At 38.9% G+C, this 106,911-nt stretch carries 83 protein-coding genes, 1 tRNA gene, 3 pseudogenes and 2 riboswitches; of the genes and pseudogenes, 27 read left to right on the top strand and 60 right to left on the bottom strand.

What is annotated here, in order from left to right; genetic code table 11:
• The coding region (locus ACYP5M_RS24515) for a hypothetical protein (RefSeq protein WP_459735633.1) at positions 1-214 on the top strand (214 nt) is incomplete at its 5' end.
• 152 nt (positions 215-366) lie between these two features.
• Here the strand turns inward: ACYP5M_RS24515 and ptsG are convergent.
• The 14 genes from ptsG to ACYP5M_RS24445 all read right to left on the bottom strand — a co-directional run bounded on the left by ptsG (position 367) and on the right by ACYP5M_RS24445 (position 23,491).
• Positions 367-2,436 carry a glucose-specific PTS transporter subunit IIBC gene (gene ptsG, locus ACYP5M_RS24510; RefSeq protein ID WP_434168350.1) on the bottom strand — a complete coding sequence of 690 codons (2,070 nt, stop codon included), beginning with the start codon at positions 2,434-2,436 and terminating at the stop codon, positions 367-369.
• A gap of 213 nt (positions 2,437-2,649) precedes the next feature.
• A complete protein-coding gene (gene glcT / locus ACYP5M_RS24505) occupies positions 2,650-3,492 on the bottom strand; it encodes a glucose PTS transporter transcription antiterminator GlcT (RefSeq protein WP_101225652.1) in 843 nt (280 codons plus the stop codon).
• 152 nt (positions 3,493-3,644) lie between these two features.
• The gene (locus ACYP5M_RS24500) at positions 3,645-4,976 is read right to left on the bottom strand and encodes an NCS2 family permease (protein ID WP_063235528.1); all 1,332 of its coding nucleotides are present in this window, start codon (positions 4,974-4,976) and stop codon (positions 3,645-3,647) included.
• Between the two features lie 100 nt (positions 4,977-5,076).
• Positions 5,077-5,178: riboswitch (purine riboswitch) on the bottom strand.
• 226 nt (positions 5,179-5,404) lie between these two features.
• Positions 5,405-6,961, bottom strand: coding sequence for a glutamine-hydrolyzing GMP synthase (guaA, locus tag ACYP5M_RS24495; RefSeq protein ID WP_452445352.1), 1,557 nt, complete (start codon positions 6,959-6,961; stop codon positions 5,405-5,407).
• A 142-nt stretch (positions 6,962-7,103) separates the two neighbouring features.
• Positions 7,104-7,205, bottom strand: a riboswitch (purine riboswitch).
• 36 nt (positions 7,206-7,241) lie between these two features.
• Positions 7,242-9,440, bottom strand: a complete 2,199-nt coding sequence (locus tag ACYP5M_RS24490) for a DUF4129 domain-containing transglutaminase family protein (protein ID WP_452445354.1) — start codon at positions 9,438-9,440, stop codon at positions 7,242-7,244.
• Positions 9,437-10,597: a DUF58 domain-containing protein gene (locus ACYP5M_RS24485; protein ID WP_459735632.1), complete on the bottom strand. Its 1,161-nt coding sequence runs from the start codon at positions 10,595-10,597 to the stop codon at positions 9,437-9,439. Before ACYP5M_RS24485 ends, ACYP5M_RS24490 begins: the two co-directional genes overlap by 4 nt.
• A 32-nt stretch (positions 10,598-10,629) precedes the next feature.
• On the bottom strand, positions 10,630-11,586 hold the full coding sequence (locus ACYP5M_RS24480; RefSeq protein ID WP_452445356.1) for an AAA family ATPase: 957 nt from the start codon (positions 11,584-11,586) through the stop codon (positions 10,630-10,632).
• Positions 11,587-12,189: 603 nt separating this feature from the next.
• A complete protein-coding gene (gene essA, locus ACYP5M_RS24475) occupies positions 12,190-12,672 on the bottom strand; it encodes a type VII secretion protein EssA (protein WP_101225648.1) in 483 nt (160 codons plus the stop codon).
• The gene (gene esaA / locus ACYP5M_RS24470) at positions 12,659-15,586 is read right to left on the bottom strand and encodes a type VII secretion protein EsaA (protein ID WP_459735631.1); all 2,928 of its coding nucleotides are present in this window, start codon (positions 15,584-15,586) and stop codon (positions 12,659-12,661) included. The genes essA and esaA overlap by 14 nt, the downstream gene beginning before the upstream one ends.
• The gene (gene essC, locus ACYP5M_RS24465) at positions 15,579-20,060 is read right to left on the bottom strand and encodes a type VII secretion protein EssC (RefSeq protein WP_459735630.1); all 4,482 of its coding nucleotides are present in this window, start codon (positions 20,058-20,060) and stop codon (positions 15,579-15,581) included. The genes esaA and essC overlap by 8 nt, the downstream gene beginning before the upstream one ends.
• A gap of 30 nt (positions 20,061-20,090) precedes the next feature.
• Positions 20,091-21,440, bottom strand: a complete 1,350-nt coding sequence (gene essB, locus ACYP5M_RS24460; protein WP_434168344.1) for a type VII secretion protein EssB — start codon at positions 21,438-21,440, stop codon at positions 20,091-20,093.
• Positions 21,441-21,510: 70 nt separating this feature from the next.
• On the bottom strand, positions 21,511-21,750 hold the full coding sequence (gene yukD, locus ACYP5M_RS24455; protein ID WP_053537134.1) for an ESX secretion system protein YukD: 240 nt from the start codon (positions 21,748-21,750) through the stop codon (positions 21,511-21,513).
• A gap of 95 nt (positions 21,751-21,845) precedes the next feature.
• A complete protein-coding gene (locus tag ACYP5M_RS24450; protein ID WP_034306171.1) occupies positions 21,846-22,136 on the bottom strand; it encodes a WXG100 family type VII secretion target in 291 nt (96 codons plus the stop codon).
• Between the two features lie 440 nt (positions 22,137-22,576).
• A complete protein-coding gene (locus tag ACYP5M_RS24445) occupies positions 22,577-23,491 on the bottom strand; it encodes a nucleoside hydrolase (RefSeq protein WP_434168343.1) in 915 nt (304 codons plus the stop codon).
• Between the two features lie 334 nt (positions 23,492-23,825).
• Between ACYP5M_RS24445 and ACYP5M_RS24440 the strand changes: the two genes are divergently transcribed.
• On the top strand, positions 23,826-24,008 hold the full coding sequence (locus ACYP5M_RS24440) for a hypothetical protein (protein WP_260359254.1): 183 nt from the start codon (positions 23,826-23,828) through the stop codon (positions 24,006-24,008).
• A 59-nt stretch (positions 24,009-24,067) separates the two neighbouring features.
• On the opposite strand, the gene ACYP5M_RS24435 is transcribed toward ACYP5M_RS24440, so the two are convergent.
• Together ACYP5M_RS24435 and ACYP5M_RS24430 are read right to left on the bottom strand one after the other, a co-directional pair.
• Entirely contained in the window at positions 24,068-25,795 is a 1,728-nt protein-coding gene (locus ACYP5M_RS24435) for a glycine betaine ABC transporter substrate-binding protein (RefSeq protein ID WP_459735629.1), read from the bottom strand.
• Between the two features lie 4 nt (positions 25,796-25,799).
• On the bottom strand, positions 25,800-27,005 hold the full coding sequence (locus ACYP5M_RS24430) for a quaternary amine ABC transporter ATP-binding protein (protein WP_101225643.1): 1,206 nt from the start codon (positions 27,003-27,005) through the stop codon (positions 25,800-25,802).
• A gap of 1,739 nt (positions 27,006-28,744) precedes the next feature.
• On the opposite strand from ACYP5M_RS24430, the gene accD reads away from it, so the two are divergent.
• Together accD and ACYP5M_RS24420 are read left to right on the top strand one after the other, a co-directional pair.
• Positions 28,745-29,602, top strand: coding sequence for an acetyl-CoA carboxylase, carboxyltransferase subunit beta (accD, locus tag ACYP5M_RS24425; protein WP_459735628.1), 858 nt, complete (start codon positions 28,745-28,747; stop codon positions 29,600-29,602).
• Positions 29,599-30,552 (top strand): acetyl-CoA carboxylase carboxyltransferase subunit alpha, encoded by a 954-nt coding sequence (locus ACYP5M_RS24420; protein ID WP_434168341.1) that lies wholly within the window; start codon positions 29,599-29,601, stop codon positions 30,550-30,552. Before accD ends, ACYP5M_RS24420 begins: the two co-directional genes overlap by 4 nt.
• A 672-nt stretch (positions 30,553-31,224) precedes the next feature.
• On the opposite strand, the gene ACYP5M_RS24415 is transcribed toward ACYP5M_RS24420, so the two are convergent.
• From ACYP5M_RS24415 to ACYP5M_RS24395, 5 genes are all read right to left on the bottom strand, one after another.
• Complete coding sequence (locus ACYP5M_RS24415) at positions 31,225-32,622, bottom strand: amino acid permease (RefSeq protein WP_434169593.1); 1,398 nt, start codon at positions 32,620-32,622, stop codon at positions 31,225-31,227.
• A gap of 319 nt (positions 32,623-32,941) precedes the next feature.
• A complete protein-coding gene (gene hutH, locus ACYP5M_RS24410; RefSeq protein WP_101225639.1) occupies positions 32,942-34,459 on the bottom strand; it encodes a histidine ammonia-lyase in 1,518 nt (505 codons plus the stop codon).
• Positions 34,460-34,573: 114 nt separating this feature from the next.
• Entirely contained in the window at positions 34,574-35,023 is a 450-nt protein-coding gene (hutP, locus tag ACYP5M_RS24405; RefSeq protein ID WP_095392619.1) for a hut operon transcriptional regulator HutP, read from the bottom strand.
• A 239-nt stretch (positions 35,024-35,262) separates the two neighbouring features.
• Positions 35,263-36,291, bottom strand: coding sequence for a FecCD family ABC transporter permease (locus ACYP5M_RS24400; RefSeq protein ID WP_434168340.1), 1,029 nt, complete (start codon positions 36,289-36,291; stop codon positions 35,263-35,265).
• Complete coding sequence (locus ACYP5M_RS24395; RefSeq protein WP_434168339.1) at positions 36,288-37,328, bottom strand: FecCD family ABC transporter permease; 1,041 nt, start codon at positions 37,326-37,328, stop codon at positions 36,288-36,290. Before ACYP5M_RS24395 ends, ACYP5M_RS24400 begins: the two co-directional genes overlap by 4 nt.
• Positions 37,329-37,463: 135 nt before the next feature.
• Between ACYP5M_RS24395 and ACYP5M_RS24390 the strand changes: the two genes are divergently transcribed.
• Both ACYP5M_RS24390 and ACYP5M_RS24385 read left to right on the top strand, forming a co-directional pair.
• Positions 37,464-38,465 (top strand): ABC transporter substrate-binding protein, encoded by a 1,002-nt coding sequence (locus tag ACYP5M_RS24390; protein WP_459735627.1) that lies wholly within the window; start codon positions 37,464-37,466, stop codon positions 38,463-38,465.
• 103 nt (positions 38,466-38,568) lie between these two features.
• Positions 38,569-40,290 (top strand): ABC transporter ATP-binding protein, encoded by a 1,722-nt coding sequence (locus tag ACYP5M_RS24385; RefSeq protein WP_452445360.1) that lies wholly within the window; start codon positions 38,569-38,571, stop codon positions 40,288-40,290.
• Positions 40,291-40,379: 89 nt separating this feature from the next.
• Here ACYP5M_RS24385 and pbp4b read toward each other — a convergent pair whose 3' ends face one another.
• Positions 40,380-41,753 (bottom strand): penicillin binding protein PBP4B, encoded by a 1,374-nt coding sequence (pbp4b, locus tag ACYP5M_RS24380; protein WP_452445367.1) that lies wholly within the window; start codon positions 41,751-41,753, stop codon positions 40,380-40,382.
• 659 nt (positions 41,754-42,412) lie between these two features.
• Here pbp4b and ACYP5M_RS24375 point away from each other — a divergent pair.
• Genes ACYP5M_RS24375 through ACYP5M_RS24365 form a run of 3 tightly spaced genes read left to right on the top strand, consistent with a single transcriptional unit; the run spans position 42,413 to position 46,312 of the window.
• The gene (locus ACYP5M_RS24375; RefSeq protein ID WP_459735635.1) at positions 42,413-43,981 is read left to right on the top strand and encodes a spore germination protein; all 1,569 of its coding nucleotides are present in this window, start codon (positions 42,413-42,415) and stop codon (positions 43,979-43,981) included.
• A gap of 26 nt (positions 43,982-44,007) precedes the next feature.
• Positions 44,008-45,114 (top strand): spore germination protein, encoded by a 1,107-nt coding sequence (locus tag ACYP5M_RS24370; RefSeq protein WP_434168335.1) that lies wholly within the window; start codon positions 44,008-44,010, stop codon positions 45,112-45,114.
• Complete coding sequence (locus tag ACYP5M_RS24365; protein ID WP_434168334.1) at positions 45,098-46,312, top strand: Ger(x)C family spore germination protein; 1,215 nt, start codon at positions 45,098-45,100, stop codon at positions 46,310-46,312. The genes ACYP5M_RS24370 and ACYP5M_RS24365 overlap by 17 nt, the downstream gene beginning before the upstream one ends.
• A gap of 309 nt (positions 46,313-46,621) precedes the next feature.
• Here ACYP5M_RS24365 and ACYP5M_RS24360 read toward each other — a convergent pair whose 3' ends face one another.
• Entirely contained in the window at positions 46,622-49,807 is a 3,186-nt protein-coding gene (locus ACYP5M_RS24360; RefSeq protein ID WP_434168333.1) for a biotin/lipoyl-containing protein, read from the bottom strand.
• A 37-nt stretch (positions 49,808-49,844) separates the two neighbouring features.
• Positions 49,845-50,537 carry a coiled-coil domain-containing protein gene (locus tag ACYP5M_RS24355; RefSeq protein ID WP_434168331.1) on the bottom strand — a complete coding sequence of 231 codons (693 nt, stop codon included), beginning with the start codon at positions 50,535-50,537 and terminating at the stop codon, positions 49,845-49,847.
• 1,277 nt (positions 50,538-51,814) lie between these two features.
• Between ACYP5M_RS24355 and ACYP5M_RS24350 the strand changes: the two genes are divergently transcribed.
• Positions 51,815-52,165 carry a hypothetical protein gene (locus ACYP5M_RS24350; protein ID WP_101225631.1) on the top strand — a complete coding sequence of 117 codons (351 nt, stop codon included), beginning with the start codon at positions 51,815-51,817 and terminating at the stop codon, positions 52,163-52,165.
• Positions 52,166-52,406: 241 nt separating this feature from the next.
• Here ACYP5M_RS24350 and gnd read toward each other — a convergent pair whose 3' ends face one another.
• The 11 genes from gnd to ACYP5M_RS24295 all read right to left on the bottom strand — a co-directional run bounded on the left by gnd (position 52,407) and on the right by ACYP5M_RS24295 (position 69,985).
• A complete protein-coding gene (gene gnd / locus ACYP5M_RS24345; protein WP_427575342.1) occupies positions 52,407-53,810 on the bottom strand; it encodes a decarboxylating NADP(+)-dependent phosphogluconate dehydrogenase in 1,404 nt (467 codons plus the stop codon).
• Positions 53,811-53,889: 79 nt separating this feature from the next.
• Positions 53,890-55,236, bottom strand: coding sequence for a GntP family permease (locus tag ACYP5M_RS24340; protein WP_101225629.1), 1,347 nt, complete (start codon positions 55,234-55,236; stop codon positions 53,890-53,892).
• An 18-nt stretch (positions 55,237-55,254) separates the two neighbouring features.
• Entirely contained in the window at positions 55,255-56,799 is a 1,545-nt protein-coding gene (gntK, locus tag ACYP5M_RS24335) for a gluconokinase (protein ID WP_459735626.1), read from the bottom strand.
• Complete coding sequence (locus ACYP5M_RS24330; protein WP_459735625.1) at positions 56,792-57,523, bottom strand: GntR family transcriptional regulator; 732 nt, start codon at positions 57,521-57,523, stop codon at positions 56,792-56,794. The genes gntK and ACYP5M_RS24330 overlap by 8 nt, the downstream gene beginning before the upstream one ends.
• 2,551 nt (positions 57,524-60,074) lie before the next feature.
• The gene (locus ACYP5M_RS24325) at positions 60,075-60,782 is read right to left on the bottom strand and encodes a hypothetical protein (RefSeq protein ID WP_101225625.1); all 708 of its coding nucleotides are present in this window, start codon (positions 60,780-60,782) and stop codon (positions 60,075-60,077) included.
• Positions 60,783-61,112: 330 nt separating this feature from the next.
• Positions 61,113-62,444 carry a peptide MFS transporter gene (locus ACYP5M_RS24320; protein WP_101225624.1) on the bottom strand — a complete coding sequence of 444 codons (1,332 nt, stop codon included), beginning with the start codon at positions 62,442-62,444 and terminating at the stop codon, positions 61,113-61,115.
• Between the two features lie 686 nt (positions 62,445-63,130).
• Positions 63,131-63,766, bottom strand: a complete 636-nt coding sequence (locus ACYP5M_RS24315) for a response regulator (RefSeq protein ID WP_434168328.1) — start codon at positions 63,764-63,766, stop codon at positions 63,131-63,133.
• A complete protein-coding gene (locus tag ACYP5M_RS24310) occupies positions 63,763-65,103 on the bottom strand; it encodes a sensor histidine kinase (protein ID WP_101225622.1) in 1,341 nt (446 codons plus the stop codon). The genes ACYP5M_RS24315 and ACYP5M_RS24310 overlap by 4 nt, the downstream gene beginning before the upstream one ends.
• Before the next feature lie 533 nt (positions 65,104-65,636).
• A complete protein-coding gene (locus tag ACYP5M_RS24305; protein WP_452445363.1) occupies positions 65,637-66,320 on the bottom strand; it encodes a TetR/AcrR family transcriptional regulator in 684 nt (227 codons plus the stop codon).
• A 300-nt stretch (positions 66,321-66,620) separates the two neighbouring features.
• Positions 66,621-67,913, bottom strand: a complete 1,293-nt coding sequence (locus tag ACYP5M_RS24300) for an MFS transporter (RefSeq protein ID WP_434168325.1) — start codon at positions 67,911-67,913, stop codon at positions 66,621-66,623.
• Between the two features lie 26 nt (positions 67,914-67,939).
• Positions 67,940-69,985 (bottom strand): CocE/NonD family hydrolase, encoded by a 2,046-nt coding sequence (locus ACYP5M_RS24295; RefSeq protein WP_459735624.1) that lies wholly within the window; start codon positions 69,983-69,985, stop codon positions 67,940-67,942.
• 423 nt (positions 69,986-70,408) lie between these two features.
• On the opposite strand from ACYP5M_RS24295, the gene ACYP5M_RS24290 reads away from it, so the two are divergent.
• The 9 genes from ACYP5M_RS24290 to ACYP5M_RS24250 all read left to right on the top strand — a co-directional run bounded on the left by ACYP5M_RS24290 (position 70,409) and on the right by ACYP5M_RS24250 (position 76,773).
• Positions 70,409-70,615 carry an EAL domain-containing protein gene (locus ACYP5M_RS24290; protein ID WP_434168322.1) on the top strand — a complete coding sequence of 69 codons (207 nt, stop codon included), beginning with the start codon at positions 70,409-70,411 and terminating at the stop codon, positions 70,613-70,615.
• Positions 70,581-70,898: an EAL domain-containing protein gene (locus ACYP5M_RS24285; protein WP_459735623.1), complete on the top strand. Its 318-nt coding sequence runs from the start codon at positions 70,581-70,583 to the stop codon at positions 70,896-70,898. The genes ACYP5M_RS24290 and ACYP5M_RS24285 overlap by 35 nt, the downstream gene beginning before the upstream one ends.
• Positions 70,895-71,551 carry a PIG-L deacetylase family protein gene (locus ACYP5M_RS24280; RefSeq protein WP_101225611.1) on the top strand — a complete coding sequence of 219 codons (657 nt, stop codon included), beginning with the start codon at positions 70,895-70,897 and terminating at the stop codon, positions 71,549-71,551. Before ACYP5M_RS24285 ends, ACYP5M_RS24280 begins: the two co-directional genes overlap by 4 nt.
• Positions 71,548-72,858: a glycosyltransferase family 4 protein gene (locus ACYP5M_RS24275; protein ID WP_459735622.1), complete on the top strand. Its 1,311-nt coding sequence runs from the start codon at positions 71,548-71,550 to the stop codon at positions 72,856-72,858. Before ACYP5M_RS24280 ends, ACYP5M_RS24275 begins: the two co-directional genes overlap by 4 nt.
• Positions 72,859-72,871: 13 nt before the next feature.
• On the top strand, positions 72,872-74,050 hold the full coding sequence (locus ACYP5M_RS24270; protein ID WP_101225610.1) for a carboxylate--amine ligase: 1,179 nt from the start codon (positions 72,872-72,874) through the stop codon (positions 74,048-74,050).
• A 30-nt stretch (positions 74,051-74,080) separates the two neighbouring features.
• Positions 74,081-75,154: a phosphotransferase gene (locus ACYP5M_RS24265; protein WP_459735621.1), complete on the top strand. Its 1,074-nt coding sequence runs from the start codon at positions 74,081-74,083 to the stop codon at positions 75,152-75,154.
• A 131-nt stretch (positions 75,155-75,285) separates the two neighbouring features.
• The gene (locus tag ACYP5M_RS24260) at positions 75,286-75,642 is read left to right on the top strand and encodes an NAD-dependent epimerase/dehydratase family protein (RefSeq protein ID WP_459735634.1); all 357 of its coding nucleotides are present in this window, start codon (positions 75,286-75,288) and stop codon (positions 75,640-75,642) included.
• A gap of 164 nt (positions 75,643-75,806) precedes the next feature.
• Positions 75,807-76,151 (top strand): GDP-mannose 4,6-dehydratase, encoded by a 345-nt coding sequence (locus ACYP5M_RS24255; protein WP_434169591.1) that lies wholly within the window; start codon positions 75,807-75,809, stop codon positions 76,149-76,151.
• A 46-nt stretch (positions 76,152-76,197) separates the two neighbouring features.
• A complete protein-coding gene (locus ACYP5M_RS24250) occupies positions 76,198-76,773 on the top strand; it encodes an RIO1 family regulatory kinase/ATPase domain-containing protein (protein WP_434168314.1) in 576 nt (191 codons plus the stop codon).
• A 23-nt stretch (positions 76,774-76,796) separates the two neighbouring features.
• Here ACYP5M_RS24250 and ACYP5M_RS24245 read toward each other — a convergent pair.
• Positions 76,797-77,102, bottom strand: a pseudogene (locus ACYP5M_RS24245) (chemotaxis protein CheA); the annotation flags it as partial.
• A 148-nt stretch (positions 77,103-77,250) separates the two neighbouring features.
• Between ACYP5M_RS24245 and ACYP5M_RS24240 the strand changes: the two are divergent.
• Positions 77,251-78,267 (top strand): annotated as a pseudogene (locus ACYP5M_RS24240) (tyrosine-type recombinase/integrase).
• Between the two features lie 447 nt (positions 78,268-78,714).
• Here the strand turns inward: ACYP5M_RS24240 and ACYP5M_RS24235 are convergent.
• The 4 genes from ACYP5M_RS24235 to ACYP5M_RS24220 form a co-directional block, all read right to left on the bottom strand.
• Positions 78,715-79,818: a hypothetical protein gene (locus ACYP5M_RS24235; RefSeq protein WP_459735620.1), complete on the bottom strand. Its 1,104-nt coding sequence runs from the start codon at positions 79,816-79,818 to the stop codon at positions 78,715-78,717.
• On the bottom strand, positions 79,808-81,448 hold the full coding sequence (locus ACYP5M_RS24230; protein WP_459735619.1) for a helicase-associated domain-containing protein: 1,641 nt from the start codon (positions 81,446-81,448) through the stop codon (positions 79,808-79,810). Before ACYP5M_RS24230 ends, ACYP5M_RS24235 begins: the two co-directional genes overlap by 11 nt.
• A gap of 12 nt (positions 81,449-81,460) precedes the next feature.
• Complete coding sequence (locus tag ACYP5M_RS24225) at positions 81,461-82,021, bottom strand: metal-dependent hydrolase (protein ID WP_459735618.1); 561 nt, start codon at positions 82,019-82,021, stop codon at positions 81,461-81,463.
• 505 nt (positions 82,022-82,526) lie between these two features.
• A complete protein-coding gene (locus ACYP5M_RS24220) occupies positions 82,527-83,702 on the bottom strand; it encodes a hypothetical protein (RefSeq protein WP_459735617.1) in 1,176 nt (391 codons plus the stop codon).
• Positions 83,703-83,938: 236 nt separating this feature from the next.
• On the opposite strand from ACYP5M_RS24220, the gene ACYP5M_RS24215 reads away from it, so the two are divergent.
• Both ACYP5M_RS24215 and ACYP5M_RS24210 read left to right on the top strand, forming a co-directional pair.
• A complete protein-coding gene (locus ACYP5M_RS24215) occupies positions 83,939-84,691 on the top strand; it encodes a hypothetical protein (RefSeq protein WP_459735616.1) in 753 nt (250 codons plus the stop codon).
• An 81-nt stretch (positions 84,692-84,772) separates the two neighbouring features.
• Positions 84,773-84,968, top strand: a pseudogene (locus ACYP5M_RS24210) (site-specific integrase); the annotation flags it as partial.
• A 517-nt stretch (positions 84,969-85,485) separates the two neighbouring features.
• Here the strand turns inward: ACYP5M_RS24210 and ACYP5M_RS24205 are convergent.
• From ACYP5M_RS24205 to ACYP5M_RS24155, 11 genes are all read right to left on the bottom strand, one after another.
• The gene (locus tag ACYP5M_RS24205; RefSeq protein WP_459735615.1) at positions 85,486-85,635 is read right to left on the bottom strand and encodes a hypothetical protein; all 150 of its coding nucleotides are present in this window, start codon (positions 85,633-85,635) and stop codon (positions 85,486-85,488) included.
• Between the two features lie 69 nt (positions 85,636-85,704).
• Complete coding sequence (locus ACYP5M_RS24200) at positions 85,705-86,451, bottom strand: zeta toxin family protein (protein ID WP_459735614.1); 747 nt, start codon at positions 86,449-86,451, stop codon at positions 85,705-85,707.
• Between the two features lie 125 nt (positions 86,452-86,576).
• Positions 86,577-88,835, bottom strand: a complete 2,259-nt coding sequence (locus ACYP5M_RS24195; RefSeq protein WP_459735613.1) for a S8 family peptidase — start codon at positions 88,833-88,835, stop codon at positions 86,577-86,579.
• A 3-nt stretch (positions 88,836-88,838) separates the two neighbouring features.
• Positions 88,839-89,969, bottom strand: a complete 1,131-nt coding sequence (locus ACYP5M_RS24190) for an AAA family ATPase (RefSeq protein WP_459735612.1) — start codon at positions 89,967-89,969, stop codon at positions 88,839-88,841.
• 437 nt (positions 89,970-90,406) lie between these two features.
• Positions 90,407-90,964: a hypothetical protein gene (locus ACYP5M_RS24185; protein WP_459735611.1), complete on the bottom strand. Its 558-nt coding sequence runs from the start codon at positions 90,962-90,964 to the stop codon at positions 90,407-90,409.
• A complete protein-coding gene (locus tag ACYP5M_RS24180) occupies positions 90,964-91,257 on the bottom strand; it encodes a hypothetical protein (RefSeq protein WP_459735610.1) in 294 nt (97 codons plus the stop codon). Before ACYP5M_RS24180 ends, ACYP5M_RS24185 begins: the two co-directional genes overlap by 1 nt.
• An 89-nt stretch (positions 91,258-91,346) precedes the next feature.
• Positions 91,347-91,712 (bottom strand): hypothetical protein, encoded by a 366-nt coding sequence (locus ACYP5M_RS24175; protein ID WP_459735609.1) that lies wholly within the window; start codon positions 91,710-91,712, stop codon positions 91,347-91,349.
• A 77-nt stretch (positions 91,713-91,789) separates the two neighbouring features.
• Entirely contained in the window at positions 91,790-93,502 is a 1,713-nt protein-coding gene (locus tag ACYP5M_RS24170) for a YfjI family protein (protein ID WP_459735608.1), read from the bottom strand.
• Entirely contained in the window at positions 93,499-94,344 is an 846-nt protein-coding gene (locus tag ACYP5M_RS24165) for a bifunctional DNA primase/polymerase (RefSeq protein WP_459735607.1), read from the bottom strand. The genes ACYP5M_RS24170 and ACYP5M_RS24165 overlap by 4 nt, the downstream gene beginning before the upstream one ends.
• Before the next feature lie 35 nt (positions 94,345-94,379).
• A complete protein-coding gene (locus ACYP5M_RS24160; protein WP_459735606.1) occupies positions 94,380-94,577 on the bottom strand; it encodes a helix-turn-helix domain-containing protein in 198 nt (65 codons plus the stop codon).
• A gap of 23 nt (positions 94,578-94,600) precedes the next feature.
• Positions 94,601-94,780: a hypothetical protein gene (locus ACYP5M_RS24155; protein WP_459735605.1), complete on the bottom strand. Its 180-nt coding sequence runs from the start codon at positions 94,778-94,780 to the stop codon at positions 94,601-94,603.
• A gap of 133 nt (positions 94,781-94,913) precedes the next feature.
• On the opposite strand from ACYP5M_RS24155, the gene ACYP5M_RS24150 reads away from it, so the two are divergent.
• Both ACYP5M_RS24150 and ACYP5M_RS24145 read left to right on the top strand, forming a co-directional pair.
• Positions 94,914-95,891, top strand: coding sequence for a hypothetical protein (locus tag ACYP5M_RS24150; protein ID WP_459735604.1), 978 nt, complete (start codon positions 94,914-94,916; stop codon positions 95,889-95,891).
• Positions 95,888-97,099, top strand: a complete 1,212-nt coding sequence (locus tag ACYP5M_RS24145; protein ID WP_459735603.1) for a site-specific integrase — start codon at positions 95,888-95,890, stop codon at positions 97,097-97,099. The genes ACYP5M_RS24150 and ACYP5M_RS24145 overlap by 4 nt, the downstream gene beginning before the upstream one ends.
• A gap of 108 nt (positions 97,100-97,207) precedes the next feature.
• On the opposite strand, the gene groL is transcribed toward ACYP5M_RS24145, so the two are convergent.
• Complete coding sequence (groL, locus tag ACYP5M_RS24140) at positions 97,208-98,845, bottom strand: chaperonin GroEL (RefSeq protein ID WP_101225605.1); 1,638 nt, start codon at positions 98,843-98,845, stop codon at positions 97,208-97,210.
• Positions 98,846-98,904: 59 nt separating this feature from the next.
• The gene (gene groES / locus ACYP5M_RS24135; protein WP_101225604.1) at positions 98,905-99,189 is read right to left on the bottom strand and encodes a co-chaperone GroES; all 285 of its coding nucleotides are present in this window, start codon (positions 99,187-99,189) and stop codon (positions 98,905-98,907) included.
• 334 nt (positions 99,190-99,523) lie between these two features.
• On the opposite strand from groES, the gene ACYP5M_RS24130 reads away from it, so the two are divergent.
• The gene (locus ACYP5M_RS24130; protein WP_427575323.1) at positions 99,524-100,249 is read left to right on the top strand and encodes a CPBP family intramembrane glutamic endopeptidase; all 726 of its coding nucleotides are present in this window, start codon (positions 99,524-99,526) and stop codon (positions 100,247-100,249) included.
• Positions 100,246-100,458, top strand: a complete 213-nt coding sequence (locus ACYP5M_RS24125; RefSeq protein WP_034306342.1) for a YdiK family protein — start codon at positions 100,246-100,248, stop codon at positions 100,456-100,458. The genes ACYP5M_RS24130 and ACYP5M_RS24125 overlap by 4 nt, the downstream gene beginning before the upstream one ends.
• A 29-nt stretch (positions 100,459-100,487) precedes the next feature.
• Here ACYP5M_RS24125 and ACYP5M_RS24120 read toward each other — a convergent pair whose 3' ends face one another.
• Together ACYP5M_RS24120 and moaC are read right to left on the bottom strand one after the other, a co-directional pair.
• Complete coding sequence (locus tag ACYP5M_RS24120; protein ID WP_034306345.1) at positions 100,488-101,147, bottom strand: redox-sensing transcriptional repressor Rex; 660 nt, start codon at positions 101,145-101,147, stop codon at positions 100,488-100,490.
• A 28-nt stretch (positions 101,148-101,175) separates the two neighbouring features.
• Entirely contained in the window at positions 101,176-101,688 is a 513-nt protein-coding gene (gene moaC, locus ACYP5M_RS24115) for a cyclic pyranopterin monophosphate synthase MoaC (RefSeq protein ID WP_101225602.1), read from the bottom strand.
• 133 nt (positions 101,689-101,821) lie between these two features.
• On the opposite strand from moaC, the gene abc-f reads away from it, so the two are divergent.
• Positions 101,822-103,741 carry a ribosomal protection-like ABC-F family protein gene (gene abc-f / locus ACYP5M_RS24110; RefSeq protein ID WP_459735602.1) on the top strand — a complete coding sequence of 640 codons (1,920 nt, stop codon included), beginning with the start codon at positions 101,822-101,824 and terminating at the stop codon, positions 103,739-103,741.
• Between the two features lie 268 nt (positions 103,742-104,009).
• On the opposite strand, the gene tsaD is transcribed toward abc-f, so the two are convergent.
• The 5 genes from tsaD to ACYP5M_RS24085 all read right to left on the bottom strand — a co-directional run bounded on the left by tsaD (position 104,010) and on the right by ACYP5M_RS24085 (position 106,910).
• Complete coding sequence (gene tsaD, locus ACYP5M_RS24105; protein WP_260359228.1) at positions 104,010-105,023, bottom strand: tRNA (adenosine(37)-N6)-threonylcarbamoyltransferase complex transferase subunit TsaD; 1,014 nt, start codon at positions 105,021-105,023, stop codon at positions 104,010-104,012.
• Positions 105,020-105,472: a ribosomal protein S18-alanine N-acetyltransferase gene (rimI, locus tag ACYP5M_RS24100; RefSeq protein WP_459735601.1), complete on the bottom strand. Its 453-nt coding sequence runs from the start codon at positions 105,470-105,472 to the stop codon at positions 105,020-105,022. The genes tsaD and rimI overlap by 4 nt, the downstream gene beginning before the upstream one ends.
• A gap of 22 nt (positions 105,473-105,494) precedes the next feature.
• Positions 105,495-106,187, bottom strand: coding sequence for a tRNA (adenosine(37)-N6)-threonylcarbamoyltransferase complex dimerization subunit type 1 TsaB (gene tsaB / locus ACYP5M_RS24095; RefSeq protein ID WP_230178626.1), 693 nt, complete (start codon positions 106,185-106,187; stop codon positions 105,495-105,497).
• Complete coding sequence (gene tsaE / locus ACYP5M_RS24090) at positions 106,187-106,639, bottom strand: tRNA (adenosine(37)-N6)-threonylcarbamoyltransferase complex ATPase subunit type 1 TsaE (RefSeq protein WP_434168310.1); 453 nt, start codon at positions 106,637-106,639, stop codon at positions 106,187-106,189. Before tsaE ends, tsaB begins: the two co-directional genes overlap by 1 nt.
• 197 nt (positions 106,640-106,836) lie before the next feature.
• Positions 106,837-106,910 (bottom strand) — tRNA-Met (locus ACYP5M_RS24085).
• Position 106,911 lies beyond the last annotated feature (1 nt).

Below are 106,911 nucleotides of genomic sequence, written 5' to 3'. Positions count from 1 at the left end.
ATTTGCTTTTTTGATAGTGTGTGCTCACTTAAAATTTAACGTTGGCGCTTTGTTTTGTTCAGTTTTCAAAGAGCAATATTTTCCATCGCTTTTTAGCGACTTTATTAGTTTAACACCTTTCAAACACAAAGTCAACAACAAGTTATTATTTACTTGTTTATCTTTTTTTGTCTCAAGCGGTGTATTTAATATATTAGCACTTGCATTTAGATAAGTCAATGCAATCTTTTAAAAAGTTACTTCACTTTTTTATGAGCCAACTTCTTCTATATATACACCACTTGCATTCTATAGAAGCCGGACCCTGTCATTGATCATCAAAAAAAAGAGGGCAGCTGATTATAGCCACCCTCCTGTTATTAATGATTATTTATTAATGGTAATTACGTCCGCTTCTTCTCTATCTACATTTCCGGCCTTTTCAATCTTCACACTTTCACCTTCAGAAAGGTTAGTGAAGACGATTGGCGTAATGATAGAGCTGGCATTGTTTTTAACATACTCTATATCAACTTTGAGCAACGGCTGTCCGCTTGTCACTTTATCTCCTTGAGAGACTAGCGCTTCGAATCCTTTGCCTTCTAACTTAACTGTATCGATCCCGACATGAATCAAGATTTCACGACCAGCTTCGGAAACGATACCGATTGCATGTTTAGTCGGGAATAGGTTAACGATTGTACCGTCTACAGGAGAAACAACCAACCCTTCCTCAGGTACGATGGCAAACCCATCACCCATCATTTTTTCAGCAAAAACAGCATCAGGCACTTCCGTGATCGGTTTTAATTCCCCTTTAATAGGAGAAACAAAGCGCTCGGAAACTTCATCAGTCCGTAAAGGTTTCGGGATGACATCCTCGATTTGCTTTTCCACACCCACTTCAGGAGATGCTTCTACTTTACGAGGCCTTTTTCCATCGATGATATCTTTCATTTGCCCCTTGATCGTTTCTGAACGAGGTCCGAAGATTGCCTGGATATTATTGCCCACTTCCAGAACTCCAGCGGCTCCAAGTTTCTTCAGCCTATTTTTATCAACGTTACCGATGTCATTGACCGATACACGAAGACGGGTAATGCAAGCATCCAAGTGAGAAATATTTTCTTTTCCGCCCATAGCATCCAAGATATCCCCAGGAAGACTTCCAGCTGTACTTGCAGATCCTTCCGCTTCCTCATCCTCTTCCACTTCACGGCCAGGAGTTTTAAGGTTAAACGTCCTTATCGCAAATCGGAATCCGAAGTAATAGATAAGCGCAAAGACCAAGCCAACCGGAATAACGATCCATGCATTGGTTTGCGGATTAATTAAACCAAACAGTACGTAATCGATCAAACCGCCCGAGAACGTCATCCCGATTTTCACATCCAGTAAATGCATGGTCATGAATGATAGACCTGCAAACAGACAGTGAATCCCGAAAAGTACCGGTGCAACAAATAAGAAGGCAAATTCAAGTGGCTCAGTAATCCCAGTAAGGAAAGATGTAAGTGCCGCAGAAGCCATCAAGCCCCCTACAATTTTCTTTCTTTCCGGTCTTGCTTCATGATAAATGGCCAAAGCTGCAGCTGGTAACCCGAACATCATGAATGGATATTTACCAGTCATGAAGGTACCTGCCGTTAAATTCTGTACGCCATCTTTAATTTGAGCCATGAAGATAGCTTGGTCTCCTCTGACTGGCGTTCCCCCGCCTTGAGGGATATAGCTGCCAAATTCGAACCAGAATGGGGAGTAGAAGATATGATGCAATCCAAAAGGAATCAGCGCACGTTCTACAACCCCAAACACGAAAGCTCCCAGAGTCAGGTTAGCACCCAACATATTTTCGGAAAATGAATTTAACCCCGATTGAATCGTCGGCCAAACCAAGATCATCAGCAATCCAAGAATAACTGCGCTTGCGGCTGTTACAATTGGTACAAAACGTTTACCTGCAAAGAATCCTAAATAAGAAGGCAGTTCAATTTCATAAAACTTATTATACATAACAGCAGCCATGACACCGACAATTATACCGCCGAACACACCAGTTCCCAACGTCGGGATTCCCAGAACATTGCTATACACCGCACCATTGTTCGCAATGTCGGCAGCGTCAATGCCAAGAACGGTTCCCATCGTTACATTCATAATCAAGAACCCGATAATCGCAGCCAGTCCGGCAACACCATCTCCGCCAGCTAACCCAATTGCGACCCCCACAGCAAACAACAAGGGAAGATTCCCAAAAATAATATTCCCGGCATTCTCCATTACCGATGCGACCATTTCCACTCCGCCACTCGCAAGAAACGGGGCGATATCCAACAAAGTTTCGTTTTGCAATGCATTACCAAACGCAAGCAAAATTCCGGCAGCTGGTAAAATGGCTACAGGAAGCATCAAAGCTTTTCCGATTTTTTGCAAAACACCAAACAACTTCTTAAACATAGGTTTTCCTCCTCTTTACTGTTATTCCATGCTAATAAAACGGTTACATTTACGATGGTATTCATCTTCCCACGCATCAGAATTCAAATACAAAAAAGGCATAAGCAAAGATAGGATTGAAATGAAAATTCAGGTATATAATACCCTCTTTCATAACAATCATTCTCCTCACTTATGCCTGATCGAATCAGTAACACGTAAGTTAATGTATGTTTATTTAATTTTCTTTTGTAATCGTTGGATATGCATCGTTAGATAGACAGCTTCCGCATCACAAACCGGTCTGCCTAATTTCTGCTGCATAATCTTTATTAGCTTCCAAGAGATATTGTAACACAAAGGATATTCTTCTTTCAATAGCATTGCTATTTTTTCGGGTTCCTCTACTTTTTCGCCAGCCAACACCCTGTCTATCATGAATCTTAAATGACGGACCAAACGTGAATAATCAATGCTATCCTTATTAATTTGTACGTTGAGCTGTTCTTCAACAACTTGGATAAGTTGATAGATTAACTGCGAATGCTGATTGACTTCCGATAAGTCTTTATTTGATATTGCGCTATGAATATGAAGCGTAATAAAACCGATTTCCCCTTGGGGCAGGCCTATGCCTGTCTTATCTTGAATTAATTCTACTACATCAACAGCAATATCATGTTCAAAAGGATAAAGGGTTATCGTTTCTTTCAAGAATGGGTTTTTGATAGTCATTCCTTGTGAAACACGCTGAAGGGCGAACAATAAATGATCAGTTAAACCGACATGTATATGTTCATTGAGTTTTCCAGTTACTCGGTCGTTAATGAGATGAATGGATTCTATAATGGCAGCTTGAAGATTTTGATCGATCTGCGGCAAAAGTTTTTTGTAACTTTCCTGTTCCTTGACATTTTTCAGGACAAACGTCTTCTCCGCAAGTTCCGGACTTAACTCTTCGCCTTTCTTTCGGTTGAAGCCTAAGCCCTTTCCAATAGAAACGACTTCTCCATACGACGGATGCGTGGCAATCACCACATTATTGTTCAAAACCTTTTCAACGATAAAACCATTCATTTTTCTCCCTCTTTTTTTCTCAAAGTCATCCCTATGCCCCATACAGGATAAAGTACTTAGTACTTAGTCCTTTTACTATACACGATATGAGCTTTCTCTTACAACATGAAAGAAGAGCCCTGAAATCAGGACTCTCCTTACTTATTGCCTTATTACTTCAAGAAAATGAAATATAGTAGGAAAACGACTCCAAGCCCCCACATGATTGGGTGAACCTCTTTAGCTCTCCCTTTCATCGACATGGTGATCGGATAGAAGATGAATCCGCAAGCTATACCTGTCGCAATCGAATATGTCATAGGCATCATGATAACCGTAAAGAAGGCCGGAACCGCAATTTCAAACTTCTGCCAGTCAATATTTTTAAGTGATGATGCCATTAACACTCCGACTATAACCAATGCCGGCGCAGTCACCGCAGATGTAACCACTGATAGAAGCGGGAAGAAGAATAGGGATAGGACAAACAGCAATCCTGTCACTACAGCCGCAAAACCGCTTCGAGCACCAGCGGCAACACCCGATGTAGACTCTACATAAGATGTCGTGGTGGATGTACCAAGAATTGCACCTGAAACGATGGATAATGAATCAGCAAGTAATCCTTTTCCCACTCTAGGAAGAACATTATCCTTCATTAAACCAGCTTGTTGCGCTACAGCCACCAACGTACCTGCTGTATCAAAGAACGCTACAAACAAGAAGGTCAGTATCACGATTAACATTTGACCAGTGAAGAGATCACCGGGATTTCCGAAGGCATCGAACGCAACCCCGAATGTAGGCGCTATGCTAGGAACGGCACCGATTATTTTCTCCGGCACCGGAACTTGTCCAAAAATCATTCCTGCTATGGCTGTAATGACCATCCCTATGAACACGCCGCTTTTGACGCCTCTCGTCATCAAAATGACGGTTACGACAATTCCAAACACAGCCAATAAAGTATTTCCTGATGTCAAGTCGCCCAGTCCTACAAGAACGCTGTCATCATTCGTGATGATTCCAGCATTCTGAAACCCTACAAACGTAATGAATAAACCGATACCGGCACCAACTGCGTATTTCAACTCGACTGGAATTGCATTAATGATTTTCTCACGTATTCCCGATAGGGAAAGCAAAACGAAGATAATACCTGAAATCAATACTCCCGACAAGGCCGTCTGCCAAGGAATTCCAAAACCAAGCACAACGGTAAAAGCAAAGAAAGCATTCAATCCCATCCCTGGTGCAAGCGAGATTGGATACCTGGCTATGAGTCCCATCAATATCGAACCGATTGCGGCTGCCAAGGCGGTCGCTGCAAAAACCGCTCCGTAGTCCATTCTCAATTCATCCGGATAGTCCTCGATGCTTTGTAAAGTCAGCATCACAGGGTTAACAACCAGGATATATGCCATTGAAAGGAACGTAGTCAGTCCACCAAGTATTTCACGGCGATAATTAGTTCCCAGCTCATTAAACCGAAAATAATTTTTCATTATGAGTCTCCCCTATCATAAAATCGTGCCAACAGAAAATGCCCCATTCGCTTACGAACGGGGCTTGACTGCGGTCATGTAAAGAAGTGGCGGTTTATCCGCGCCAATCCTTCCACATCGTAGTCAAGCCGTTCACGGCAGCTTGGTAGAAACTTTTGGGCCATATCCCCAATATTATACGACAATTATGTTTTTTTATTATTATAGGTATAGTGTATCAGTCACTAAAATAATCGTCAATATATCTAACGAATATTTTTTATGTAATTTTAGGCAATGTTCGCTTTTCGCTATATATTCCTTACTTATTATGGCTATATCTTCGCCAACATACGTAAAATGTAAGTAATCTACATATTCAAATACTATTTTAACCAAAAAAAATCAGTGAAGGATATTTCCTTCACTGATTGGATGATTTTAATCTTCTATTCCCACTCAATCGTTGCAGGTGGCTTAGACGTAATGTCATAAACTACGCGGTTTACATGGTTTACTTCATTAACGATTCTCGTTGAGATGATTTCAAGTACATCCCAAGGGATTCTTGCCCAATCGGAAGTCATTCCGTCAATGGATGTAACCGCACGGATCCCGATTGTATAATCATACGTACGCGCGTCGCCCATTACCCCTACGCTTCGAATGTTAGGAAGGACCGTAAAGTACTGCCAAATTTCGCGTTCCAAACCATTCTTTCTAATTTCTTCACGTAAGATATGGTCAGATTCACGAACGATTTCAAGTTTTTCATCTGAAATTTCACCTAATACACGAATACCTAAACCTGGACCCGGGAAAGGTTGACGCCAAACGATTTCATCCGGAATGCCCATTTCACTACCAAGTGCACGCACTTCATCCTTGAATAGAGTGTTCAAAGGCTCAATCAATTTAAATTGCATATCTTCCGGCAGACCGCCAACGTTGTGATGCGATTTAATTGTTTGTGCAGTGGCCGTACCACTTTCAATAATGTCTGTGTAAAGTGTACCCTGTGCAAGGAAATCAATTCCTTCAAGCTTCGTTGCTTCGTCATCGAATACGTAGATAAACTCGTTACCGATGATTTTCCGTTTTTGTTCCGGATCTGAAACGCCAGCAAGTTTCGATAGGAAACGTTCTTTTGCATCGACCTTGATTACATTCATATTGAAACCTTCCCTGAATGTTTCCATTACACCTTCGGCTTCCCCTTTACGAAGTAATCCATGATCAACGAAAATACATGTCAGCTGATCGCCAATCGCTTTATGGATCAATACAGCAACAACGGATGAATCCACACCGCCGCTCAATGCGCATAACACTTTTTTATCTCCGACCGTTTGGCGGATTTTCTCCATTTCTATTTCAATGAAGTTCTCCATTGACCAGTCACCTTTACAGCCACAAACGCCGAATACGAAATTTTTCAAAATGTCATTACCGTATACGGAATGACGGACTTCAGGATGGAATTGCACGGCATATAATTTACGTGATTCGTCACTCATAGCCGAAATTGGGCAAGACGGGTTCGTCCCATCAATTTGGAAACCTTCAGGCGTTTCCACCACTAGATCACCATGGCTCATCCAGACGATCTGTTCTTCCGGCAGGTCACTGAATAACTTAGATTCATTTTGGATGGCAAGTGTCGCTTTACCGTATTCACGGTTTTTCGCTGGTTCCACCTTACCGCCAAAATGTTTAGTCATAAGCTGCATGCCATAACAAATACCGAAAATCGGAAGGCCCATTTCGAATATGCGTTCATCACAACCAAATGCATTTGCATCATAAACACTATTCGGACCCCCTGAGAAAATGATTCCCGTTGGATTCATTTTCTCGATTTCTTCTACAGTAATTGTATGAGGATGAAGCTCACTGTACACACCAAATTCGCGGATACGACGAGTGATCAATTGATTATATTGGCTTCCGAAATCAAGTACTACGATCATTTCCTGGTTTTTTTGCAATTCTGTTTTCCCCGGCACAAACGTCACCTCTATCAATGTAATTCACTCATGAAATCGAGTGATAATTTCTTATAAAAAATATTATCATAAAAAAAGAAAAACTAAAAATCCACCCTCAAAAATACAGAAAAAGTATAGACGAAGGCAGATTTTCAGCTTTCCTGTTAAAATCCGCCTTCATAGTCAAATCATTTACGGTGATTCGGTAGAAACTTTCGATCCATATTATCGAGGATATATGAAGGATATATTAGTTTAAGTTAGTTTTTGTTATTGTATCAATATAATAAAAACCTGGTCAAGAGCTAGTTTTTCTCATCAAGCTTTCCCAACCCTTTTGAAAGTGCTTCCATTCGCCATCTTCCACGTCTCCACGATATATCATTAACTCGTATCCAGCCGTCAATTCGCCCATCTTATCCGTATCATACACTGCATCCACATAGGCGGCGTACTCCCTTAATGTTTGCCCCTCCGGACGAACTAAACCAGCTCGTTTTAATTGTTTCAATAAAATTAAATAGGCTGTCGAGAAATGAGCACCGGTTTTCTTTCTATAACGAAGAATCTGCAGATGAGGAATCCACTTCCTTCTAAAGAAATAACCAATAGAAGCGAAAATCAATGCACCTGATAGTGAGATGGCAGTCCATTTTAAGAACCCACCCATGTTCCCGATACCCGTTTTCACGGATGATTGAGTTTCCCTATCGGGTGTATCCTGGCGTTCCCTGGTCTCTATTTGCTCTGAATTATTTGGAGTTTCTTCAGGCTTCTTGACCGCTTCCTGTTTCAATTCCGAATCGTAAAATTCAACTTCCCCATTGAAACCCTTTGTCGGCTCGAAGGGAACCCAGCCTATCCCTGAAAAATAAACCTCGACCCAGGAATGTGCATTATTATTGGTCACCTTATAAACGGATTCGCCATCAAGGATTGATTTTTCCCCTTCCGTATAGCCCTTTACCCACCTTGCAGGTATATTGGCGGCTCTTAGCAAAACAACCATTGCACTTGAAAAATTATCGCAATACCCTATCTGTGTCTCGAATAAAAATTGATCGACATAATCTTGATTGCTCTCCGGATACGGAATATCATCCTTAGAATAAATGAATTCAGGTCCGTCAAAATAATCCTCAATGGCTTTTGCTTTATCGTACCAATTCGCTTCATTCCTTGTAAGCCCGGATGCCAATTCATATATCCGGTTTGGCATTCCCTCTGGAAGCTGCGTGTTCTTTTCTATTAATAAATCCATTGATTCGTCAGGTTCCGTCACTTTCCTTAACTCAGCTATATCAAAACTCGGCATATCATAGACCAGCTCATACTCTTTCATGGACAGTCGCTCGCCATTATCCTTTTCAGAAATAACTTTGTCCATACCCTCATAATATTTGAAATCCGTTCCGTTTTTGCCCTCAATCTTTTTTAAATACCCGGACTGCGGATGAAGGATATGGGAATATGATTCCGTCATGGACACTTTTGCCGTCATTTCTTCTGTCTTCACCACTTCAGGAACGTCGTAAATATCTAAAGATGCCATATCCTGCCCGTTGGAAAAAGTGTGAAAGTCCGTTTCCAGGATGGAAACCCACCCTTTACCGGTATAAATATCCTTGTTCTCGACTTTCCAGTAATGTCCTTCAGGAGCATTATTATAAAAAACGATGGAACCATCCGGCTCTATCGAACCGCCAAGATCCGAATCATCTTCATCATATCCGACACTTTTACGCTTCGAACCACCTTCTTCTTTCCCTGCTTTATCAGAATAAGAGGTAATATAAGGCACCGGGTCCGGCCACTGCGGAGAGAGCTTTGGGGCAGCGAAACCTACAAGGACACTCACCAATATCATGCCGGTCAGCATTAAGATCCACTTATTGATGAAAGCCATCGAAAACTTGATCCGCTCCTGTATCGTAAGTCGCAGCAGGGACAGCAGGCCTAGCATCAAGAACCCGATGATGATGATTCTGATCATTGCCTTATCGCCCACATAGGGAGTGAATGTATCAAGTACAGATATAAAAATCACCGTTAACATAAAAAAGAAAAAAATGCTTTGCCTTACCATCACCCAGTAATGGATCAAATACGTTACAAGCCACAGAAGGACAAAAAATAGAAACGTTCGAAATGGATTTGTGATCAGCTCCCAATTACCATCATGTATAAATCCAAGATTGGCCGTAAAATCCGCTAGGAATCCATCCTTCAGCCATGATAATTGCAATAAAGCGCCTTTTGAATGGAGGAACTGCAATGAAATGATTATATAAGCACTAATGAGAATAAACCGGATTGACCAATGTATGCGGAAATAATGCAGTAGCAGGGAATAGAGCAAAAATACGATAAAAATGATGATATTACCTGTATCTGTGAGTTTATCGACAGGCCTCAACCATTCAGTAATCAACAACAGACCAAATACATACATGAGGACGTGCATGAAGCTTTCCAACTTTGCGGTGGTGACATTCATTTCGCCATCACCTCTGATCTGCCAGACTTTAGTTGGCCATGTTCAAAAAAGCTAACCTTTATCCCCCTCGAAACAGCTGCAGAGCTTGACAGCCTTTCCTCATCAGTAAGATCCGCTTGTTTCTTCATGCATAACATTAATCCCTGATTAGGCCGTAAAGCACTCAATAGGTCCACCTTTTCTAAGGTTAAGTCTGATACGATGAATATCACAACAGCATTTGCCGGAAGAATTCCCTTCCTGATTTTTTCGTTCAAATCGTTTTCCACTCTCGGCTCTTCTTTAACAAGTCGGTGAAAAATCTTTCGTTTCTGGCTATTGCCCGCTGCTGCCGGTATGATTAACCTCGATCTCCTGCTCACATACCCAATTTCCATGCCTCTCTTTAACAGGGCGTGTGCAATGGAAGCAGCCATTTCAATGGATTCTTCGAATAAATCCGACGGCTTTTCATCAAGCATGATGAATACATCCCGGTTTTTCTGCACTTCGAATTCCTTCGTCATGATTTCACTCGTTCTAGCCGTCGCCTTCCAGTTAATCCATGACAACTGATCGCCTGGCTGATATTCCCTTACCCCGGAGACAACTGAATGTTCCCGTTGTGTCTTCTTTGCTGAAACCACTGCCCCCTGATTGAACACTCGATCAAGATCACTGTAAGCAAGCTCATGATAACGAGGAAAAACAGTTATTTTCATAGGTGAACTATATATCGCTTCCTTTTCGACTAGCCCGAAAAAATCCCCAATCCAAAAGCGGATCGATTGAAACGAATGCTCTCCGCGCTGCAAGTTTTCCAAGGTATATGACATGCTGAAGGTACGCTTGAATCCCGGAAAGATAATTATTTTCCTTTGGAATCCCCTATCTTCCATCTTCTGAGGCAATTCCTCCTCTACCACCATGAATAATAGGGGCAGCCGATTTTTACGGGTAAAAGTCAATGCTATTTCAACAGATTCGCCGGCCTGGCATTCCCTTTTATTGACCTTTCTCTCAACGGTAAGATCATGCAGCGGATAAAACAGCAGAATTAAAGCGTACACAGAAAACGGCAAAAATGAATAAAAAATGAACCAACTGACAAAACCGCCTTGAAACATGGCATAGCAAAAGGAAACGCTCATGAGTAATACAAGTCCTATAACACTCATATTTCCTCTTAAAATGTTGATGAATTTGCGCATTAGGTCACAGCCCGCTTCACTGGCACTTGTGTTGTCACGACAATTTCATGTATCACCATTCCAGCATCGTAGCCATCATAATTCGCTTCAGGTTTCAAAATAAGCCGGTGGGAAAATACGAATGGAACTAAATATTGAACATCGTCCGGCAGGACATAGTCCCTTCCCTGGATCAGCGCGTAGGCCTGTGCTGCCTTCATCAACGCTATCGATCCACGCGGGCTCACCCCTAAATAGACCCCTCCATGCGAACGTGTTTGATTCGCCAATTCAACAATGTATCGTTTTATTGTGTCATCCACTATCACCGCTTTTACCTCATCCTGTAATTCTATCAATTCATCCAAGGTGATGACGGATTTCAGCTCCTCAAGCGGTGCCGTGTATTGAGCTCTATGAAGAACCTCTATCTCTTCTTCCACACCGGGATAGCCCATTTTCATTTTTAATAGGAATCTATCCAATTGAGCCTCCGGAAGCGGATATGTTCCCTCATAATCGATTGGATTTTGTGTCGCCATTACGAAGAACGGCTTCTCCAATCCTCTTGTGACACCATCAATCGTCACACTTGCCTCTTCCATGGCTTCAAGCAATGCAGACTGAGTTTTCGGCGAGGTCCGGTTAATTTCATCGGCTAAAATAATATGTCCCATTATCGGACCTGGCCTAAAAATGAATTCTTGTTCCTTAGGATTGAAGATAGAAACACCAGTAACATCAGAAGGAAGTAAATCAGGCGTGAATTGAATTCGTTTAAAGCTTGCACCTATTGATTTTGCCAGTGCCCTTACCATGACTGTCTTTCCGACGCCCGGAACATCCTCCAATAAGACATGTCCGCCGGAAAGGAGTGCCACGATGCTTAGTTCGGCTATATCCCGTTTTCCGATAATCACCTTTTCAATATTACCCATAACCATTTCCAGTTTTTGATTGACCTGCTTATAAATCATTCTCTACCTCCCGGGATTCACAATATCACTATTGCATCATACCTTCTCTATATCACGAATTTTACATTAAGCTCCAATTAAACCTTACATTGTAAGTTTACTAGATAATCGGTAAACCATAAACGAATTTGTACTAAAAACATTAATGCTGCTTAATGAAAAAGGAATGTTAAACTGTTGATAAGTGAATATGAACCAACGATGACGTCCATTCGTTTAATGAAAATTTCACGTCACGAACTGGACCAAGGATCGGGGAAGCTTTTGAACTTGCATCAAAGACTGTTTATCCTGACTTGGTCAAATACCGATAGGATGCGCCAATAAATCGGCGCATCGCAGTTTGTAGACAAAAGGGAACCGGAATTAAAAAATTTCGAACCCCTAGGGCAATGAAGCCACGCCTCTCTGATTTGTATATTCTTTTTCTGTTTATGCTAAAATGAATGCAATCCACTCATAAGATATAAGAGGTACTGATCATGTATAAAAAATTCTTCATTTTGATCTTCGCAGCCGCCCTTCTTTTAGGGCTTATTAAGACCGTTATGGATATGTAGCAAAAAAGCCCGATTCCTGACTTATCCAGGAATCGGGCTTTTTTCATTTTCGTTTAACCTCTCCATTCAGTTTCCCCATTTTCGGGATAAGGACAAAAAACAAACAAACGACCAAAAGTGCCAAAACGATGCCAAGCAATACCGTCAGGTCAAAATTAAGGGAAGGCTCTGTTTTTTCTTCGCTTCTCGTTCGAACGCCGACCTCCGAGAATAATCCAAGCTGATCTGCTTTTGAAGCGATGGTATTATTTTGATTCCCCGTTACCGGAGACAGAAACAATGAGTCCTCCACCGAGTCAATGACATCATATTTCCCTCTTTCAAAAGTGAGGTCCTTTTGTTCTTCAGGCAGTTTCCGCTTCTGCTCCAACAATCCTTCTTCATGGAAATACTCCGTTTGAATATCAATATCGTTTTCTTGATATTCATTGGGCTCCACCATGGGTTCATCTTCCGCCCCGCCATGAGGTGCATGGCTAAAAAACAGGATGAGCAAGACAGGCATTACGTATTTATTCCACTTCATGGGCCATTGCTCTTCTTTCTGTAAGACGCTTCACTATATATGGAATGATCGTTGCAATAAGCGTCAGCACAATCAAGATGATACTAGCCGGAATGAATGCCGACTGATTTCCGAATTGTATGGACATATATACATCTGCAACCGGATGGTCTACATTGAAATTAGGCATGATTAAATCCAATAATGGAATGGTAAAGAAACTGATCAAGCCAATCACCAGGATAGCACCTACGAACGGCCCAATCGAGAAGGCAAGCCGGGTAAACGCTGAACAGAAGAATAAAAGCAGGACGGTGAAAACGGTCCATTTAATCTCCTGCATATCTCCCAGTGGATAGATCTTCAAACCATACATGCTGATGATTAAACCTACGATCAGATTCAATAAGGCAAACAAGGCTGCATGCACCATCATTGGAATGGTTTCATAGTGATGCAGGAAGAAACCGATCAATAACCCAGAAATAAGTATGATCACCAACATGACGATCGGTGGGATATTAACCTTTTCCTGATGCAGGACTTCCCCGCTGATTTGTACAGGATTTGCTAAATATTCGTACACATACCCGTTCTCCTGATCATCGACTAGAGTGTTATTCAAGACACTATAGACGTCCGTCTTTATTTTTACGGTCGAGTCTACATTTTGGGACCAATTATCATTAAGCTGATCGGCCCTTTCCTGTACGGATCCAACTTTCGCTTGCAGGTCTGCTGTATTCTTCGTGACCGTGTCCTGCCGTTCCGCTACAGAATTGACAAGCTCGGAAATGAAGCCGACAGTTGTTGCCGTATTGTCTTGAAGTGATACAAACATTTCTCCATCAAGGTTAACTGGCGGTTCGGCCTCCATTTCAGGAACTTCCATTTGATCTGACAAATTGGCAGACACTTCTTGAGCCTTGCCGGTAATTGCCGCTAATTCAGCTAAAGTAGCTTTCTGCCCCGTTTCAACGTTAGCATCATATTCTTTCATATAACCCATAATGGAATCTGAGAACATCCCGAAGTTCTCATTGACTCCTGCTAAACTGGCTTTAACGAGCTTCGCTTCTTCATCTACGTTTCCGGAAACCCCATTTTTCAAGTTTTCCAATTCTTTTATATTGGCTGCAAATACCTTTTCTACATTTGCTTCCGTGACTCTTTCAGCCAATTCACCGTAAGATGAGAGTGAACCGTAATAGGCAAGAAGGGTAGTTGAATCCCGATTCGTGATAGGGTTTTCAAAGGCCTTCACCAGCACCGCTCGCCTTTCTCCCCCCACCTTTTCAAGAAGTGACTGTTCGAGAGCCTTGATTTCTGCGATGGCCTCGTCGATTGTCATGCTTTGGATGTCCTGTAATTTTTGAATATCTTCCTGTGACTTTTTCCATTGGTCACCTAAATCCTTGTAATTCGTGCCGAGTTCATTATAATCAGCTTGTAATTGCGTAAACTGCGCCAGCAGTTCATTATATGAATCTACCAGTGTATTAAACTCCGTGATCACTTGATTATAATTTCCCGTTCTGCCGTTTACCGTTCCGCTGAGATTATTGATTTCAGCTTGGAGTTCCGCTGCAAGGATGTTGATTTGTTCAGCAGTTCCTTCACTTCCTTCTGCCGGCACCAAACTTTCAAGTGCCGTGTTAATCCCAGTGATTTGATCCAGCAGTACCTGCAGTGACAGTTCATCAATCGGATCCTTCTTTTCAGGTGCGGCAACCGATTCACCATTTTCCGTTTCCGTTTCAATATCTTCTATAGGCTTCGTACCTTCACCAATAACCTCCCCATCACCAGAGCTGCTTGCAAGATTCCCTCTTTGCGCAAGCAACGTAGACTGAAGGTTATCAAGACCCGCCTCTTCCGATTGTTTCAATTGTTCAATCGAGCTTTGTTGATCTTGAGTGATTTTCGTAATCTGTTCTACTTGTTTATCCTTCATGCTTGTTGAAAATTGTTCCAATTCATTACTGCTGGAATCGAGTTTCTGCTGCATGATCCCAACATTCTCACTAATGCCTTGATCATTAAGACTGTATTTCGTATTCATCCCTTGCTGAATCTCAGGTATTGTTTGGTCACCCTCATTCAGCACCTTGTCATATGATTGTACACTCTCCTTGACAAGCTGCTGATTTTGGGCAGAGGTTTTCTCAAAAAGGATACTTTGAGCTTTTTGATATTCCTCAAAAGAAACAACATCTTTCACAAAGGAAGCCATTTGAGTCTTCGTGCTCCCTATTTCATCCATTGTTTCATTACTTGTTTTGCCAGCATCCTTCGTCTCGGCAAAGACTCCTTCAAGCATGTCCTTATGCTGCTTGATTTCCCCGGCAAGGCTTTCCGAGCTTGGAGTATAAAACTCATACATCGTGTTTTGAAAAGCGATTTCTTTAGCAAGGACATTATCGAACTTCTTACGGATGTCCTCGACTGATTGGGAAACATAACTCCAATACTGTGTTGAAATATGCTTATTCATTTTGCTCTTTGTCTTCTCTAATTCCTTTTGTACCTTTTCCATGTTCTCTGCATTCAAACTAGGTTGTACCTTGTACTTTATCCCTGCCTTGATAGGCTGTTCATCATCGAATGTATAAATATTCTCTGAAAAATCGGATGGAAAATATATGACTGCATCATACTTTTCATTTGCAAGTCCACTTTCCGCCGTACTCCTATTTACCACAAACCACTCATATTCAGAATCCTTGTCCAGTGTAGTAACAAGCTCTGAGCCCATATAAATGGGATTATTGTTAAATTCAGTGCCATTATCTTCGTTTACAATGGCGATTTCACGAGAAGCCGTTTCTGTCTTTTTCATTGGATTTTGGCCAATATAAGAAAAAAACAAGATTGGCAGCGCTAAGATCACCAGTATTTTACCGATTAACAGCATCGGTTTTATTTTTTCAGACACTCTCTTGCACTCTCCTTCTTTCTTCACTTAGTGGAATTTGGATTTTACTCTCCTGGCCATTGAGCACAAAGTATCCGTAACCCGGCTGTATTTCTTCTTCTTTTCTTGAATAAGAGAGGGTATACAAGCTTTGGTCCGATTTTTTAAGAAGCAAAACAGCCTGTCTGACTTGTTTCAGTTCGGTTGTTAACGAATCATATCCCTTGGTGAAGTCGTTGGCATTTCCAGCGACAATCATACTAAACCCAAGATGGCTGTATTGTTTCATCAAACCGCTGATCCTATCCTGAATCCTGCCGTCGATCGTTTGTTGGATCCTTGAAATGCTATCTATGATAAACATGATCCTTGGGAATTCCAGTTGCTTCATCGGTTTCATTTCCAATGCCGCTAGATAACTTCGTTCACGTTCTTCAAATATTCCAGTGATATGATCGAGCCATTCGGTTATCTGATCTTTTGTTTCTACATAGCGCACCTTCTCCTCTATGGCATAAGAAGATAGGCCACGATCAACTCCGTCAAACAAACCAATTTCCCCAATTGTCTCTGAAAGCAATGATTCCAAGAGCACTTTAAGAACATTCGTTTTCCCTTTACGTGACTGCCCTACAACAAGCAGGAATGGATTGGAATTCAACTCCAAGAAAACAGGTGTAACGCTTTCCTCTGAAAGTCCGATTGGAATGGAATCCTTCTTAATGGCTTGTGAGCAGTAACTCTTGAAGCTGCTGGAATCAAGACGTGCCGGTAACATCCGAATCGCCGGCGGCTTGGCCATTTCCCTATATTTAACCTTATGCTCTGCCACGGCCTGTTTCATTTCTTCCAAAACGGCTATATCATCCGCTCCATCGGCTGGAAGATAAACCTGCATGAGATAGGTTTGGTCTTTCTTCACTAACGCCCTTCCCGGTACAGGTTCATTTTCATAAGGGGTTCTTCCCAAAACCGAATATTGTTCCGAACTGTCCATTAAGTAATGGACGACCTTCGTCTTAAGACTATTCATTAACGGCTGGCGAATCGCATTGATTCTCGTTGCCGTTAAAATCATGAATATTCCAAGTGATTGTCCATCACGTGCAAACTGAACGAATTGCGCTTCCTGGTCCTGCATCTCATCCTTCACTAAGTCAAAATTGTCGACCACAATATAAATAATCGGCAATTTATCTTCCACTAATGCATTATAAAGCTTTATGTTACTAAGCTCCTTTTCTGAAAAAAGCTGCTTACGCCTTTCCATCTCCGCCTTCATGAATAACATGAATTTTTCGATTTTCCTTAGTTCATCGAACCTAAAGTATTCCCCAGTATGAGGCAGCTGGCGCATTGGCAGTAAAGCGCTATTCCCGAAATCGAAAATATAATAATGCAATTCCTCAGGACTGAATTGATCTGCAAAACTAAAGAGAAGTGTCAATACGGTGGTTGACTTGCCGTACCCGGAAGAACCAAAAACCCCAACATTCCCATCTTCAATCCAGTTATAGACATAATTTGTCTGGCTCTGCAATTCGGGCTCATCCTTCATTCCCAGGTGGATTTGATTCCTCGTCAGGCTTCTTTCAGCATTTCTCGATAACCGATCTGAAAGAGGAGGCAGCCATGGGCTTGCCAACTTCTTAATCTCCATTTCTTCCTGTGTCGCCAAAATTTGATCCGCCACGGCTTCAATTTCACTAATCTTTTCTTTCCTCTTATTAGTTGTTTGTTCCGTTACGTTTGAGATTTGAACAAGACCAAGGTCTGTGACAAGTGCCACTTCATCCTCAGATCCAACCGTATCCTCTAAGTATGGTGCACCGCTCCACGCAGACTGGAACAATTCATAAACCTCGTTATTACCTACCTGCAAATATCCCCGTCCGGTGACAGTAATATTTGCCGCATCGCTATTTTTAAGAATTTCCTTACTATCATTGGCATCTTGCACTTTTAAGGAAATTTTAAAGCGGGCATTGCTCCAAATCTGGTTATCAATAACACCGCCCGGCTTTTGTGTAGCAAGAATTAAATGAACTCCCAAGCTCCGTCCAATTCGCGCCGTACTCACTAATTCGCGGATGAAATCGGGTTCTTCGTTTTTAAGTTCCGCAAACTCATCGGATATCAAAAATAAATGCGGTAACGGTTCATCCGCTTTGCCTTCTTTGTATAAATCCGTGTAATCGTTGATATGATTGACTTCGTATCGATCAAACATGCGCTGGCGTTTCTTCAATTCGCTATTGATGGAGGCTAGTGCCCTGGCACTGAAGTTCTTGCTCCCCTCAATATTCGTAATGACTCCCAGCAGATGCGGAATCTGCCTGAATGGCTGTGCCATTCCCCCGCCTTTATAATCAATGAGCAAAAAGGCAACTTCATGCGGATGATAATGAACGGCTAATGAAAGGATGTAGGTTTGCAGTAATTCACTTTTCCCCGATCCTGTCGTTCCAGCAACCAAACCATGGGGGCCATGCGCCTTTTCATGTAAATTCAATTCAACCCTATCCGTTTTCCCTTTCAATCCAATCGGAACAGCCAAGGATTTAGAAGACTGATTGGTCCGCCAGTTTTGGCTGATAGGCAGATCTTCCACTTCTCGAGCTTTCAATAATTCCAAAAATGATACCGTTTCTGGTATGGAATTATTCATGCCTTTTTGATGATCAAGTGAACGCAGCGTACGTGCAAAACGCTCATTCCCTTCTTTTGAATGTGCATCAAGTGTAAATGGAGTATGAACGGCCTTCGTTTGCTGGATGAGAATCTCACCCTCAAAATCATTGATATACTTCACTAGCGTATGGACATTTTCCGTCAAACTCTCTTTTGCATCCGCTGCAAAAATCGTCGAGATACCTAAATCGTCTGTTTTACCTTCTAAATATTCCAATATGACATGCTCCGCAATTAAATTACGATCCGTGACAATAAAGACAAAGTGGGGAGTGAATCTCACTTTCCCTTTATTTTCATCCAAATCTCTTTCCCTCAAAAGCTGATAAATCGAGGTCAGAAGCTGGTCACGTGACTGCTCATTATATATAAAGCCTTTTGCATAGGCATGCGGCAATTGAAAATGAGGCAGCCATTTCATCCATTCCCATTCCTGGTAATCCTTCTCCGGAAAAATGGCCACAAAACGAACATCATGATAACTATGAAAAAAGGCCAGTTGCCCAATCAGTTGCTGCAGCTCCCGTTTAACAATCGATTCCTTTCCGACCAGGCCCATCGATCCGCTTGATAAATCGATCGATAACGGAAGATCATCCAGGTTTTTGTATACATCCACAAGTTCCTGCGACTGCTCAAGTAAATCATCTATATCCCGATTGGACATATCACTGCTATTTACCGACACCTGATAACTTGATGGTATGGTCGCCGTTCCAATCTTAAAGTGCAGAGCATCTTCACTTTCCAAAGTTCGCTCCCATATACGGTCGCTAATACTGTCAGTCAGCAGCTTCATCCTTTCAAATGAAGGGTAATGATAGAACAGCACATTCTTTTGTTTTTCAGACAGCTCTTGCAGTTCTTCCCTCTTCTGCTCTAAATACCTTGTATATACACGTTGACGTTTTTCTTCTCTGAGTTTTTGCTTCTTTTTGTCTTTAAAGTATTGTACCGTCGAGGTAACTAAAGTCGTTGTGAACATAACAATCGATATGATGATGAAAATGCCCCGAGGCTGAATGACCGTGATGACCCCCATGACGATTAGCATCATTAAAGGCGGCATAAGGATCAGCCATAACCCTCTATTATTATCTTCCGATTCTTGGCTCGGAAAAGATATCGTCACTTTCTCGTCCGGCAATTCGTAGATCATCCTTGGTGTCCGGCGATATTGTGGATAGTTTTTTTTCATTTCAGAGATTGGCTTCTTCATTTTAGCTAAAGATGTTTCATAGCTCTCGGCACTATGAATCATCAATAAGTCGCCTTCAATCAACCTTAGCACCATATTCGGCCAGCAAATGAGATCACCATTTTGAATGGGAACAGCTTTCGTTACTCTTTCACCATTCAGGAATATCCCGCTATTTTCCTTTGGCATGAGTAGCCACTGCCCTTTATGAAGCACAAAGGAAGCCCCATTGCCGGAAACAGATCCTTCTTTACGGATAGTCGCTCCTGCCTGGGCCGATAAAGTGATTTCTTTCAAGTTGCCTATATAATAGAGGCTCTCTTCCAATTCTCCAGCCGTATAAAAAATCTCGACCTTTTCTTCTCCTTCGTGAAAGGTGAAGCTCTGGAATGGCTTTACATCACCAAGCTTCATGTCCTCTCTAAACACCTCATATCCATCAAGTCCTTCAGATTTATTCAGCTTGATAGGACCATGTTCAAAGGGAATGGAATATATGGTGATCGTATCCTGCTTTGATGGCCCAATCGTAATTGGACCGTTATGATTTACCTTGATCGTATAGGATTGGTAGTTTCCCTTAGAATAAATCCATAATAAACTCATTAAATCTCACCTCCGCAAAAGGCCCATTGCTCACTCTTTGCTTTTCTCTTTTTCTTCAGATGATTTATTGGAGGAATCCTTACTTCCCTCTTTCTCACCAGAAGCAGGTTCTTTTTCCGCTTCTTCTTTTACAGCAGGCTTTGCTTCCGTTTCGCCTTTGTCCTCTAAATTCGACTCTGTTGAAGGCTGGTTCTCATCTTGCTGTTCCTCCAATTGCTCTTTCAATTCCTTTAGTTCCTTTTCATATTGGGATAACTCCGTATCGACTTCTTTAATTTGCGTTTCCTTTTCTTCCCCGGAAAGGTTATCATCCAACTTAATCTGTTCTTTCAGATTTACGAGTCCATACATAATCAATTCACGATCCTCCATGATCCTCGCCAAATCGATCGCGTCCTCACTCATGCCCCTGCCTATATAAATCCAATATAAAAGATACTGACTATCAGTCTGCAAAGTGATTGCATTTTCTACATTCTTCTTTCTGACATCATCCAACGGTTCATAAGCGACGTAAGACTTCGCCAGTTCATATTGAACGACATAAGGCATTTTTTTCGGATCGTAGTTCTCCAACCGGTCAATGACTTCACTGTATTTTTGTTTTAAAAAGCTTTCACCGCTTTCCACATATGCCTCCTGCTTAGGTTGGGAGAAGAATAATGTGTAAATCGTAAACAACAGCAGCGGCACTAGAACTATCACCGTACCCCAAAGTGTATAACGGCCCGTTTTCCATTTCTTTTCGGGGATATGCACAAATGCTTTTTCTTCCTTCTCTAAATCTTCTATCCGATTTTGAATGACCGTGGAAAGTTCATCCCAAGTCCCCGTCGCCAATATGCTTTGTGATTCGCTCGATAGTTTCAGGGTTTTATGGTAAAGCAGATACTCTTCGAATGTATACTGCCCATCCACAAGCGCTGAAATCGTTGCCTTCGTTTCTTTAAATAGCTCATCCTGTTTATGCTCATAAGGAGGCAAACTGTCTTTTACGCCATAATGCAGGAAATATGGGGCCAAGCTTGAATCAAAAACGATATTTTCCGGACAAACGACAAGTTGCAGGCGACTCAATTCATGATTCCTGATTTTCTTCAAGATTTGATAAGACGATAACCATCTACTCAATGGATTTTTATCTTTAGCTTTTGAAAAAACAAAAAAAGAGGCTGGTGGATTTACTCTGATCTGCACCTCGTCCTCTGTCACTTCTATATGTTTCTGGAGAGCATCATCCGCTTCATGAATAAGCTGTAATTCCAGTGGGTCTTGCATCGATAATTTTGCCCGTTGGAAAACGAACAAATGCCCATTATCACCCTTCATCATTGCAGCTTCTGTTTTTTTCTCCAGATATGAGGATTTTTTCTCATCCATTTTATGTAACTCCTTTACCCCTGCTAAAGGGCTTTAGACTTTTTTCCTATAAAGAGTCCACACTGATCCATTAGAGGATCTCTAGGCGGTCCCCCGTCGTAATTCCGCTATCAAGCAGGGTTTCATAACCTGAACATACGAACTCCTTATTCTGGACCCGCACCCAATAGCCTTCTTTAGGTGCACTGGCAATATCCTTTACCTGCCATATGATTTCCACAACCTTTTTGATGGAGCGGTAATTCGACACTTGCAAATCAAATACTTCCCCTGTATACCTGTTTAAATCGATCGTTAGTTGAATATATATGTAAACCACCTCTTTAATGCAAAAAAGCACCACGATCTTCATAAAGAGTCGCGGCGCTTTTTCCTAGAAATTTCTTTATTTCATTGACCTAATGATTATCCGCGAATTTGACTAGCAATCTGATTATCTGTGTCTTCAAGGATTTGAGCTGATTTATTCAATTGTTGAGAAACTTCATTCAACAAGCGAGCCATATCCATGAATGAAGGCTTTAATTCTTCGTACTGGCCTACGAAAGCCTCACTGGAAGAACCTTCCCAAATACCAGTTAAATGATCTCTCATTCTATCTAAACGACCAATCATATCCGTTACTTGTTGGCTCTCATTATCATATTGTCTGGCTACATCTTTCAGTTCTGAAGGTGTTACGCGAATTTGTGACATAGAAAAAAACTCCTCCTTTTATCTTATATAGTACATTTTAATAGAACCATACATTTTCTGCCATATAAATAACCACAAAGTCGAAAAATGGTAAATTATGATTATGCAAAAAAACCTAAATATGGCATTACGAAAGTCTATGTACCTGTTTTTCCATATTTCCAAACCCATTTTTTAAATAATTTTAAACATTTTACTTTTTTATGGTAAAAAAAGTTCCTTATACCCAATATTTCCGAGCCATAACCCAATAATATGGTTTTCATCATAATAATAGTAACTTTAGACTTTCTTTTTAATCAAACGTTTGATTAAAGTTTGAAGGCCACTATAATAATTCGGCCTGACTCCGATCTATTTATTCAACAGAAACAGGGCATATCTATTCCCAATGGTTCTGGGAAAAGAAACAGCCTTTATAATTAATACATGATTCAATGTCATATAACCCGTTCCAAGAAATGTTTCACAAACCGAGCACTTTCCACATTCGTACAGACGCGGATTCTTGATTCGCCATCCTTTTGACCGATTGTCCTGCCTGTTTCTTCACCCTCGGTCACCACCTTGACGTTCATCCATTCTGCACTCACAAAACTTGAATCAATCGCAACCCCGACTGCAAGCGGATCATGAAGGGCGCAACCGCCCAAACCTGGATGGGAGTTTTCATATGCTTTCATATAATAATCGGTCATTTCCGCTAAAAATTCGGCGCTTTCCTTACCAGTAGCACGCCAATCATCAAGCTTCGATTTCAAAAGATATGTTTGCAGCGTCACATCAAGCCCCACGAGGGTGATTGGCAGTCCTGAAGCAAATACCTGATGTGCTGCTTCAGGATCTGATATTATGTTCGCTTCAGCATATGGGGTTACATTTCCTGGTACGTTTACGGCACCGCCCATAATAACGACCTCTTTTACTAAGGACATGGTCATTGGGGCCTTTTTAATCGCCAATGCGATGTTAGTCAGTGGTCCAACTGCAATAATCGTGATTTCATGCGGTCGGCTTTGCACCTGATCGATAATGAAATCCACTGCATTTCCTTGTGATGCTTTGATGGTTGGTTCAAACCGAAGGGTATTTCCTAACCCGTCTTCCCCATGTACATGCTTGGGATACCTCTTCTTCCTTCCGCGTACCAAAGTTTGGTCAGCACCTTCAAAAACCGGAATGCGCCTATTTAATTTCTCCAAAACGGCAAGCGTATTGCGGGTCGATTCAACAACGGGCACGTTACCAAAGCAAGTGGTAAATCCGAGCACTTCCAATTCAGGGGAATTTAAAGCATATGCCATCGCCAGGGCATCATCAATCCCAGTATCTACATCAAATATGATTGGTTTCAATATTTCCACACCTTCCAAAACACTTTTTAATCTCTTTCATATGTATAAAGAATCACTGTTTTCCAACTGAATTTTAACATTCAACGATAGACACTTCCACAGAAAGTTAGGAATAATCATAATTTGCAAACAAATGACAATGCCAGCTGGTTCTTGTATCTACCAGTAAAAATAGTTGACCACCCATAAATATCAATGATATAAAAAGTGAAAAGAGAAGTTGTACATTAGTAGTGACCTAACTCCTTTTCAACTTGTTCGATGCAATTACTTCTACTCCAAAGGTAGTTATGAATACATGCGTTACGAATATGATATCCAAGGTGGAAAAAGGATGAAAATGTTTAAATTGATTGAAGATGATCCTTCTGCGTATAAAAAAGGAACAAAATTCTTTTTAATATCACATTCAGAATTCATTGGCGTGAAAAGTTATGTATTATTGGCTGAAGATATGAAAGGAAAGATTGAAGTAACTGAAGAGGAATTGATGAATAAATTCGTTTCCATCCATTGATCCCAAGCGGCTAAACTTAAAAAAGAGGGAATTCCATTTCTGAAATTCCCTCTTCTTTCTTATTTTAAGTCTTCAATCGAATCAATATCGACGTAATCAGGTACGACCAGACCAAGCTTTGTTCCTTTTAAGTTTGGTCCAAGGTCAACAATTTCATCTTTGTACTTATTATAGTATTCAAGATGTGTTCCCGGGAGCCATGCAGCCACCATGGCGTCCGCACTTCCGTTTGCTACGCCGGCAAACATCGGCCCCACTTCAACCTGACTTAATGTTACATCATAGCCATTCTGCTCCAGCACTTTGCTAATCACATTGGTACTGGCAATTTCAGTGTCCCAGGCAACATAAACCAGTTTGATTTTTTCACCATTTCCTGATTGTGCTCCTTGGGTCCATTTGGACACTTTGTCCTGATTTTTCTTTATCCAATCTTCTGCTGCTTCTGAAGGAGACATCCCATCAGCAACCTTGACCATTACATCTTCCATATCTTTTGTTTCCCAGTAGAATTGATCAAGAATTTTATAGGCACCTGGTGCATCCTGTTCAAGTCCTTTTCTGGCAATGGAATTGATGTTTTCAGCCTTGCCGAAGGATCCATTCGGATCTTCGAGATATTTCAAGTCATATGTCGAGAACATCCAATGTGGTGACCAGCCAGTAACGACGATTGGTTCTTCTTTATCAATCGCTTTTTTCAATTCTGCAACCATCGCTGCCGATGACCCTTCAACCACGTTCCAGTCATCCAGCTTATAATCATCAATAGCCGTTTTAGTCAACTTCATTATTCCTGCTCCAGGTTCAATTCCGATGATTTCATAATTGGTTTTGGCAGCAAGACTGTTTTGATCCCCGTCCACTGCTTTTTCTTTTGTAAAAGTACTGAATAGTGCAGTACCCACAACAAGTAAAGCCAAAATCGTAAAAATGATTTTCCTGCTTACGATATGCTCGTAAGCTGGTTTACGAAGGTTTTGCGTGATACGATCGAGTATGATTGCAATGATTACGATGGATAATCCTGCTTCAAATCCTTGCCCCACATTAATTTGGCTGACAGCCCTGTAGACATCCGCCCCAAGTCCTGGTGCTCCAACCAAAGAGGCTGTAACAACCATGGATAGTGCCAGCATGATGCTTTGGTTAACTCCTGCCATAATCGTTGGAGTAGCCAATGGTATTTGTACTTTGAATAACTTTTGGCTGCTGGTTGAACCAAATGCATCAGATGCCTCTATCAAATCATTAGGCACTTCCTGAATCCCAAGATTGGTCATTCGGATTGTTGGTGCGATCGCGAAAATGAATGACGCGATGATTCCAGGCACCACCCCTATTCCAAAGAATAAAATCGAAGGAATCAAATAAACGAAGGCAGGCATCGTTTGCATGAAATCCAAGATTGGGGTTACGATATTGCGCACGGTTTTATTTTGGGCACACCATATTCCGATCGGTATTCCGATCAATATGGTGAGGAATCCTGACAAAATAACGATCGCCAGTGTTTGGATGCTTGATTCCCAATAACCAAGATTATCAATCAATAGTAAGCTGATTAATGTAAATAATCCTAATGTCCATTTGCTTGTATAGGTAACCAGAAGGGTCAGGACGATGATTAAAATGATAGAAGGTCCTGCACTCATTACATCGACCAAGATATTCAATAAACCCTCAATCACATTTGTTATAAATGTAAATAATCCAGCAAATACAATGGTAATCCAATCCACTAAAGAATCGACCCATGCTCCTAGTGGGATTTTCGGCATATTCATTGAATTATTCACTCTCCATTTCATTCAAGGAATCTTTATTTCCGGCCAAAGCACCGATAACGGCACCGCGAAGAAGAATTCCTTTAATTCTGTTCTGATCATCGATGACTGAGATTGGCAAGCTTGAAGTCGCCATCACATCCATGAGGTTTCCAAGTAATTCATCCTCTTTTACAGTTGGGATATCGGTTGTCATCACTTCAGAAATCGATTGGTTATTACTCATTGCCTGACGTGCCTGTTCAGCAGTCACGGCCCCCAATAACTTCTGCTTCCTATCCACAACGAAAATGCTGGAATACCCTTGTTTGCGCATGATTTCCAAGGCAACCCTCGGGCCTCTGTCCACCGCAATCTTCTCTGGGCGTATCATCACATGAGACGCTGTCAATACTTTTGATAGATCAACATCTTCCACAAACTTCTCGACGAATTCATTGGCTGGATTCATCATGATTTGTTCAGGGGTACCCAATTGAATTACACTTCCATCTTTCATAAGGGCAATTCTATCCCCGATCCTTAATGCTTCATCAAGATCATGGGTAATGAAAATGATCGTTTTTTTGTACTGATCTTGTATTTGAATCAGTTCATCCTGCATATCCTTACGAATCAATGGATCAAGGGCACTGAAGGCTTCATCCATCAGTAGGATATCCGTATCACTGGCGAGTGCCCGGGCTAACCCAACCCTTTGCTGCATACCGCCGCTAAGCTGTGATGGCATCTGATTTTCGTAGCCTTTCAATCCAACGGCCTCAAGAGCCTTCATCGCATTTTCATGACGTTTTGCCGGATCCACTTTTTGAATTTCGAGCCCGAATTCAGCGTTTTCCAATATCGTTTTATGCGGAAATAAAGCAAAATTTTGAAAGACCATGCTTATTTTCTTTTGTCTGACTTCCCTTAACCGGGCAGCATTCATCTTCACGATATCTTCATCATCAATTAAGATTTCACCCAAAGTTGGATCGATCAAACGATTGAACATGCGGATCAAAGTGGATTTCCCGCTACCTGATAGGCCCATGATGACAAAAATCTCGCCGGGATAAATCTCGAAATTAACATTATTCACTCCGACCGTTTGTCCCGTTTCTTTCAAGATTTCTTTTTTCGTTTTGCCTTGCTTCAATAAGTCTGTTGCTGCTTTTGGAGATTTGCCAAAAATTTTCGAGACATTTCTGACTTCTACATACGGCTTCATCAAGTCACCTCATTCTAATAGTTGCCCATATGATATTCAGTTTTGCTGAATTCCCCCGTTTTATGCGAGTGATGATTATTAATGCACAAGTACCTTGAAATAACCGAAAATCTACCCCATTACTTTTTCTTCAAAAAAAGCAGAAGTGACACTTATTCAGTGCACAGGGCATAACGTGCATAGAAAAATAATCTATATTTATTATTCCCAAGAAGTACTTCTTTACTTGGATTATATTATGTGTGATAAATTGAGCATTTCAAGTAGGAAAAAAAGAGGTGCAATCACAACTGAGGAAACAAGCAGGCACAACATATACCAACTGTAATATAAACGATTCCACTTAGAGTTTTGTCCAGATGGACTTACGACTACCCTCTAATGTATTTCATTTCCTTAACCAGGTGGAATGGTACTTGCAGTGCAGTATAACACCAAAACGCATAGAAATATGATTATGGGATTCCCAATGTGTCTTATTGGAGCTAGCAGGGAAAAGAGATGCAATACAACTGAGGAAACTAACAGGCACAGCATATACCAACTGAAATATAATGGTTTTTTATTTTAGGGTTTTGTTCAGTCCCAGCACACGGAATGAACCGCTATCCCTAAAGTACTTCATTACCTTAACAAAGAATGAATATAAATTCAAATGATGTGGGGCGGAATTGTTGTGTATATACGTTAAGATGGTGCACCATATGAAAGTGGCACCATCCCTCTATAAACATTGACTTAGCAACGTTTTAAGCAATAACCGGGGCATCGAAACATTTTTTCAGAACCACGATTTATCATTTTTTTAAAATGGGAAATAATCTTACAATCGAATACTCTTCGAGGACAAAACCAGAAGTACAAAAAAAACGATATATCGCTACTTAGTTATAGATTGCCTTCTTTCAATTAATCCATTCATAGAGCCTCTTTGGCTGTACAAGTTTTCAATGTTGCAAAAGATATTAAAAAAAATACAGCCCATCACTAACATGTATTTTTACTAAACCGGTGTGAACAATCGCTACACCTCTATTGCCTAACTGTTCATTATCAAGATTTTATTTTCAATCATTTTTTGTTATTTTAAAATATTTTTTATGAGGTTGTCCGGCAGATAACAACCGTATTCCCCCAAATGATATCCTAACATCCCTAGAGTCCTTGTTAAACAAAATCCTAATCTGCCCCTTTAGATTAAAAAAACTATTAATCTTTATCTTTTTACAATCTGATAAACCAATAAAATATTATCCACTGAAGAATGAGCCCATTCAATTATATTGTAAATGCATATTATGAGCTTACACCAACAATGGGAGTATTAGCTTCATTAGATGACGCTTTGCTATTTGGTAAATCGTTCTTTCTAAGAATTGGAGTAATGGTGAGCGATAAATAATGATTACACTCATACACTTCAAACAACCGTTCTGTTAAGCTAAGTAACCTTTATCCTCTTTATAGAAAGATAATAAGAAGTCTTAATGTTTGTATACTCGGTTTGTATACAAGCCTACGTAATTCCCGTCAATAAAATCGTAAGTTTCTGATTTTTCAAGTATACAGGAATAGATAATTTCTTAATGAAGCACCCACCAAATAAAATTTTTATTCTCTAGAATGATTTCTGATTGTATAAAACTTTTTAAGAAAAGCTAAAAATCACGCTCCACATTTTAAAGAATGGTGAGCGTAACTTGTAATACGCCGGTCTTACCACAGGAGGATTGATGAATATGTATCCATTAAAAAGAGAAAAAATAGAATCGAACTCTTTTTTTGAAATAGACAAAAGCTTTACTCCCATCCCTTTTACTTGTAAATCATGTGGGGAAACCTATGATGAATCTCTTATGAAAATAGAATTGAATGTATGTCCGAAATGCCAATATCACTACCCTGTTACAGCTTATGACCGCATTTCAATGCTTACAGATAGTAGTTCTTTTTCGGAATTCAATAAAAGTTTAATTTCCGTTGACCCGTTGAACTTCCCTGAATATCCAGATAAATTAATTTCTGATAAGAATAAGACTGCATTAAATGATGCGGTTATTACTGGGGAAGCTTCCATAGGTGGCTATCCGGTTGTGATTGGTGTCATGGATTCTCGTTTCCGTATGGGAAGCATGGGATCAGCAGTCGGTGAAAAAATCACAAGAGCCATTGAGAAGTCATTAAAAACACGAAAACCATTTATATTGTTTTCAGCAAGCGGCGGAGCTCGCATGCAAGAAGGAATTCTTAGTCTCATGCAGATGGCAAAAACAAGTGTTGCTTTAGAACAACTAAACTACGAAAAAATTCTTTTCGTATCCGTTTTAACCAATCCTACAACGGGTGGAGTTTCTGCTAGTTTCGCTTCATTAGGTGATATCAATATTGCCGAACCACAAGCTTTAATTGGCTTTGCAGGAAGACGCATAATTGAACAGACTATAAGAGAAGAACTTCCAGAGAATTTTCAAACCTCTGAATTTTTATTGGAACATGGACAACTGGATATGGTTGTAAATAGGAATGAATTAAAACAATCATTAACAACCATTTTAAAAATCCATCATCTCAATTTCAGGGAGTGTTTTAAACGATGAATTTGCAAGAATTAAAACAACTGGAAAATCAAATTGCTGAACTGAAAGAGGTGTCTACAAAGCATAATCTTGACCTTAACGAAGTATTAAAAAATCTTGAGCAAAAAGTCAATGAAATCAAAATTCATCTTAATGAAAATATGGAAGTTTGGGATAAAATTCAACTATCTAGAATTCAACAACGCCCAACTACTTTAGATTATATCCACCATATTTTTGAAGACTTTATTGAACTTCATGGTGACAGACTTTATGGGGAAGACCCTGCATTAGTTTCAGGAATAGCTACCTTCGAAGGAATGCCTATAACTGTTTTAGGAAATCAAAAAGGTCAAAATACAAAAGACAATATCTATCGTCGTTTTGGCATGTCGCAACCTGAAGGCTACAGAAAAGCCATAAGAATTATGCAACAAGCCAATAAGTTCAATCGCCCCATCGTAACATTTATTAACACGCCAGGAGCCTTCCCAGGACGTGAAGCTGAAGAACGTGGACAATCTCAAGCTATCGCCCACAATCTTCGTGAAATGGCTAGTTTTGGAGTACCAATCATCTGCTTTGTAGTTGGTGAAGGTGGGAGTGGTGGTGCGTTGGCTCTAGGGATTGGTAATCGAATCTACATGCTAGAAAACACATTTTATTCGGTTATTTCACCTGAAGGAGCAGCAGCAGTGTTATGGAAGGATGCCACACAAGCAAAACGAGCAGCTGAAGTATTGAAAATTACGGCTAAGGACTTGATGGAACTAGGGGTGATTGATGAGGTCATCAAAGAACCTGTTGGAGGAGCACATATTGACACCCCACTTCAATCGCAATTTATCAAAGAAACATTACGAAAGGCATTACAAGAACTTGGTCAATTAGATAAAGGCATTCTACGTCAACAGCGTTTTGATAAGTTTCGCAAAATTGGTGAGTATATGGAAGAAAGGAAATTTAATTAAGTAGATGAACCATTATTTCCCAACGTGTTCATAGACCATTTCATATAGTCGATAGACTTAACAATACCTTCATATATCTTATAAGACAAAATATATTATCAATGTCTTTCCTCCCCAATTAACATGAATTATTATATATCCTATTGTTACAATATTCATGGCCATGCCAAGTAACCCTCCAAACCCTTTTGGAAGGGCTTATCTCTGTTTTACAAAACGGTTAATTAATCTATATCAAGGTAAGTTCCTTTCCTATTAAACAAAGCATAAATTCAATGAACCTCTCCAACTTTATCGAGCGACTTCACGTTTTAATTCTTCTGTATATGTTTTAAATGTTTGTCCCTTTTCCTCCATAAAAAAATCCCCTCCAGGTAGATTATTAAGGACATCTTGTCATCTACTTGTAGGGGGATAATGGGATAATACTTCTTAAAAAAGGAATATCCCTAAAATGAAATTGATATAGTGCGTATTGATTCAATCATCTCCAACTGTTACTTCGGCTTAATCAACTGACCGATGATCATTTTTTCATCACTTCAAATTATTGTTTGTTTTGTTTCTTGGCGGTAAGAAACCTTGTCATTTAAAGGCTTCTAACGATCCTAACAAAGAAAGTTGTATTTTTTAATAATTAATCCAAATAAATTATTAAAAGAAGTCTCATGTCTATTTTGCATTCCTATGTTCATCAAAATCAATTTTGCAATCCTTTAGCGGAACTACTTTTGTTTTCTTAATGAACTTATATCCAAGCCACATTACCAGAAAGAATGGAATGCCAAGATAGGCAGCGAACACACTGGCCCAGTTAATTTCATCGCCAATGAAGGCCTGATAGTTTTGCGCCGATAAAACGAAAAAGCAAAGAGCAAAGGAAAATATCGGTCCAAAAGGAAACCACTTTGACTTATAGGGAAGATCGTCCAGTGAATACCCTTGAGCAATATAGGCTTTTCTAAACCGATAATGGCTCGCCGCTATTCCCAGCCAAAATATAAATCCAGTGACTCCAACAGCATTCATAAGCCAAATATAAATAACTCCATCACCGAAAACGGAAGCAAAAAAGGCCAGCATCCCTACAAGTGAGGTGACTGCCAGTCCCCAAATGGGAACGCCGCGCTTGTTAAGCTTCCCAAAAATACGCGGTGCCAGCCCTTCTTTTGCCATTGAGTACAACATTCGGCTCGTCACGTAAAGACTCGAATTTCCAGCGGATAATACAGCTGTCAAAATGATGGCATTCATCACGGAAGCAGCGAATGCCAGTCCCACTTTTTCAAACACCATCGTAAATGGGCTAACCATGATCGTGTGTCCTTGCAGACTGCCATTCGTATAAGGAACGATCAGTCCAATAACAAGTATGGCTAGGATGTAAAAGAGGAATATCCTCCAGAAAATGCTGCGAACTGCACGAGGTACATTTTTTGCCGGGTTTTCACTTTCACCGGCTGCAACACCGACTATTTCTGTACCTTGAAAAGAAAATCCAGCAGCAATGAAAATACCCAATGTAGCCAAAAAACCACCGGCAAACGGAGCGTCACCAACTGTGAAGTTTTTAAAACCAATCGCCTCTCCGTTCATGATTCCAAATATCATCAATATTCCGACTACTATAAAAATGATGATGGTTGCCACTTTAATGAGGGAAAACCAATATTCCCCTTCGCCATACCCTTTAACGGATACGTAATTCAATAAGAATATTAAAACTAAAAACAATGAACTCCATAAAAAAGACGAACTGTCAGGAAACCAAAACTTCATTACCATCGTTGCGGCAGATAGTTCCGCGGCAAGTGTCATCGCCCAAGTGAACCAATAGTTCCAACCAAGCGCAAACCCTAATGCCGGGTCGATGAAACGCGTAGCATAGGTACTGAAAGCTCCGCTGACTGGCATAAATGATGCCAGTTCACCTAGGCTTGTCATAATAAAATAAACCATTATGCCAATTACTGTGTAAGCGACCAAAGCACCGCCAGGTCCTGCAGAGTGAATGGCCGGCCCGCTTCCGAGAAACAGCCCTGTACCAATTGCACCGCCTAGCGATATCATCGTAAGGTGGCGCGCTTTCAGCTTCCTTTGTAAAGTATTTGACGGCTGGTTTTTTTCATTTATGACAGGTGGTTGCAATTGCCGATTTTCCAAATTAGATTCCCCTCCAAAAATGCATTTTTAATCTAGCACGAATAGGTAAAGCCAATCATTCCATCAATGGTCATTTCCTGCATTTATTACTATTTCAAGGTCATTTTCTCTAAAGCTGAGACCTTTTTGGATTTCTGGGATCTATGTAGCATTTACATAACGATGTTAGGCTTAAAACCCAAAGGGCTATAAGCCTAACTTTCATTCGAATATTCCGCATTTCATATTATGTTGTAGGTAAACTCCTATGAATAAATGAATTCCAATCGATTTGATGTAACCAGCTAGCCGTTGCTTCAATATCTTTAGAAAAGATACGATCTTGTGTAATGCTTGGAATGAGCTTTCTTGCTTCCGTATAAAACTCTTTTGTAAACGGAGCCATCTTTTCTGTTCCGCGGTATTCCACCGCCTGTAAGGCACAAATGAGCTCAATCGCCAAAACGCGGCGTACGTTCTGAATGATTTGATGTGCGTGTCGGGACCCAATCGTTCCCATGCTTACATGATCTTCCTGGTTCGCTGAAGATGGAATGGAATCAACACTTGCAGGATGGGCGAGTGTTTTATTCTCAGAAACTAGTGAAGCGGCACAATATTGCATGATCATCGCTCCCGACTGCAAGCCAGGTGACGGACTTAAGAATGGCGGTAAATCATTCAGCTGAGGATTGACGAGTCGCTCAATGCGACGCTCTGAAATGTTCGCAAGCTCTGCAACAGCGATTTTCATGAAGTCCATCGCAAATGCAATCGGCTGGCCATGGAAGTTACCCCCTGAAATAACCTTTTCCCCATCGTCAAAAATAAGCGGATTATCCGTCGCTGCATTCATTTCAATTTCCAGTTTTTCTTTTACATAATCAAGTGTTTGCCATGATGCCCCATGCACTTGCGGAATGCAGCGGAGCGAATAAGCATCCTGTACCCGCAGTTCCCCTTGCTTCGTGATGAGCTGGCTGCCGCTGATCATGCGACGAATCCGTTCCGCGACCTCTGTTTGCTGGCGGTAGCCTCGTGCTAGATGAACATCGGCATCAAAGGCATCTTCTATGCCGCGTAAACCTTCTAACGTCAGTGAAGCGATCGCTTCAGTTTGATGTGCCAGCTGTTCGGCTTCAATGTAATTGACGAGGCCCATCCCAGTCATGGCCTGTGTTCCATTTATTAATGCAAGACCTTCTTTTGCTTTAAGAGTCAGAGGAAGAATGCCTTCCTTCGATAAAGCTATGATGGCCTCCATTCGCTCTCCTTTATAAAACACTTCCCCTTCTCCCATCAATACTAGCGCCAAATGGGAAAGCGGCGCCAAGTCCCCGCTTGCTCCAAGAGATCCTTGCTGAGGGATGACCGGATGGATATGGGCATTCAAAAGATCGATCAAACGTTCAATGACGACAGGACGCACACCGGAAAACCCTTTTAATAGCGCATTGGCACGGAGAAGGACCATAGCTCTCGAAACGACCTCAGGAAACGGCTCCCCGACTCCGCAAGCATGGGAATGAATCAAATTCCACTGTAGCTGCTCTGCGTCCTCTGCATCAATCAATACATCGCTGAATTTTCCAAAACCTGTTGTGATGCCATAGATGACTTTCTTTTGCTTCACGATATTTTCAACCGCTTCCCGGCTCTTTTCAACTTTCTTGACACTCTCGGCAGAAGCCGTGACAAATGCCTCCCCATATAACACTTTTTTTGCTTCTTCAATCGTTAAAGTTTGGCCCGTTAACATAATCATTTCCTGCACCCCTATTCTTTTTTTAAACAAACAAAAGGAGGCCGTATTGACAGACTTATCCAGTCTTTCAATACAGCCCCCTATTTCACTAAATAACTATAGGCTTTTAATTATTTAAATGTGGTTAATTCCCAAGCCAACGGCTTCATGTTCAAATCCCCGAACCGGTGCTCCAATCGTTCCATACACGGCTACAGCAATCCATTCACCTTCGTCCCCGTTTTTAAACGGCCTGCCCCGAACGATGGCAAACCGAAGTCCCGCAGTCCTCAAAAGACCGCCAAGCTCAACCTGGCCGCGTGTCACTCCTTGGAGTGCTTCGATGATCGCATGATACAGCGCATGCATTTCACGATACATATCGGGATTGACTAATCCAAGTCTTTTCGCTGATGTCTCAATGGCCGCAACTATTTTCTGCAGCTCCATTGAACCGACTTTACCTTTTCCATAAAGCCAATCCATCCGCTTAAGGTCATTCGTCAATATGACTTCTTCTTCTTCGTTCGCAAACGCGTACATGATTGCATGGCGCCCGATTCTTCTGTCGAATTCCTTTGTCATGCAGGTACCTCTTTTACAATTTTCTAAATACACTAATAACTAAATATTATTGTAAGCGGATACAAGCCGTTCGGTCAATATATTTTTTAAAATAGTTCTTTTAGGGGATGATTCATCACTCCCGAGAGCCGCTTTCTGTTCGTACAGTTCTCATCAAAATTCTTTGAAAACTGCAAAAAACCCATCCTCATAAACGTCCTGAAAACGGGCTTTTTTTTCTGCAACTTTTCTGTACTTCTTTAAATGTTTTTCACGAGTAAATAGATAAAATACGGCGCTCCTAAAATTGAAACGATAATCCCCACTGGCAATTCCATCGGGGCCATGATGACCCTACCTAAAGTATCGGCAGATAACAGCAATAAGGAACCTAGGATTGCAGTAAGCGGAAGTAGTTTTGCATGTCTTGCCCCCACTAATCTCCTGGCTATATGCGGTGCAATCAGGCCTAAAAACGTAATGCCTCCGCCCACCGAAACGCATACACCTGCCAAGGCGACTGAAATCAGCAATAAAAGCCTGCGTTCCTTTTCTACCTGTACACCAACTCCAATGGCAATCGAGTCACCCAAGCGCAAAACATCCAATACTTTGGATTTATAAATCGCTAAAGGTATCAATACGATCAACCACGGTAATAACGCCCATACAAAAGTCCAATTCGTCCCCCAGATCGTCCCGGATAACCAGATTAATGCCTTCATGAAATTGTTCGGTTCCATTTTCATCTGGAAGATGACCAGACCTGCACCGAATGCTGCATTGATTCCTATGCCTACCAATAATAATCTCGCAGGCGTCACCTTCCCTTTTTTCCAAGATAGTGCATAAATTAAAAAAGCGGCAAGGAAAGAACCCACTAAAGCAGTGAAAGGCATGATGAATACCGATGACCAACCCTTGAAAAATGCAGTGCCCTGGAAGAAGAACATATATAGTACAACTGTGAACCCTGCTCCTGCATTGATGCCAAGGATCCCAGGGTCAGCTAAGGGATTCTGTGAGATGCCTTGCAGAATGGCCCCTGATATGGCAATTCCCATTCCAACTAGAATAGCTAAAACGATTCTTGGTAAACGAAATTCCAAAATCGTCAATTCGTTTTGAGCAGTGCCATTTCCCGATAATGTCGTTATGACGTCAATCAATGGAATCTTAATGTAGCCTGCATTAATGCTAATGAAAAAGACTATGACGGTTAAAACGCCAGTTAATAAAAGCAGCTTCTTAAACATTCCCTCTTTTGGGTCTGAATGCTTGGGCATCATAATCCCCTCCCTTCCTTACGTGCTAAATAAAGGAAAAAGGGGACGCCGATAATGGCCGTTATGGCTCCGACAGGCGTCTCGAATGGGGCATTCACCATACGCCCGACGATATCGGCCACAATCAATAGCACACCACCCAAAATTGCAGAACATGGAATGATCAGCCGATAATCATTACCTACCAAAAACCTTGTAATGTGGGGAATGACCAAGCCTATGAATCCTATCATTCCCGCTATCGATACCGCAGCTCCCGTCAGCAGCAATACCACAATCGTTCCCATTAGTTTCACTATGCCTGTATTTTGACCAAGACCTTTTGCCACTTCTTCACCTAGGCTGAGAATGGAAATAGAACGGGAAAGGGCCAAGGCTAATAATAGCCCGGCCAATATAAATGGAAGTGTAAATAAAACATGCTGCGGCTGCACACTTGAAACTCCCCCGGCAAACCAATAGCTTATATCCTTTGAAATATTGAATTTAATCCCGACAGCCGTAGAAAGTGAGCTAAGCAAGGATGTAATGGCCGAGCCGGCCAACGCGAGCTTTACTGGTGTAATGCCGCCTCTGGAAAACGATGTAATCCCGAAAACTAATGCAGCTCCTAAACCTGCCCCTACAAAAGAGAACATCATTAAACCTAGGTAAGTAACACCTGGTATAGCCACGAGAGCAATTGCAATTAAAAATGAAGACCCCGCCGTTACACCCATTATCGAAGGTGATGCCAATGGATTTCTTGTCATTCCCTGCATGATCGCTCCTGAAACAGCTAAAGCAGCTCCTACACATATTGCGGCGACCGCACGCGGAAACCTTAATTGCCGAATGATCGTATGAGCCGGATTATCTTCATCGAAATGAAATAATGCGTTATAAACATCACGATAGCTCAAATCGGCAGCCCCAAAGTTAATCGAAGCCACGACCGAAATGAGCAATAACCCAATACCTACTATTATTAGTATCAAACTTACTAATCTATTTTTATATGTATTTAGTGGTATCTTATTTATTTCCGTTTTTGAATTCATCTTAACAGCTACTCTCTCCAAAGTGAAAATGCAAAAATAACGATTGACAATGAGTGGTTTCTATATTTAAATTAATTGAAATCGATAATCATTATCATTCACAGTATATTCTATCATATCCTTAGGAGGATTCAAATGTATAAAGTTATGAGCACGAAAAAAATGTTGCAGGCGATGGGCGCAGGATTATTAGCACTTTCATTAGCTGCCTGCGGTGACGAAGAAGCGACGGATAGTCAATCTTCGACAAATAAAACAGATCAAACCTCAGCTAAAGACCAACAAGAAGAAGCCAAAACAAGAACCTTAACGGATGCAATGGGGAATAAGGTAGTTGTCCCAGCTAATCCGAAACGTGTCATCGCTACATATCTTGAAGATAATCTTGTCACTCTCGGGATAAAGCCTGTCGCTCAATGGAGTGTAAAAGATGGGGCAAGTATACAGGGGTATTTACAAGACGAACTTGATGGAATCCCTACCATTCCACACGACCTTCCATTTGAAGCTGTTCAAAAAATGGAACCAGACTTAATCATCATGGACTCTGCAAGTATGGTTGAAGGCGGAAAGTATGAGCAATATAATAAAATCGCACCTACATATGTAATCGGTACCGAGGTAAACAATGACTGGCGTGATGAACTTAAGCGCGTTGGAGAAGTATTCGGCAAAGAAGAGGCCGCTAAGAAAGCTTTAGAAAAGTATGATGCTAAGGCTGCAAAAGCAAAAGAAACACTAAAAAAAGAAACGGATAATCCTTCTGTGGCAGCTATTTGGCTAGTAGGCGGCAAATTCTTCGTTGTAAGTGAAACGCTTTCCAGCGGAGCTGTAATGTACGGAGATTTAGGCTTGAAAGTTCCCGCTGTGGTAAAAGAGATATCCGCTAGTGCAACTGGGAACTGGAGTGCCATTTCATTAGAGAAGTTAGTGGAATTGGATGCCGATCACCTTTTCTTGATCAATAGTGATGAATCAACTGGCTCTAAAGCCTTGAATGAGTCTTTATGGAAAAGCATACCAGCTGTAAAATCCGGAAATGTTCATGAATTTTCTGCTGATGAAAGCTGGTTATACACTGGTGCAATCGCTAATGAACAAATCATTGATAATGTTTTAAAAAGTTTAGTGAAATAATAATAAAAGGCTATCACAGGCAGTGATGGCCTTTGCCTGTTTCCTCATGGGGGACCTATTTTGAATCATGTTTGATGAAATCAAGGAAAAAAGAGGATATATCATGTCTACTGTTATCAAGCGTTTCTTACATTATTATAAACCTTATAAAAGGCTATTCATTATTGATTTTTCATGTGCAGTTTTAATTGCCGTTTTAGAGTTGGTCTTTCCCCTGGCAGTAAACCGAATAATAGACGATCTATTACCAACCAACAATTGGAAATACATAATAATAGCATGCGTAGCTCTTCTTGCCATCTACTTATTGAGTACTCTATTAAACTTCATCGTTTCTTACTACGGACATAAACTTGGTATAAACATCGAAACGGACCTTAGGGAAAATCTATTCTCCAAGCTGCAAAAGCAATCCTTTAAATTTTTCGACAATAATAAAACAGGGCATTTAGTATCCAGGATGACGAATGATTTAATGGATATCGGGGAAATCGCCCACCATGGTCCAGAGGATTTATTCATAGCGTTCATGACCATTTTTGGCGCCTTCTTCGTCATGTTCCAAATTAATTGGCAATTAGCCATTATCGTATTTACGGTTGTTCCCTTTTTAATAGTCTTATCCGTTTATTTCAGCCGTAAAATGACAAGGGCTTTTAAAAGGATGTTCGGTGATATCGCGAATTATAATGCCCGTATCGAAAATAATATTAGCGGCATCCGCGTTGTCCAATCCTTTACTAAAGAAGCTCATGAAATTCAGCTATTCAATCGCAGCAATTCAGAATTTCGCCTGACAAAACTCCTTGCTTATAAAATCATGGCGTGGAGTACGTCGATGAACTTCATTCTCATGAAATTGGTCGCCTTAACCGTGCTGGGCTGCGGGGCTTGGTATGTCATCCATGGAAAAATGACTTATGGGGAATTCGTGGCATTCATCATGCTTTCCAATATCTTCATAGCACCAATCAAACAAATCAGCTCGATTTTGGAAACCTTGCCCAAGGGTTATGCGGGGTTTAAAAGATACCTGGAATTGGTTGATATGTTCCCGGATATCCATGATGTCAAGGACGCAATCGAAGTTGATTCCGTAAAAGGTGATGTAGTTTTTGAGAATGTTTCTTTTGGCTATGAAGCGGACAGAACGATACTGAAAGATATCTCTTTTTCTGTTACGGCAGGTAACACGATAGCATTGGTAGGTGCTTCAGGTGGTGGTAAAACAACATTATGCAGCTTGCTGCCCCGCTTCTACGATATCCAGTCAGGCAGTATTAAAATTGATGGCATTGATATCAGGGACTACAAATTGACTTCATTAAGAAAACATATCGGTATCGTACAACAAGATGTTTTTTTATTTGATGGAACGATTAGGGATAACATCATGTACGGCAATACCGAGGCAACCGAAGCCCAATTGAACCAAGCCATCGAAGATGCTCAATTAAATGACTTGATCGAACAATTGCCAGAAGGCTTGGAAACGTTGATTGGAGAACGTGGAGTGAAATTATCGGGAGGACAAAAGCAGCGTGTCTCGATTGCTCGTATATTCCTGAAGAACCCACCGATATTAATCCTTGATGAAGCCACTTCCGCTCTAGACACCGAGACCGAAAAAGCAGTTCAGAAAGCATTGGAGCGACTCTCGATAAATCGGACTACACTTGTCATTGCACATAGATTAGCGACAATTAAACATGCCGATCGCATCATCGTTGTACAAAATGGGGAAATCATCGAACAAGGTGCCCATGATAATTTGCTCCATCAAGACGGAGCATATAAAAATCTGATCCTTGCCCAAACTGTGTAGAATAGAGCTTGGCTAAAAGAATGCCATAAACGAGAAAAAAGGCCTCCCAACATTATTGGGAGGCCTTAAACTTTATGGGAAATGCACATTCATTCATTCGTTTTCAATGCTTCATAAATTGCAGTTACAACACTTCCATAGCTTCCTGTTGTGAAGAGGTCGCCAAAAAACTGATTGGAATTGGCTACAGGGTTAACGAGCGGAGAGTGCTTTTTATTTGTTAGTAACACAATCCCTAAATCCATTTCCGGATCAATGATCGTGACCGTCCCAGTCCATCCAGTATGACCGTAGGCACTGTCGCTCGCATAAGGGCTGAACATCCATTCCATGCTAGCATCGCCATTTCGTCTCCACCCAAGCCCATATGTAGGATTCATCTCGGAAGGTGCGACGAATTCATCGATGGTTTCTTGATCAAACAACATATGTTTACCGTATCCCCCGCCATTCAGCATCACCTGCAGAAGGACTGCCATATCTTCCGTATTGGAGAAAAGACCGGCATGCCCTGAAACGCCTCCCATTGAATAAAATGCTTTTTCATCATGTACTTCCCCTTGAAGTGTGTATGTGCGAATGTTAGGGAAGTCTATCACGCCATCACGGGTGTTGCCAAGCAATTCAGTTGCGGCAAAATCCTTTGGCTTAAAGCCCTTTTGAAGAGGATTGAACTTAGTATTTTTCAACCCAAGCGGCTTGTACAATTCATGTTCAACATACGCATCAAGCTGCTTACCCGTTATTTCTTCAACAATGGCACCAAGCAGCATATAATCGACATCACTGTAGACATTCTGTGTTCCAGGTACATATGTGAGCGGTGTTTTTGAGATGAACTCGATGGTTTTATCCCGCTCCTGGGAATAAAGTTCTTTAGAAACCTTTGGATTATGGTATTGGGGATCGGGTCTGAACCCTGCTGTATGATGAAGAACATCAATAATTCTCAGATTGTCCTTTCCTTTGATTACATCCTTCTCCGTGTCTTTGAATTCAGGAATGTACTGCTGGACTCTTGCCTGGATATTTAGCTTGCCTTCGCTGACTAATTTTTGAATGGCAAAATTGGTTGCATACATCTTCGTGTTTGAAGCAAGGTCAAACAACGTGTCATTTTCCATCTTCTGAAACTTCTTAAGAGGCGTATGTTCATTAAACTTCTGTTTGTACCCGTAGCTTTCATTTTTAACGATTTTCCCGTCCTTTATGACAATCAGGGCAGCACCGGGGAAACCGGCTGCCACTTCCATTTCAATAAGCTGATCCACTTTTTCCAGCTTTTCAGACGAAAAGCCCGCTTCTTCCGGTTTTTTTGCTTTCTTTAATATTGGATACTGGCTTGCAGTCTCCTTACTCACAGCGGCTTCATGATTTGGATTTTCATTAGCAAAAGACACGGATGGTGCTAGTAAGGAAAGTGCCAGAATTGAACTAATTGTGCAGCTTGTCCATATATTCATCATTTTCCACCCCTTTGAAATCACTTTAGAAAATAAAGAGCAACTTTACCGAAAGATAATAATCTCATCCATTCCGTTCTTTTTTCACCAGGATTCACAATCCGATAAAGTGTTAATCGTGTATGTTCCGGGTTGCGATTGGGATATCTTATTCTCAAGTTGATAAATGCGACATTTCCCAAAATCAGTTAATATTTACAAATAATTCTCAATTTTCAGTATATGTTATTTCGAGCATCATTTCAATTTGATATTGATATTTTTAAAATTATATTTCAAATCGTGAGCATAAGTCATCCACAGTTCAAAGAAGAAAAACCAATGTTTATTAAAGCTCACTATTATCAATGAGTCATTTGGATAAATCGCTGATATCCATTTCGCCTCTACTTTGCGAAGTATAAATTAATGGCAAATACGGCTAATGGCTTTTTAACTTCATTGCATAAGAAACATAGAAGATATTAATACTATTTGAGAAATAAAGGAATTTCAGCTGCTATCTGAGACAAGTTTAGGGTGATGAAAATGTGGAAAACGATTGTTTCCTACCTTCCAGAATGGCAGGTTTTTATACAGGCTTCCATTGTGTTTGTTATTCCGTATCTAATCAGCAAATTGTTTAATTTGCTTCGCACCTCAAAGGATGAGTGATGATGATGAAAGAGTGGATATCAAAGATTGGTAAAAAAGGTAAGGGTAACGAAAAAGACAAACAAGAAGCATATACCTCCCAAGAACCCACACATCAGTTTACAGATAAACTTAATTTTAATCTTGAATGTGTTAAGCAAGAAATTGGCCATAATTGGGATGTGCATTTTCGGGAATTTAATCTAGGGCGAACCGGTATACGGTCAGTTATCATTTTTGTGGATGGACTATCGGATAAAGATCTCATTGATCAGCATATCATGCCATCATTGATGGTTGATTTTTCAGCAGAATATAAACAGAACCTCCCCTACCTCAAGGGAAGCATTTCAAATGAATTCATAAAAAATGAAGTGTTATCCATTAGTGAAATAGAAGCTGTCCGTTCCATTAAAGAGTTAGCATCTAAAGTACTAACAGGTTCTACCGCCCTTTTAATTGATGGATCATTGGATGCGCTGATCCTAGGAACTACAAAACATAAAACAAGGGCGATCGAGGAACCGGTATCAGAGGCATTAGTCAGAGGTCCCCGTGTCGGCTTCACTGAATCATTGAGTGATAATACATCCTTTTTAAGGTGCAGTGGTGAAATTGAGAATTTATCGTTAGTAAAATTCCAAGTAGGAAAGCGTTCAAAAAAAGATTTGGTTGTCGCTTACATAAAAGATATTGTTGATCCCGAATTGGTGCAAGAGGTGGAAAATCGAATTAAGAAAATTGATATTGATAGTGTGCCGGAATCAGGTTATGTAGAGCAACTTATCGAAGATAATTACCTTAGTCCTTTTCCGCAGGTACAGAATACAGAGCGTCCTGATCGGGTGATCGCTGCTTTGATGGAAGGTCGAGTGGCCATCTTGTTAGATGGGACGCCATTCGCTTTGATCGTTCCGGTTACATTGAGCATGATGTTGCAATCACCGGAAGATTATTATGAAAGGTGGATTCCTGGCACATTCATTCGTATGCTTCGTTACCTCGCAGCTATTCTGGCTCTTTTTACACCGTCTTTGTATATAGCTTTTATCTCATTTCATTCAGGGTTGATTCCGACCAAGCTGGCCATCTCCATTATCGGAACCAGGTCCGGGGTTCCGTTTCCGGCACTTATCGAAGCATTATTCATGGAAATGGCCATCGAAATTTTGAGGGAAGCAGGACTGCGATTGCCTAAGCCAATCGGTCCCGCAATGGGAATTGTCGGCGGTTTAATCATTGGGGAAGCTGCTGTACAGGCAGGGATCGTTAGCCCTGTTTTGGTCATTGTAGTAGCCTTAACTGCCATTTCATCATTTTCCATTCCGCACTATAGTATTGGGATTACATTACGGATTCTGCGTTTTCCAGCTATGATTTGTGCTGCTACATTTGGATTATACGGGGTCATTCTCTTTTTTCTTTTAATGGTCAGTCATTTAGTGAAATTAAAAAGCTTTGGTGTGCCTTACTTGAGTCCAGCCGTTCCTTATCGCTTAAGTGAGTGGAAAGACCTGATAGTGCGAATGCCACTTATGATGATGAAACGCCGTCCAAAGATGATGCATACAAAAAACCCCATACGTAAAGGATAACCTATCGGTGAAAGGGTGGTTAAAGAATGATTCTCAGTCCGAAAGACAAAATTACAACTCCACAAGCAGCTGTCATTGTCATCAACTTCATACTCGGCACAGGATTACTCACCCTACCCAGATCATCTACGGAAAAGGTACAAACACCAGATGTATGGATAAGCGTTATTTTAGGCGGATTCATCACTATAACCGCAGGGCTGATCATGGTCAAATTAAGCCAACAGTTTCCCGAAAAGACCTTCTATCAATACATCAATGAAATTGTAGGAAAATGGCTGGGTGGGTTACTAAGTTTAGTTGTAATATGTTACTTTCTTACAACTTCCAGTTTTCAGCTCCGTGCAATGGCGGAAGTAATAAGGTATTTACTTCTGGAGGGTACGCCTACTTGGGCAATTATCATGATTTTCATGTGGGTAGGTCTTTATCTCATCATCGGCGGCATTAACCCGATGGCGCGTCTTTTTGAAATTATTTTACCTTTGACAGTTATCCTTTTTTTGGTTGTTACCTTTATGAGCTTTAAAATATTCGAGATCGATAATCTGCGTCCGGTATTAGGAGAAGGCATCGTCCCTGTACTAAAAGGAGTAAAAACAACGGCTCTCGCTTTTTCAGGGCCTGAAATAATGCTGCTGCTTATTCCATTTATGAATTCACCAAAAAAAGCCGTAAAAGCCCTCCTTGTTGGAGTTTCCATTCCATTGATTTTTTACGTGATAACGGTCGTAATGGTTATCGGGGCATTATCTATTGATGGAGTGGTCATGAGAACATGGCCGACACTTGATCTTATCCGAAGTTTTGAAGTCGCCGGGTTGATCTTTGAACGGTTTGAATCTTTATTGCTCGTTGTCTGGATCATGCAAATATTCGCCACATTTACGATAACATTTTTTGCAGCCGCTTTAGGGCTGGCTCAAATTACGAAAAAAAGCATTCACCCATTCATGTTTGGTTTGCTTCCGATTCTCTACATCCTTGCCATGATTCCGAAAAATATCAATGACCTATTTAAGCAAGGAGATTTCGTCGGCAATATCGCAATGTTTTTATTTGGTTTACTCCCCCTTCTACTGCTTATCATCTCAAAAATAAAGGGAGGGAAAAAATATGAAACAATCACATAGCAATACGCGCCCCCTCTACATTTCCCTCTCCGTTCTTTTGTTCTTATCCCTTACAGGATGTTGGAGCAGTCATGAAATTGAAGAGCAAAGTTTAGGTATAGGTTTGGCATTCGATAAGGCCAAGCAGTCCACCATCGAGAAAAAGTTAAACGAACAAGGGGGGGGTTATTCAAAAAGGAACCTGATTACTGCAACCTATCAATTCATCACTCCACAGGTAGCGAGTTCGACAACGAAACAATCCGGACCACAACAAAAATCTTATGTTAATGTTTCTGAAACTGGAGACTCCATGCATCAAATGGTTCGTGAATTATCACTGAGAAGTGAACAACCCGTAACCGCGCACCATATGAAAGTGGTTGTTATCGGTGAAAACCTTGCAAGATCGTATAAGTTGGAACAATTACTTGATCAAAATCTACGGGAAAGTGAGCTTAGGCCAAGCTGCCTTGTGCTCATCAGTAAAGGAAGAGCAAGCAAAACACTGGAAACAAAGAAGGCAGGAGAAATTCCAGCGTTCCGTCTGGCTGGCATTGTAGAAAATGCATATCGAACAACGAGGATTTTGCCCCCCATGTCGCATATTAAAGTAGAAAGCAAGATCAAATCAGGGTCTAGTTTTCTGATGCAAAAAGTTCTATCAGCAGATGGGCAAGTCAAATTTGCCGGAGCTGCCGTAATCAATGGAAAGACGCACAAAATGACTGGTACTTTAAATGAAGAGGAACTGGAGGGCGTAACATGGATAACAGGTAAGGGAAAAGGCGGTGTAGTGAAAAGCTTTGATAAAGAAACCGGTGAGCCGATTGTATATGAAATAGAGACCATGAAAAGCAGTATCATACCACGTGTTAAAGGAGACAGCATCTCTTTTGATGTAAACATTGAATCAGTGGGGAGACTATCTGAAAACTGGGTAGTTTCAGGAGATACTTTTAAAAATGAATTTCTAAAAAAAGCAGAAAAATCATCAGAAAAAGAAGTGAAACGCTTGGTGGGGAATGTTTTAGAAAAAATGCAAAAAGAATACAAAACGGACGTTGCCGGCTTCGGAAATCGATTGAGAATTGAGCACCCAAAAGTATGGAATAGGGTCAAAAAGGATTGGGACCAAACATTTAGTGAAGCTCCAATCAACTACGATGTAAAATTAACTCTTAATGATTATGGAACAACAGGGGGATCAAAGAAGTGAAAAAATGTTGGAAATGAAAACTATTTCTTGAACATTATAAAGGCTATTAAATGGGGTCCATGGGAATACATATACGATGAGCATGAAAAGGCCCCCCACAGTAAACTGTGGGGGGCCTTTAACTTTATAGTCACTCAAGGTCCTGCATAAAACCTTAACCCTGCACCAAGCGAGGACATCTTCTATTTATATACCACTCAATTGAACATAGCATCTTTCATCTTGATATATTCAATTGAAGCAATCAAAGCCCATATACATGAATGATCTGTTGTGTTTTAACCTAATTTTTTCGTTCAACATATCTTATTAGCTTAATTCCACTTTAGTAATTTCAGATAAATGATCCCCACTTAAAATCGAGCCTTCGTCTGCAACAACATATTCAATAACAGTCGGGCTTATGGTTCGAATATAAACAAAAGCCGAATCATCCACATGCTCAATTCGAAGCTTTTTCCTCTGTGCCTGCTTAATATCAAGCTGGTTGGTACTAGCTTCCGGCAGGCTTGTGTAATAAATTTCAAAATCTTCTTCTGACGCATCAATGAAAAGATGCCATTTGTTATACTCTTCTTCTTGATCAATCATTGTTTTTAATTTACCTTTTCTCCCGATGCCAAGAAAATACTTGAACTTTGATTCACCATTCACCATATCGCGGTCAATAACTTTTATACTTCCGCCTTTTCTGCTTTGTACAAGTCCAAAGGCAACGCCCGTTTTTCCTGTAGGAGCTGTTAATATATCTCGGTTAACCACTCTGTTTCTCTCTTCTTGCTTTAAATAAGCGCCTTCTGTCCCCAGTGGCGGGAGAATCTCAAAAAGATCATTTGATACTTCTCCCCAGTTTTGAGTGCTCTGCACTTCCCTTTCAATCCATTTATTAAATAGATTCATGACGACCGGGGATTTACTTGAATTACCCGCAAGCAGGATATTCACTTTATTAATTCTACTGTGTTCTGACCGGGCAAAAGCGCGCCTTAATGACTCAAAGAAATTTTTAATGCCTTTTTCAATTCTTTCCTCAATCAGTTGTTCCATTTCATCTTGATCGATCAAAAGTTCCACATTGAGTTTTGCGTGACCTGCTTTGTCAAACAAGTCAGCCCGGATCATGCCTTTTCCAAACTGTTCTTCATACCGTTCATGCCTTTCCCAAAGCGGCCTTAATTTTTCTACCAATTGTTTCGTATTTAAATAGGATTCTTGTGACTCATTTATCAGCGTTTCACTTCCGGGAAATTTCACACATTCTGCTGGGAGAGTAAAAGGAATGTTTAGCTCACGCATTGTTCTTTGGTTGTTTTTAAACACTTGGAACGCCAAAAGCTCTAGCATGTTCTCCCCACCTAAATAACGGTCCCCTCCCGCTGCAAAATGCTCGATGACATAATCATACCTGCTTTCTTTCAAGCCCGCTTCACGCCAAATCCCAAAATCAAAATCTGTCGTTCCTCCACCAAAATCAAACACGCCATAGTACGTTTTTTCATCCTCTTCAGGTTCAAACCCGTATTCCTGTAACGCACAAACGGCATAGGCAGCAGGTTCACTCGCCCCAGCGGTGACACGAAACTTTTTCATTAATTCTTCATCCTGCTGAATCGGCATAGGAAGCGTCTTTTTTAACCCACGCTCAAAGCACTTAAGAATTTTTTCCCTTACCTCTTTTTCATACGTCACCGGGAAAGATAAGGTGTAGTCCAGGTAAATTCCATTGTTCTGGTTATTGATATACAATCCGAGGTAGTAGGCATATAATTCAATTGGATTGATTTCCTGATCGGTTAAGTCCAAAAAGGAACGCAGTACAACGGCATACCCCCTCTTGTCCTTTAATCGGAGTTCGTTATTCTTTTCCCCAGCCCACTGCTTTAGATTATTCAATATGGAATAGTAATGGTCACTCTTTCCATTCATCAAGTTGTTAAGGGCATTATGGGAAACCGTCACATCCTGCCACCTTGTATCCGGTCTTCCTTCTTTTTCTTGATAAAGCTCCAGGAAATGTTCTAAATCGATAAATTCGATCACGGTTGGATTTTCATAATGCCAGTCTTGTACTTCCGTGTTAAGGTAGCCAATCCCTATACGCATGGGAAGAGTAAAATCACTTTCTTCTTGATGGACGACCACTGTACTTTTCGTTCCAAAGTCAATACCAACTATGCCGTCCTCCCTAATATCCATTTTAGGGTTTCTGGCCATTATTTCTTCGTTCAGTTTTATCGTTAAAGGTTTTTCAGCAGAGTGGACAGGCCATAAATCCCAATGTCCCCGGTTTGGATCTGTTAACATCTTTTCGTCATATGTATCAATATCAGCTCTTACTTTTTCAGATTTTAAAAGCTTCTCATAAAACGTCTTGGAATCGATAGCGATCGATGGCAATTCTTTTAAAAAACTTTCCTGATCTAAACCCTTTAATTGATACAATTCCAGCAAATAATCATACTCCTTCTGGCGTTCTGCGCTTAATCCGCTTGGAACCAATCGGTTTTCCAGCCAGAGATGGAGAGCCATTCGGTCATTGATTTCAAAGGCATTTTCCGCATTTAAACGGAAAACGGGAACGAAAAATCCTTTTCCCAGCAAATTGTTTTTTTGATTTACTACATCGTAGCTTTGAATGTCGTACCCGTTGGATTTAAACGCTATCGATTTAGAAGAGTTAGCCGTTTGATTGGCAAATATCCTTGAAATGGAAGGATTTTTACTCGCGGAATAATCGTCTAAAGTTAGTATTCTCTTATATACAGGATGATCGGTTGTATTGAAACTTTTCACAGCCTCTTCCCGTGTCATGGCATCACCCTTAAAACCGGAAACGTCCAGATGCTTTTTGTATTCAAAATCCTCGTCCACTAATTCATAGTATTTTCTATAAGGAAATAAAGCTGCAATGTTGTGATCATATATAATATTCCCGTTATTCATGTAAACCCATCTGGAACGGAGCATCTTTTTAATGTCTTGAAAGAAGCTCGCTTCATCCTTGAAGAGGGTTTCTTCTGCACTCTGATATAAATGGCTGATTAAAGATTTCAATTCTTTATAAGTCATTGAAATGGCAGAGACCGGAACGGTTTGGGAATCAGGTGAGAATAGAACCTGCTCTTCGTTCTTATTCATTAAGTATATGGAACTGTCTATGTTGTTTTTTTCAGCTAAGCTTGTTACGTTCTCATGCGGCTCTTTATCTTCTATCGTTTCTTGTTTTTCAACTTCTTTTAATAACTCTTCTGAAATTGCATCACCAGAATCCAAATAACATATCAGATCACCAATCTTGACTATAGTGTCCTCCGCTACATTCAATTCTTTAAGGGTACCTTCTTTTTCTGAAAAGAGGTCAAATTCGATGCCCTCACAGCTGAATTTGGCTAAGCTTTCGCCAACCGTAATATAATCGCCTGGCTGCTTATACCATTGCATAAGAAGGATTTTTTCAATGCCTTCTTCAATCTCTGGGATAATTATCGATGTCATTGTATTTCTCCTTTAATATCATTCTCTTTTTCGCCTGCTAAATTCTCACAACCGATTTTTTTATGGTTTTACCATTAATGCTTATATAACCCGGCAGCAGGATGTCCGTAATGTTCCCTGATATTTTGCTATTGAGGGCCCTTATGTATAAGTCTTCCCTGAAGACCTCATTCATTTTCACTTGCTGTATTTTATATAAAGGGGTATCGTATGTTTTACCGTATTCTTGAAAGAAATACAGAAAAAGGGCGAGCAAAATCTCTCTTTCCTGCTCTCTTCCTTCCATAATCTCGTTTTTAATAAAATCCCACAAAGATGAAATGTTTTCATATTGCACACCACAAACAATAAATTCCTGCACCGACCCGCCCTTGAAAATTCCTTTTAACGAATTTTTAGTGGTTTCGGATAATTGATGAACAGCTTCGTAAAGTTCTTCCGCTTCCCGATAGTCAGCTCTTCTCTTTTGCAATTCAGTAAAATAGGCTTCCATTTTCTCATTTAGATGGGTAATCTTTATTTGGTACTCACTAATTTCCTCTTTCTTCGACTCAATCTCTTGTTGGAGTCTTGCTATTTCTTTTTCTTTTCCTCTCAGCAGCTCCTTATATTCCCCCATTTGACTAAACGAGGCCGCTTCAGCTATTGCTTTTATCTTTTCAATGACCCTTTCGTCTTGAAGGGAAACCATTAATGACTCAATAAAACCATCATCTAACTCTTTATTCATCTCTTCACTCCTTTCAAAGTGTTAACCAAACCTATTCGCTCTGTATATGTATGAAAAGGTTTTTTTGCCATAGAAAAATCCCCTCCCAGATAGACTGTTAGGAGAATACAACCATAACTTATATTCCAAGAAAGCAGTAGTGAGATTACTTATTTTCAAAAATGCGTATATACCGTATTAATGAAGTATTGATAATATGATGCTTACTATCACTTTTCACAATAAAATACTCACAGTGCTCCATCCTTTTCAAGACTTCTTGTAAAACATCCTCTTTTTTACTGCTCAATCCTTTTTTTATTTTCTCCCACTTAACATCAGCGTCAAGAGTATAACAAACATTGAATTCCTTTAACAGGTTAATCTTCCCCTTAAATGCTTTAGTTTCTTTATCTGTTTTTATTGTTAATATCTAATCCAAATTCAATAATCAACAGTATTAAATCATGTGATTTTTCCTCAATCCGATATACTGTCTCCATAGTACTACTTAATAATATTCGTTATGATCATATTGTTTAAGTGGGTTGAAATAACTAGGGTTAAACAGCCTGTTTACTGGATAAGAAAAGGCCTCCCATCAATAAACTGTGGGAGGACTTCAACTTTAAAGACATTCACATGTTAGATGAGCACCGATGATTACACATGCTCCCCATCCATATACAAACGCGAACAAAAAAAGCCCTTCTCGTTTGAGATGGCCTCTAGTTATGCTGTTCCAGCGCAATCATTTAACTTTTAAATCGCATTGCTTGATGCTAGTGGATTCTTGATTGTTCGCATACATGTTTGTATGGGAGCTTAAACAAATTATCCATAACAGCAGTAACACAATCCTCGCAATAATAATTGACGAACTCTCTACCTTGTTCAAAAAGTGGTGTCATCGTATCTATGTCAGCCCATTTAAAACAGTAAATACACATTTGCCTCATGATATATCACTCCTTTTTCATACAGAAATAATTGGTAATAATCAAAAGAAGAATATGTGCTACCTGTCGACATCATTCATGAAACGATACTCTTTCTTCGTAAGTAACCCAGACCATTAATAGGCACAGCATAGGAATAAACCGCTATCATTTATATACCACTTTACCTGAATATTAAACCACCCCCAAAAACATTATTCGTTGCCGTCGATCTTTTCACCAAGATTCTTTCTCTTTTGGTGGAATTTCACCCAGGATTAAAATTTGCGTTTACTCCGTTTCCTGATTGGAAATAACATAATAAATCTTTTAACTATAAACAGAGTAGGAGTGATATTTTTGAAAAGGCATTCCAAAAAAATCAAACATAAAGCAAAAACTACTTTGAATAAAATAAAGACTAATATTAAGGAAACATTATTTGATATCTCAGACATTCGAGCAACATCTGTACAGCAATTGGCTGATTTTATACAACATCACCCTGATACAAAAGTCACCAAGAAACAAATGCTTGGAATTTCCTATGCCTTCTATAGTTTAGAAACAGAAGGGTATCATTATTATTTAGAAACCAACAAATCCAAAATTTTGCAGTTGGATGGGTATTATAAGAATAAAAAAATGGTATCTTATCGATCATATAGGGATTATTATCATTTAAATACACCATTTAAATTTCCCATCTAAAATTTCGAGTCTAAGTTATTTAAAGGCTTGTACAATTTGAACATTGTTTTACCTCTCAAGAAACTCACTTTCCTTGCAGGAGTCTCACACCAGTTCCAATCAACTTTGTTTTAACATTTAAATGGACCCCTTTTGTTACATAAAAAAAGAGCTGCCAAAGCAGCTCTCTTTTTGAAGGAAGGTACCTTCTCCAATTCATGAACGGTCATTGATAAATGCTTGTCTCTTTTGTCTCTTTCCATCACTGCCAGTTTGTGTGAAAGACCCCTGCTAAATCACGTCGCTCATAGGTATGTGCCCCAAAATAATCACGTTGTGCTTGCAGTAGGTTAGCATTTGAAATGCCTGTACGATAACTATCGTAATAAGTAAGTGAAGAGCCTAAACATGGAAACGAGATGCCAGAATTTATTCCCTCACAGACAACCTTTCGCAATCCTGCCTGGTAATTTGCAACCTTTTCAGCGAAATATGGTGAAATCAATAAATTGGCCAGATTCGGCTGCTCTTGATAGGCTTCGCTAATGACATTTAAAAATTCTGCCCGAATGATGCAGCCGCCGCGGAAAATAAGCGCAATATCCTTTAAAGGCAAGTCCCAGCCGTTAAGTTCAGAACTCATTTTATATTGAGTGAAACCCTGCGCGTATGCACAAACCTTGCCCATATATAATGCTTGCCTAATATAGTCAATCCACTCATTTTTATCTAATTGTTGCTGAACGTTCTCAGGCCCTGTTAGAATGTTTTCTGCATGAACCCGTTCTTCTTTTAAAGCGGAAATGTAGCGAGCAAACAAAGACTCGGTAATAATCGATGCTGGTATTCCGTTATCAATTGCTTGCATACTGGTCCATTTCCCTGTGCCTTTTTGTCCTGCCTTATCAAGAATCACATCGATCAAGGGTAAGCCCGTTACTTCATCTTTCTTCCTTAAAATTTCCGCTGTGATTTCGATTAAATAACTTTTCAGTTCGCCTTCATTCCATGTTTCAAAGATGTCAGCAATTTCATTAACCTCTAAATGCAATTTTTCTCTTAAAAACGTATAAGCTTCGGCGATTAATTGCATATCTGCATACTCAATCCCGTTATGTACCATTTTCACAAAATGACCTGCCCCTTTTGGACCGATATAGGTACAGCAAGGAGCATCATTTACTTTGGCTGCGATTTTTGTCAGGATTGGAGCTACTTTTTCATAGGCGTCCTTATCTCCGCCTGGCATGATTGAAGGTCCTTTTAACGCACCGACTTCCCCACCGGAAATACCAATTCCTACATAACTGAATCCTTTAGATTTCAATTCATCATATCTGCGTTCAGTATCTTCGTAATGGGAGTTACCGCCGTCCATGATAATATCGCCTGATTCAAGATGAGGAAGTAATGAAGTGATCACCGAATCGATCGGTTTACCCGCAGTCACCATTAGAAAAATCTTTCTCGGTGTTTCCAGTGACTGAACAAAGTCTTGGATCTCGTAATACGGATGAATCGACTGACCGTCCAATTCAGCAACAAGCTGATCCGTTAAATCTCTTGTGTAGTTATAGACAGCCACTTGTTCCCCTTTACTAGCCATATTTAAAGCGATATTACTGCCCATTACCCCTAAACCAATGACACCAATTGTATTGTACATTTTATTTCTGCTCCTTCTATGTAAGAATAATAGGCAGTAAATCCCTGCCATAAGTGGGGGATTTACTGCCGGGAAAGGCTTATACAAATAAGCTTAGTAATAGAATAAATCCTAATCCAGCTACTGAAATAATTGTCTCAAGCAAAGTCCACGTTGCAAATGTTTCTTTCATGCTTAAACCAAAATACTCTTTAAACATCCAGAAACCAGCATCGTTAACGTGTGAAGCGATTAAACTTCCCGCTCCTGTCGCAAGTACAACTAGAGCAAGGTTAACGTCCGTCTGACCTAACATCGGAATAACTAAACCAGCTGTCGTTAAGGCTGCAACGGTAGCAGATCCCAATGAAATACGCAGGATTGCCGCGATGATCCAGGCAAGCAAGATTGGTGATAATGATGTTCCTTTGAATAATTCAGCTACATAGTCACCTACACCGCCGTCGATCAATACTTGTTTGAAGGCTCCGCCGCCCCCAATGATCAAGAGCATCATTCCGATATGCAGAATCGCTGATGTACAGGATTCCATAATATCTTTCATAGGAATCTTTCTTGCTAACCCCATTGAATAGACCGCAAATAATAAGGAAAGTAACATGGAAGTACCTGCTTCACCAATGAAACGGATAGCTGCCAGTAAACCATTATCTTCAAATCCGATTGTTTTTTGCATCAAAGTGATAATCGTAGCAATTGACATTAATATAACCGGAAGTAAAGCGGTAAATACACTGATTCCAAATCCAGGTGTATCTTCAAGTTTAAATGATTTTTGTTCTCCTAAAGAGGCAATGCTGCCTGTTTTCGTAAATGATTCAGGTACTAATCTTTTGGCTATTTTCGTAAATACTGGTCCAGCCAAAATAACGGTTGGAACCGCAATGATGAAGCCATAAAGTAAAACCTGGCCAATGTCTGCACCATATTCACCAGCAATAACGGTTGGTCCTGGGTGCGGTGGTAAGAAACCGTGTGTTACGGATAATGCCGCTACCATTGGAATACCAAGATACAATATCGAAACTTTTAATTCCCTTGAAATCGCAAAAACGATTGGAATCAATAATACTAAGCCCACTTCAAAAAATAAGGCGACACCGATAATAAATGACGCTGCCACGACAGCCCATTGAATATTCTTTTCCCCGAATTTTTTAACAAGGGTCATGGCAATGCGTTGCGCTCCGCCTGAATCTGCGATCAACTTACCCAACATCGCTCCAAGTCCAAAGATTAACGCTAAGTGGCCAAGTGTTCCGCCTAATCCAGCTTCAATGGTTTTGACAATTCCGTCAAGTGGCATCCCAAGTGCTAAAGCCACTCCAAACGATACAATGATCAAGGAAATAAAGGTGTTTAATTTTAAGCCCATTATTAAAATTAATAAGGCGACAATTCCTAAAGCGACAATAACTAATGGCATTGTAATCCCCCCATGTCTTTACTTTGCAGCATTTATTAAGTTTCTTTGATAATCCGCAATCTGTGTATACTCGTTTTCCAATACCCTTGATAGGTTAATGAAAATCGGCAGCAGCTGCCTATATTCTTTTACAGAATCAGCTATCGGTGTGTGCTTGTGGGTATTGCCTATCATTTCAGAAACTACTTCGAAGGAATCAATTTCCCCAGCGGCATATAACCCTAATATACAAGCACCAAGGCATGAACTTTCGTAGCTTTCTGGAACCACGACTTCCGATTCGAAGATATCGGACATCATTTGCCGCCAAACAGCCGACCTTGCGAAGCCTCCCGTAGCTTGAATTCGGGTCACGGGACCGTCCATGCATTCGGTTAAGGCTAAAAATACTGTGTATAAATTGTAAATGACTCCCTCCAGAGCCGCTCGAATCATATGTTCTTTCTTATGCGACAGTGTTAATCCGAAAAATGAACCCCGTACGTCCGGATTCCATAATGGTGCACGTTCACCTGCAAGATATGGATGGAATAATAATCCATCAGCACCTGGTCTTACGCGTTCGGCAATCTTGGTCAAAACTTCATAAGCGTCGATTCCGAGTCTTTTAGCCGTTTCCACCTCAGAAGAAGCAAATTCATCGCGAATCCAGCGAAGGACCATCCCGCCATTGTTTACCGGCCCGCCAATCACCCAATGCTTTTCCGTTAAGGCATAGCAAAAGATTCTTCCTTTTTCGTCTGTTTTCGGCTCATCAATAATCGTCCGAATCGCACCGCTCGTCCCAATCGTGACAGCGATTTCACCTTTACGGATAGCGTTTACACCTAGATTTGAAAGGACACCATCACTTGCCCCAATGACAAAAGAGGTTTCTGGATCAATCCCGATCTGTTTGGCTAAATCCGGGTCACAGTTGTTAAAGATTTTTGTTGTTGGTACGAGTTCAGATAATTGATCACGCGTTATTCCAGCAATTCTTAGGGCTTCCTCATCCCAATCCAAATTTTTGAGATTCAACATGCCCATCGATGAAGCAAGGGAATAATCGACCAAATATTGATCAAAGAACTTTTTAAAGATATATTCTTTAATCCCGATATATTTTTTAACATTGGTTGCGATCTCCGGGCGATCATTCACGATCCAGGTGATCTTGGATAATGGCGACATCGGGTGAATCGGTGTTCCGGTTCGTTTGTAAACTTCATGCCCATCTAATTCATCCTTTATTTTATGGGCCCAAGCTTCACTGCGATTATCTGCCCAAGTGATGCAAGCGGTTAGCGGCTGGTCATTTTCATCCATAGCTATAACACTATGCATCGCACTGCTAAATGAAATGAATGTTGGTTTTTTATCTGGATGCTGCTTCGTTATATTTGAAAAGGCTTTCAGAACAGCCTGGAAAATCTCCTCAGGGTCTTGTTCCGCCGTTGTCATATCCGGTGTGTAAAGAGGATAGCCAATATTCTCTTGCTGGATGACATCGCCTTTTTTCGTGAATAGTACAGCTTTTGTACTTGTTGTACCGATGTCTACACCTAACATATAGCTAGTCATTTTCTTGTTCGACTCCTTTTGAAAGCATCTGTTGGGCCATCCATAAGTCTTCAACTTTCTCTTGAACATCATCAAAGTTTTCATGTAACGACTTAATCATGATGTCTCGATCCTTTGTTTTGATCGCATCAATATAAAGTTGATGATTATTTATGATCCGTGTAAAGTCTTCATACTTTTCTTTAAAACGACTGCGCATGGATAGAAGAATCAAACTTTCCATCACAGGTTTTAAATTATCCCAGATCATCAGGATGTAGGAATGTTCGATGGATCGAATGATCGTTTCGTGGAACAGAACATCCTGATAGGAAAACTCATCCGCATCAAGGTATTTTATGGACACTTTCATCATTTCCAATATTTTACTAAGTTCCATTACCAATTCATTCGTGTTCATCCTTACTAAACGTTCAAATACAAACGTTTCGATGAGTATACGTACATCATAAATTTCTGAATACTTTTTTTCTGTTAAACCAATGACAACCGCACCCATTCTTTCTAATCGGATGATATTTTCAGAGGCCAGTATTTTTAACGCTTCACGAACTGGTGAGCGGCTTACACCAAAATCAGCAGCTAATTTATTTTCAGATAGGATGGCACCGCTTTCAATCATCCCCGAAATAATACGCATTCTAAGCTCGGATGTAACACGATCACCAGCTGAAGCTTTTGAAAGCCATTTTACAGGATAAAGAAATTCCTTTGATTCAGCCATATATTCACCTCTATTAGAGTTCAAGTACACTTGTATACAAGTATTATAATCTTAAAATAATTAGTAATGCAAGTTTTTTAAATTCAATTGGATTCTCGTTAATATAGTCAAGTTTATTGGGAGTTTAGAAGGTTCTGGGGCAAAAATAATGATGAACCACAGGGTGGTAATATCTGTTAATCAAGGGATTAAGCAGCTACTCTGAACAACTTCTGAATGAATCCAACGTCATTTTGGGCAGACTTTGCCCGTTGATGAGGTTAGAACCCTATTAGAGATTGCACGTTACTGGTCGGCTAGTATAGGTTGCTACTCGCGGAGATCTAGCTGCCTTCCAGATAGCCCTCATTCACCTATAAAAAAAGCTATCACTGATAAACCTGCTTGCGTTTGTCTTCGGCCTTGCCTTGTTCTCTTTGACTTGCTTCTAGGTCTTGTTGTGATGTTCGAGCGAGCACAGGTCGCTACTCGCGGCGATTTAGCTGCCTTCAGTACTATCGTAGGTTGTCCCTCATTCACCCCTGTATATTTCTTTAGTACTGAAATGTAGGTGGTACTGCATCAATTATTATTCCGATTGTGATTGGCTTCCTGGCCCAGGGCGGTAATTTTGCTCCTGCACTTACCCTATGTCTTGTATAACCTTCGCAGGAGCACTGTCCTACATTTTCTTGGTTGGTAAAATCGAAAGGGGGCAGGATTTTGCTGATGTTGATTTACGGCATGGTAAGAAGTTATCGAGCTAATTATGAATGCGTAGAATATCTACAAACAACAAAGCAGAAAAGAAAACTTCTTATACTCTAGAGACCTGTTTCTTGGTAAGGCTAAATAATATAGAAGCTAAATGCAGTAATTATTGCTTAAACAAGCTTTTTGCAAAAGGCCGATAAGGAGTATTATTTTGTCGATATCTACTCAGAATTTGTAGATATTTCTCGGGAAATTGTTGAAATTTGAAAATAGTGATTGCGAATAGTTGGAACAAAGGAATTTCTACTTTTGATTTGTTTGCCTTAGGTTTAAATAGTTATTAACGGAAATTAACACCTGAATATCGTAAAGGAGACTAAAATAAAGGTAATGAATCCTTTTCTTATTGAAGTAATGCTTCGTAATGGTTTTTTTGTTGTTCAGTTTTAAGCTGTGACATGTCGTTTGTCAGTTAGATGTTCATTTCACGTGTAGCTGTGAGTTCATTGGTTAAAAGATTAAGCTCTCTTTTAATTGAATGAGAGCATGGGTTAAATTGTCATATGTATCGGGTATCGCTATCTCTGTTTCATTGGTTCCTTCTCATCTTACTTTTTCTTGATACAAGGGTCTTTAGCTATATCGTTTAGGGGGCTGCCCGTATCGCGTAACACTTAAGCGTTTCGATGTCGGATTGAACGAAGGAATGTGGTTTTACATATTTTAACAATTCCATTTCACTCTAAGTTTTAAACATACTTACGAACATTGATTTTGCATCTCCACTTCTTTGCCACTTCCTTGAAAGAGGATCCTCATTCATTCGGATGTATATACTGTCGCATATCGGACCTTCCTTTCTATTAAAGATGAAGGTTCCTTGGATTTATTTTCATGTTATATCGCCCAGCGATACGAAACACACAAAAGAACAGATAGGCCCCTTTCTTGAGGAACACTATTGAGGACATAGATCTTGCTGGAGCTGGGAAACCGTTGGTTTAAGCTGAGACATATCGTTTGTCAGTGGACGTTCATTTCAAGCGAAGCTGTGAGTTCATTGGTAAATCTCACTTATTTGTTTGGAATTATGGGTTAAGTCGTCATATATATCGGGTATCGCAATCTCTGTTTCATTGGTTCCTTCTAATCTATCTTTTTGTAGATAAACAGGTCTTTAGCTGTACCCTCTAGGGACTTGTCCGTATCGCGTAACGCTATGTGCGCTTCGATGTCAGATTGAATAAAGATAGGCAACCACCCTCTTAAAAACTCATATCCGTTTCGTTCTAAGTTTTGACCATACTTTTGAACAGTGGATGTGCATCCCCTATTCTTCTTTCACTACATTAGAAAAGAATACTCGTTCATTCGGAGGTATATCATGTTTGCATATCAAACGCCGCTTTACTATTAAACCTAAAGGTTCGAATTTATTTGCAAGTTATATCGCCCAGCGATACGAAACACACAAAAAAAGAGCCGATCAATCCCTGTCTGGAGCACCTCTAGTAAGAATGACTCCTGTTTTTGAATGCAAGGTGTATTTTGTTTTAGTTGCATATCGCTTAAACAAATCCCCAATGAATTTCAATTGAGCCTTTGGTAGAACGTCCGCTACATTGGTATCGCCGAGCATTTACATAACTGGTGCCAAATCCTGTAAAGTTGAAAAATTCTTTCTTAATTCTGTTTTTCAGCTAGCGAATCATATATGACACTATGAATTTTTAGGATTCGCATCTAAATGCTTTCATCCATCATTATTTATTTGAAAAATATTTATCAAATGTATCTTCATCAATAATTTGCTTCCACAAATCAATACACAGCTAGGCAAAAAACCTTAACAGTCACCTTATTTTCTGAATATGGAGAAAAGCGCCCGCCATTTTTCGGAACGTTTTTGTATAGTCTCTTCTAAACGTTTATTAAATTCATTTTGTGAACTCCATTCCTTTTTCTGTTCGTCCCGCATATTTTGTATTTCTTTTTGTAAGAGTTCACTTTTTTGTTTTTCTTGCTCCAGCAATGTTTCGTAATGGGTATTTTGTTGTTCTGTTAATTGTTCAATTTTAGAATTAGTTCTTTGCGCTGAATTTCCAATACTAGAACTTATAACATGATGATCTTGCTGGAGCCGGGAAACCTTTGTTTTAAGCTGTGACATATCGTTTGTCAGTTGGACATTCATTTCACGTGTAGCTGCGAGTTCATTGACTAAAAACATTAAGACCTCGTTTAATTGATTGGGATCGTGGGGTGAATTTTCATATGTATCGGGTATCGCTATCTGTGTTTCATTGGATCCTTCTAATCTTTCTTTTTGTTGATATACAAGGTCTTTAGCTGTATCGTCTAGGGGCTTGTCCGTATCGCGTAGCGCTATAAGCGCTCCGATGTCAGATTTAACAAAGATACGTCGATCTCCATCTTTCAAAAACTCATATCCATTCCGCTCTAAGATTTGACCATATTTTCGAACAGTGGGAGTTGCAATCCCCACTTCTTCTGCCACTTCCTTGGAAGAGAAAGCTCGTTCATTCAGTTGTATATCGCGTCGCATATCGGACCTCTTTTCTATAACTAGTTGTATCTGTAGTCTACCTGACCTTAAATTTTCTGTCTAGATAAGTATAGCCTATCCAGAAGTCGTTAGGGATAGCGATAAGATTTCCTTTTCCTTTCTTCTGATTTGTTTACTTACATTAGCATTCCATACCATTCAAATTGATGAAAGACTCGTGAAAATGCTGAAACATTAAGCAAAAAGAAATAAAACTTCAGAGAATCGTTCCTTTACACCAGTTTGGAGCCGATTCTATTATTTTTTTACACTAAAAAAGCTCGACCCAAATGGCACATTATATGCCTTTTGGGTCAGCTCATTTTTTCATTATTTCATCAGCTTTGCTACTGGCTTCGAAAGAAGCAATAAAACAATACCTAAGCCAATTGTTACAAAACCAATTACACTGAAGATTTCCAGGTAACCTAAAGACTGTGTATATGCAGCTAATTGTCCGGCTACCATATTAGCTACCGCGGAGCTTGCCAGCCATACTCCCATTAGAAGAGAGGCAAGCTTGATTGGAGCAATTTTACTTACCATTGATAAACCAACTGGTGAAATCATTAATTCAGCTAATGTATGAAGGAAATACGTTACAATCATGAACAGGATGTTTACTTTCAGCGCTGTATCATTTCCTGTATACATAACAGCAGGAAGCAGTACTAAGAAACCTAAACCAACAGTGACTAAACCAAGAGCCATCTTCGTTGGGGTTTTTAAGTCACCTCGTTTTGAGCTGCCAAGCTTGTACCATAATGCAGACATAATCGGCGCTAAAATCACGATGAATAATGGGTTCAACGATTGGAACCAGGCAGTTGGAACCTCAAAACCAAATACATTCCGATCAATTTGGTCATTAGCATACAATGTCAATGAACTTCCTGCCTGCTCGAAAGCGGCCCAGAACGCAATAACGAATACTGCCAAAATAACGATAGCCGCTGTACGTTTTTGTTCTCTTTTCGTTAACGGTGCAGCTGACTTTTGACCAGCTGTAACTTCCGGTTTGCCAGTAGGTTCTTTACCGATATCGCCTAAATAACGATTTCCTAATAAGTTGAAAACTAACTGCCCTACAATCATGCCAATTGCTGCTGTCAAGAACCCATATTTATAGCTCATCAGGCCAACTACTAATGGTGCGAAGAAAGCCCCAACATTAATACCCATATAGAAGATGGTGAAAGCTCCATCACGACGCGGATCGTTGTCTTCATAAAGATCACCAACAATTGTCGAGATGTTTGGCTTGAAGAAACCATTACCGATAATCAATAAACCAAGACCAATGTAAAGCGCTGTCAAACTCTGACTTGAGAATAGTGAAAAGTTACCAAGCGCCATTAAAATACCGCCAATCGTGATTGCCAATCTTCTGCCTATGAAACGGTCAGTCAAGTATCCGCCAATCATTGGCGTAATATAAACGGCACCAGTAAAGAATCCGTATATGCCCATAGCCGTAGATTTGTCGACTCCAAGCCCGCCATTTACAACAGTTGCTGTTAAGTAAAGAACAAGAATTGCTCTCATTCCGTAATAACTGAAGCGCTCCCATGCCTCAGTCGCGAACAGCATATACAGTCCTGGAGGATGCTTTTTCCTGGACTGGTTTGGCTGCTGAACATCATCTTTTAAAAGTGCTTGCATAATAAAGTCCCCCTAAATATGGTTAAATATTAAACCATCCACCAATCGTTACTTTCACAAAATAATTGCATGGTTTTTATTTTAATATATAAATTATTGATTCGTTCCACCTACACCTAATACGATGATGGCGACGCATGCCATCCAACCCATCAGTAAGCGTTTACATTTCTAAACTTGACTCTGGTGCAAAAGAAATCAGATAGCAAAATCTAAATGAACATTAACTAATAAATTCATTCATTTTACTCGAAGACATTCAATGAAGACACTTGAATTTTAAAGAATATTTAGTGTTGTAAAATAATTTTATATTATCAGAAAATATAAAAATACAGAAAAAAAAGAAAAAAAGTCCTACTGCATTAGCGGCCTGTGCAGCAACGGAGACCCCCATTATAATAAAAAAAACTGCCTTGTATTAAGGCAGTTTCAGACTGTTGACAAACTCGATTTTAATTAAGATTGCCTACATTATTTTTGAGGGAGTTTAAAATATGAACGTTGATTTCTCTCCAGGCACTCGCTTTCCGCGGGCGGTCCGAGAGCCTCCTCGGCGCTCTTGGCGCCTGTGGGCGCTTTTCCCGCAGGAGTCTCGTACCTTCCGTTCCAATCAACTTTGTTTAAAAATTCAGATGAACCCCTTTTGTTTACAAACTCAAACTGCCTTGTATTAAGGCAGTTTTTTAGTCAACAATCCATTGATATAAATTTTTCGGTCTTCCTATTTTTTGATAACTCACAATAGTTTCCACTTTTCCTTCATCAAGTAAATGCATAATATAGCGATAGACGGTCGGATAAGCCAAACCAACTTCTTTAGAAATTGTATCAACAGAAAAAGGTTCACGATTAGAATTCAGAAAACCACTAACGTGACAAAGTGTTTTCTTACTAATTCCCTTTGTTACAAATACATCCTTTTCTTCACTGGGCTTTTGCTGCGGAGCTGATTGAGTTAATTTTGCAAGGCGATTATGCAGTTGAATTCTTGAAATCAAATCAGGCGCTTTTACAGGCTTTAACGCAAAATCCGTTGCGCCTGCTTCAAGAAAGCGATCAGCAATTTCCTGTCGTTCATCGACTGTTAATACAAGAATCGGAACATCAGCATTAAGTTTACGAAGCTCACCCACTGTTTTTATTCCGTCCATTTCCGGCATATGATAATCAACTAAAACAACATCTGCTCCTTTTTCTGCAAACACATTTAACCCTTCTTTTCCGTTGTTAGCCGTATCTACATTCCAGCCGGCAAATTCACAAATTTCACTTAGCATATATTGAATTGATGCATCATCATCAATGACTAAAATGTTCATCTTGACACACTCCTCTCAGCTAGTTTAATCCAAATTATTGTCCCGTGCCCAAGCTTGCTGTCAATTTCTAAAGATGCACCATGTCCTTCAGCAACTTGTCGTACGAAAGCTAACCCCATCCCTGGATGCGATTTCGTACTAAACCCAGCTTTCCATATTTTCAGCTGCTCTTTAGGTGAAATCCCTTTCCCATTATCTGATACGCCCAACCAAAGTTCATTTTCATAGGTTTTCACCTTAAGCAAAATCTTGCCATCCTCTATTCCATTCACTGCATCGTAAGCATTGTCAATTAAATTCACTAATGCCCTCGTCATTCGGATTTTATTAATTAAAATTTTAATTTCAGGATCTGTTTGAAACTCTACCTTCAGATTAAGATTTGTCCCGCTCAGTCTGCTTGCTTCGACGTATTCAACTAAATCTTTTATACGGCACCAATGTTTTTTATCATCATATAAAATCTCGGAAATCATGTCGCTAACGGAATGAATCGATGATGAAACCTTTTGACAATATTCTTTAATTTTAGAATCGTCCACTTTCAAACTAATTAAAGAATTTAGCCCCTCAATTGCTGTGAGAGGTGTTTTTAAATCATGGACCAGATATAGTGCTTCTCGTCCTGATCTTGACTGCATTGCTTCCAACTGCGCATAATGAAGCTCTTGCTTTATCCGCCATTTTTGTTCAGCTAATGAAAAATACACAGCTAAAATAACAGCATTAATAACAAAAATTAAACACAAAGTTAAACTGTACAATGTTAATGATTGCTCAAATCCAATTTGAACCGCTATATCTTTTAATTCCTTTGAAATCGACCCTTGGCCAAATCCATATTTAGATAAAGAAGGAATCTCATTCAGCCATTCAATCCCAAAGATTAATTGGGAACAAATTATCGTTTTAATAATTGGCTTTAGCCTATCCTTTTCAAAGGCTTGCAATAATAAGATGGCTAACAACAATAACAATGCATATGCGCTAAATGAGTATGTTAAAGAATAATAAGCATTTATCACGATATAGTCGAGAGGAATAACAATAAGAGGAATGATAATTTTTAACCATGGACGGTTTAAACGATCACCAATTTCGTCTCCCAACAGGAGTGCACCAATATAATGAAACAAAGCTAAAACTGTATTTAAAGAAATTAACAAAAAAACGGCAAGCATTAACTTATTTCCTGTTTCTTCACCTTCTCTTAATGAAATAAGCAAATCAGTAAGACCAATTTCGTCAGGACCCAACCACGATAGTAAGAATACCCCGAATAAAATCACTCCGATTTTCATCCATATTGTCCAAGACTTCATAAGACTAGATATCATAATCATTTCACCTTTAATAGACTAATTGCCTATAGAATAGAATGATAACCATTCTTTCATTTCGTATTTATTTTAAATTTATGTATACCCTTGCATAATCTCATTATACGTAATTCATCATAATTATGAAATTTATAAAAAAATGGGTTTTGGGTGCAAAAATCCGAACAGCTTGCAAGTAATCTATAAATCTTGAACAAAGCATTATGTACTTGAACTGATTCTAACGTCATTTTTAACTGAGGTTTTATTTCATTCGCGGATGGCTAATATTCAATAGGTATGTCCCCGGTTAAACGACCTAAGTTATTCAAGAAAAGGGCGCGTTTCTGGGGCAAGAAATGCGCTCTTAGCAGCCCCGTGCCTTTTCATAAGGAAGGTTGAGGAAAGTGAACAAAAAAATAACAGGGAATAACAAAATGAATATTCTTATCCCAAGCCTTCTCGATTAAATAGAGGAGGGCTTTTTCGATGTCGCTGCGAAAACAAATATATAGTAAATTTGTAAGTGTCAAAAGGATGGTAAGATAATGCTATTGCTGATTTGCATGATCCCTTTTATGAAATAGATTTGCGTTGTGTACAATCTCTGTTATATAGTTCATGGTGATTTTTGCAGCCGTTTGAAAATCGTAGCTTTTGCGATTATTTAAGATATTTGTAAACATTCCCTGCCATACTAAAATGGTTAATTCATTAATTGCATCAACGTTTTCCTCTTTAATGTAGCCCTCTTTTAGTGCAATTTCTAAAAAGGATCGCCCTCTTTTTGACACATTACGTTCGAATAGGATAGTCTTTAATTCTTCAGGAATGTTAATCAAATCAGAAGGATAGATTTTATAATAGTCTTCGAGCAGCTTTTCCGGTTGATCAGCTAGGTCCATAATAAAAACCGCATGGAAAATTTGTGGTTGCTGAAAAGAGTGATTACAAAAGCATTCCCATGCTAATAAGTACTTTTCAATTGGATCTTTTCCTTTTTCAATATAAACAGCTACCTCATCTGTGTAGCATTTCAAGAATTTCATTGAAGCGAAAAAAATCAAATGGGAGACCTCAGAAAAATAGTTATAAATGGTTGCGCTATTATAGCCCGCTTTATCCGCAACTTTTCTTATTGTTACATTCTCTAAACCTTCTTCTTCGATAATTTCAGCTGTTGCATCCACAAAGTATTTCCACATGCGGCCCATTTGTATTTCTTTGTTTTTCATTTTCTATTCCCCTCACACTTTCAAAAAAAATATAGGTCCATTTCAATCACTGAACCCTATAAAACAAAGCTTTCTGTATTCTTATCTATATTTTATAGGGGCGTGCTAATCAATAAAGTGCTTATGGTTAAATTATACCAAACTATGGCATGGAAGCCGAAAGAACATTAGCCCACAATAAAAACGTATAAAAATAGAAAGCTGGCAAAAAACAAAACGTTTATCGCCAGCCTTTTTACATTTTTGGGGGTCTTTAAAAAACCTCATTATTCTATCACTCGGGAACCCTCTTGCCTTTTGCTAACTTGCTTTCATCTCTCTCTTCAGGAGCGAAATCTCTATTCGTTTTTCTTTCGTTACTCTTTGCCAAATTATAGCCGTAATCAACCCAACAATCGTCAACCCTAATAAAATTGTAAATAATACCTTATAACCGTCTGTACCACTCCAGTGGTCCAAACAAGCACCTGCAACAATTGGCATAAAGATTTCTCCGCTATACCCAATAATCATCAAGGGCATGGCAACTGTTCCTGTTGTTTCGACAGGATAGTCTCCTTCCACCAAAATAGCGAAGTGCGTTGCCTGTAATGCATACATTGATATATAAATAATCGCTATAAAAACTAACAGTAATAAGATGAAAGAAGGCTTTCCGGGTAATACGATGAGAGCAGCTAAACCGAGTGCCAGAACACAATAGCCAATTATGACCATATTCGAAATGCCAATTCGATCCCCGATAATGCCAGAGCCAAAACTTCCGATTGGGCGACAATATTGTGAAAAGTAACCCAAAGCAGCGGCGATTATTGTTGAAGCACCAAAGGCGGCCGTTGCATAAGGCGTAATATAATAGAAACTATTAATCATCGCATAAGACGTTAAAATAAGAATGGCTGCCAACCAGGTTGTTGGCATTTTGAGAATCCTCAAAAGTATTGCCCAATCAAATTTTTTAACCTCCTTTTCTTTTATTTCATCACTACTGTTGTTACCATCAGGTTCCTTATAAAGTAACATAATCATAAACCCTAAAAGAATACACATCACGGAATAGAAAATAATCACAGAAGACAATGCCAGCTTGTCACTCAGCTGCTTTGCTAAAATGGCGAAGAGTCCTAATACCAAAGCAGATTCGATAACTTTGGCAGCACCGCGTCCGCCTTCAAAAAAGCCGAATGCTTTTCCTTGTTCATTTTCAGATGCTAACGAACGGACGGCTTTTATTAACGCTACCCAAAAGGTCATGATGGATGTTATTCCCCAAGCTGCATAAATTAGCAGCAACACAGGGTAAGGGGGATACAATAGTAAAGCAAAGCCTAGAATCCCTGTCGCAAATAAGGATATGGACAACAAGTGCTTCGTTCTCCATCGATCTGCCACATACCCTCCAAAGATATAGGAAATCAAACAGCAAACTCCATATGCACTGCCAAGCGTACCCATTTGTGTATTGGTTAAGTGAAAGGCATTTAAGAATACATCATAATAATAGTTTCGAAAATAAGGCAATGTATAAATCATTTCACCTGCAATGATTAATATGACTAGAGTAGGTATATTTTTCCTTAGTTTACCTTTCATCTCTTTTCTCTCCAATCCCTGGCTTTTTAAAGTCCTAAACGCTCAATCTTTTGATCCCAATTCTTATGAAATGCCGGTCGGCCGTTTTCTTTAACATCCATTTCCCCAACAATCATAAAGCTTTCTGCATCAGAAGTTTGCGTAACGGTAATGTCAGCGTCAATCCACCAACCCTCACGGCCAATCCTCATTTTTTGATAAATTGTATATTTCGCGGAAAGAGGATTAGCATTACATAATGTCAACTCTCGTCTCAAATTGTGTTCAACCGTAACATCGATGTCATCAAAGCGATAGACCCCTTCACCAAATACCCCTCCAACACCATCGGTTATACAAGTCCATGTATCCGTTAAAATATCGTATGTAATGGAACGATCGACTCTTCCCTCTGAAAGTATAGTCGTCGGAGTTAATGGGGCGCTTTGAGGACTCATATTCGGTCCAGATACCCGGCTTCCTTTAAAGATTGGTAATGAAAACTTTGCGGTTTCAAGATTCAGAGTAAGTGTTGCATCCTCAGGCATCGGCCAAAACATTGGCCAAAAAGTTGTTGCAATGGACAAACGTATTCGGTGCCCGGCTTTAAATTTATGCCCGCAACAGTCTAAATTAACAAATGCATTTACCTTTTCACCCGGAGTTAACAAGTCTACTTGATCATGTCCATTTAAATGGGTTAAATTCATTACTCCGTAAGAAACACGGGTAACGGCCCCATCTGGTGCCACATCTGATAGTTGTGCGAAGAGCATTGCCTTTGGTCTGTCACTTGTCATTTGTACTTCAAATCTTGGATAACCAACTATTTCTAATGGGTCTTCTAAGACATCCCCTTCAAATACCATCGCCATACCATCATCCAATCGTTGGTCTGACGGACTTTCACCCGGTACTCCGGCACCCATCCATTCACCCGATAAAAGGCCGTGATTTAAAGGTGTTTTTAATAACACCCGCTCTTCTGTTTCATCTCTTTCTTCTAGCAATTTACCATGAGTCAATTGATAAGTTTGCGTTAGAACTTCATTTGATGGCCAGGAATCGAGTCCAATCCACTCTCCCTTACTTACTGGTTTAACGGAAGAAGGAGGCATACTTTCCTCAAGCCATACATTCACCATCGGTCCATCCATCGCATCGTTCTCTTTGCCTTTTAGCCAATGGTCCCACCATTTAACAGCTTCTTGCAAAAAGCCCATTGCTGGTCCTGGAACTCCATCATGAGGGTATACGTGTGCCCAAGGACCAATAATCCCCTTTTTGGGAACTGAAAGCCCTTTCATTAAACTTAATACGGTATTCGTATAAGAATCTTCCCAACCATCGATGGCTAGAACTGGCACTTCAATGTCATCGTAATTTTCACAAACTGATCCATGCCTCCAATAAGCATCTCTCGTTTGGTGCTCCATCCATTGCGCCATCCATAAAGGCATTTCCTCTAATCTTTCCAGCCATTTTTCACGCCAGCTATCCCCAACAATATGAGGGTCAAGCGGACGCACCTGATAGGCTAGCATAATGGCCCCCCACCAGAAATTATCATTTAAGAGGCAGCCGCCTTTATAGTGGATATCATTGTTATACCGGTCATCGGTAAACCCGAGTGTAATAATTGCTTTTAAATTTTTGGGTCTTCTGGCTGCAACTTGAAGGGAATTAAAGCCCCCCCATGATTTACCCATCATACCGATATTTCCATCACACCAATTTTGCTTTGAGATCCAATCAATAACTTCCAGAGCATCATCTTGTTCTTGCTTTAAGTATTCATCCCTTAGCAGACCATCTGATTCTCCCGAACCTCTCATATCCACTCTGACAACTGCATAACCGTGCCCGGCAAAATAACCATGCATCGGTTCATCTCTTGCCCTTGTACCGTCTGTTTTTCTGTAAGGAATGTACTCCAAAATGGCAGGTACTTTTTGCCCTTCCCTAACTTCAGGCAACCAGATACGACTTGAAAGTCTAGTTCCATCCTTTAAAACAATCCAAGTGTTTTCAATGGTTTGAAACGCATAAGGAAAATTAGTGATAATTTCTTTTTCTTTATATTCTGTTGACATTTTTCATCCTCCTCTTAGTCATTTTTCATCCGCCGTAAAGTGGTCAATATCATTTTTTCAACTCAATTTAAGCACTTTCTAAAAATTTTTAATCGAAATTACAAAACAATCAAAGTAATTTTATAATCATGATTATATTTGTGAAATTAGTATATCACCCGAATATGTGTTAAACAACTTAAAATTTTCAGAATTTTATATTGAATTTTACTTTACAAAAAAAGAAAAGGCCTCCCACAGTAATCTGTAGGAGGCCTTCAACCTTAAAGATATTCACATTTTAGGTGTGCAATCATTCTGAATCGTCGTTAAACCCTCTATATTCCAAGGGTTCTAGACGATGATTACATCATGCCGCCCAACTAAGAAGTGTTTTTCCCCTTATGGGTTAGCAAAACCTCTGTATCAACTTGGGTTTTAAGAATGGAGATTGTATACGTTGGAATGAAAAATAAAAATTGGGTTAGCAAAAAAGTTAGGGGACTTGAACCCAAATATTTAGAGATTGAGATTACTGAAAGTATGACTTTGGATGTTGAATCCGCTATTTCAACACTGATTGAGCTTAAAAAAATTGGTGTTATGATTAGTATCGATGATTTTGGAACGGGATATAGTTCGCTTAATTAGCTTAAACGATTCCCAGTTGATAAGCCTGAAAATTGATCAATCCTTTATGTCTGAAGGTACTCATGACTTAAAGGATCAAACCATCATCAAGACTATTATTCTAATGGCACAGTTATTAAAACTTCAAGTCATCGCTGAGGGCGTTGAAACAAACGATCAAGTAACCTTTCTGCTTCGACATGGGTGTGTCGAAGTTTTTTTACCATTGTCCATATCCACTTCGGATCAATTTCATATAATTATTAGAGTACTAATATTAAATGGAGTTGAGGGATCTGAATGAGTATGAATGTTCTAGTGATTGCCGCTCATCCCGATGATGAAATTCTTGGAAGCGGCGGAACGATAAAGAAATTAATTAATCATGGCTATAAGGTAATCACAGTGATTGCAGCCAAGGGACGTAAGGAAGAGGAGCAGCACATTCAGCCATTAATGCAGCAAGCTAACAAACACTTAGGGGTAGACGAGGTCCTATTTTTGGAATTCCCCAATCTATTGTTGGAAACAATTCCTCTTCACAAAATCGCCAAAGCGATTGAAGCTCTATTGGATAAGCATAAACCTTCTATAATTTTCACTCATCATTATGGAGATACAAACAAAGACCATCAAATTTTGTTTCAAGCAGTCATCACAGCAGCCCGGCCGTTGCCTGGAAAACAACCGATTGAGATCCTTTGTTTTGAAACGGTTTCTTCCAGTGAATGGAGCCAGCATACGAATGATAAGGAATTCAAACCCAATTATTTTGTGGATATTACAGATACCATCGATGACAAGCTACAATCTCTTCACCATTATGATATAGAAATGAGACCATTCCCTCATCCACGTTCATATGACGGAGTGAAATATTTAGCGCGGGTCAGGGGAATGACGGTTGGGGTCGAATTCGCAGAAGCTTTTGAAATCATAAGGAGGGTGTGGAAGTGACAGGAAAACATCAAAAGGACCAGCATTTTGTGCCGACTCTTTTTCCTTACCTAATCTCAGCTATGGATCAATATTATGAGATTAATGAAATATTTGAAGAAGAACAAGTGGTAGAAAGGCAGCAAATCCATTCAGCAGAAATTCAAAACAAAAAAATGAAAATATTAATCACAACGTTTTGGGAGTATCCAAGTATCGGTGGACTGCAAAACTATATCACATCACTTAAAAACGGCTTGGAAAAATTAGGTCATAGTGTCCATGTAATAGCACCAAATCATTTTCCATCTAAAGAAATGGAGGTATTACGAACTAGATATTCTGAGGAATTTACACATTTTTTTATCAATCGGTATGGCAGCTGTAATGGAAAAATTCTACACAACATTAGCAAACTATATAGTTACTATACGATGTTAAAGGATATTGACCTGGAGCAATATGATATTATCCACGCACAAGATCGATATACAGCTAATGTAATAGGGATACTAAACCGATCCCTTCAAAAACCTCTTCTTTTTACACCTCATGGATTTATGACCCACAACAGATTAAAGTTTAACTTGATGGAAAAAGGGTCGGTTGAGGAAATCTATTTTTCGGCCATTGACAGACAAGCCATTAAAAATGCTAATCAATTAATCATCGTTTGTGATGTCTTTCGCCCAATTCTAATAAATTTAGGTGCGGAGGAATCTAAAATGACCACTGTTTATACTGGAATTGATTTTGGTGGATGGAATATTCAGAAGAAAAGGAAAAAAAGCCAATCTAACATGGTGATAACTTGTGTCGCACGCCTTCGACCACGTAAAGGTCATATGTACCTATTTGAAGCCCTTGCGCTTATTAAAGACAAGCTGAGAGATGTAGAAGTCCGGATAGTAGGCGATGGTGAGATGAGAAAGCAGCTCGAGAAGCAGGTTAATGAGTTGGAATTGAAAAACGTTTCCTTTTTAGGCAGCAGAGAAGACATACCTAAATTGCTAAGTGAATCAGACATATTTATTCTGCCAACCACAAGCGATACGCTGCCAATCTCAATTATTGAGGCAATGTTTACCAAACAAGCAATTCTTACTACCAATTGTGGCGGAATCCCGGAAATTATTAAAAATAATTATTCAGGATTTATTGTTGAACCAGCTAACCCAAAGAAGCTTGCAAAAAAGTTATCGCTCTTATTACAAAAAAAATCAATTAGAAAAGAATTAGCACGCAATGCACAGGCATTTGCACTAAAACATTTAACCACTAGTAACATGGTCAAAAAGATTGAAGAAATCTATCAATCATTATTTTGAAGGAGGAAAGAGCATGCTACATGATGTTCCAGCCGTTGTTCTTGATCTAAGTGCAACCGGTATAGGGATTGTGAGGAGTTTAGCGAAAGAAGGGATAAAGGTATATGCGTTTGATACGAGCGGAAAATATGAAATCGGTAAAACTTGGTTTGCCACTTGCGGAATTTGTCCGAATCCAGTTAGTGAGGGACCAGCATTAATACTATTTCTTACTAGACTGTCGCAAAAGTTTGGACAAAAGCCAGTCCTGTATGCGGGTTCTGATGACTTTGTTCAGTTTATTTCAAAAAACAGATTTGTCCTTTCACACTACTATCGGTTTCTATTACCTAATCTCACACTAGTCGAAGCTGTATTAGATAAAAGATTAACGTATGAATTGGCCATGAAATCAAATGTGCCATGCCCCAAAACTTACGCTATAAATAATGAAGAACAATTTGAGCAAATTATCAATCAAATTACCTTCCCTTGTATATTAAAACCAGTTTATTCTTCTCATTTCCGCTCAAATATCGATCATCGTCTTTATAAGAAAGCCATTGTAGTAGAACGTCCTTCCCAATTGAGAGAAGAATACCTTTTTTATCGCCCATACGGTGAACTAATGATCCAGGAAGTCATTCCTGGTGCGGAGGATTGTATTTATTCCGTCAAGACTTTTTTTGACGAACAAATGAATTTAATTGGCTTGTGGATGAACCAAAAATTACATCAATTTCCCCCTCATTTTGGATCCACTGCTCTTGCCCTAAGTGTTAGGGATGAAGAAGTCATTCAACTTGCTACTACCTTTCTAAAAGATATTCAATTCAAAGGCTTGGCTATTGCCGAATTTAAACGGGATCCAAGAGATGGGAAACTGAAATTTATCGAAATCAATTCAAGAATAGGTTTAACTCAAGCATTATCGATTGCTTGTGGGGTTAATTTGGCTTACTTGTATTATTTATCCCTTACCGGGCAAAATCCATCACCAGTGACAGAGCAGAAAGAAGGGGTCAAATGGGTTTACTTCGTCCGTGATTTTCTTTCCTTTCGCCAAAAACAAAAAAATGGAGAAATGAGGTTCGTTGAGTGGATAAAGAGCTTATATGGAAAAAAGGTTGAGGCTCTCTTTGCTTGGAATGACCCTCTTCCATTTGTTCGGAGTTTTGTTTCCCATTTGCGAAATTTATGGGGGAGACAGTAAAAATGATAAAAGAGGGAGGGAACTTTCTATTTGAATAGTATAGAAGAAATTCTTAGCCGTTGGAAACAATTTGATTGGGAAAAAAAGCTTAAAAATGTCCTTGGTAAAAAAGTGAAATTAGTGGAAGAAAGAATAGAATGCCTCAAAAATTCACGTGAAAAGACAAGTATTTGGAAGTTGGTTCTAACTGATGGCACGGAGTTCATTCCCATTGTGCTTAAAATATACAAACTGCCACTGAAAGAAAATCATAGGTTGGAAATTAATATGTATCAAAAAGCTTATAACATTTATCACGAGATTATGCCGCGTTTGTATTGGCTTGAACCGAATGTAAATGGGAATGAAACATGGATGTTTACCGAATGTTTGAAGCCGTTACGAGGACAAATAAAATTAGCTCCAAATCATTTGGAACGAATTATCCCCACGGTGGCAAAGTTTCATGCCAAAACCTTTGATAATCAATTTGTGAGGCATGCAGATCTTTTCGACGCCTCTCTTCCCCATTTTGATTCTGAGGAGAAGGTAAAGGAAAGGACTAAAGGGGTCAAAAAAGCAATGGAAAACCTAGATTTGGCAATGAAAGATCCTAACTTAAAAGAATTGGTGGAACCAAGGTATAAAATTATCAAAAGAATATTAAAAAAAGGTCCGGTTTTTTTCCCCGAAATTACTAAATCTGGCCAGTGTCTGATCCATGGCGACCTCCATGTCCACAATATTTGCTGTGAAAATGCGAATGATGATGAGGAGAACTGGAAAGTCTCTTTGATTGATTGGGAGTCAGCGAAGCATTATCCTTGCTGGTATGATTTGGTCGTTCTAGTCGAATTATTAATAGATTTTCGCTGGGATTGGCAACAAAGGGAAGAGGAGATTCGAAGTCAATGTGTGCAAATTTATTGCCAAGAAATGCTGAAATATGGGATAACCTTCAGTGAGGATCCACTGAATCTTCTTAAAAAGGCGTATTTACAAAGAACCCTAGAAAAAAAGCTTTCTAGCCATTTGCAAAAGGTGTTGGATGGAGGAAAAAGCACTCTTCTCAAGAGATACCTTGAAAAAATTGAGGTTTGGGGAAAAGAACTTGGGTTATATTAGTGCATCGCACGAATTCATAATACTATAAAGGAGTTTTATGCATGCAAAATATTATACGGTCTTCTCATATATATAGAAATGATAGTTGTGAATCCGGATGAAGAGTACTCGTTACAGGCGGAGCTGGATTTATTGGTTCACATGTTGTCGATTTATTAATTCAATCAGGTTATGAACCGCTAGTAGTGGATAATTTACGTTCAGGTAAACGAGAAAATGTGCCTTCTCACGTTTGTTTCATTGACCTGGACATTTCTTCACCACAAATAGAAGATGTTTTTGCTCGAGAAAAACCGGATGTAGTGATCCATTTAGGGGCACAAGTGGATGTTGCCTACTCGATACAAAATCCAGTTGAGGATGCTAATCAAAATATTCTTGGAACGATTCGTTTGCTTGAATGCTGCAAAAAGTACGATGTGAAAAAATTCATACTTTCCTCATCTTGTGCAGTATACGGAGAAAAAGACGATTGTAGTATAATGTAAATATTTCCCATTCAACCTCAATCCTATTATGGTATTAGAAATGTATATTCAAATATTTAACATACTTCATAACGTACCTTTTACCATTCTAAGATATGCCAATGTTTATGGTCCCCGCCAAACTTCAAAAGGAGAAGGGGGAGTGATTTCTATTTTTTAAGAAAATCCTTAATGGGGAATCCCCCATTTTTTTTGGAGATAGAGAGCAGACAAGGGATTTTGTGTATGTGAAAGATGTTGCTTTGGCCAACGTGCTGGCCATTGAAAAAGGAACAAATGAAATCTTCAATATTGGTTGTGATTCGAAGATAAGTATTAATGAACTTTATCAGATGATTACATCACTTACCTCTATAAATATTCACTCCCTCTCTATGCCCGAACGTAAGGGAGATATTCGCTATAGCCGATTAGATAATACCAAAGCTTCTTATCTTTTGGGCTGGAATCCGGCTTATGATTTGAAAGCTGGATTAAATGAAACTTTAAAGTATTATAAAGGTTTTTAAAATTATAGGCGCATTTGAAGAAATATCGAAAAAAAGGAGATCAGAAATGAATGATTTTGAAAAAATAGCAGCCATGAAAAAAGGCGTTGTAACCGTTCAAGACCTGAGTGGTTACACAATGCTTGGAAAGGGGGCAGATGGATCCGTCTTTCAATTGCCCCCTCAGAAGTGCGTCAAAATTTTTGTTAATGAAGACACACAAAAAAAGGAATTAAATGCACTGCAAAAAGGACAATCGTCTCCAATTATTCCTAAATTATATGAATATGGTTCTAACTATATAGTGATGGAGTTTGTGAAAGGTTATAATCTTAAGCATTATTTAAAAAAAGAGAAAAAACTCTCAGAGGCAATTGTGGGGAAAATATTATCGATGCTGGATGAAATGAAAACTGTGGGTTTTACGAGACTAGATATTGAAGTTCGCCACATTTTTTTCAATGAACTAGGGGAAATAAAAATAATTGACCTTAAGAGGGCATTTAATACGGTCAGATCTGTCCCTACTAAATTGTTGACTGATTTAAAAAAGATTGGATTTTTGGAAGAGTTTTTGGAACATGTGAAAAAGCTTCGCCCATCCTTATATAAGGAATGGAAAAACTTAGTGACTGATAAATAATAAGCATGCCTCAAGCCTTCAAAATCAAGGGCATTTACAACAACCTGATCCACTTCGGAAACCTTCATGATTTTTTTCTTTATCTCTTCACTCGATTCTGTTGTTACCATGGTGACTGTAAATTGCTGATCGAACTGCTCTTCTTCCAAAAGTTCTACGGGTGGTTGCGTCTTGATTACTTCACCTGACTTTTCAAGCACCTCAAATACCATAAACACCCTTGCCGCTTTTAAAAGACAGCCCTCACGCAACCCTATCTAAATTTCGAAGCTGTTGAAGCCTTGATCTTTGGACTGCTGAAGTACTGTCCATTCAAATTCATCGTACTCTCCCGCAGTCATTTCCTCATTTTTCAAGAGCGACAGAAGCTTCAACCTGTGCAATTGAGGAAGACACGGGGGACTCCCCTTTTTCAATCAATTCAAATTCAGGACAAAAAAGGAAGCACAACTAGCAGCGAACAAACTTGAAGAATCAATTTTAAACGGTGGAGTAATTCGGGAGTCAAACATCACTTTCGAAACTTTTGCAAATGAATGGCTAGAATACTATGGAACTCAAGTAAAAGTGAGTAGTGTTAGAGCCCGTAGGATAGCTATGAAGCACCTTGTATCATCATGGGGACACCTTCCGCTACGTAAGATTACAAAGCATATGCATCAATCCCGTATCAACAATCTAAGTAAGGAATTTAGCCAAAACTATATTGACAGTATCCATACGACGGGAAATATGTTCTTCAAGCATGCTATCAGGCAAGACTTGATAAAGACAAATCCAACCTATGGTTTTGTCATGCCAAAGAAGCATGTGACTATTGGGGATATCGACGAATATGAGGTTAAGGAAACGTTTCTTGAGTTAAATGAACTGAAAACCTTTCTACGTATCACAAAAGAACAAGGATTAAATCTAGACTATCTATGTTTTGCTACTTTGGCATATACCGGTATGCGCTTAGGCGAAATGTTAGCATTAAAATGGACAGACCTGGACCTTACTAAGAAAACTATAAGAATCACCAAAACATACTATAATCCAAATAACAAAAGTACAGGTTATCAACTCCTAACCCCAAAAACAAAAAAGTCAATCCGCACAATCATGATTGACGATGGACTTGTCGCATTATTCAAAGCACACAAGCGTGAGCAGATGGAATTAAAAATGAAACAACGGTTAGTATATGAGGATTAAGATTTCATTTTTGCAGAAAACACCCGTCATCCAAGGGTTATGAAACAAATGGTATTGCGTTTACATCGTTTACGTTTAATGAAGCATTTGGATGTAGACAAGCATATTACACCCCATAGCTTTAGACATACTCATACATCCCTTCTCATTGAAGCTGGGGCAGGCGTAAAAGAGATTCAAGAAAGATTAGGGCATTCAGACATCAACACGACGATGAATATTTACGCTCATATGACAAAAAATATCGAAGAAAAGACCTCCCATAAGTTCAGTGAACTTACGAAAGGTCTTCTCTAATTGGTGAAGTAAATTTGTTTCAAAAACTGAAAGTTAGCAAAAAGTTAGCATTTCACTAATCTCCACCTTACAAACCCCTATATACCAAGGGTTCTAGGCGATGATTACATCATGCCGCCCATAAGTCCTCCGCTTTGTAACATTTTTAACGTAAGTTAATATAAGTTTATTATTCCGCGCCATATAACCTTTTTATAGGATTATTATTGTAACATCTTTAACGCTAATAAGCGGCTTATCACGGGGTTATGTTACCCTTTTGTTACCCCATTTTAAATCGGGCCCACCTTGAGTAATAAACGTTATAAACAGCCTACAAAAACGTACAGACTAAAAAATTCTGTGCGTTTTTTAATCATTTTTAAATTCTTCCTCAACTAATACTTTCGTTAACTCAATAAAAAAAAAGAGAAAACCACAATGTATCATTAAATTACTTTACTGTATTTATTTGATCAAAACCCTAAGATCATATTCCACTACATCAGGAATGTTTGAGGTCATAGCTACTAACGTTTGGTAAAACTCCTGTGCTTTCTCATTTTTCTTTACGCGATCTAACTCTATATTAAAGACTAAAAAATAGTCAGAATCCTTTAGTGAACAATACGGCACTAGCTCGAAAAGAACAAACGGTTCGTAATGATAAGGAACAAAAACTTCAAATGAGGCTGATACTAAAATCATTTCTTCGGTCCATAATGGATGAAATTCCTTTTTTGTAAGAAACCAGCTTTCAGGGGTCAACTGTACATATGTTTTCTCTTGATCTTTGTGAACCCGGATAAGCCCTAATTGTTTTACTTGATTATATTCGATTGACGTATTGGAAATAACAGTCATATCCACCCACTCATTGGGTTGTTTTTGATAGCCTGAAATCTTTTGTAAAAATACCCACTCACGATTTCGAAGCTGTGTGTCATAAACCGTCATTAATTGTCTACTTATTTGATCATTCTTCAGTGTGGTAAAGGCTGTAGAGTTTAGTTCGTACAAATCTTTTTTTTTTGAGATTAAACCTGTTTTAACTAGGGTATTTATTTGTTCCCAGGCTGTTTCATTATTCATACATAATTCTTTTAATAGGTTACTAAAGTTACGATCATTCTTTCGCCTTGTTAGCTTAATCGATTTCATACGTTCAAAATACAATAGTACCAACAAAAAATTCAACAAGAAGCTATGAACAACTTCCTCACTTTTTGAAGGAAAAGTATTTACATACATCGACCTTGACCACTGGCAAATTCTCCTTTTAAAATCTTCGGGAAGTTCCCCTTCAACGATCATGCCGTAATCACTTAATTCTTTTTTTTGACGGATATCCAGCGGCTGTTGCGTATGAGCATGTAACACTAAACCTTTTATTGTCGCAAGACTAAACTGTGTAATTACTCGTTGAAACTTTTTAACATCTTCATAACATTTAGCGATAGAATCTGAAAGCCAAGATTTCTTTATATTGTTAAATGGAGGCAATCCAAGTTTTTGGTATATGAAATTTAATTCCTCTTCGCTTAATTTAATAAGAGCTTCTTTATGATTCAAAGAATTCCCCCCTTTCCATCAATTCATCAAACGTAAGAATCCTATACCGGAATCCTAAATTAATGAGACTTTTTCTTCTTTCTACATAATATTTTTCTTCGTCTGTATTTTGTGAAACAAGCGAATATAAAGTAGCTCTTCTTTTCCCCTCTTCTGCTTGTATTAATTTTCCTAATCTAAGGTATTCTTCCCTTTCTGACCCTTGCTGGTAGGATAACGCGATCATGACATCGATCGACTGTAGATTCATATTTTCTATTAAGCTCCACGAAGCAAGTAGCTTATCTATCTCTTTATTGTTAAATTTGCGAATGAACACTTGTCGTTGATCTTCATTTAAATGACTTGATAATTTAGCTATTTGGAAATGTTCGCTACAGGTTTGAGTCACCTCGTTAAAGTAGGACACTAGTAACACACGATTCGTGACTTCCTTTTTTAATATTATGGAAGCAGTTTTGTATTTACGACTATTAGTCGAATCAGCATTTACCTTGTTTTTGGGATTTCTCGCTAAATAGTCAAACCATTCATCTTGAGGCAACGGAACTTTTACCTCTATACAATTAACCGGTACCTGATAGTTCCTATTTACAAGTGATGGGTAAGATATTTCATACCATCTAGGTCCAACCAGGGCATACACAAGAATGCCATTCTCATCAGATCTTGCGAGAGTTGCAGCTAAGGCCAATTTATTCGTAGCTCGAATGTCAGCGGTTAACTCATGAGTTGGAGTGGGAAGGTTATGTGCTTCATCATAAATAATAAAACCAAAACCTTCTAACTCATCAATATGCCTCGATAATGTTTCATAGGTACCAATTGTTATTGGTTTTAAGTCGGTTCCCGATCTTTCAAATATTGTTATGTTTTGTTCCGATAAATCAGTTGATTCAATGATTTCCTTGTACCATTTTTCTACTTTATATTTATCTTTCGTAATAATTAGTGTCGATGTTTTCAGCTCTTCAATCAATTTCAAACCTATGAACATCTTCCCGGAATTTGGTGGCATAATGATTGTCCCGCCACCTCCAGCTTGATGATTAAAAGTCAGGTATTCATTCACAGCTTGAAGCTGGTAATCATAAAACGGTCCAAATGTACATTTTAACTCTAAGGGATCGCCGAATTTATAGATAATATCTTTAACAAACAAATTGTTTTTAAATAAGATTTTTTTGATCTCGGTCCGATACCTAGCTTTAAAAACAAGATTTGTAGGATCCGGGTTGTCGATGATTTTGGTCTTTATTGATTGAATTTCTTTAATAGTTTCGATTAATTCCTTGGTTCTTGCCGTCAACATTAAATGATCTTCCTTTATTGAAAACTCTAAAGCACCAAAATGATCCATATTTTTTTTAATATCCATTTTAAGTGATTCTGGTATTGAGTTCTGCGAATGTTTTTCAAGAAAATCAATGATATGATCGGCTTGAATGTGTTTAGCTTTTGCTGTCCATAACGCATACGGAGATAAATTGAAGGTATGGACTTGTTCAGGTGCTTGAATAAAATCTGCAAATTCATTTAATTGTTGACTTACCTCTCCTTTCTCATCTAAAGCTTCCATTACATACACATTTCTAGTTGATGAATGAACGACTATAGGTTTCGAATACATTCCATCACTTCCTTAAAACGATGTAAGTAACTTTAACAGCTCCACCAGCACTCGAATGGTTGACACAATAAGATCTGAGGTAGATTGAATCAATGAAATATGTAAATTGGCAAAAATAAATACCAAATAGAGTAAGAGAAGAGTAAAAATGAGGAATAAGATGTCTTCAGTCAAACTTCCTGTTTTATAAGAAATTGGAAGCTTGATACGATTATTGTTGAATGGGGTAAAAATAGGAATACTACGGACAGAAAAAAAGTCACCAATTAGATGAAAGAGATACCCCATTGAGATTCCTATGGTTAAAGGAGAGGGAAAAATAAGACAAACCATCGAAACTACAAGCCACGCGAACATACCATGAGTAATTCCACGGTGACCATACTTTTGTTTTACAAACACAGCAATACCAAATGACCTACGACCGATAAACGACTTTGGCTCATCGATATCAGGTAATAGGCTTCCAAGACTAATACCAGCTACATACCCAATATGAAATGGATAGTTAAAAAGAATGGATAAACCAGCACCAAGTGTTAACGAGCTTACGATGTGTGTTTTATAACGCAAGAAAACCAAGCCCCATTTATGTTTTTATTAAATAGGTATGCCTGGATATTTATGAATATTACTATTTCCTTATTCATGACCTAATATTGCAAACCTTAAAGAAAAAATGTTATTGAAAAACAGAGAAAAATGACATCTGAATAGACGTTGATCACGGATCATTTTTTAAGTAGTTTTGCTTGCTTTGTATCCACACCGATATTATTCAGCGATTTCAACCTTTAGTTTAAGTACTATGTTTTCACAAACTTACTTGTTAATCGAACAAGAAAAAAGGCAATGCCTTGTTAAAGCATCGCCCCCTGTAGTTTAAGTACTCTTATCAAGCAACTGGTACTAGTAATGGTTCTAGGTAATCATTCTAATTGAAATCTGCTCTATGATGTACATTCTGCTCTATGATGTACATATGGTATTTTACAATTATTTCTCTTTCAAATTCGGTTTCTTTCACTAATAAATCTATATTTTTCGATTTATCATCCCATTAATGAAATCTATTGTGTCATCTTTCTATTCTATACTTAAGCGATTTAGGATGCATATCACGTCCTAAAAAGAAATAAATCTTTGCTTCAGATCGAGGTCGTGGTCTTCTGAACAGCTTTTTATGTTCTTTCTTTAACCCACTTTCAATAAAGTCATCAAAAATATTACTAAATTTTGCCCGTGATTCCAATACTTTGAATTCCCTAGTCATACCGTCCTGAAAAAATCTTAAAATGTATCTATAAAAACAATAAACCACACTTAGTTCACGGATTTCGATGTATTTTCCTAACCTTCTATTTTCTCCTGTTAATCCCGATAAATTCCCTATTTCGCTTTCTGTGTGAATTTTTTTATTCGTTACTTCACTCAACAAATTTTCTCCTGCAAGGTAAAAATTATAAACATCATCTCCAATATCTAAAGACATACTCCTTCTGAAATTTTTTTCTATCTTTTTAACCTTGTCTTCCCAGTCTTCACTCGTATATAAAATTTCCACCTTTTTCATCCTTCTAGCAAAATAATCGTTTATTCTCAATAGATGAAACCTTAAATGAAATTCATTATAAATGTTATTCCATAAGTAGTTTAACTCTCGTAGAATTGTTCCTGCTGCTACGGCTGGGCAAAAATCATTTAATTTATATTTATACTGTGGTATAGGCATTCCCAAATTGTAAGCAATTTCTTTGGCTTCATCATGTGTTCTTATGAAAGAGTTATCCAACTCGTAAGTTTTAAATATACCTATATTTTTAACTCCCTGACTGTAACCAAAGTTAATCAATTCATCTTCTTCCTTTGGACTCAAGGAGACATTCGTTACTCCAATCCATGTAAAATCTTTTGTTTTTAAATTTTCTTCTGCATACTTTTTAGCATTTCTAATACTATCTTGTAAAAGATTTATTCCAGTTTTTTTATTCGAACTCGTCTTCATTGAAAAAAGCACCCATCCATTTTCAGCTGATAATCTCGAGTCTAATTTTAATATTTCTGAAGGATTATTAGGTTTCCAATAACCATCAATTGCAGGGTAGTTTGAAGAAGTTATTTTATAAGTCGGTATAAGAGTCATTATTAGTTTTGAAGCAAGCCTTTCAAAAGGCAACTTCTGTTTAATGCTTAAATACATTGTTATCATTTCTATATGTTCATCTAAAGTAAGCCACTGCTCTTCTATATTCATAATATGAAGCACCTCTATTATCAAAATGAAAATTCTAATTTAAAAAATCTTTAATAATCTGATTATTAATCATATAATTTAGTATCACACTTACTCCTGACATGGAAACCCAGCTTTGCTAATTAATCAAGAATGCTTATTTTTTTAATTCTCACACTTTTTATTTTAAGCTAATATTCATATTGATACAAAGTTAATGTTACTTTATTTACCAGTTACTTAATGAACAAAAGGGGATGAAAGTCATTAGTCAGAATTTTAACGAGTATATGCTAGAACTTATTTATTCGGTGTATAGAACCTATGTTGACAGAAAAGGTGAAAAAGAAATAATAAAGAATAAACCTGGGAAAGTAGTACGAGGGACTATCCCTTCTGTTTCAAGTACCTTTGAAAATGGAATCGGCATTCTCCTTCATAACATTCTTGTGTCAGATTACCAAATTCTCGTAGATTATCCAATCCGGCTAAGAGATGGTGGGAGCATGACTCCTGACATTATTGTAATACGGAACGGAAGAGTTGAACTTTTACTTGAGCTTAAAAACGATTTGGGTTATGAAAAAAATGATTGGAGAAAAAAACAAATAGAACGAATAAATAGGTTAAATGATACAGAGACTATTACTTATCAAGAATTTGATTCCAAAACAAGACTAAAAAAAGTTAAAGAATTAACCGTTCCTAGGAATGTTCCATACGGGACCATTATTTTGTGCCAAGCAAACGGAAGGAAAAGAATTTTAGAGGTTATTAAGGAATATACAGATGCCAATTGCCGCGGGGATAAAGTTCCTTACTTTGTACTTATGAAAGATAAAGTTATACATGCTAACCATATTACGTTCGAAGATGAATTAAATTCTTATCTAGAGAATGTAGTTTCCACTGAGGTTACTAGTGACTGGGAACGCTTAGAAAGATATTTATCAACCCATTTATTATTTAAACAAGGAATTTTTTTGTTTAATGATGAATGCACGATTTAATTAATAATAGAAGGATATCGTTAAAGTTACAAGTAATTTTCTGGTGGTTTGACTTTTTATAGGCATGACTTAGATGACAATAAAGTTGTTCTCACTTGTGATGACGGTTCCCCACTCCGCTTGGCTTATCTAAATGAAAAGCTTGATATAGTGATTTAAAACACAACCTCCATAGAATAACCTTTCATGGATTACGTCATACACATATACACATACTTCCCTTTTATTTGAAGCTGGTGCAAGTATAAAAGAGGTTCAAGGGCGGTTAGGTCACTCTGCCCAAGTCCATGGGTCTGAAACCTTATGATTATTAGACACATTATATTTCGTAGAATCTATAGTCATTATTATAATATTCAATCCCTACAAAATCTGGTAGGTAACAATGTAACAATTGCTACATATATCGGGAGCAATATTGTTCTTTAATTGATCAAAAAAAAAAAAAAAAAACCTAGACATCTAGCCAAGGTTGAAAAACAAATAATTAATGTATGAGAACTGTGTGTGCACGACTTTTTACGTTCTTTTTTGTGCTAAATTAATTATGAAAGAACACGGAACAAAACAATCATTTTTATAGCAAGCTTTTCTCTACTTTTACTAACTAAGAATGCAATGAAATAATTTACCGTTTTATATGTTCTGTGGTCAAAAATCCTTGAAAGATATATCAATAATTTTAAAGAAAGATAAAAAAGAACTAACTGCAATACAGAAGTACATCTGTATGTGTAGTTAGTCCGCTTATATTCTTAACCTCTTTAGAGATTTCAATTTTTATAAGTTATTTTCTACTGCTTGCCTTTTTTTAAAGATGCTGCTTGCAACATAGATTGTTGCTTCTGATTCATTTCAATAACACGATTATGGTTGGCGACGACTTTTTCATAATACTCTCTACCGTTTTCTTTTAAATGTTGTTTCAAAAATTTCATTGTCATATTATTCGCCTCCTTAAATATATAATATCATAAAATAACGGGGATTGGATGTTCCAACTTTATTAGAAATTAAATATTCAATCCCAATTCCGCCTTACTGTAAAATTGCTCTAGTCTCTTTTCATCATAAACATTGATTTTTCCTTCTTCAGTTTTCTCAATTATTTCAATCGGTTCTATTCCGCTTGTATCATATAAAGTGTATTCATGTACCATTTCTTTTATGGCTACAAATGTTTTGGGAACTTCTCTGTGGCTTTCTTCAATAATCCCATCAGGAACTCTTCGGCCAGTTTCTAGGAACCTTACTTCAGCACGCTCTTTCGCAATCTCAATTGGTACATCTACAACGGTTACAGTAATATTATATTCATTTTCAATTAGATATTCGACAAGTCTTTTATACTTATTCAAATTTTTCATTGTACCATCGTATATAAGATTCTTTTTTTCTTGAATACACCTTTTCAACAGAGCTTCTGCGATATCACTACTCTCATCATGAACATAAAAAGCCGCAGTTTCCTCATTGTATTTTTTTACATTTTCGTAATCCGGAATAAGGAGCTTTATTTCATCGCAGTCAATACAGACTAGAGGAATATGATTCATTTCGTATGCTTTAATCCAAAATTTAGTTAAGGTACTTTTACCAGAAGCGCTTCCCCCACCAAGTAAGATTGCTTGAGGTGGTTCTTTTGTATTCTGTGCAGTATTGAAGAAATAATCAATAATTGTTTTATGTACGTCTTTACGTTCTTTTGTATAATCATCATCAATACAGTAAGCATCTTTGGTTGTTTTTATATGGTTCAAATATGTTCCCCCTTTTCACATTGATTTCCCTTCATTGACCTCAGTACTAATGAAGGGTGAATAAAAAAACCAAACAGTTAAACTCATTCATAAACCAATCTAGAATTACGTTTAAAAGTTTTTTATCAACCAAGTATTGGACGTATTCTATTATTCGCTTGAAGTTCAGAATAACTGAAACGCTGCTGAAGTTGCTGTGCAACATCATTATAAACCTCTTTTAGATTTTGAGGGTCCGTCATTGTAACAATTAATGCAAAATCTTGTGGTTCTAGAATCTCCTCACTTCTTCCAGAAAGTGTTAACTTAAGCTTCCAAGGAAAATTATTTATACCTCTTTTGCTTATCTTTCTATGGTAAACCTTAATAGGGGCCCACTTCATACCGTTCTCAATAAGTTCCCTTTCTAATGAGCCCATTCTTTCTAAAGGTACTTCTCCTGAATATCCATTTGGTTTATTAGTTCCTAAACTTACTTCAATATTCGATCTACAGTATTCAAAAGAATAGTCACTATTTAATGGTGGATTATATACTAATGTAATAAAGATTTCTCCAAAACATTTATCCCCCTCAGTTAAAACTGAAGGAAATGGAAAATCTGTAATTTCTACATACATAGAAGGGTTAATAGTACCTTCAAAAATAATAGTTGATGAGTGTTTAGTACATTCCAGGATTGATTTTAGACTCTGAGGCTGTCCGAAACCTAAGTATGTTCTCTCCTCTTTCTCAGGTCTCTTATTAATACGTTTATCTATAGCAGAATGAATTAACAAGGCTTTTGCTAAACACCTACTTGGACGATAACCTAAGTAATGGTGTATCTTCGAAAGCAATGAAGAAACTCGAGGCGTAGCAAAACTTGTTCCGACGTCTTTAATAAATTGCCCATCCTCACTAAATGACACGACACCGTTATAATGAAAAGGTGAGGAAGTAATATTACCACCGAAGTCTACCAAATCGGGCTTGGTAATATAATTTGGTCCCGGTCCTCTTCTACTAAATGGTGAAGGACAGTACATCTCCGATAAATCTGAATTTAAATGTGAAATCGACCCAACAGTAATAGCCCTAACTGAATCTGCAGGCGATGTAATAACATCATTATAGTTAGTACTATTGTTCACAGGCCATGATCTAGGAGGGTGCCCTTTATAATTACCCGCCGAAATAACAAAGGTTACATCATTTTCATCTTGTATTTCATCAAGAGCTACTGCTAAATCACTGAACCCTTGCTCATTACATATATTATCAGAATTCAAAGATAAATTCCATACTTTTACTTTTCCACTATATTTAGGAATGACTTCTTTGAGTATTTCTATTAATCTTTCCTCATCTAAGGTCCCTATAGGTCCGTAACTGGGCTCAGAATTAGGAATTGCTGTGACATCAATTATTTTAACTCCATCATAAACATCTTCATGAAAAGTGAGTCTATCGCTATATGTGATAATTCCCGAGACAAAGGAGCCGTGATTACAATTCTTCTGTTCTGGTGTTACATAATTCTCTCTATGTGCAACCCATTCCTTAAGAAAAATATTATCTTCTCTAATACCACTATCCACTACTCCAACATATGGATATTCAACCTCAGGCTCTGGGGAAAAAACAGGTATTTCAGCCTCAACTAATTCATTTTGCAAATTATGTTGCTGATTTGTTTCAATCGTTGGAAAATAAGATAAACTTTTTATTCCTCCAAAATTAGTTATATCCTTTAACTTGCTACGATCTTTTATTTCCACTTTATACACAGTGAGATGTTTAGCATAATGGACTTTTTTTTCAATACTTGCACCATTCTTTATAAGATGGTTTTCAAATTCTTTCTCTACTTCAATATTTGTTTTTTCGTTAAAAAACTTAAAAAGTTTAATTTTCACAAAACCTAACTCTTCTTGTTCTATATATTCTTTAACTTCAATCTCCAATGCATCCTCAGGTAAGAAGGGTTTTATATTTTCAAGAGTAGAAATATTTGCTTCTATAGTTTTAGCTTGAGAAGTCAATATTTTTTGCTTTAAGTCATCCAATCGTCGTGAATTTACCTCAACAAACAATTCATCTGAATTTCCTACACCAATAATGGGGCAAGTAGAGCTAGAAAACAAACTTGTCGGTCTGTGACTTTTCGCAATCGCATCAGTACGTAGAGTTACTTTTGCTACCCCTGGTGTATTAGGATTTTCTTTAAAACGTTGTTCAAACAAACTTTCAACATCTGCGATTTGACTGGATAGTCCCCTCCTTAGATCAGGAGTTACATCACGAAAAATCTTTTTATCTCCACCATTTGCCTGATTAGGTTTAATATCTTCTTTTCTTAAACTAACTAATTTAATTGGATAAGCAAAATCTTCTCTTTCCAAACATTACTCCCCCTTATTATTAATCAACCTTGATATAGTTGCTTTAGAAACACCGAACATTTGTGAAAGAATACTATATGTAAAATATTTAGGGTCTAATTCACGAATATATTTTACTCTCTTTTCCAAATTATTTCTACTTATATCCAATTCTCTTTGGCTAGAATCAGTTAAAAATGCTTCATCAAAGAAGAAAGTAAGGAAATCATTAGTTTTTATTTGTCTAGTGTCATTTAAGACAGCTTCTCTCTTTACATTCAAACATAATTTTTTAATTGAATCACCTGATAGTCCATTAAAAACTCTAGCTAAAAGACCCACATCAAAACCATTGAAATCTCTCAACGAGTCTTTAATTAAATCCTTACGTGAATTAAGATCAGGATATGTAATGAGTAATTTTAAAAAGAACCTTCTCCATACTGCTGGATCTAATAACTGTTCATGATTGGTTGCCGCAATTAAAATACTCCCATTCTCCATAAAATCTATATTTTGTAATAGACTATTAACTACACGCTTTAGTTCTCCGAGTTCCTGTTTATCGTCTCTTACCTTTGCAACAGCATCAAATTCGTCGAAGAACAAGATGCAGGGGTTATTATGTGCATACTCAAAAACACTTCTAATATTCTTAGCTGTACTCCCTAAAAAAGATGATATTAGACTATCTAAACGTACTATTATGAGCGGCATATTAAGGATACTTGATAAATTTTTAGCTAACAAAGTCTTTCCACAACCAGGGGGACCATACAACAGCATAGTATTTGGTGGTTCCATCCCTTCACTGGCTAACTTGTCCTTACTCTTATAATATTGAACGAACTTATCTATATTCTTTTGTACATCTAAATTTAATTTTACACTTTCTTGAATTTCATATGGTTGTATAATTTCACCAAGATGATAATTAGATTCTTGATCAAATGGAAGCTTCATAATGGTTGCAGAAGCTGCGCTGGTTGCACCAATAGAATTGGAAGAAAGAAGCTTTGTAATTTTTTCTGCTACTTTAATTTCCCCTTCACTTTCTAGCTGTTCAGATAATTTTCTTGCATATCCCACTACCCTATTAGTATCTAACTTTAATGATGCATCAATAATTTTTATCATTTCAAACCCATGCTTCATAAAAGACCTCCGTTCTTACCTGATTTTACCGTGACAAAATCAGCTAATCAAGAAACAAGATAATATATAATGAAAAAAAACCTGATATTTTGAAAAATATCAGGTTTTTTAAAAATAAAACAAAAAACATATTAATAATAATTAATTTTTAGGTAATGAAATACAAAAGAACCACCTCATTTTAGGTAGCTCCTGTCTAATTGTTATTTATTGATTCTCTCAATTTTCTTCTAATATTTCTGCATATTGGGGTAACAACATTATTACTACTCGTTTTTATATTAAATTAATCAAGCTATAAGATATTTCATCCCTATTTGAATTAGGGGTTTTTATTAAGGGAGTCGGATTGTAAAAAATGTACTCCAATGGGTAGCAAGAGTAAAAGAAAGGGACTAGTTGTTAGTCTCTTTCTTCCTGGTTAGAAAATAAAAATATTATCCTTTTACTCTGCGCTCCCATGTGTAGTTGAATACTCCATCTAGCCATTGTTTTTTTGCCTCTTCATCTGGCTCCACCTGCATTATCATTACATAGTCTTTAATCATTTGGCTAATTTGAATATACTTATCATCATACCCATACCATGCTTGGATCAACTGCTCTGAATATACCCCAACAATATTTTTACAGAATTCCTCAAAAGCTTGTAAAAATCCATATATTTCACCTAAGCGTTTATGTCCAAGACCTGCCTGTTTTTGCCTCCCATTTACAATATCGAGTTTATAAAATGCTATCACTTTGTCATATTCCAGTAGTTGAAGCAAAAAAGTACTGACAATTTCATCCGATGCCTTAACTCTTTCTGTAAATTCGTTGTCTGTCTCGATGTAAGTATATTTTGGACATGAATCAACCAGCTTTTTACACTGCCCAGTATCGTTATCTGCGTATGCTTTTATAAACTTTTTGAACCTCTCGTGCGGGCTTAGTTTTGGATAAGTGATAATTTTCATTTTTTTTAAAGAGTTCATATTGGTCTTAATGCTCATTAATCCCTCCCCTCCAGTTCTGCAACAACTTCCTTAAGATGGTCTATTTCCTCCTGCAATTCCCCCATTTCCATGCTTTTTAAAGTAGTATTTGTAAGTGCGTTTATAGCCTTTGCCCTCTCGTTAGTCATCTCACCATTCATTAACAGATAATTGATGACCCTTGACAACATTCTCCTTACATCTTGTGGCTTATTTAACCTTACTTCGTTTTTATATAGACCCATCTTCATATACCTCCTAAAAACCTTTATTGTCAGGCTTTTAAGCCGTTTTATTAATACGATTTTCACTAAACTTCAATACCCCTATAACAAAGCTTCTCAACGGTTATCTTCCATTATTTATTTAAGCCTAGCAGTTACATACGCTAAGTAATTTCTCACTTTAACAAGGACATAATCAGATGTATTTCCTCTAGCGATAACTTTTGTAATCTGTTCTCGATCTTGATAGTGAGTTTTTCTCTCCACGCTTCCCATCCGTCTTCTATGTGCTCAACATAGATGCTGCAAAACTTGCTTAAAGTAACAGTGTACACTTCACCCGGAATACCAATCATAAAACCTGTTTGTTTAGCTTTGTTATCCCTCTCAAGAACGGCTAATATCTCCTGCTTATAATCTCCTATACTGGCAGTAATTGAATCGGGGAGATATACACCTTTTTTAATACGAATATGATCACCAACTGATAACTGGGCACCCAACCGCTCAACTGATTGGATAATGCTTACTGTGTCCATCATATAATTAAGTCCTCATCATTATTTTCTAATCTTGAATTTTCACCCACATTACCTACATTTGGTGTAATCTCTTGTTGTTATTGGTTTCGTGGCGTGGGCACTCCAGGAACACATTGATACACATTACCCACGTTTGATTTATCCCTGATTGAATTGTGTGTATTGTGTACCACTGTGTACTGATCATCCCCACGTGATTTTTCTCTCTCTGACGGGATTTGTAGACTATTGTGGGTAATGTGTGCGCTATTCTCGGTATCAAAAAGGTAGGGATTCACTTCTAACAGTGTTTTTCTGCCATCTTTTGTTTGATAGATAAATCCCCGTTCCTCCAATTCCAACAATGTCGCTTTCAAATGAATTGCTTTTTTAAATCGTTTCCTTGTGAGGTTTTGAATTTCTCTGTATTCAATAACAGGCATCTCCTGCCGTTTAATCACTTCCAGTAGATACTTTGCATCTTGTGTACCTTGATCGGCCCCCATACAGCCATAAGCCGCCTTGGCATGTTCAATAAAGTATCTAGCTAGCAGCTGAGCTTTAATAATTGTTTCCGCTTGTATTTGTTTTGGTATCCCCTCAATATTAGGCACGTCCATTGGTAAGGCATGGACAACATGTTCGGCTACATGGAGTAATCCTGCCAATCGGATAATTTGCCCCGATAATTTACTTCCCCATTCCTTCATCTCTGCCAGTTCGCCACCATCTAAAAACATCTTTTCTATTTCTCCCCTAAATGCTTCTTCTGCTTGTCTTGCATTGTTATGAAGGATAAGTGGAACCTCTTCTGTAGCTTTCAGATACAATAACTTTTTGGTATTCAACAAATATTGATTCTTTACTTCTGCTTCTATTACACGTGTGGTAATTTTACGATGACCAACCAATGAACGGGGGAAGGAAAATAAAAACCTTGGCATTAATCCACGTTCTAAAAAACTTGCTGGAACACCTTGAACCACATGAGGTTGTAAGAACAGACATATAGTTAAAGCCGGTTCATTTAAGATTATGGCTGCTCTTCCTATCCGATCAACGGCACAATAATCACCACTGAACCCTTTTAAAAAAATCTCAAGGTTTGCTTTTCCATCAGAAGAATAACGTCCGGCCATAATGCTAAATATCCCACCACCCTCTGCAGACAGCAAGGCCATTTTTTCGTTATTCTCGGCCATTAAATCAGCAAGTTTTTCCGGTGTAACATCTTCAGTTATAAAACGAGGAAGGGATAATATTATTTGTCCTTCAATCTCATTTGTTAAAGCATAAATTTCGTTTAACATGGATGGGTTTCCATCTTTGGCATATTCCTTTTCAAGATGTTCCAAACGTTTTTGTTTAGCTTTCAGCTTTGCCTTTTGCTCTGATATTTCCTTGGGTAGCCGTTCCCTTTCCTCTTTTTCATAGTGCATTATTGGCTCAAGTAAAGCTTTAAAGACAGAACTTTTGCGATTACCGGGAGGGAGTGCTAAAATCGTAAAGGTGTTTAACGATTCGCTCCATTCCCCTGTTAAGCGAACATAAAATCGTTTGGTTAACGCTGTGGACAATACGGAAATAGCAGCCATACCCGGCGCATCTATAGGTGTCTGTGTCGATTCCGCTACTCCTTCCACATAATTACGTAACCATCTTGGAAACACATCGACTGGAAAGGGAGGAAGCATGTAGTCATCAAATTGGATAGGTTCTTGCCATTCTATTTGATTTTCCTTTTTGCGCTTGGCTTTCTTAACCTCTTTTTCCGCCTCGTATTCGGCCATTAATTCAATATTAATACTCACGCTCTTTGCCTCCCTTTTAACCGCTTCAATTCTTTTTTTAAAATACTATGAAATGTGGTCTCTATAACTTCAATAGATTCCGGTGGATCATTTCTCTCATTCCATAAAAGCATTAACTCATACGCTATCGGGGCCGCTATACCGTGCCCTAGTAGGTACCCGGCAAGAGAAGCAGCGGACATGTTCCGCTCTCCCTCACCAACGCCCTGAATGATCTTTAACCAATAGTTGTTTGGTTTCTTTGAAGGCTTATCCTGAACAGGTTCGACTATTATCTGTAACAACCATTCCGGCATATCAGATAATGGTACTTCAAGCGGTCTGCAAGATAAGTCCCATTCGTACCTTTTCCCACAGACATGTAGAGAGGGAGATACTACTATGTAGCCTCCTTCTCCCCTAACATCTAATCCAGGTAATAAATTAACACGATTTGTGACATGGCCTGGATTTTTAAATAATACATGGCGTCCGCCTCCCCCTGTAATAGCCTCTATTGTACTTGGAAGTTGCCCATATTGATTTTTTAGTACTTTTATAGAATCTTCTCCACCATGGCGAGGATCAACATCTAAAACTACAAGTCCACTCTCTTGTCCTGTGGCTACCGCTATATTGGCATCCGGCCACTTTTTCCACCACTCATTTATTTCATTGAGATTAGTTGAAGCAGCTTTTAATCCGTTTTTTGTACGAGGGTGTTTACCAGGACTTTGACATTTAGGATTTTGACAGGAACAATGATTTTTGTTTGGTGTATGAAGCGGAAAGACTGGCCAATTTAATTTACTTGCATACGCTAAAGCGGCTTTTCTGTTTGGTGATATATTGGATGTAATCAATTTATAGTACCCCCTTTTAACAAAGTTCATATCATCTATGCTTCTTTCTTCTTTTCAATCCACTTAAAAAAGTCTTCTTTATCTACTCTTTTTGATGAACCAATTTGAAAACATCTAATCCCGCCTGCTTCTTCACTTATCTGTAAAAGTTCATAAACACGACGTCGTGAAATCCCTAAATACTTTGCAATATGCTGTGCTGTTAACATTTGAGGCAGCTTTTGTTCACTCATCTAACAGACCTCCTTTATATAAACTAATCCTGCTTTAATTCTTTAATTATTTTTAAAATCTCTTCTTTTTTTTCTTTGGATAATTCTTGTCGTAATAACCGATAGAAAGAGTTTTCATGAATACCTAACTTTTCAGCTATAACCCAATTAGGAACCGAACCTTTTGCTCTTTTGATTTCTTCATTTCTCGTAATAAATTTCATAATATTCCTCCTTTGTGATTGCTTGGTGTTAGTGTTGGTGTTACAATCATCATATCAAATTCCGTTACGTTAATAACCGAATAATTGGCGGTATATCGTAACAAAAAGTAACTATTTTAAAAGGAGAAATCTTATGTATAACTATTTTCCATTATCTCAAAGTGCAAAAATAAGCTTATACCCTGTAGAACTTGTGGCAATTGACCGTTTAAAAGTTGAAGAACAGCATTTGGGGCCCGGTTCCAAAGAAGTGCTTAATATCAGTATGAATAATTGGATAAAAGCTTTAAGAGGGAAAATGTCATTTGCTTTAAAATTGATGGGGTTAGAAGAGGATTCCCGTCAGATTGTTTTTAATAATGATGGCCTAATGAGCGAATTTGCTAGCTTAAAAACCCTTGAGGATATAGAACTATTTTCGAAGAAGTATGGGTTATTAGGAATTCAACACCCGGACAGTACACAGGTAAACTCCAAATCTCCAGCAATACAAGCGACCTTGCAACCTTCATTCATTTTTAATAATTATGGTTTTAGTGTTTTTGAGCCTATTGAATTGTGGAGATGGCATATAAATGAAGTTCAAAAAATATTGAGATTATATCATGCCATCAGAAAGGCCAATTCTGATGAACTAATAACCGAGATAGTTGAAATTAAAATGCACCGAGGAATATTTGGTATTTTAGCTGAAGATAGAGAGATAACAGACCGTTATTTTATCTATTGGACCGACGGGGAAGAAATTCTCATGTTACCAGAAGATTTCGAAGAGAAGACCATGTTAGAAATTGCCCAATATACACTATCCAAGGTTCTGGAGTCACATATATCAGGAGGAATCAATATAGGTGTAGGTGACCTTATCTCTAAGCCTTCAACCAAAGGATTTATGATTACAGAAAAAAGGTATACTAGGTATTTGCTTGCTGCAATTTATTATGATTTATGGCAAACAATTAACAATTCTAAGAATGTGTACATTTGTAAAAATAAGAACTGCCGGTTACCCTTTGTAAAATCTGGACGTAGAGAGCATTGTAATGATGCCTGTAAGCAAGAAGCATATAGATTACGTTTAGAAGAAAAGGAAAGCAGGGATAATCTATGAGTCACATATATCGACCACGTTGTAAATGCAAGAGTAAGAAATGTAAATGCGGAGCAAGTTGGGCTTACATTGTTGATATAGGCAAAGATCCTAATACAGGTAAAAGAAAACAAAAGAAAAAAAGTGGCTTCCGAACGAAAAAGGAGGCAGCAGTGGCAGCTGCTATTATTAAGAATGAATTAAATCAAGGTATTTTTGTCGAAGAGACTAATGTAACATTTGATTACTTTGCTACAGAATGGTTATCCCTCTATGAAGGACTAGGTGTCGTAAAAGAAAGTACAGTGCGAATCCGTAGACACGAAATTAAACGGCTAGCTGACTATTTTGCCAAGCTAAAATTAAAAGACATCACCAGAAAACAATACCAGAACGCCTTAAATGATTTAAAGAAAAGGGGATATGCTCAGAACACTATTGAAGGTGCTCACCGAACTGGCAGAATGATCTTTAAAAAAGCTGTAGAATTAGAAATACTAAAAAAAGATCCAACAGAGTATACCCAGGTTCCTAAGCAGCAGAAGACCATTGAAGAATTGGAAGGCCGAAAAAGTTTGCCAAACTATTTAGAAAAAGATGAACTTAAGCACATCCTTCTTATGGCCAAAAATTTTGGATTAGATCAAGATTACCCGATCTTTTTATTAATGGCTTATACGGGTATACGTGCAGGCGAACTATGCGCCTTAAAATGGCGCGATATTGATTTTGAAGAGCAGATGATTAGCATTTCAAAAACATATTACAATCCCACTAACAACAGAAAAGAATACAAGTTACTTACACCTAAAACACCAGCAGCAGTACGCATGATTGATATTGATGAGACTGTGATTAATGAATTAAGTAAGCATAAGTCAAATCAAAAGCAAACGATGATGAAACAACGTGATATATACCATAATGAAGACTTTGTTTTTACAAGCATCAGTAAGGAACTACCAGGTTATCCGCTCTACATTAAAAAAATAGAAAATCGTATGAGACGCTTGTTAAAAATTGCAGAATTAAATCCTGAACTTACGCCACACTCATTACGCCATACTCATACCTCTCTTTTAGCTGAAGCAGGAGTAGGCCTTCCACAAATTATGGAGCGATTAGGACACAAAGATGAAGACACTACTAAAAATGTTTATTTACATGTAACAAAAGAGATGAAAAAAGAGGCTTCCCAAAAGTTCAAAGAACTAATGGAAAACCTCTAATTTAGACCCTTATTCAAGAAAATGTTACCCTTTTGTTACCCTTAGGTTATTTTCTGATTGTATAAGGGTCCAGAAACCCTACATTTACTGGGTTTCAGGGGACATGAATTACATCATGCCGCCCATTCCGCCCATGCCGCCCATGTCAGGCATGCCCATGCCGCCAGCGCCAGCAGGTTCTGGTTTGTCAGCAACAACAGCTTCTGTTGTTAAGAACATAGCTGCTACAGAACCAGCGTTTTGTAGAGCTGAACGAGTTACTTTAGTAGGATCGACGATACCGGATTCGATCATGTTCACCCATTGTCCAGTAGCTGCGTTGAAGCCAGTGCCTACTGCTTCGCCTTTAAGGCGCTCTACGATTACAGAGCCTTCAAGTCCAGCATTGTGAGCGATTTGACGAACAGGCTCTTCGATGGCACGAAGAACGATTTTCACGCCTGTTGCTACGTCGCCTTCAGCTTGAATTTCAGCGATTTTATTGTATACGTTAAGAAGTGCTGTACCACCACCGGCTACGATACCTTCTTCAACAGCGGCACGAGTGGAGTTCAATGCATCTTCAATACGAAGTTTACGTTCTTTTAATTCTGTTTCAGTAGCTGCACCGACTTTAATTACCGCTACGCCACCAGCTAATTTAGCAAGGCGTTCTTGTAATTTTTCACGGTCGAATTCAGAAGTTGTTTCTTCTAATTGAACACGGATTTGGTTTACACGAGCTTGAATTTGAGCTGTATCTCCAGCTCCTTCAACGATCGTTGTATTTTCTTTTGTAACAACCACTTTAGACGCACGGCCTAATGAATCGATTGTTGCAGATTTAAGGTCAAGACCGATTTCTTCAGTGATTACTTCGCCGCCTGTAAGAGCTGCGATGTCTTCAAGCATTGCTTTACGACGGTCACCGAATCCAGGAGCTTTAACCGCAACAGCGTTGAATGTTCCACGAAGTTTGTTCACAACAAGAGTTGCAAGCGCTTCGCCTTCTACATCTTCAGCAATCAATAATAGCGGTTTACCTTGTTGTACAACTTGCTCAAGTACAGGAAGGATTTCTTGGATATTCGTGATTTTTTTATCTGTGATCAAGATATATGGATTTTCTAGTACAGCTTCCATTTTATCTGAATCAGTAACCATGTATGGAGATGCATATCCGCGATCGAACTGCATACCTTCTACTACGTCCAATTCAGTTGTGAAACCTTTAGACTCTTCGATTGTGATGACGCCGTCGTTACCAACGCGCTCCATTGCTTCCGCAATCAGTTGGCCGACTTCTTCATCAGCTGAAGAGATGGCAGCAACTTGTGCGATAGATTCTTTGTTTTCAACAGGTTGGGAAATGGCTTTCAATTCTGCGATTGCAGTATTGACCGCTTTCTCGATTCCTTTACGGATACCCATTGGGTTAGCACCAGCTGTTACGTTTTTAAGACCTTCGCGGATCATCGCTTGTGCAAGAACCGTTGCAGTCGTTGTACCGTCACCAGCTACGTCGTTTGTTTTGCTTGCTACTTCAGCAACCAATTTCGCACCCATGTTTTCGAATGCATCTTCCAATTCGATTTCTTTAGCGATCGTCACACCGTCATTAGTGATAAGCGGTGAACCGAATTTTTTCTCAAGAACCACGTTACGACCTTTTGGTCCAAGCGTTACTTTAACTGCATCTGCAAGTGCGTCCACACCACGAAGCATGGAGCGGCGAGCTTCTTCACTAAATTTAATTTCTTTAGCCATTTATAAGTACCTCCCTAAAATTTTAAGAAAATTTTCGTTCAGTTAAGTATGATGTATAATTAGCCGATAACAGCTAGAATGTCGCTTTCACGTAAAATTAAGTATTCAGTGTTTTCGTATTTAACTTCAGTACCTGCATATTTTGAGAAGATAATTAGATCGCCTTGGGCAACCTCTAAAGCAACACGTTCGCCATTTTCAAGGACACGGCCAGTACCAACTGCTACTACCTTACCTTCTTGTGGCTTTTCTTTAGCAGTATCAGGAAGAACAATACCGCTTGCAGTTTTTTCTTCAGTTTGAACTAGTTCAATAATAACGCGATCACCTAATGGTTTTAACAAGTGAAACAACCTCCTCATATTCTCTTGATAATTTGTTACATGATTATTAGCACTCTTCATCATCGAGTGCTAACACATTTATAATATTAAATAAACCGAGCCTTTTTTGCAAGTATCTTATTGAAAATTTTTTATTAATTTCTGATAAATTACGGGTAAACTACTTTAGCATAATGATTTCCTTAACAAAGTTATTTAAATGTTTCGTTAGGGGTACCTTTAAGTGGTGTTCTGCCTCAATTTTTGATACCATTTTGGAGTATGCGTTTATAGCTTGTCCCCATATAAGGAACGTTCCGAGCGGAATGGGTGACTATAAAAGGAGTTTTCATTTTTGAAAAAAGAATATTGGTTCGTCATCATCACTTATATTGCCATGCAATTATCCAGTATTGTTGGGGTACCCATTTTCATGCTGATCGGGTCTTATACCGGAATGCCGGCTGATGAACTCCAAGTGAAATCTGCAGCATACTGGATAGTTTTCAGTTTTCTCGCTGCTTTATTCTTGATTCTTTTTTTAATGAGAAAAGATATGAGGGAAAAGTTGGACACGAGAAATCAAACTTCCGTTTCCATGTCCATATTATGGGCAATTGCAGGAGTGTTCATGGCTCTTTTTGCGCAAAGCATTGCCGGCAGCATTGAACAAATGCTTGGGGTGGAGTCTGAATCTGAAAATACGCAGCAACTCATTTCACTCATTTACAAAGTCCCCATGGTCATTTTCGTCACTTCAGTAATTGGACCTATATTGGAAGAATTAATTTTCCGGAAAATCATTTTCGGATCACTTCATAAACGCTTTAACTTCTTTATTTCAGCTTTAATCAGCTCAGTTATTTTCGGCTTGGCGCATGGTGAATTTGAACATCTTCTTTTATATACGGCAATGGGCTTCACTTTTGCTTTCCTTTATGCAAAAACAGGCCGCATTCTCGTATCAATGAGCGCTCATATTGCGATGAATACGCTTGTTATCATCCTTCAAGTGGTATATCGGGAGGATATAGAGAAGATGATGGATACTGCACAGGCCTTCATCGGAGGTTTATTATGAAACGTCAATCACCCTTATTCATGGGCATCATCTATGCAGGCTTAGGAGCTCTTTTTACAGCTATCGCGATTCAAACCGTCAATTCTTCTGGATGGGGACTCTTCGCCTACATACTTGTCCTCATTGCGACTCTTGACTTTGGATCGGGCTTACGCATGATCATGCTGCACTTTAAGATTAAAGCCGCACAAAAAAATAAGAAAAAATAAAAAAACGCTGCAAAGATGCAGCGTTTTTTTCATTCCTCCAAGGCGGCTTCTTCCACTACCGGATAATGTTTCAGGAAGTAGATGAGCGACTGAAGCTCCACGGCCAGGTCAATATGGTGAACCCTTATGGATGGAGGCACGGTCAGCCTTGCAGGTGTAAAATTCAATATTCCTTTTATATCAGCTTTGACTAGACGATCGGTTATCGTCTGGGCTACCTGTGCAGGCACGGTCAATATAGCTGCAGTGATATTATTTTCCTGCAATAACGTATCGATTTGATCCATATGATAGATGGGCACATCAGCTATCCGCTTGCCGACTTTTTCTTCAGAAACTTCGAAAGCCATTTCAATTTTTGTATTATTATTTTTCATGAAATTGTAATTTAAAAAAGCGGTTCCTAAATTTCCTACCCCTATTAAAGCGACTTTGGTCAATTCATCTTGATCTAGTGTTTTTCTAAAGAAGGATAATAAATAATTGACATTGTAGCCGTAGCCTTTTTTCCCAAGCGCGCCAAAGTAGGAAAAATCACGGCGTATGGTGGCAGAATCCACTTTTACAGCTTCGCTTAGCTCTGCCGAGGAAACTCTTTGCTTGCCTGAGGAATGTAAGTTCTTTAAAAATCGATAATACAATGGTAACCTTTTGGCTGTTGCCTGCGGTATCTTTGGGTCATGGTTCATTGTTCTTCCCCGCCTTCACACATGCTTTTCAACTTAATTCTCTATCTGTTTGTTTTACTTGTCTTTTATAATCGTTACTGGAAACTCCGCCTGTTTTCTCCACTAAGAATGTAGGCCCGATCACCATTCCCTTGTCAATGGCCTTACACATGTCATAAACAGTCAAGGCAGTCACGGATGCAGCTGTTAACGCTTCCATTTCCACACCTGTACTCCCTTTTGTCTTAGCTTCCGTTTCAATCCTAAGTCTGTATCCTTGTTCCTCTTTTTCCCACTCAAAGGCTATATTGACCCCTTGCAGAGCAATGGGATGGCACATCGGAATGATATTGGATGTATTTTTGCTGGCCATTATTCCTGCAACCTGTGCAACAGCCAGTACATCACCTTTTTTCATTTTCTGGTTCGTGACCAATTCATATATTTCATCATTCAATAAAATGCTCGATTGAGCTACTGCCGTCCGGGTTGTTTCAGGCTTAGCACTCACATCGACCATTTTGGCCCTGCCCTGTTCATTAAAATGCGTTAAGTCTCCCATTTAAGTAACCCCTCCTAAATCATACACTATTATTCCACTTTATGTAACAGCTTTTGTTTTACCATGGAACCAAGCTGTTGCCGATAATAACTAAAATACGTTACACTATCTATAATCAATTGAGGTGAAATCTATGATTTTATTACAAATCAATCAACTATCGAAATATTATGGAGCTGAACTTATTTTATCAAATATGAAGCTCGAAGTTCAAAATAAAGATCGAATTGCACTTGTCGGCCGTAATGGCGCCGGAAAATCGACTCTGCTAAAAATCATAGCCGGGAATATTTCCCATGATGGCGGTGAAATTATCAAACCAAAAGGCGTCACAATCGGCTATATGGCCCAGGATACGGGATTGGAATCCGAACTGACCATTTGGGATGAGATGCTGACGGTATTCAAGGACCTTATAGAGCAGGAAAAGGAACTGCGTCGCCTTGAAGCTGATATGGCCAGACCTGACATCTTTGAAAACGAAACGGTTTACCAAAAAGTGCTGAATGAATACGACACTTTGATGGTGGCATTCAAAGAGAAGGGCGGTTATCAATATGAAGCGGATATCCGTTCCGTATTGCATGGGCTTCAGTTTGCTGACTTTGACTATTCTACCCCAATTTCCACATTAAGCGGCGGGCAAAAAACAAGGCTTGCATTAGGAAAGCTGCTTTTAAGGAAACCGGATATATTGATTCTGGATGAGCCGACGAACCATTTGGATATTGAAACCCTATCTTGGCTTGAACAATATTTACAAGGGTACCAGGGAGCTGTGCTCATTGTTTCCCATGACCGCTATTTTTTAGATAAAGTAGTGAACCTGGTATATGAGATTTCCCGGAATAACATGAAAAAATACTATGGTAATTATAGTTCTTACCTAGAGGGAAAAGCGGAAGATTATGAGCGGGACATGAAACTGTTCGAGAAGCAGCAAGGGGAAATCGAAAAGCTTCGCGACTTTGTCCAACGTAATATCACAAGGGCTTCGACCACGAAAAGAGCACAAAGCAGACGCAAGCAGCTCGAAAAGATGGATGTTTTGGACAAGCCGCAAGGGGATGAAAAATCCGCGAATTTTTCTTTCCAGATTGAAAGGCAAAGCGGAAATGAAGTACTCCACCTCCAGGACTTGGCTATCGGATACGAAGGGGAAACGGTATCAAGGAATATAAATTCCCGGATGACAAAGGGAGAGAGCATAGCTCTTGTTGGCCCAAATGGAGTTGGAAAATCAACTTTATTGAAAACGATCATTTCTAAGCTGCCTGCACTTTCTGGGGAATTCCGTTTTGGAACGAACGTAGAAGTCAGCTACTACGATCAAGAACAGGCTAACCTTGTTTCCAATAAACGCGTACTCAATGAATTATGGGACGACTATCCCCTTAAACCGGAAAAGGACATCCGCACCGTACTCGGTAATTTCCTATTTAGCGGGGACGATGTTTTGAAAACCGTTTCCACACTAAGCGGGGGCGAAAAGGCTCGGCTTGCTCTTGCCAAAATGATGATGCAAAAAGGTAATTTTTTAATTCTTGATGAACCAACGAACCATTTGGACCTCGATAGTAAATTGGTGCTTGAAAACGCTTTGATCGATTATCCGGGAACTATTCTTTTCGTCTCACATGACCGTTATTTCATAAATCGGATAGCAACGAAAGTGATTGAGCTCTCCAAAGACGGCAACGAAGAATTCCTCGGTGATTATGATTACTATTTAGAGAAGAAACAGGAGCAAGCGGAAATCAAAGCACTTGAACAGCAGGATCAGGCTAAAACTTTAGATGCAGCTGTAGAAAAAACAAATTACAAAATTGATAAAGAAGCAAAAAAAGCAGAACGCCAGCGAAAACGGCGCATTGAGGAAATCGAGGCAGCCATGGAGCGTCTTGAAACCGAAATAAGCGAATATAATGACCTCCTTTGCGATCCAAATGTTTTTCAGGACCACGAAAAAGTGATGGAAGTCCAAACAAAGCTTGATAATGCACAGGAAAAATTGGACCAGCTGCTCGAAGAATGGGCTGAACTGGAAGAATGACAAATGACCGGGTCAATCGACTCGGTCTTTTTCACTTCAAATTAAAAAGTTATCCACAAACTTGTTAACAATTCACTTACCGTTTATTAGCCAATAATTTGGGTTATACACATTATCCACAGAAACATATCCACTTATCCACAAAAACACCACTTTATACACATGCAGTAGGATGATCAAAAAAACTTTATCCACAGAATATTCTATTATTTTATTAACACGATAAAAAGACAGGATGCCGAAGTGTGGGATCCTGTCTTCTCGTCAATTAAAATGCTTCTATATCCAATCCAGGATTTCCGTTCAAATCCAAACCAGATCGTTTTCCTTTTTCAAACATGACACTGCCAGCAGCACCGATCATGGCGGCATTGTCTGTACAAAGATAGAGGGGCGGAATGGATATATCCATAGGTAAATCCTTAAAAGCTTCCGTTAATGCTTCCCTAAGGCCTTTATTTGCCGCAACTCCTCCAGCAAGCAATACCTGCTTCACATTATATTCCTTTGCAGCTTTTACAGCTTTCATTACAAGCACTTCTATCACACTTGCTTGGAAACTTGCCGCTAAATCTTTAGGTTCGATTTTTTCCCCGCGCTGTTCTGCATTATGCAAAGTGTTGATCACCGCCGATTTCAACCCGCTGAAGGAAAAATCATAGCTGCCATCCAACCATGCCCTAGGCAGTTTTAAAGTTGGTGAGCCTTCTTGCGCAAGCCTATCGATATGAGGACCGCCAGGATAAGGGAGCCCCAATGTTCGAGCCACTTTATCATACGCCTCTCCTGCTGCATCATCCCGCGTCTCCCCTATCACCTTGAAAGAACCTGGCTCTTCTAAAAGCACCAATTCTGTATGACCTCCCGAAACGACTAAAGAAAGCGCAGGATATTCGATCTCCTGAATAAGCCGATTTGCATAGATATGACCAGCGATATGATGCGTACCGACAATTGGTATTCCATGTGCGAAAGCTACAGCCTTCGCCGCATTCACGCCTATTAATAGTGCCCCAACAAGGCCGGGGCCTTCTGTAACGGCAATGGCATCCAAGTCTTCATATGTAACACCGGCTTGCAGCAGTGCTTCTTCAAGAACAATCGTAATTTGTTCTACATGATGACGGGAAGCTATTTCAGGGACGACACCGCCAAAACGTTTATGGCTTTCAATTTGTGAAGCCACGACATTACTCAGTATCTCCGTACCATTTTTTATGACAGCTGCCGCAGTTTCATCGCAGCTCGTTTCAATACCTAATATAAATTGATCTTGTTTCATGAAAAATTCACCCACATAACATAAGCATCTTCTTGATTGTCTGTATAATAATTTTTTCGGATTCCGCCCTTTTGGAAACCTAGTTTTTCATAGAGCGAAATGGCTACTGCATTACTGACACGGACCTCTAGCGTCATCCTCACCACACCCGTCGAAATGGAGATTTCAATCATCTTCCTGAGCAAAGCTTCTCCTAGCTTTTGCCCTCGGTATTCTGGCAATATCGCTATATTGGTAATGTGCGATTCATCAATGACGATCCAGGCACCGCAATAACCGGCGATTTTACCTTCATCCTCTATCACCATGTATACAGCATATTGATTATGATTCAATTCATTAAAAAAAGCTTCCCGGCTCCAAGGCAAAGTAAAGGACTGCTTTTCCACGTTTAGCACTTGGTCGATATCTTCCGTATTCATCTTTCGGAACGTCAATGTTTTACTCATAATAATCGGTCGCTTTCCTTGTTTATTTCCCCTGCTGTTCAAGCCACTTTGCTTCTGCTTCAGCCATGCGGATATAATTCGGTACAAACTGGTGAACATCCACTTCAGTCTTATCAAGACCAATGAAGGCCAGTTCGCTTGGCCTTGAATTATATGACTGTACCGGAGCAAATACCGCCAATTCCCCTAATGCATCCGTAATTGCATCCCGATGGATGTCCACATCTTGACCAACAAATAAAACAGGACGATTTAATTCCTTCAATTGACTCGCCCACTCAGAGGATAGAATATTACAATCTTCTATGACTGTCTTTAAAGAGTCCTTTTCCATTTCATATAATCCAGTATAAATCTGCCCTCTTCTTGCATCGAACAAGGGAGAGATCACCCCGTTAAAATATCGTCCATTAGCTGCTAAAACCTCTAAGCTGGAAACACCTGATAAGGGAATCTGAAGCGTCCAGGCCAAGCTTTTCGCTATCGTCACTCCAATCCTGACCCCTGTATATGAGCCTGGACCTTGAGCGACCACAATCTTAGTCAATTCCTTCGGTTTAGTATCACAATCCCTCAGCAGTGTTTCAATTGCCGGCATTACCCGCACCGAATGATTTTTCTTTAGGTTCGTCGTATACTCACCAATTACTTGATTCTCGTTTACCAGTGCAATCCCTAATGTAAAATTCGATGTATCTATAGCTAAAACCTTCATCAAATAATCTCCTTACATAACTTTACATATCGTTCGCCTTTGGCTTCCAAAACAATACGCCGGCTGGTATCGCCCAGACGATAGATATAAATGGTCAAGATTTCCTCTGGAAGGTGATCCTTTATTAAATGGGCCCATTCAACGACAGTCACACCATCACCATCAAAATATTCATCAAAGCCTAGATCTTCTTCCGATTCACTTACCCGATATACATCCATATGATACAAAGGCAAGCGACCCATGTATTCCTTTATTATCGTAAAGGTAGGGCTATTCACCATTCTGGTAACACATAGTCCTTTAGCCAGCCCTTTTGTGAATGCCGTCTTCCCTGCACCCAAGTCACCTTCTAATGCCAGAACATCTCCACTGGAGAGCTTTTGTGCCAACCTATGCGCAAATTGCGCAGTTTCTTCCTCACTCTGAGAAATCCATTCAACATGTTGCATATATCAATCACCTTTATCATTATTAGGAAACGTCCTATAGTTCATGTCTATAACCATAAACGCAATATTATGGAACAAAAACCATTCTATATGTAGTTTACCTTGTTTCAAAAGAAGAAACAAATAAGTTAGGGACATAATTATTCGAATTTCAGATAAAACAAAAAAACGAAACCTAAGTTTCGTTTTTTTCATGATTGCGGGGACAGGATTTGAACCTGCGACCTTCGGGTTATGAGCCCGACGAGCTACCGGACTGCTCCACCCCGCGA

The organism is Peribacillus sp. N1, assembly GCF_054600815.1.
This window is presented reverse-complemented; position numbering and strand designations above follow the sequence as displayed.

Bases quoted from the DNA above. Each gene is read 5' to 3' on its own strand.
- ACYP5M_RS24185 (WP_459735611.1), bottom strand. From the start codon at position 90,964: ATGAGCATTAAGACCAATATGAACTCTTTAAAAAAAATGAAAATTATC.
- gntK (WP_459735626.1), bottom strand. From the start codon at position 56,799: ATGACTAGCTATATGTTAGGTGTAGACATCGGTACAACAAGTACAAAA.
- ACYP5M_RS24480 (WP_452445356.1), bottom strand. From the start codon at position 11,586: ATGATTTATAAGCAGGTCAATCAAAAACTGGAAATGGTTATGGGTAAT.
- ACYP5M_RS24485 (WP_459735632.1), bottom strand. From the start codon at position 10,597: ATGAGTGTTATAGGACTTGTATTACTCATGAGCGTTTCCTTTTGCTAT.
- essB (WP_434168344.1), bottom strand. From the start codon at position 21,440: ATGGATGAGAAAAAATCCTCATATCTGGAGAAAAAAACAGAAGCTGCA.
- ACYP5M_RS24430 (WP_101225643.1), bottom strand. From the start codon at position 27,005: ATGAAGCCGTATGTAGAAGTCAGAAATGTCTCGAAAATTTTTGGCAAA.
- hutH (WP_101225639.1), bottom strand. From the start codon at position 34,459: ATGATTATGTTAACGGGCCAAACTTTAACGATTGAAGAAGCAAAAAAA.
- rimI (WP_459735601.1), bottom strand. From the start codon at position 105,472: ATGAGTAAAACATTGACGTTCCGAAAGATGAATACGGAAGATATCGAC.
- essC (WP_459735630.1), bottom strand. From the start codon at position 20,060: ATGAGTTTATTATGGATTTATTCTAAGGGAAACTACCAATCCTATACG.
- gnd (WP_427575342.1), bottom strand. From the start codon at position 53,810: ATGTACAATACAATTGGTGTCATTGGTTTAGGGGTAATGGGCAGTAAT.
- tsaB (WP_230178626.1), bottom strand. From the start codon at position 106,187: ATGAAGGTTTTAGCTATAGATACATCGAATTTTACATTAGGGATTGCA.
- ACYP5M_RS24435 (WP_459735629.1), bottom strand. From the start codon at position 25,795: ATGAATATGCCGAAAATCCCACTAGGAGCATGGGTCGATTCTTTAGTG.
- ACYP5M_RS24390 (WP_459735627.1), top strand. From the start codon at position 37,464: ATGTATAAAGTTATGAGCACGAAAAAAATGTTGCAGGCGATGGGCGCA.
- essA (WP_101225648.1), bottom strand. From the start codon at position 12,672: ATGAAGTGGAATAAATACGTAATGCCTGTCTTGCTCATCCTGTTTTTT.
- ACYP5M_RS24205 (WP_459735615.1), bottom strand. From the start codon at position 85,635: ATGACAATGAAATTTTTGAAACAACATTTAAAAGAAAACGGTAGAGAG.
- ACYP5M_RS24150 (WP_459735604.1), top strand. From the start codon at position 94,914: ATGTATAACTATTTTCCATTATCTCAAAGTGCAAAAATAAGCTTATAC.
- ACYP5M_RS24320 (WP_101225624.1), bottom strand. From the start codon at position 62,444: ATGCAAGCACTTTTAAAAGATGATGTTCAGCAGCCAAACCAGTCCAGG.
- ACYP5M_RS24355 (WP_434168331.1), bottom strand. From the start codon at position 50,537: ATGAATAAAGAGTTAGATGATGGTTTTATTGAGTCATTAATGGTTTCC.
- ACYP5M_RS24365 (WP_434168334.1), top strand. From the start codon at position 45,098: ATGAAACAATCACATAGCAATACGCGCCCCCTCTACATTTCCCTCTCC.
- pbp4b (WP_452445367.1), bottom strand. From the start codon at position 41,753: ATGAATATATGGACAAGCTGCACAATTAGTTCAATTCTGGCACTTTCC.
- ACYP5M_RS24215 (WP_459735616.1), top strand. From the start codon at position 83,939: ATGAAAGTCATTAGTCAGAATTTTAACGAGTATATGCTAGAACTTATT.
- ACYP5M_RS24500 (WP_063235528.1), bottom strand. From the start codon at position 4,976: ATGAAAAATTATTTTCGGTTTAATGAGCTGGGAACTAATTATCGCCGT.
- moaC (WP_101225602.1), bottom strand. From the start codon at position 101,688: ATGGGAGACTTAACGCATTTTAATGAACAGGGCAGGGCCAAAATGGTC.
- ACYP5M_RS24310 (WP_101225622.1), bottom strand. From the start codon at position 65,103: ATGATATCTAGTCTTATGAAGTCTTGGACAATATGGATGAAAATCGGA.
- ACYP5M_RS24145 (WP_459735603.1), top strand. From the start codon at position 95,888: ATGAGTCACATATATCGACCACGTTGTAAATGCAAGAGTAAGAAATGT.
- accD (WP_459735628.1), top strand. From the start codon at position 28,745: ATGTATCCATTAAAAAGAGAAAAAATAGAATCGAACTCTTTTTTTGAA.
- ACYP5M_RS24450 (WP_034306171.1), bottom strand. From the start codon at position 22,136: ATGTCACAAATTCGCGTAACACCTTCAGAACTGAAAGATGTAGCCAGA.
- ACYP5M_RS24230 (WP_459735619.1), bottom strand. From the start codon at position 81,448: ATGTATTCGAAACCTATAGTCGTTCATTCATCAACTAGAAATGTGTAT.
- ACYP5M_RS24375 (WP_459735635.1), top strand. From the start codon at position 42,413: ATGAAAGAGTGGATATCAAAGATTGGTAAAAAAGGTAAGGGTAACGAA.
- ACYP5M_RS24125 (WP_034306342.1), top strand. From the start codon at position 100,246: ATGAAACGTCAATCACCCTTATTCATGGGCATCATCTATGCAGGCTTA.
- ACYP5M_RS24340 (WP_101225629.1), bottom strand. From the start codon at position 55,236: ATGCCATTAGTTATTGTCGCTTTAGGAATTGTCGCCTTATTAATTTTA.
- ACYP5M_RS24120 (WP_034306345.1), bottom strand. From the start codon at position 101,147: ATGAACCATGACCCAAAGATACCGCAGGCAACAGCCAAAAGGTTACCA.
- ACYP5M_RS24280 (WP_101225611.1), top strand. From the start codon at position 70,895: ATGAGTATGAATGTTCTAGTGATTGCCGCTCATCCCGATGATGAAATT.
- ACYP5M_RS24385 (WP_452445360.1), top strand. From the start codon at position 38,569: ATGTCTACTGTTATCAAGCGTTTCTTACATTATTATAAACCTTATAAA.
- ACYP5M_RS24295 (WP_459735624.1), bottom strand. From the start codon at position 69,985: ATGTCAACAGAATATAAAGAAAAAGAAATTATCACTAATTTTCCTTAT.
- ACYP5M_RS24315 (WP_434168328.1), bottom strand. From the start codon at position 63,766: ATGAACATTTTAGTCATTGATGATGATGCATCAATTCAATATATGCTA.
- hutP (WP_095392619.1), bottom strand. From the start codon at position 35,023: ATGACAAAGGAATTCGACAGAAGAATCGGGCGCCATGCAATCATGTAC.
- ACYP5M_RS24190 (WP_459735612.1), bottom strand. From the start codon at position 89,969: ATGAAGCATGGGTTTGAAATGATAAAAATTATTGATGCATCATTAAAG.
- ACYP5M_RS24250 (WP_434168314.1), top strand. From the start codon at position 76,198: ATGAATGATTTTGAAAAAATAGCAGCCATGAAAAAAGGCGTTGTAACC.
- ACYP5M_RS24160 (WP_459735606.1), bottom strand. From the start codon at position 94,577: ATGAGTGAACAAAAGCTGCCTCAAATGTTAACAGCACAGCATATTGCA.
- ACYP5M_RS24400 (WP_434168340.1), bottom strand. From the start codon at position 36,291: ATGATGCCCAAGCATTCAGACCCAAAAGAGGGAATGTTTAAGAAGCTG.
- tsaE (WP_434168310.1), bottom strand. From the start codon at position 106,639: ATGCAACATGTTGAATGGATTTCTCAGAGTGAGGAAGAAACTGCGCAA.
- ACYP5M_RS24305 (WP_452445363.1), bottom strand. From the start codon at position 66,320: ATGAAAAACAAAGAAATACAAATGGGCCGCATGTGGAAATACTTTGTG.
- ACYP5M_RS24415 (WP_434169593.1), bottom strand. From the start codon at position 32,622: ATGATATCGCTAGGCGGTGCAATTGGTACAGGGCTGTTTCTCGGAAGC.
- ACYP5M_RS24270 (WP_101225610.1), top strand. From the start codon at position 72,872: ATGCTACATGATGTTCCAGCCGTTGTTCTTGATCTAAGTGCAACCGGT.
- ACYP5M_RS24220 (WP_459735617.1), bottom strand. From the start codon at position 83,702: ATGAATATAGAAGAGCAGTGGCTTACTTTAGATGAACATATAGAAATG.
- ACYP5M_RS24325 (WP_101225625.1), bottom strand. From the start codon at position 60,782: ATGCGACGCGATATACAACTGAATGAACGAGCTTTCTCTTCCAAGGAA.
- ACYP5M_RS24490 (WP_452445354.1), bottom strand. From the start codon at position 9,440: ATGAATGTCACCACCGCAAAGTTGGAAAGCTTCATGCACGTCCTCATG.
- abc-f (WP_459735602.1), top strand. From the start codon at position 101,822: ATGATTTTATTACAAATCAATCAACTATCGAAATATTATGGAGCTGAA.
- glcT (WP_101225652.1), bottom strand. From the start codon at position 3,492: ATGAATGGTTTTATCGTTGAAAAGGTTTTGAACAATAATGTGGTGATT.
- ACYP5M_RS24290 (WP_434168322.1), top strand. From the start codon at position 70,409: ATGGAGATTGTATACGTTGGAATGAAAAATAAAAATTGGGTTAGCAAA.
- ACYP5M_RS24300 (WP_434168325.1), bottom strand. From the start codon at position 67,913: ATGAAAGGTAAACTAAGGAAAAATATACCTACTCTAGTCATATTAATC.
- ACYP5M_RS24440 (WP_260359254.1), top strand. From the start codon at position 23,826: ATGAAAATGTTTAAATTGATTGAAGATGATCCTTCTGCGTATAAAAAA.
- ptsG (WP_434168350.1), bottom strand. From the start codon at position 2,436: ATGTTTAAGAAGTTGTTTGGTGTTTTGCAAAAAATCGGAAAAGCTTTG.
- ACYP5M_RS24420 (WP_434168341.1), top strand. From the start codon at position 29,599: ATGAATTTGCAAGAATTAAAACAACTGGAAAATCAAATTGCTGAACTG.
- ACYP5M_RS24395 (WP_434168339.1), bottom strand. From the start codon at position 37,328: ATGAATTCAAAAACGGAAATAAATAAGATACCACTAAATACATATAAA.
- ACYP5M_RS24370 (WP_434168335.1), top strand. From the start codon at position 44,008: ATGATTCTCAGTCCGAAAGACAAAATTACAACTCCACAAGCAGCTGTC.
- ACYP5M_RS24175 (WP_459735609.1), bottom strand. From the start codon at position 91,712: ATGATGGACACAGTAAGCATTATCCAATCAGTTGAGCGGTTGGGTGCC.
- ACYP5M_RS24330 (WP_459735625.1), bottom strand. From the start codon at position 57,523: ATGGCTGAATCAAAGGAATTTCTTTATCCTGTAAAATGGCTTTCAAAA.
- ACYP5M_RS24155 (WP_459735605.1), bottom strand. From the start codon at position 94,780: ATGAAATTTATTACGAGAAATGAAGAAATCAAAAGAGCAAAAGGTTCG.
- ACYP5M_RS24360 (WP_434168333.1), bottom strand. From the start codon at position 49,807: ATGACATCGATAATTATCCCAGAGATTGAAGAAGGCATTGAAAAAATC.
- groL (WP_101225605.1), bottom strand. From the start codon at position 98,845: ATGGCTAAAGAAATTAAATTTAGTGAAGAAGCTCGCCGCTCCATGCTT.
- ACYP5M_RS24285 (WP_459735623.1), top strand. From the start codon at position 70,581: ATGATTTTGGAACGGGATATAGTTCGCTTAATTAGCTTAAACGATTCC.
- tsaD (WP_260359228.1), bottom strand. From the start codon at position 105,023: ATGAAACAAGATCAATTTATATTAGGTATTGAAACGAGCTGCGATGAA.